This is a genomic window from Streptomyces sp. NPDC104367 (assembly GCF_055583825.1).
Map to the genome: position 1 here is coordinate 57,672 of NZ_JBVJND010000013.1, position 113,702 is coordinate 171,373.

The window sequence follows — 113,702 nt, forward strand, 5'->3', positions numbered from 1 at the left end:
CGCCGTCCCCACCCCGGCCCCGGACCGGGACACGTCCTACCGCTACTACTACCGCACCACTCTCGCGGCACCGGCGGACCCCGGCGCGCTGATCGCCGGCCCCGTCTACTCTCTCGTGGAGGAGAAGCGGCGCGGCATACCCGACCGGCTCTCCTACAAGGTTCCGGTCCGGCGGCTGGCCAAGGTGGATGCCTGGTACGCCCAGCGGGACGGCCAGCTCGACGGAGCGGCCCGCACCATCTCGGGCTTCCTCGGCGGGCAGACCAGCCTCGTCACCGTGGTGCGCAACGTGCCGCTCGCCGCCCGCCGGGTGGAGTACTACAGCGCGGATCCTGACGTGCAGTGGACCGGCGCGCTCGGGGAGTTCAAGACCCCGGACGGCAGCAGCTACTACGGACTCGGACGTCAGCTGGCCGACCCCCGGACCTACCGGCCGGGCACGACGACCAAGGAGACCTGGAACTACCCGGTGGCCGGTCCGGCCCTGGCCGCGAACGGGCAGTTCCTGACCCGGTCCGGAAACCGGATCACACCCGCGTTCTCCCTGTGGGGCGACTCGAACCCGGACCACCACGACTGGAACGACCGGGCGTTCAGCCAGGCCGTCGCGACGCTCTACCGCAACGGGAGCGAGGTCGGAAAGCTGGACCGTCCGTGGCCGGACGAGACGGACTTCGACAACTTCTTCGAGTACTGGGACGTTCCCGCAGGCCCGGCCGACTACCGGCTGGACGTCTCCGCGACCCGCAACACGTTCTGGCACGGCCAGCGGTCGCAACGGGTCGAGGCCAGCTGGTCGTTCCCCTCGGACACCACGGACTCCAGCGTCCCCCTGCCGCTGACCGTGCTGCGCTTCCAGCCACCGACCGACCTGTACGGCGTCGCACCGGCGGGCACGGCCTTCACCGTGCCGTTCACCGTGCAGCAGCAGGGGCCGCGGACGCACCGTGACCTCAAGGCGTTGCAGGTCGAGGTCTCGTACGACGACGGGGCGACGTGGACGAGTGCCGCCTCGCGGGTCCACGGCAAGGGCGGCCGGGTCGTCCTGACCCACCCCGCCGCGAGCTCCGGCAGCGGCTGGGCGTCCTTGCGCGCAACCGGTGAGGACCGCTCCGGCAACACCTTCAGCCAGACGGTGATCCGGGCCTACCGCATCGGCTGACGGCCACCTGGGCCGGGCGGGGACACGATGTCCCTCGCCCGGCCCAGCAACGCGCCCGCTCCCCCGCCGGTGCAGCACAGCGTCGGACACCAACGCGTACTCCGTAGACTTCCATCATGGAACGGAAGAGCTTTCAGGACATGAGCTGCCCGATCGCACTCACTCTGGAGCATGTGGGCGAGTGGTGGAGCATCCTCATCCTCCGCGACGCGACGCACGGCATCACACGGTTCGACGACTTCCAGAAGAGCCTGGGCATCTCCCCGAACTCCCTGACCCGGCGACTCGGCTCACTGGTCGAAGCCGGCCTGCTGGAGCGACGCCTCTACAACGAGCGCCCTCCCCGCTACGAGTACGTGCTCACCAAGACCGGCAACGCCTTCGTCCCGGTCCTCATCGCGCTGCACGCCTTCGGCATGCACCACTTCCCGCCGGAGCAGCCGAACGTCCGCCTTGTCGACAAACAGACCGGCATCGACGTAGACCCGCTCTTCATCGACCGCTCGACCGGCCTCCCCATCGACGAGGAGCACGCCGCCTTCCTGCCGGGCCCCGCCGCGAACGACCGGCTCCGCGCGGTACTGGAGCGGCGGAACGAGCAGGCCTCCTCGTAGAGACCGCAACGTTACTTCCATCACGGCAGCGAGTCACTTGCGTGATGATAGTAACCCTCCTAGTGTTAACGCCCGGGCCCGTCAGCGTCGCGAGCATGCGGACCGCCCACGAGTAGCGCACGCCCCTCGCGACGAGCCGCCGGCCGCCCGACCCTTCCCCGCCCACCCTCAGACGCGCAGGCCACCCGGCCTCCAGAGCCTTTGTCGGCCGCGACCACGAACCGCACGTCGACGAACCATTAAATTACGTTCGTACGACCATGAGGCGGCTCGTGGTTCCCGAACCCGCCGGACGAGCGCGTCCAGAAATGAGGCCCCCATGCCTGACCTGCCCTTCCAGTCGGCCGCCGACCAGGTGGACGCGATCGCCTCGGGCAAGGTCTCGAGCGAGGAACTGCTGGAGACCTACCTCAGCCGGATCGACGCCCACAACGGAACGCTGAACGCGATCGTCACCCTCGACGTCGAGCGTGCGCGGCGCGACGCCAGGAGCGCCGACGAGAAGCGGGCGAGCGGGGCCGAGCTCGGTCCGCTGCACGGGCTGCCGATCACGGTGAAGGACAGTTACGAGACGGCCGGCCTGCGGACGGTGTGCGGCCGGCGGGACCTCAGGACGTACGTGCCCGACCAGGACGCCGAGGCGGTACGACGGCTGCGTGCCGCCGGCGCGGTGATCGTCGGCAAGACCAACATGCCCGCGGGAAACCAGGACGTCCAGGCGGACAACCCGGTATTCGGGCCGACGCTGAACCCGTGGAACACCGCCCGTACCTCCGGAGGCTCCGCGGGCGGTGGCGCCGTGGCGACCGCCGCCGGGCTGACCGCCCTCGACTTCGGCTCCGAGATCGGCGGCTCGACCCGCGTCCCGGCGCACTTCAACGGCCTCTACGGGCACAAGGCGACCTGGCGGTCCATCCCGCTGATCGGCCATGTCCCGGGCGGTCCTGGCGTAGGGCGGTGGGGGGAGATCGACCTCGCCTGCGCGGGCGCCCAGGTGCGTGAGGCCCGCGATCTCGTTCCCGTCCTGCGGGCGACCGTGGGACCGCCCGAGCGGGACGGCGGATTCAGCTACACCCTCGCCCCGCCGCGGGCGGAGAAGCTGGGCGACTTCCGGGTCGCGGTGTGGACCGAGGACCCGCTCTGCCCCATCGACCACGACGTCAGGGCCGCGGTGGACGACGCCCTCGGGGCGCTCAAGACGGCCGGCGCGAAGGTCGAGGTCCAGCCCGTGAGCCTGCGCGTCGACATGGCGACCAGCCATGACATCTTCCTGCGCCTGCTCTTCGGCGCGTTCACCTACGACCGGTCCGGACTGACCCCGGCCTCGAACGCCGCGCTCCTCGCGCGTGTCGTCCAGCGCCCCCGCGGGGAGGCGATGTACGCGCTGCGCGGAACCTTCCAGTCCCACTACAGCTGGCTCCAGGCGGACATGGCACGTCATGAGCTGCGCGAGCGGTGGGTCGACTTCTTCCGGGACTTCGACGTCCTGCTGCTGCCGGTCACCTCGACCACGGCTCCGCCGCATCACAACCAGCCCGTCGACAGGTTCGGACGCCTGCTCCAGGTCGACGACCGGTCCCGCCCCTACTGGGACCAGGTCAAGTGGAGCGCCCTCGCCAACGTGGCCGGCAGTCCGGCGACCACCTTCCCCGTGCGGACGGGCCGGGACGGCCTGCCCGTCGGGCTGCAGGTGATGGGGCCGAGCGGCGGCGACCTCACCACGATCAGGTTCGCCGAGCTTCTGGGCCAGGAGCTGGAGGGCTACCAGCCCCCGCCGGCCTTCGTGTGACGAGCCGCCGCCACTGCCCCGAGCCGCGCCCTCCAGACAATTCCGGCTGACGCCGCCACCCCCTAGGAAAGCCCCGATGAACTCGCTGGACACCCCCCTCACTCTCCCGAACGGCCAGATACTCCCCAACCGCCTGATGAAGTCCGCGCTCAGCGAGGCGCTGGGCAACAAGGGGAACGCACCGGACGCACGTCTCGGCCGCCTCTACTCGACCTGGAGCCGAGGCGGGTACGGCCTCCTGATCACCGGCAATGTCATGATCGACCGCAGTCAGCTCGGAGAACCGGGCAACATCGTCGTGGAGGACGAGCGCGACCTCGGCGCGCTCTCGCTCTGGGCGAAGGCGGCCCAGGACTCCGGCGTTCCGATCTGGGCGCAGCTCAATCACCCAGGACGCCAGGCCAGTCCCCTGACTCTCGGACACACGCCGGTGGCGCCCAGCGCGATCGCATCGAAGCTCCCCGGGGCCGCGACGCCCCGCGAGTTGCGGCCGGCGGAGATCGAGGACCTCATCGAGCGCTTCGCCACAGCGGCGGCCGTGTGTGAGACGGCCGGCTTCAACGGCGTACAGGTGCAGGCCGCCCACGGATATCTCATCTCGCAGTTCCTCTCACCGCTGGTGAACCGGCGCGACGACGAGTGGGGAGGCGATCCCGAGCGGCGGATGCGCTTCGGCCTCGAGGTCGTCCGGCGCATCCGCGCCCGCGTCTCGCCCGGCTTCGCCGTGGCCGTCAAGCTCAACTCGGCGGACTTCCAGCGGGGCGGCTTCAGCGAGGACGAGTCCCGGACGGTACTGGCCGCGCTCGCCCGCGAGGGCATCGACCTCATCGAGGTCAGCGGCGGAAGTTACGAGTCCATGGCCATGAGCGGAACGGCCGCCCCCAGCACCAGGGCGCGCGAGGCGTACTTCCTGGAGTACGCCCGTACCGCGTACGGCGCGCTCTGGAAGAAGGAGATCAGTTCGGCCGGCCCGACGACCCCGCCGAGCGGGTTCGCCTTGGCGGTGGCGCGCAGCCGGAGCCACTGGGCCTGGACGGCGTCGCGCGTGGTCCCGAGGTGGAAGACGGCGTCGTTGGCGGCGACCCAGTCCTCCCAGTCCTTCCAGCGGCCCTCGAAGGCGATGTCCTGCTCCAGGTTGGCCTGGTACCAGATGTTCTCGCGCGAGGGGTTGACGACGCTGTCGACGACCATGCGGCGCACATGGCCCGGGAAGAGCGTCCCGTAGACGGCGCCGAGGTAGGTGCCGTAGGAGACCCCGAGGTAGTTGAGCTTCTTCTCGCCGAGCGCGGCCCGGATGACGTCCAGGTCGCGTGCGGTGTTCGGGGTGGTCATCTGCTGGAGCATCGCGCGGCCGGTGCGCTCGGCTCAGCCGTCCGCGTACTGGCGGGCGAGCTTGCGCTGGGCGGTCTTGTCGGCCTCGGTGTCCGGGACCGGGTCGGCCTTGGGCGCCTTCACGAACTCCTGCGGGTCCATGCAGGAGATGGGCGCGGAGTGGCCGACGCCGCGCGGGTCGAAGCCCACGAAGTCGTACGCCTTGGCGGTGTTGACCCACAGTGCGCTCTTGGTGACGACGCGGCGCGGGAAGCGCATGCCGGAGCCGCCCGGGCCGCCGGGGTTGTAGACGAGCGCGCCCTGGCGCTCCGCCTGCGTCCCCGTGTTGCCTATTCGGTCGACGGCGAGCTTGATCTGCTTGCCGTAGGGCTTGGTGTAGTCGAGCGGCACGCTGACCCAGCCGCACTGGATCGGTTTCTCCAGGCCCCAGTCCGCCGGGCAGTCCGCCCAGTCGATGCCGGCCTCGGCGGCCCGGGCGGCGGCGACCGACGCGCCCCACTGCGCCTTGTCCTGGCCGCCCTTGCGGGCCTCGGCACCGGACGCGGGTGCCGCGAGCGCACCGGTGATCAGGGTCGCGCTGACCAGCGCCCCCGTCGATCCGAGCGCCAGCAGCCGGCTCCTCGATCTGAAGTTGTGCCTCAAGTGGGCCCCTCCCCGAACGTGGTTACGAATCGTCAGAGGGGATCCTCCCGGCTGTGAGCCTCCTGAGGACAGGGCGTGAGGGCCGTCTTTACCAATCCGATAACCGGACGATCACGTCCCGCTGAGCGGAGCACGGAGGGGGCACCGAACAGATCACCGAGGGGACGGGGAGCGTTTCAGCCACCGAGGTGGTGCAGCGCCTCGTCCAGTACCCGCCGCAGCCGCAGCGCGTCGGCCGCCACCGCACTGACCAGGACGGCGGGTCCGGCGAGCGGAGCGAGCGACGCGTACTCCCCCAGCATCCGCGCCGCCACCGGCTCCACCGCGAACTCCGGCCGTACGACGACGAGTTGTCCGACGGCACGGTGTCCCGCCAGTACGGCGGGCCCGTCCCAGCCACCGGGTGCCCCGGGTCCGCAGGCGAGCTCCTGGTCGAGCACGAGCCGGCCGCCGATCCGCACGGCGAGCCTGCTGGTCAGCCGCCCGGGCTCCTCCCCGACCCGCCCCAGCACCTGCTCCTCGCGCAGCACCAGCCGCCCGCCCGCCGCGACGTCGACGCGGGTCGCGACCTGTAGATCACTCCCCTTGGCCGAGATCAACTGCTCGGGCAGCCAGCGCAGTTCACCGCCGTCGGCGACATCGAGCCGCACGTCGTAGCGTGCCTCGCCCTTGGTCTGTCCCGGCAGCGCGATGGTGGCGGCGGCCGACCCGACGGACAGCCGCGCCCCCTCCGCCACCTGTGCCTCGACCGCGAACCGGTCGCCGCCGAGGGGTCCGCTCATCGCCCCGACGACCGTCACCCGGGCCTCGGTCCCGCTGCTCCGGGTGCGCCGCAGCGCGAGCGGTCCCTCCCCCTCCAGCACGGGCAGCGCCGTACCGCCCCGCCCGTCCGGACGGGCGACGATCCGGGCGGTGGCCCGCACCCCGGTGGTGGTCACGCGGTCCACGCGGCGAGCCGCTCCCGCACCCACGCGGCCACGTCCGCGACGCCGGTGTCGCCGCGCAACGACTGGAAGACGACGGGAAGTCCGGCCCGCTGCGCCTTCGCGTCGGCGGCCATCCGGGCCAGGTCCGATCCCACGTAGGGCGCGAGGTCGGTCTTGTTGACGACGAGCAGGTCGGCGGTGGTCACGCCCGGCCCGCCCTTGCGCGGGATGTCGTCGCCGCCGGCCACGTCGATCACGAAGATCTGCGCGTCCACGAGCCCCTTGGAGAAGGTGGCGGTGAGGTTGTCGCCGCCGGACTCGACGAGGATCAGGTCCAGCGGCCCCACCTCGTCCTCCAGGTCCTCCACGGCTTCGAGGTTCGCCGAGATGTCGTCCCGGATCGCGGTGTGCGGGCAGGCGCCCGTCTCCACGGCGGTGATCCGCTCGGGCGGCAGCACGGCCTCCCGCAGCAGGAACTCGGCGTCCTCGCGCGTGTAGATGTCGTTGGTGACGACGGCGAGCGACAGCTCCTCCCGCAGCATCCGGCACAGCGCGGCCACGGTGGCGGTCTTCCCGGACCCGACGGGCCCGCCCAGGCCGATCCGCAGCGCCCTGCGGGTGCCGTCGGGCCGGTGCGCGTCGGCGCTGAGGGCGACGGGACCGTGCTGGTGTTCATGGTCGAGATGCATGTGTACGGCTCCTTGTACGGCGTGGTCTTTCCGACTCGGCTGGGGCAGCGGGGGGCGGGGCTACGACGCGAACAACCGCACCGCCCACCCCGCGTGCCACTCCGCCCCGATCTCCAGCAGCGGCGCCGAAGCCGCGGGCAGCGCGTCCGTACCGCCGCCCCCGGCCGCCCTCCGCGCCGCCTCCACCGCCCGGTCGACCACCCGGTCCACCTCGGGGGCCAGCCGCGCCAGCACCCCGGTCGCCTCGAACGGATCCAGGCTCAGCAGGCGCACCACCGCCGTGGCGGGCCCGCTCACGCACTCGTACGCCGCGCAGTACGCCGCGTCCTCCGCGGACAGCCCCGCGTTCCGGGCCACCACTCCCAACACCACCGGCTGATGGGCCCCCTTGGGGAAGTCCCGTGCCACGGCGTCGAGTTCGGGGCCCGGCCAGGTGGCCCGCGCGGCGCGCAGCAGCTGCCGCCCGAGCCTGCGAGCGGCCGCCCGCAGCGCCGGCGACGGCGTCCGCGCATCGGCGGCCGCGTCCAACTCCCCTACGTCGGCTCCGAGTACCGCGGCCGCGGCGAGTGCCCCCGCCACCAGCCCGGTCGTGTGCAGCCGCCCGCGGCAGAACTCCTCCAGCCCCGCCGCCCCGGTGATCCGTCCGGCCCTGACGGCCGCCTCCGCCCCGCCGGAGTGCGCGTGCCCTCCGGCGGGAAAGCGGCCGTCGGCCAGTACCAGCAACGCTGCCCGAGACACCGCAGACCTCGTCTCTCAGAACAGGAAGTAGCGCTGGGCCATGGGCAGTTCGGCCGCAGGTGTCGCCTCGACCAGCTCCCCGTCGATGTGCACGGCGAAGCTGTCGGGGTCGACCTGGACCCGGGGACGCGCGTCGTTCTCGCGCATGTCCGCCTTGGTCACCCCGCGGGTCGACTCGATGGCGACGAACCGCTTCCCGAGCTGGAGCCGCTCGGGCAGTCCGTCCTCGACGGCGAGCGGGGCGACGAAGTTGAAGGAGTTGGCGGCCGGCGCCCGCCCGATCGCGCCGTACATGGGACGCGGCAGGATCGGCTGGGGCGTCGGGATCGACGCGTTGGCGTCGCCCATCTGCGCGTAGGCGATCTGGCCGCCCTTGAGGACGAGATGCGGCTTGACCCCGAAGAACGCGGGCTCCCAGAGCACGAGGTCGGCGAGCTTGCCGCTCTCGACCGAGCCGATCTCGCGCGCCAGCCCCTGGGCGAGCGCCGGGTTGATCGTGTACTTGGCGACATAGCGGCGTACCCGGAGGTTGTCGGCGCGCCCGTCGCCGGGGAGCGCGCCCCGCCGCCGCTTCATCACGTGCGCGGTCTGCCAGGTGCGCAGGATGACCTCGCCGACGCGTCCCATGGCCTGTGCGTCGGACGAGATGATCGAGATCGCGCCCAGGTCGTGCAGCACGTCCTCGGCGCCGATGGTCGACGGCCGGATCCGGGACTCGGCGAAGGCCAGGTCCTCCGGCACCGCCGGGTTGAGGTGGTGGCACACCATCAGCATGTCGAGGTGTTCCTCGGCGGTGTTGACCGTGTAGGGCCGGGTCGGGTTCGTCGAGCTCGGCAGCACGTGCGGCTCGGAGACGACGGTCATGATGTCCGGCGCGTGCCCGCCGCCGGCGCCTTCGGTGTGGTAGGCGTGGATGCCCCGCCCGCCGATGGCGGCCAGCGTGTCCGCCACGAACCCCGCCTCGTTCAGCGTGTCGGTGTGGATGGCCACCTGGACGCCCGTGCGGTCGGCGACGGTCAGGGCCGCGTCGATGACGGCCGGGGTGGAGCCCCAGTCCTCGTGCAGTTTCAGGCCCAGCGCGCCGCCCCGGATCTGGGACAGCATCGCCTCGTGCGAGACCGTGTTGCCCTTGCCGAGGAAGCCGATGTTCAGGGGGTACTGCTCCATCGCCTCCAGCATCCGGGCGAGGTGCCAGGGGCCGGGGGTGACGGTGGTCGCCTTGGACCCCTCGGCGGGCCCGGTGCCACCGCCCACCAGGGTGGTGACGCCCGAGGACAGCGCCTCGTCGGCGATCTGCGGGCAGATGAAGTGGACGTGCGCGTCGACGCCGCCCGCGGTGAGGATCCGTCCGTTGCCGGCGATGACCTCGGTCTCGGGGCCGATCACCAGGTCGGGGTGGACCCCGTCCATGGTGTCGGGGTTGCCGGCCTTGCCGATGCCGGTGATCCGGCCGTCGCGGATGCCGACGTCGGCCTTGACGATGCCCCAGTGGTCGACGATCACCGCACCGGTGACGACCGTGTCGGGGGTGCCGTCTGCGCGCGTAGCGCGCGACTGGCCCATGGACTCGCGGATGACCTTGCCACCGCCGAAGACCGCCTCGTCACCGGCGAGCCCGGGGCCGCCGGAGCGGTCCTCCTCGATCTCGATCAGCAGGTCGGTGTCGGCGAGCCGGATCCGGTCGCCGGTGGTCGGGCCGAACAGGTCCGCGTACGCGGCGCGGGAGATCTCAGGCATCGAGGGCACCTCCGGTCTCGCCGCGCAGTCCGGGCACCACACGGGCACCGGCGAGCGGGACGAGCTCGACGTCGACGGGGATGCCGGGCTCGAAGCGGACGGCGGTGCCGGCGGCGACGTTCAGCCGCTTGCCGCGGGCCGCGTCCCGGTCGAACTCCAGTCCGGGGTTGGCCTCGGCGAAGTGGTAGTGGGAGCCGACCTGGACGGGCCGGTCGGCGGCGTTGAGCACGGTCAGCCGGGTGACCTCGCGGTCCGCGTTGAATACGACGGGCCCGTCGGCGAAGAGCACCTCTCCGGGAATCATCGGCGGCCCCCTCAGACGATCGGGTCGTGGACGGTGACGAGCTTGGTGCCGTCCGGGAAGGTCGCCTCGACCTGGACGTCGTGGATCATCTCGGGGATGCCCTCCATGACGTCGTCCCTGGTCAGGAGCTTGCGGCCGGAAGCCATGAGTTCGGCGACGGTACGGCCGTCACGTGCCCCTTCGAGGATGTGCGACGTGATCAGGGCGACGGCCTCGGGGTGGTTCAGCCTGAGCCCGCGGGCCCGGCGCTTCTCGGCGACGTCGGCCGCCACGTGGATCAGCAGCCTCTCTTGCTCGTGCGGGGTCAGTTGCACGTCCCACCTCACAGTCCTCGCTCCGGACCGTGCGGGGTCCGGTTGCCGCGGCCACCGCGACAGATTGGGCTCACGGACCCAATCCGGCTAGGAAAACCCCAGGTGGCGTGGTTCGGCAGGCTAGTTTGCCGGAGTTTCGGTGACGTTAACCGGACCTTGATCACTCCATGACCGGCGCATGGCCGGGGGCTCCGGCGGCCGGGAGCCCGGCGGCTAGGACCCCGCGGCCCGGCGGTGTTCCGCGGCGATGCCGAAGCGGGCGCGGTCGGGGCGGGCGGGGGCGGCGGACTCGCGGACCGTGGAGACGGAGCTGACCACCTGGTCCTCGGCGGCTTCCGGGAGGTCTTCGAGGCGTTCGAGGTCGGCGGCGGAGACGAGGGCGACCAGCGGCTTGCCGTGTCGGGTCACGACGACGCGCTCACCGCCGTACACCACCCGGTTGATCAGTTCGGCGAGCTCAGCCCTGGCTTGCGTCACCGGAATCTCGTAGGCCATGGCTCCAGCTTACGGGGCACCCGCGGCAGTCCTCCTTGTTCGGCGACAGCGGAATCACTCGGCCAGCTCCTGTACGTCCTGTACATTTTTTACGGAGAGACCGGCCCGACACGCGTCAGTCGCCAGGAGGGGTACGTCATGACCCGACCGTCCGCCCGCTATGTGCTGCCCGAGTTCACCGAACGCACCGGTGCCGCGCAACGCACGCTGGATCCGTACTCGAAGCTGCTGGAGAACCGGATCGTGTTCCTCGGCACGCCCGTGGACGAGGTCTCCGCGAACGATGTGACGGCCCAGCTGATGTACCTGGAGCACACCGCCCCGGAGCAGGACATCTCGCTCTACGTCAATTCGCCGGGCGGGTCGTTCAGCGCGATGACGGCGATCTACGACACGGTCCGGTACGTCACCTGTGACGTGGCCACGGTCTGCCTGGGCCAGGCCGGGGCGTCGGCGGCGGTCCTGCTCGCGGCCGGCACCCCGGGCAAGCGGTCCGCGCTGCCGGGGGCGCGCATTCTCCTCCAGCAGCCGTCCCTGCCGGAACCGGTGCGGGGCCGGCCGAGTGATCTGGCCATCCGGGCGGCGGAGTTGGAACGGGTCCGTACCCTGATGGAGGAGATGCTCGTCCGGCACACCGGGCGCACCCCGGAGCAGGTGCGCGAGGACATGGAGCGGGACCTGGTCCTGGACGCCCGGCAGGCGCTGGCGTACGGGCTGGTGGACCTGGTCATGCCCGAGCGCAGGGGCTCGCTCGGCCTGCCGGACGCGGGGTGAGCCGCCGATGCTGCCACCGGAACTTCCGCCGCTGCCCGCGCTCACCCGCGCCGAGGGCGAGTTGATCGACCGTTATCTGGACGTGGTCGATCTGCTGGGCCGTATCAACCCGGCGCAGAACGAGGACACGTATCGTGGCCTGCGCGCCGCGCAGGCGCTGGTGCGCGCCGCTTCCGAGCTGCGTGACGCGCTGGCCCTGATGCACGGCAGGGGCGAGACGGAGCTGCACGGGGACACGCTGGCACGGGCGTTGCGGGTGCTCGACGGTGAGCGCCGGACCGCTCGCGTCGCGCTCCCGCCCGACTGCGTACGCTGACGCGCGCAGGCCGCGGGCCCGGCCGTCGAGGCCGCGTCCGGGCCGGAGTCGAAACGACCCAACGGGGTTACCCCCGTTCAGCGGAGCGCGGCGTGGTTTTACCTGACCGGCGGACCCGCTCGACGTGCGGGTCCGAGGGAGCCCCTGGAGTGCTTTCGCGCAGGTCCGGGGCTACGCAGGGCAGTTGGCGTTGAGTCGAACAGAGCATTGTCCACCCGAACGGGTGGGTGGTGAGTAACCCCACAAATCCCCGATTCCATTGGGATTTTCGGACACACGTGAGTGAAGATCCCTGTCTGACGACAAGCCCCCGCCACAGCGGCGGGGCGGTCCGGGCGGACGCCGAGTCCTGCCGCCGCCCGGATTGACCCGTCGACAGAAGTGCATCGGCAGGAGTGGAGGACCCGAGCAAGACGGGTCGCCGGAACGGTCGCGCCATGACCGGGCCGAGCAGCCCTTGGGGTGAAGCCGCGTCAGCGGCCGGGCAACTTCGCCAGCCCGAATCCGACAGGTCATCCTTCACAGGCGGCTGACGAAGGGTTGCGCATGACTGCGCTCAATCGTGTCCCGTCGCTCATGGCCAGGGCCGGTACGGCCTCGGCGCTGACGATCGCCGCCGTCGGCGGCTCGATCGTGATCCCGGGTGTCGCCTCCGAGGCCTCGGCCGCCACGATGGCGACGAAGGCGCTTCAGGTCGCCGCCTCGAAGAAGGGGTCACCCTACAGGTGGGGCGCCAGCGGACCGAACCGGTTCGACTGCTCCGGGCTGACGCTGTACTCGTTCAAGAAGGCGGGCAAGAGCCTGCCGCGTACGGCGGCCCAGCAGTACAACAAGACCCGTCACATCTCGGCCGGCCACCGCAAGGCCGGGGACCTGGTCTTCTTCCACTCGGGTTCCAGCGTGTACCACGTCGGCATCTACGCCGGGAAGGGAAAGATCTGGCACGCCCCGAAGACCGGGGACGTGGTGAAGCTGCAGAAGATCTGGACCAGGAGCGTCTGGTACGGCCGGGTGAGCTGACCCGGCGACCGGGTGCCGGCCGGCGGGGACTCGGGGCTACGGTTCCTGCTGGCCGGCCGCGGTCACGGTGCCGGCCGGCACCGTCCAGGGCAGTTCGATGGAGACGGTCTTGCCGCCCTCCCGGGTCGGGCGGACCCGGAGTCTGCCGCCGCACTCGGCGGTGAGCCAGCGGATGATGACCATGCCGCGCCCGTTGTCCTGCTGGACCGCGGCGGGAAGTCTCCTGGGGAAGCGGGGGTGACTGTCCGTGACGCCGATGTGGAGGTGTTCGTCGCGGTCGAGGGCGATGTCCACCGTGAAGGTGGGTGACTGTCCGAAGGTGTGCTGTACGGCGTTGGTGGCGAGTTCCGAGACGATGAGGCGGATGGTGTCCGCGGTCTCCGTCTGCGGTGGCAGTCCCCACTCCGCGAGGGTGTCCAGCACATAGGAGCGGGCCGTGGAGACCGAGGCGGGATCGCTCGGCAGAGTGACGGATGCTTCCAGATGGTCTGCCATGGCGACGTCGTCCCTTTCCTCGGGACCGTAGTCCGACACGGTGCGGATGGTTCGAGTACGGTCCCGGACTGGTGCTTCTTCGCCAGACTGCCATTACCGGGCCGGTCACGGGGAGCGATCCACCAAGATGTGCATATATCTGTCGCTCGAAGCGGTGAACTCTGCGACCCCAGACCGTATTTGGGCGGCCCGGAAGGAGTAAGGAGTAGCCCATGCAGAACGGTCCCGCGGTACGCCGCCGAAAACTGGGCGCCGAACTGCGCATGCTGCGCACCGGTGCGGGTCTCACGAGCGGTGAGGCCGCCCGTCTGGTGGGCTGGCACCAGTCGAAGGTGAGCCGGATAGAGACCGGCGCCAGCGGTGTGAAACCGGCCGATGTGCGGTTACTCCTGGACGCCTACGGCGTGACCGAGGGGCAGTTGCGCGAGTTGCTGCTGGTGCTGGCGGGGTCGGAGGACACGGCCGGACGGCACCACTGGTGGCACGCCTACCGCGGGGTGCTGCCGCCCGCCTACCGGGACTTCATCAGCCTGGAGTCGCAGGCGAGCGCGATGCGCACGCTGGAGACCTCGGTGGTACCGGGGCTGTTGCAGACGTCCGAGTACGCGCGGGCCGTCACCCGGGTGGCCGCCGAGGGACTCGACGACGAGGCGCTGGACACCCTGGTGGAAGTGCGCCTGGCCAGGCAGGACGTGCTGCGCAACGATCCGCCGCTGCGGCTGAGCGCGGTCCTGGACGAGGCGGTGCTGCGCCGTGAGGTCGGCGGCCCGGGGGTGATGGCCCGCCAGCTGCACCGGCTGATGGAGGCGGCGAGGCTGCCCCAGGTGCGGATCCAGGTGCTGCCGTTCCAGGCCGGTGCGCATATCGGCATCACCGGCCCTTTCGTAATCTTCTCATTTCCGAGCACTTCTGATCTGGATGTGGTTGTTCTCGACCAGTTGACGAGTAGCCTCTACCTGGAGCGGAAAGAAGACCTCCAGGCCTATGCGGAGGCCTTCGACACCCTTCAGATCCACGCGCTTTCGCCCGAGGACTCGTTGGATTTCATCGCCGGGATAAGTGACGGCACGTAAGGAGGCACCATGACTGCACTGCCTCGGCACGTTCCTTCCAGTACCGATCTGCTCGGCGTGCGGTGGCTGCGCAGCAGTCACAGCACCGGAGCGAACAACTGCGTGGAGACCGCACGGCCGCACTCCGGTGCGCCCGCCGGACTGCTCGCCGTGCGTGACTCCAAGGACCCGGCCGGACCCGCGCTGCTCTTCTCCCCCGAGAGCTGGACGGGTTTCCTGGCCGTGTTCACCGACTGATCAGCGCGGAACCGCACCCGTATCCACCCGCGAGCGGCACCCGGCCGTGTCACGCCGACTCATGGTCGTGTCTCGCCGATCACCCGTACAGCGCGTTCGATCTCGGCCCCGGAGAGGTCGGCCCGGGCGGTCAGCCTGAGCCGTGAGACTCCGTCCGGCACGGAAGGCGGACGGAAACAGCCCACGGCCAGACCTGCCGTCCGGCAGTCGGCCGCCCATCGCACGGCCCGCTCCGGGGACGGTGCCCGCACGGAGACCACCGCGGCGTCCGGCCGTACCGCTTCCAGACCCGCGGCGGTCAGCCGTGCGTGCAGCTCGGCGGCCACCTCGCGGGCCCGGGCCGCGCGCCCGGGCTCGCGCCGCAGCAGCCGCAGGGCCGCCAGCGCCGCCCCCGCCGCCGCGGGGGCCAGACCGGTGTCGAAGATGAAGGTGCGGGCCGCGTTGACCAGATGGTCGACCACCCGGGCCGGACCCAGCACGGCCCCGCCCTGACTGCCCAGCGACTTGGACAGGGTCACGGTCGCCACCACGTCGTCGGCACCGGCCAGCCCGGCCGCGAACGGCGCCCCCCGCCCGCCGTCCCCGAGGACGCCGAGCCCGTGCGCGTCGTCGACGAGGAGCCCGGCGCCGTGCTCCCGGCACGCCCCGGCCAGGGCGGCGAGCGGGGTCGCGTCGCCGTCGACGGAGAACACCGTGTCGGAGACGACCACCGCGGGCCCCTCGTGGGTGCCGAGCGCCTTGCGCACCGCGTCCGGGTCGGCGTGCCCGACGACCTGGGTGGTGCCCCGGGCCAGCCGGCAGCCGTCGATCAGGGAGGCGTGGTTGAGGGCGTCGGAGACGATCAGCGAGCCGTGCGGGCCGAGCGTGGTGACGGCGGCGAGGTTGGCCGCGTAGCCGGAGGAGAAGACCAGGGCCGCCTCGAACCCGCAGAATTCGGCCAGCTCGCGCTCCAGCTCGGTGTGGAGCTCGGTCGTGCCGGTCACCAGCCGGGAGCCGGTGGCTCCGCCGCCCCAGGTCCGGGCCGCCCCGGCGGCGCCCTCGGCGACCTCGGGATGGCCGGCCAGGCCCAGGTAGTCGTTGCTCGCGAGGTCCAGCAGCGGCGAATCGGCGGGACGGGGGCGCAGGGTCCGTTCGAGTCCGGCGCGGCGGCGCAGCTCCGCCTGTTCGTCGATCCAGCCGAACGCCATGACCCCTCCGGTGATTTTGTAGGCAATGAACAGACCCTAGCGGGACCGTCGGGCACCCACTGTGTGGTGATACCCACATGTCGATCTGCCAGGGTTGTGCGAACTCTCCTTGGCCCGGGGCAGCCTCGTAGTACAGGATCGGCTCTCATGGACCTGCTGAACACGCTGGTGGACAAGGGGCTTCGGCGCGAGCTGCCGACCCGCGAGGAAGCGCTCGCCGTGCTGGCGACCTCGGACGACGACGTGCTCGACGTGGTGGCCGCGGCCGGCAAGGTGCGCCGGCAGTGGTTCGGCCGGCGCGTGAAACTCAACTACCTGGTCAACCTCAAGTCGGGCCTGTGCCCGGAGGACTGCTCCTACTGCTCGCAGCGGCTGGGCTCCTCGACCGGCATCCTCAAGTACAGCTGGCTGAAACCCGACGAGGCCTCCAGGGCGGCCGCCGCGGGGCTCGCCGGGGGCGCCAAGCGGGTCTGCCTGGTGGCCTCCGGGCGCGGCCCGACCGACCGGGACGTGGACCGGGTCGCCGGCACCATCAAGGCGATCAAGGAGCAGAACGAGGGCGTCGAGGTGTGCGCCTGTCTCGGTCTGCTCTCCGACGGCCAGGCCGAGCGGCTGCGCGAGGCGGGCGCGGACGCCTACAACCACAACCTCAACACGTCCGAGGGGACGTACGGGGACATCACGACCACGCACACGTACGCCGATCGGGTGGACACGGTCAACAAGGCGCACGCGGCGGGTCTGTCGGCCTGTTCGGGCCTGATCGCCGGCATGGGCGAGTCGGACGAGGACCTGGTCGACGTGGTCTTCTCGCTGCGCGAGCTGGACCCGGACTCGGTGCCGGTGAACTTCCTGATCCCGGTCGAGGGCACGCCGCTGGCCAAGGAGTGGAACCTCACCCCGCAGCGCTGCCTGCGCATCCTGGCGATGGTGCGGTTCGTCTGCCCCGACGTCGAGGTCCGGATCGCGGGCGGCCGCGAGGTGCATCTGCGCACCATGCAGCCGCTCGCGCTGCACCTGGCCAACTCGATCTTCCTCGGCGACTACCTCACCACCGAGGGCCAGGCCGGCCAGGCCGACCTGGAGATGATCGCGGACGCCGGGTTCGTGGTGGAGGGCTCGGACGAGGTGACGCTGCCGCGGCACCGGGCCGACGCCCCGGGCTCCGTCTGCGGGTCGCACGCCGGGGACGCCGGGAACGCCGACGCCGGGTGCGGAGCGCACGCCGGGGCCGGGTGCGGAGCGGGCTGCGGTTCCCACGAGGGCGCCGCTGTCCGCGACTCGGCCGCCGTGGCCACCGCCGCCGCCGAGCCGCGCACCGACCTGGTCGCCGTCCGCCGCCGCGGTGCCGGAACGGACCTCGCGCCCAATGCCTGACCTGGGCGTCCCCGAACTGCTGGAGCTGGACCGGCGGCACGTCTGGCATCCGTACGGTCCGATGCCCGGCCGGGCCGAACCGCTCGTCGTGGAGTCGGCGAGCGGGGTCCGGCTGCGGCTGGCGGACGGCTCGGGCGAGCTGGTCGACGGCATGTCGTCGTGGTGGTCGGCGATCCACGGCTACAACCACCCGGTGCTCAACGAGGCCGCGCGCGAGCAGCTCGGCCGGATGAGCCATGTGATGTTCGGCGGGCTCACCCACGAGCCCGCCGTCCGGCTGGCGAAGCTCCTTGTCGACATGTCTCCCGACGGTCTGGAGCATGTCTTCCTCGCCGACTCCGGCTCGGTCTCGGTCGAGGTCGCCGTGAAGATGTGCCTGCAGTACTGGCGTTCGCTCGGCCGGCCCGCGAAACGGCGCCTGCTGACCTGGCGCGGCGGCTACCACGGCGACACCTGGCAGCCGATGTCGGTGTGCGACCCCGAGGGCGGGATGCACGAGCTGTGGTCCGGGGCGCTGCCGCGCCAGGTCTTCGCGGACGCTCCCCCGGCCGGGTACGAGGAGTCGTACGCGGACCATCTGCGGTCCATGGTCGAGCGGCACGCGCACGAGCTGGCCGCGGTGATCGTGGAGCCGGTGGTGCAGGGCGCGGGCGGGATGCGGTTCCACTCCCCCGCCTATCTGCGGGTGCTGCGCGAGGCCTGCGACGCGCACGGCGTGCTGCTGGTCCTCGATGAGATCGCGACCGGCTTCGGCCGTACGGGCGCGCTGTTCGCGGCGGACCACGCGGCCGTCACCCCGGACGTGATGTGCGTGGGCAAGGCGCTGACCGGCGGTTACCTGACGATGGCGGCGACGCTGTGCACACCGCGGGTGGCCGAGGGGATCTCGCGGGGCGAGGTGCCGGTGCTGGCCCACGGGCCGACGTTCATGGGCAACCCGCTGGCGGCGTCGGTGGCCTGTGCCTCGCTCGGGCTGCTGCTCGGGCAGGACTGGCTCGCCGAGGTCAAGCGGATCGAGTCGGGGCTGCGGGACGGGCTGGCGCCCGCGCTGGACCTGCCCGGGGTCCGGGACGTCCGGGTCCTCGGCGCCATCGGGGTCGTTCAGCTCGACCACGAGGTGGACATGCGGGCCGCCACGGCGGCGGCGGTGCGCGAGGGCGTGTGGCTGCGGCCCTTCCGCGACCTGGTCTACACGATGCCGCCGTACGTCACGGGTGACGTGGACGTGGCACGGATCGCGCGTGCGGTGTGCGCCGCGGCGCGGGAGGGATGAACATGCCGATCCTGGTGATCACGGGGACGGGCACGGAGGTCGGCAAGACGGTCGCCACCGCCGCGGTCGCCGCCTCCGCGGTCGCGGCGGGCCGCTCGGTGGCGGTCCTGAAGGCCGCGCAGACGGGGGTACGGCCGGACGAGCGCGGGGACGCCGACGAGGTCGCGCGGCTGGCGGGCGCCGTGACGGCGGTCGAGGTCGCCCGGTTCCCGGAGCCGCTGGCGCCGGGCACGGCGGCGCGGCGGGCCGGGCTGGCGCCGGTGCATCCGCAGGACGTGGCGGAGGCCGCCGCCAAGCTGGCCACCGACCACGATCTGGTGCTGGTCGAGGGCGCGGGCGGGCTGCTGGTCCGGTTCGACGCGGCGGGCGGCACGCTGGCGGACGCGGCCCGGCTACTGAACGCGCCGGTGCTGCTGGTGGCGTCGGCCGGGCTCGGCACCCTCAACACGACCGAGCTGACGGCCCGTGAACTGAGGTTCCGTGAGCTGGAGTTGCTGGGGCTGGTGATCGGCAGCTGGCCGGACTCCCCGGACCTGGCGTCCCGCTGCAATGTGGCCGACCTGCCCGAGGTGGCCGGTGCGCCGCTGCTGGGCGCGCTGCCCGCCGGTTCCGGCGCCCTCGCCCCCGCCGACTTCCGCGCCCAGGCGCCGGGTTGGCTGTCGGCCCGCCTGGACGGCAGCTGGGACGCGGAGGCGTTCCGGGCACGGGAGGCGCGCTAGGGGGGCCGGCCGGTCGGGTGCGGCACCGTCGTGGCTGGTCGTGCGGTTCCCCGCGCCCCCAGAAGAAGGGGCGCGGGGAACCGCGCGGACGACCCCCACACCGCCGCGCCCGACCACCGGCCGGCCCTCCTACGGCAACTCGCCCAGCAGGCGTACCAGTTCGATGCGGGACCGGATGCCCAGGCGGGCGAAGACTCCGCGCAGGTGGTGGTCGATGGTGCGCGGGCTGAGGTTGAGCCGGTCGGCGATCTCCCGGTTCGTGGCGCCCTCGGCCGCCATCCGGGCGACCATGAGCTGCTGCGCGGTGAGGACCGCGGCCGGACCGGTGCCCTCGGTCGGGGCCAACGGCGTTCCCAGGGCGCGGAGTTCGGCGCGGGCCTGGGCCGCGCAGTGCGGGGCGCCGAAGGAGTCGAAGGCCTCCAGGGCGCTGTGCAGCCGGTCACGGGCCTCGGTGCGCTGCCGCAGCCGGCGCAGCGCGCCCGCGAACAGCAGCTCGGTGCGGGCGCGTTCGAAGTCGCGGGTGCCGCGGGCGTGCAGGTCGAGTGCGGCCCGGTAGTGCGGGACCGCCTCCGTGCCGGGGGCGAGCAGGGCCCGGCAGCGGGCGCTGAGCGCGAGGTCGTCGGGGCTGCGGACGGCGGTGGCCCAGCGGTCGTAGTCGGCGTGGGCGGCGCGCGCCACCCGGGTGTCGCCGGTGCGGACGGCGGCCTCGACGTAGTGCGGGGTGGCCAGGTGCCGGATGGCCCGGTGGCCGTGCCCGGGTCCGAAGCCGGCGAGGGCGCGCAGCCGGGCGGCCGCCGCCGGGAAGCGGCCGTTGCTCAGGTCGAGGAAGGCGAGCGCCCACTGGGCGAGGGCGGCGGGCAGGCCGAGTCCGTGTGCCAGGGCGTACGAGCGGACGGCGGCCGCGCGCTCCCGGCAGCTCTCCTCGTCGCCGGTGACGGCGGCGAACATGGCGAGCGCGGCCTCCAGGTGGCAGGCGCCGTTGTCCTGCCCGGTGGCGTGGGCCTGGTGCAGGGCCTCGCGGGTGGCGGCCTCGGCGGCCCGGGTGCGGCCGGTCCAGAAGTCGGCGTAGGCGCGGAACTCCATGGCCTGGACGGCGGTGGCCGGGACACCCCGGGCACGGGCGGAGGCGGCGGCCCGGAGGGTGGCGGTGACGGCCCGGTTGGGGTCGCCGAGCATCAGCGCGGCCATCCCGGAGTGGATCAGCAGCCCGGGGTCGCCGCCGGGGCCGCAGCGGCCGGCGGTGCTCTTGAGCAGGGTGCGGGCGTCGTCGTAGCGGCCCTCGACGGCGGCGGCGAGTCCGGCGAGGGTGCCGGGCGGGGAGAGGCCGAGCCAGTGGGCCATGACGTGGGCCTCGCGGCAGCGTCTGAGGTCGCCGGTGTAGACGGCGGCCTCGGTGGCGAGGGCGAGGAGTTCCGCGGACTCGGCGGAACGTTCCTGCCGTACGGCGGCGGTGAGCAGGGCGTCGAAGGCCTCGGCGGCGTTGCCGGCTCTGAGGGCGAGGACACCGCCCAGGGCGGCGTTGTCGGTACGGGCGGCGAGGCGTCTGGCCCGGTCGGACTCGCCGGAGCGCCAGGCGTCGGCGGCGGCCCCGGCGAGCAGCCGGGACTCCTCGACGGGGTCGGCGCACAGGTCGGCGGCGCGTTCGGCGAGGGCGCGGGCGAGGGCGGGTCTGCCCTCGGCGCGGGCGCGGTCGGCGGCGGTGCGCAGTTCGGCCGCGAGCCGGGTGCTGGGGCCGAGCGCGGCGGCGCCCCGGTGCCAGGAGCGGCGGGTCGTCTCGGTGCGGCCGCCCAGTACCCGGCCGAGCAGTTGGTGGGCCGCGCGCCGGTCGGCCGGCGAGGCGGTCTCGTAGGCGGCGATCCTGGTCCAGGCGTCCCGGAAGAAGACCCCGCCGGGGGTGGCGTGGGCGACCCCGGCGGTCTCGGCGGCCTCCAGCGGGCGGGTGTCGATCCGGCCGGCGGTCACGGCGCGCAGGAAGGCGTGGGTGGCGACCGGGTACTGGTCGGCGGCGGCGAGGAGCAGCAGCAGCCGGGTGTCGTCCGGCAGGGCGCGGATCTCCCGGCGCAGGGCGTGCAGCAACCGCGGTGCCAGTTCGGCGGGTTCGACGGGCAGCGGATCGGCGCCGGCCGCCTGCCGTTCGGTGAGACGCGGCACGAGTTCGGCCGCGGCGCGCCGGTCCTCGTATACGACGCGGAGCACCCGGGCGCGGACTCCCTCGGGGAGCGCCGAAGCCGGGCACGGCCCCGCGTCAGTCGTCTGCGGTGGCGAAGTGCGGTCGAGAGGTGGGGGGTTCACCGGTATCACCACACCAAAGACGTTACTGGCGAGTTAGTTGACTCGTAAAGACTGGCGACTTCACCGATGCGGCGCGCGTAGACCTGTCCCGACACTCCTGAACAACCCCACCCGTTTCAGGAGGCATCATGCATCGCGCAAAGCGTCGCATCGCAACGGCTCTGTCGGCGATTGCCGGTTCGCTCCTTCTGTCTCTCCCCCTGGCCACGACTCCCGCGCACGCGGCGAGCCACGACCCGATCGTGTTCGTGCACGGTCTGAGCAGCGACTCCAGCAGTTGGGACGAGTGGATCGCGGACTTCGAGGCGGACGGCTACTCGTCCTCCGAGCTGTACGCGATCTCGTACGACTGGACGAAGTCGAACGTCACCACCGCCTCGACGCTGTCGACCTACATCCAGTCCGTCCTCACCAAGACCGGCGCCTCGAAGGTGGACCTGGTGGTCCACTCCATGGGCGCGCTCAACAGCCGCTACTACCTGAAGAACCTCGGCGGGACCTCGTACGTGGACCACTTCGTGTCGGTCGCCGGGGTGAACCACGGGACGAGCGTCGCCTCGCTGTGCGCGTGGCTGTACACGTCCTGCAAGGAGATGACGACCGGCAGCTCGTTCCTGACCGCCCTGAACTCGGGTGACGAGACGCCGGGCAGCGTCTCCTACGCGGCGTACTGGTCGGACTGCGACGCGGCGATCGACCCGGACACCTCGGCGGAGCTGAGCGGGGCGACCAACGTGGACGTCGGCTGCATCTCGCACACCGACATGAACAACGACTCCGGCGTGTACAAGCTGGTGCACGACTTCATCTCCTAGTCGTGCGCGCGGCCGGACAGCGGGAGTGCGAGGGGCCCGTCCGGGGGACAATCACCGTAGACCTGCTTCCCTCCGGAGGTCGTCATGCGGCTGATGTCCCTCAGCACCGGGAAACCGGTGCGGGATCCCGTCCACCACCCGCTGTTCGCCCGTTTCTACGCCCGGCTCAGCGTGTCCGCCGAGAGCGGGCTCGGCATGGCGGCGGTCCGGGAGCGGCTGCTCGCCGGGCTGTCCGGGCGGGTGATCGAGGTCGGCGCGGGCAACGGGCTCAACTTCGCGCACTATCCGGATCCGGTCGCGGAGGTGGTGGCGATCGAGCCGGAGCGCACCCTGCGCCGGCTGGCGGCCGAGGCCGCCGTACGGGCCGACGTCCCGGTGGACGTGGTGCCGGGCGCGGCGGAGGCGCTGCCGGTCAAGAGCGAGGCCTACGACGCGGCGGTGCTCTCGCTGGTGCTGTGCAGCGTCCGGGACGTGTCACGGGCGCTCGCGGAGGTACGGCGGGTGCTGCGGCCGGGCGGCGAGCTGCGGTTCTTCGAGCACGGCCGGGGCGGCGGACCGGCGATGCGGTTCACCCAGCGGGCCCTGGACGCGACGGTGTGGCCCCTGCTGGCCGGCGGCTGCCATCTGGCCCGGGACCCGGTGGCCGAGCTGCGCGCGGCCGGGTTCGAACTCGGGCCGTACCGGCGGATGACGATGCCGGAGAACGGGCCGCGGCTGCCGGCCTCGTACTGCGTGCTGGGCGTCGCGCGCCGGCCCGTGGGTTCCTGAGGCACCCGCGGCTCCCGTCACAGGCTCCAGCGGCGCAGTTCCTCGGCGATGTCGGCCACGCTCGCCCCGCCGGTCTTCACCAGCCGAGCCAGGTCGCGGACCTGTTCGGGCGAGGTGGCCACCTTGAGGCCGCTGGCGATCAGGTAGGCGTAGGCGACCGAGGACGCGAACAGGGCGTTCGAGCGCTCCAACGCCGGTACGTGGATGAGCAGTTGCAGCAGCGCCGCGGCGCGGGCGTGCGGGCTGTCGTAGACGGGTACGTCGAATATCTCGGCCCGGTGGCGGGCGACGGCGGCGATCAGCGCACCCCAGTCGGTGACCTGCGGGTCCCCGGGGGTCTTCTGTTCGGCGAGCATGAGGAGCCAGGCGAGGTCGATGGTCAGGTCGCTCAAGGGATCAGTGACGGCCTTCGGTCTTGTCGGCGCTGTCGGTGGCGTGCGTCTCGCCGAATTCCTCCGCGAAGACGGACTCGTACTGCTTCATGAAGTCGGCGGCGGCCTCGACGAAGGCCCGGCCCGCCTCACCCGTGTCCTGCATGACCAGTTCCTCTATGTAGCGGTTGACGCTCACGCCGCGCGCGAGAGCGCGTTCGCGGGCCGCCCTGGCGGTGTCCTCGTCCACCCGCACGTTCAGCTGGGTCTTAGCCATGTCTCGAAGCTAGCGCCGGAACGCTAGCAACGGCAAGTCGCACCGGAAATCGAAAAGTGATACCGGCTGTGCGACGGGTCACACTACGCTCGACCCGGACAAAGGGGTCGTGCTATCGGGGAGGCAGTCTTGTCCGCAGCAGCCGCGGGGGTACCCGCCGGCGACGGGGTCGCGGCCCGCGCCCGCGCACTGACCAAGGTGTACGGCTCGGGTGAGACGGCCGTGCGCGCGCTGGACTCGGTGGACGTGGACATCGAGCGGGGCCGTTTCACCGCGGTCATGGGCCCCTCCGGCTCCGGCAAGTCCACGCTGATGCACTGCCTGGCCGGGCTGGACACGGTGTCGGCCGGTCAGGTGTGGCTCGGCGGCACCGAGATCACCGGGCTGAGGGACCGCGAGCTGACCCGGCTGCGCCGGGACCGGATCGGGTTCATGTTCCAGTCGTTCAACCTGATCCCGACGCTGGACGCGGCGGAGAACATCACCCTGCCCATGGACATCGCCGGCCGGAGGCCCGACGAGAAGTGGCTGGACCAGGTCATCGACACGCTGGGCCTGCGCAACCGGCTCCGGCACCGGCCCGCCCAGCTCTCCGGCGGCCAGCAGCAGCGCGTGGCCTGCGCGCGGGCGCTGGCCTCCCGCCCGGAGCTGATCTTCGCCGACGAGCCGACCGGGAACCTGGACTCCCGGGCCGGCCTGGAGGTCCTGGGCTTTCTGCGGGACGCGGTCGACCAGCTCGGCCAGACGGTCGTCATGGTGACCCACGACCCGGGCGCCGCCGCCCACTCCGACCTGGTGCTCTTCCTCGCGGACGGCCGGATGGTGGACCGCATGGAGGGGCCGACGGCGAGCGCGGTGCTGGAGCGCATGCGCCTGCTCTCCGGGGCCGGCCGGCAGGGCCCCGGCGCCGACCCGGACCACGGGTCCGCCGCCCCCGAGGAGGACTGACCCCGTGCTCAGGGCAACCTTGCGGAGCTTCCTGGCCCACAAGGGGCGGCTGCTGCTGTCCGCGCTGGCCATCGTCCTGTCCGTGGCGTTCGTCGCGGGCAGTCTGATCTTCTCCGACACCGTCACCCGCACCTTCGACCGGCTGTTCGCCTCCACCTCCGCCGACGTCACGGTCGAGCCGAAGCAGGAACTCAGGACGGCGGTGTCGAACGGCGCCGTCCAGACCGTGCCGGCCGCGCTGGCGGACCGGGTCGCGAAGGTCGACGGGGTCGCCGGGACGCACGCGGACGTGTCCGTGGAGAACATCGTGGTGGTCGACAGCCACGACGAATCGGTCGGCCCGACCACCGGCGCCCCGACCATCGCCACCGACTGGTACCGCACCCGCCGCAGCCCGGTGCGGCTGACCTCGGGACACGCCCCGCGGGGCGCCGGGCAGGCGCTGCTGGACGCGGACACCGCCGCCAGGAAGCACGTGCGCATCGGGGACACGCTGACCGTGCAGGCCCGGCCCGGCTCCTTCGAGGTGGAGGTCGTCGGCATCGCCACCTTCACCACCACCAACCCGGGCGCCGCCCTGGTCTTCCTCGACCCGTCGGTCGCCGCCGACAGGCTCCTCGGCTCCCCCGGCCGGGCCACCAGCATCTCGGTGGACGCGGCGCCGGGCGTGACCGACGCCCGGCTCAAGGCCCGGATCGGCGCGGCGATCGGGACCGGGACGTACGACCTGAAGACCGCGGACGAGCAGGCGAAGTCCTCGGCGGCGGACCTGGGCGGGTTCCTCGACGTCATCAAGTACGTGATGCTCGGCTTCGCGGGTATCGCGACCCTGGTCGGCGTCTTCCTGATCGTCAACACCTTCTCCATGCTGATCGCCCAGCGCACCCGCGAACTGGGCCTGCTGCGCGCGCTGGGCGCCGACCGGCGGCAGGTGCGGCGGTCCGTGCTCACCGAGGCCGTCCTGCTCGGGCTGGTCGGTTCGACACTGGGCCTGGGCGCCGGGATCGGGCTGGCGTTCGGGCTGATCAAGCTGATGAGCGCGTTCGGCATGAACCTCAGGGCCACCGAGATGGTCGTCGGCTGGGGCACGCCCGTCGCCGCGTACGCCGTCGGCATCGGCGTCACCTTCGTCGCCGCCTACCTGCCCGCCCGGCGCGCGGCCGCCGTGTCGCCGATGGCGGCGCTCGCGGACGCCGAGATCGCCGAGATCGGCAGGCCGCTGAAGGCGCGGGCGGTCGTCGGTTCGGTCGTCGGGGTGCTCGGGGCGGCCGCGCTCGCGGGCTGCGCGGCGGCCACCAGGACCGGCTCCGCGGCCTCGCTGCTCGGCCTCGGGGTCGTCCTGACCCTGGTCGCGACGGTCGTCGCGGGCCCGCTGCTGGTCCGTCCGGTCATCCACGTCCTCGGCGGCGCCTTCCCGGCCCTCTTCGGCCCGGTCGGCCGGATGAGCCAGCGCAACGCCCTGCGCAACCCGCGCCGTACCGGCGCCACGGCCGCCGCGCTCATGGTGGGCCTCGCGCTGGTCGGCGGGATGTCGGTGGCGAGCGCCTCCATGTCCGAGTCCTTCGACCGGCAGATCGACAAGACACTCGGCGCCGACTTCGTCGTCCAGAACGGCAGCTTCCTCCCCTTCACCGAGGAGATCACCGACAAGGTGCGCGCCACCGGGGGCGTGGGTCTCGTCGTACGGCAGCGGTTCGCGCCCGTGGCGGTACGGCTGCCGGACGGCAGGCGGATCACCACCACCGCCTCCGGGTACGACCCCCGGGTCGACGACATCGCCCATGTCGTCTACAAGGGCGGGAACACCGCGGCGGCGCTGGCCGACGGCAGCCTCGGCATGGACGTCACCTTCGCCCGGGACCACGCGGTGCGGCTCGGCAGCGTGATCCCGGTGGAGTTCCAGGGCGGGCGCACCGCCGAGATGCGGGTGGGCGCCCTCACCGACCAGGACGGCGGCAGCGGCTTCGGCACCCAGGGCGGGCTGTTCTTCGGCATCGCCACCGTGGAGAAGTACGCCCCCGGCGCCCAGGACTCCGCGCTGTACGTCAACCGGGCCGCGGGCACGGACACCGACCGGCTGCGCGCGAACCTGGAGCGGACCCTCGCCGCCTATCCCCAGGTGCAGGTCCGCGACCAGGCCGACTACAAGAAGCTGGTCCACGACCAGATCGCCGTGCTCCTCTACCTGGTGTACGCGCTGCTCGGCCTCGCGATCGTGATCGCGGTGCTCGGTGTGGTCAACACCCTCGCGCTGTCGGTCGTGGAGCGGACCCGGGAGATCGGTCTGCTGCGGGCGATCGGGCTGGCCCGGCGGCAGCTGCGGCGGATGATCCGGCTGGAGTCGGTGGTGATCGCGGTGTTCGGCGCGGTGCTGGGGCTCGCGCTGGGCCTGGTGTGGGGCGTGTGCACCCAGCAGGTCCTGGCCCTCCAGGGCATGAAGGCCCTCGCCGTCCCGTGGGGCACGATCGTCGCGGTGGTGATCGGCTCGGCGGTGGTGGGCGTCGTGGCCGCGCTGGTGCCGGCGCTGCGCGCGTCCCGCATGAACGTGCTGGCGGCCATCGCGCACGAATGACGGTGTTCCCGCGGACAGCCCGGACCACGCAGAGACGAGGAGGGTCCATGCCACGCCCGTTCCGCTTCGGGGTCAACCTGCTCACGCCCGCACCGGCCGACGCGTGGCGTGCCCGCTGCCGGCGCGCCGAGGAGCTCGGGTACGACGTGATCCTCGTCCCCGACCACCTCGGGATGCCCGCGCCCTTCCCTGCGCTGGTGGCGGCGGCCGCCGCGACCGAACGGCCGCGGCTGGGCACCTTCGTGCTCAACGCGGCTTTCTGGAACCCGGTGCTGCTGGCCCGTGAGGTGGCGACGACGGCCGCGCTGACCGGCGGCCGTCTCGAACTCGGGCTGGGGACGGGGTATGTGCGGGCGGAGCACGACCGGGCCGGGCTGCCGTTCGGCTCGCCGGGCGAGCGGGTGGCCCATCTGCGGCGCACGGTAGCGGAGTTGGCGGCATCCGAGGAGGTCCGGGTGCCACTGCTGATCGGCGGCAACGGCGACCGGATGCTGCGGCTGACCGCCGAGCACGCGGACATCGCGGCCTTCGCCGGGGCCCGGCTGGTGCCGGGGGACACCGAGGGCCGGCTGGAGCCGGTCACCGCCGAGGAGCTGGACGAACGGGTGGCCCGCTACGCGAAGTGGGCGGCGGACCGCGCGGAGCCCGCCGAGCGGAACCTGCTCGTGCAGCTGGTGACGGTGACCGACGACCCCGCGTCCGCGCTGGCTCCGCTGCTGGGCCGGCAGCCGCGGCTGACCCTGGAGCGGGCCCTCGCGCTGCCGGTCGTCCTGGTCGGCACCCTGGCGGAGGTCGTGGCACGGGTGCGGGGGCTGCGCGAGCGGTACGGCATCTCGTACCTGACCGTCCTGGAGCCCTCCATGGAGGCGTTCGCGCCGGTGATCGCGGAGCTGTCCGCATAGTGGAATCCGCGGGCGCGGGCATCCGGCCGTGATGGGATCGCGGCATGAGCGACCTGCGTATACGCGCCGCCGGACCCGAGGACCTGGACACCGTGCTCGCCTTCTGGCGGACGGCGGCCGAGGGCACCAGCATCAGCGACGACCGCGGCGGCGTGGACCGCCTGGTCGCCCGCGATCCCGAGTCCCTGCTCCTCGCCGAGCTGGACGGTGAGCTGGTGGGCACGGTGATTGCGGGCTTCGACGGCTGGCGCTGCCATCTGTACCGGCTGGCGGTGCATCCGGAGCGTCGGCGCCGGGGCATCGGCTCGGCGCTGCTGGCGGCGGCCGAGGAGCGGTTCGTCACGCTGGGCGGGCGCCGCGGGGACGCGATGGTGCTGGTACGCAACGAGACCGCGCACCATACCTGGCGGGCGGCGGGGTACGAGCGCCAGGAGACATGGCGGCGCTGGGTGAAGCCGCTCCCGGACCCCGCGGACTGACGGGGACCGCCGACGGACGGGGACCGCAGACGGACGGGGCCGGCGGACGACGGGGTCTGGGGACGACGTGCCACGCGACCGACAGGGCCGGCGGCCGGAAGGGGCCGCCGACCGAGGGAGGCTTTGCCGATCCTTTACCCTGGGGGTGATCTCCGTGCGAGGACGAGTTCCTCGACGAAAGGTGTGCGAGTGTCCGCCCTGTCCGATCATGGGACGGAGGTGACCCGATGACCGAAGTGCTCCTGCTGCTGGTGGCGATCCTGCTCTCGCTCGCCTGCGGTGCCTTCGTCGCGGCCGAGTTCTCGCTGACGACGGTCGAGCGCGGTGAGCTGGAGCGGGCCGCCGAGCGCGGCGAGCGGGGCGCGTCGGGCGCCCTGAAGGCCGTACGGAACCTGACGTTCCAGCTCTCGGGGGCGCAGCTCGGCATCACGGTCACCAATCTGGTCGTCGGCATGCTCGCCGAGGCGTCGATCGCCGAGCTGCTGGCCGGCCCGCTGGAGGCGGTGGGCGTCCCGGCGTCGGCGGCGGGCTCGGTGGCGCTGGTGATCGGCACCGCGCTGTCCACGGTGTTCCTGATGGTCGTCGGCGAGCTGGTGCCCAAGAACTGGGCGATCTCCTCGCCGCTGGCCGTGGCCAAGCGGGTGGGCAATGCCCAGCGCTGGTTCAGCTCGGCCTTCCGGCCGTTCATCACGCATCTCAACAACACCGCGAACCGGGTGGTGCGGCGCCTGGGCCTGGAGCCCGCCGAGGAGCTGGCCTCCGCGCGCGGGCCCCAGGAGCTGGCCGCGCTGGCCCGGCACTCCGCCAGGCAGGGGGCGCTGGAGGCGGACACCGCCGAGCTGTTCGTGCGCACGCTGAACCTCGCCGACCTCACCGCGGAGAACGTGATGACCCCGCGCGTCCAGGTCGTCGCCCTGGAGCTGCACGCGACCTGCGAGGACGTGGCGAACGCGACCCGGGCGACCGGGCTGTCCCGCTTCCCGGTCTACCGGGACAGCCTCGACTCGGTGGTCGGCACCGTCCACATCAAGGACGTCCTCGCCATGCCGGCCGGGGACCGGGCCCGTGCCTCGGTCGCCCAGCTGATGCGCGAACCGCTGCTGGTCCCCGAGTCCCTCACCGTCGACCGGCTCCTGGACCGCCTCGGCGGCCGGCGCACCATGGCGGTCGTCATCGACGAGTACGGCGGTACGGCCGGGGTCGCCACCCTGGAGGACATCGTGGAAGAGGTCGTCGGCGAGGTCCGCGACGAGCACGACCCGCACGAGACCCCCGACCTCGCTCCGGCCGGCGCCGACCGGGAGGGCCGCGCGCTCTACTCGGCGGACGGCGCCGCCCGGATGGACCAGCTCGCGCGGGTCGGCCTCCGGGCGCCCGAGGGGCCGTACGAGACGCTGGCGGGGCTGGTCGCGACCGAGCTGGGCCGGATACCCGAGGTCGGGGACGGCGTGGTGGTCGCCGGATGGCGGCTCGACGTGGTGGACGCGTCGGGGCGGCGGGCGTCGCGGGTGCTGCTGCACGCGCCGGCCGAGGACGAACGGGAGGGGGAGCGGTGACCGTCGTACAGCTGCTGATCGGTCTGGCGACGCTGGTCGTCAACGCGTTCTTCGTGGGCGGCGAGTTCGCGCTGATCTCGGTGCGCCGCTCCCAGATCGAGCCGCACGCCGAGGCGGGCGACCGGCGGGCCAGGAGCGTGCTGTGGGGGCTGGAGCACGTCTCCGCGCTGCTGGCCACCGCCCAGCTCGGCATCACGCTGTGCACGCTGGTCCTGGGCGTGGTCGCGGAACCGGCCATCGCCCATCTGCTCGAACCGGTGTTCCACGCGGTCGGGGTGTCCCAGGGCGCGGGCCACGTCGTGTCCTTCGTGATCGCGCTCACCCTGGCGACGTACCTGCACATGCTGTTCGGCGAGATGGTGCCGAAGAACGTGGCGCTCGCCGAGCCCGTGCGCAGCGCGCTGCTGCTGGGGCCGCCCCTGGTGGCGCTGTCGCGGGCGCTGCGCCCGGTGATCTTCACGGTGAACGCCTTCTCGAACGGCCTGCTCAAGCTGTTGCGGGTGGAGCCCAAGGGCGAGGTCGCGGCGACCTTCACGGACACCGAGCTGGCCGACATCGTCCGGGACGCCGGTGCCGCGGGGCTGATCGACGAGCGGGCCAGGGAGCGGCTGCACGACGCCCTGGAGCTGGGGCGGCGGCCGGTGCGGGACGTGGTTGTGCCGCTGGAACGCGTCGTCTACGCGCGCGTGGGCATCACGCCGGAGGAACTGGAACGGCTGTCGGCGGAGTCGGGTTTCTCGCGCTTCCCGGTGGTCGACGAGGGGCGGCGGATCGTCGGCTATCTGCACGTCAAGGACGCGCTGGACGCCTCGCCCCGGGAGGCGGCGTTCCGGCTGCGGGACATGCGGCCCATCGCGCGGGTGCGCGAGGACACCCCGCTGGACGACGTGCTCACCGCGATGCGCGGCAGCCGCACCCATCTGGCGGGCGTGCTCGGCGACGACGGCCGGCTGGCCGGGCTGGTGACGATGGAGGACGTGCTGCGGGAGCTGTTCGGGCAGCACGCCTAGGGCGACGGCGCCGCGGGGGCGGCTTCGTAGGGGCGGCTTCGCAGGGACGGCTTCGCAGGGCTGGCTTCGCAGGGCTGGCTTCGCAGGGCTGGCTTCGCAGGGGCGGCGGCGCAAGGACGACGGGCCGGTCTCGCCGACCGCCGCGCGGTGCCCGGCCCGGGGAGTGACCGACCGCCCGGGGAGTGACCGACCGGCGGGTATGAGCCTCGGGATACCATTTCCGTCGCCATGCAGAAGAACCCGGTGCCTCCCGCACACACCAGCCTGGTCGCGATCGGCGACTCCTTCACCGAGGGCATGTCGGACCTGACCTCCGACGGCTCCTACCGGGGCTGGGCCGACGTCCTGGCCGCACGGATGGCCGCCCGCACCCCCGGCTTCCGCTACGCGAACCTCGCGGTGCGCGGCAAGCTGATCGGGCAGATCGTCGAGGAGCAGGTGGACGTGGCGGTCGCCATGCGGCCCGATGTGATCACACTGGTCGGCGGCCTCAACGACACCCTGCGCCCCAAGTGCGACATGGTCCGGGTCAGGGATCTGCTCACCGAGGCCGTGGAGCGGCTGGCGCCGGCCTGCGAGCGGCTGGTGCTGATGCGCAGCCCGGGCCGCCAGGGACCCGTGCTGGAGCGGTTCCGTCCCCGGATGGAGGAACTGTTCGCGTGCGTCGACGCGCTGGCCGAGCGGCACGGCGCGCTCGTGGTCGACCTGTACGGCGCCCCCTCGCTGGCCGATCCGCGGATGTGGGACGTGGACCGGCTGCACCTGACGGCCGAGGGGCACCGCAGGGTCGCCGAGGCGGTCTGGCAGACCCTGGGCCACGAGCCCGAGGACCCCGAGTGGCGCACACCGATGCCGGACACCCCGCCGCCCGGCTGGGCCGCCCGCCGGGCCGCGGACGCCCGCTTCACCAAGCAGTACCTGCTGCCCTGGATAGCCCGCCGCCTCACCGGCCGCTCCTCGGGCGACGGCCGCGCGCCCAAGCGCCCGGAGCTGCTGCCGTACGAGGCGTAGGGCGCGGCTCGCGCCCTCGGCCGAGCGCTCAGCCCACCCGGCGGAACGCTCAGCCAGCACGGCCGAGCGTCAGCCCGCGCGGTCGAGCCGGAAGCGCGGGTGGGGCTCGGCCCGGCCGGTGGCCAGGTCCGCCGCCATCGCCCCGATCAGCGGGGCGAACTTGGCGCCGTGACCGGAGCACGGGGAGACGATCACGAGCGGGCCCTGCCGGTCCAGGACGAAGTCCTCGTCGGGCGTGGTGGTGTAGAGGCAGGTCGCCTCGGCGACCGGTACGGGGTCGAGGCCCGGCAGCCGGTCGCGGACGTATCCGCTCACCCGCGCCCGGGACGCCGGATCGACCACCCCGCTGCGGGTACGGGCACCGGTCGGGGTGCCCCGGTCGTGCTCGGCCACCTTCACGGCCGGCGCGAAGCCCCCGTCGCTGCCCGACGGCAGTCCGTAGACCTGCATGTCCGCGTCCTTGGCCACCAGGATCGGCCACCGCTGCCCGGGCTCGCGCTGCCGGAAGTGGAAGACCTGCTGCTGGGTCACCCGCAACGGCGGCAGCGTGACGGGCAGTTCCAGCTCCGGCAGCCAGGGTCCGGCCGCGATCACCACGCTGTCGGCGGCGATCTCACGGCCGTCGTCGGTGCGCAGCAGCGCCGTGCCGTCCCCGAGCACCCCGACGTCCGTCACCCGCACGCCGATCAACGCCTCGGCCCCGTGCTCGACCGCCCCGCGCACACAGGCGGCGACGGTCTCGTCGGCGTCCAGCACCCCGGCGCCCGGGTGGTGGAGCACCGGTCCGTCGAACCGGATGTACGGCCAGCGCTCCCGGGCCGCCTCCGCCGCCAGGAGTTCGTACGGAACCCCGGCCGCCGCCAGCACCCGGGCGAGCCCCTCCGGGTCGCGGCCCTCCCCCAGGTCGAGCCCACCGGTGATCCGCAGCAGGGGCGTCGAGGTGTCCTCCTCCAGCGCGCGCCACTCCTCGTACGCCCGTCCGGTGAGCCCGACGTAGAAGGGGTCGGCGTACGCGTGCCGGAAGATGCGCGAACTGCCGTGCGAGCTGCCCTTCTTGTGGCCGATGTCGTATGCCTCGATCAGGGTGACCGGATGGCCGCGCCGGGCTAGCTGCCAGGCGGTGGCAGCGCCCATGAGTCCGGCTCCGACGACGGCGATCACCGGCCCGCTCCCGGGATCCAGTCGGTGCCGGCGAGCGGCACCCGGGCCATGGCGGCGGCCTCGATCGTGAGGGCGACCAGGTCCTCCGGTTCGAGGTGCAGGAGGTGGGCCTTGCCGCAGGCGCGGGCCAGGGTCTGGGCCTCCATGGTCATCACCCGCAGGAAGTTGGCGAGCCGCCGGCCGCCGTCGACGGGGTCGAGCCGGGCGGCGAGTTCCGGGTCCTGGGTGGAGATGCCGGCCGGGTCGCGGCCGTCCTGGTAGTCGTCGAAGAAGCCGGCCGCCGAGCCCAGCCGCCGGTACTCGGCGTCGTGCCGGGGGTGGTTGTCGCCGAGCGCGATGAGCGCCGCCGTACCGATGGCGACCGCGTCCGCTCCCAGCGCCAGCGCCTTGGCCATGTCGGCGCCGGACCGGATGCCGCCGGACACCACCAGCTGCACCTCCCGGTGGACGCCCAGTTCCTGGAGCGCCCGCACGGCCTGCGGCAGGGCCGCGAGCGTCGGGATGCCGACGTGCTCGATGAAGACGTCCTGGGTGGCGGCCGTACCGCCCTGCATGCCGTCCACCACCACGACGTCGGCACCGGCCTGGACGGCGAGTTTGACGTCGTAGTACGTGCGGGTCGCGCCGACCTTCACATAGACCGGCTTCTCCCAGTCGGTGATCTCCCGCAGTTCGAGGATCTTGATGGCGAGGTCGTCGGGTCCGGTCCAGTCGGGGTGCCGGCAGGCGCTGCGCTGGTCGACGCCGACGGGCAGCGTCCGCATGCCGGCGATCCGTTCGGTGACCTTCTGCCCGAGCAGCATGCCGCCGCCACCGGGTTTGGCGCCCTGTCCGAGCACGACCTCGATGGCGTCGGCGGCCCGCAGGTCGTCGGGGTTCATCCCGTACCGGGACGGCAGGTACTGGTACACGAGGTGCTTGGAGTGCCCGCGCTCCTCGGGGGTCATGCCGCCGTCGCCGGTGGTCGTGGACGTGCCGGCCTCGCTGGCACCCCGCCCGAGCGCCTCCTTGGCCTGGGCGGACAGCGCGCCGAAGCTCATGCCGGCGATGGTGACGGGGGTGGCGAGCCGCAGCGGGTTCCTGGCGTGCCGGGTGCCGAGCACCACCTCGGTGTCGCACCGCTCGCGGTAACCCTCCAGCGGGTAGCGGGACATGGAGGCGCCGAGCAGCAGCAGGTCGTCGAAGTGCGGGAGGCTGCGCTTGGCCCCCCAGCCGCGGATGTCGTAGATGCCGGTGTCGGCGGCGCGCTGGATGGCGTGGATGGTGGCCCGGTCGAAGGTGGCGGACTCGCGGAGGCCGCGCGATGCGTGTTCCAAGGTTCACAACTCCAAACTGGGGGGATCGCTCAGGGGCTCGGTGGCAACGGCGCTAGTAGGCGGCCGAGTTGTCGACCTTGAAGTGGTAGAGCTCCCGGGCCGAGCCGTACCGGCGGAACTCGCCCGGGTCCTCGTCCCGCTCCGCCGCCTTCAGCAACTCGGCGAGCTCCGCCAGGTGTTCGTCCCGTATCTCCTTCTCCACGCAGTCCGCCCCGAGCGACTTCACCGTGCCGCGCACGTAGATCCGCGCCTCGTACAGCGAGTCCCCCAGCGCCTCCCCCGCGTCCCCGCAGACGACCAGCCGCCCCGCCTGCCCCATGAACGCGCTCATGTGACCGGCATTCCCGCCGACCACGATGTCCACGCCCTTCATGGAGATCCCGCAGCGGGCCGACGCGTCGCCGTCGATCACCAGCAGTCCGCCGTGGGCCGTGGCGCCCGCCGACTGCGAGGCGCTGCCGCGCACCCGGACCGTCCCGGACATCATGTTCTCGGCGACCCCGGTCCCCGCGTTGCCGTGCACGGTGACCGTGGCGTACTGGTTCATGCCGGCGCAGTAGTAGCCGACATGGCCCTCGACGTCGACGGTGAGGGCGTCCCGGATGCCGCAGGCGACGGCATGCGCGCCGCGCGGGTTGGCCACCCGCCAGGGGCCGGCCCCGGCCGCCGGCGCGTGGAGCGCCGCGTTCAGCTCCCGTACCGGCGTCCTCGCGAGGTCGATCAGCGTCGCCATACGTACACCTCTTCAGGCTCGGGTTCGAAGATGCGGGCGTTCTCGATGCCCGGGAGGACGTCCAGCGCCCGGTACTCGGAGGCCATCGCGACCCAGTCGGCGGTCTCCGCGACCAGCGCGGGCTTGCAGGCGATGGCGTCCCGGACGACCGCGAAGGAGTCGCCCGTGGAGACGAGCAGCGTGTAGAAGCCGTCGAACCGCTCGCACAGCAGCCGCAGCGCCTTCTCCAGGTCGGCGCCCTGGGCCAGTTGGTGGGCGATGAACCGGGCGCCGACCTCGGAGTCGTTCTCGCTGTCGAACCCGACTCCCCGGGCGCGCAGTTCACGCCGGATCGTGGCGTGGTTGGCGAACGAGCCGTTGTGCACCAGGCACTGCCCGGGCCCGACGGAGAAGGGGTGGGCGCCCTCGGGGGTGACCGCCGACTCGGTGGCCATCCGGGTGTGTCCCACGCCCTGCCAGCCGGTCACCCCGGCGAGCCCGAACGACTCGGCGAGCCCGACCGGGTCCCCGACGCCCTTGAGCACGGCGCAGCCCTCGCCGGAGCCGATCACCCGGGCGTGCGGCAGCGCGGCGGCGACCCGTGCGGCCTCCGCGTGGACCACCGTGGTCACGTCGGCGTCGTGGGCGACCACGCCCGGCAGCGCCGCCTCGGCCTCCGCCTTCGAGGTGCCGAGCAGTGACACCACGCTCCGTCCTGGCGGTGACAGCCGTGGATCGCCGTAGACGGCGACACCGGCCGAGTCCGGCCCGCGTTCGACGACCTGTCCCAGCATCGCGGCGAGGAGTTCGCCCAGCCGGGGTTCCAGAGCGGGCTCCCGCAGATGGAGCCCGACGATTCCACACATACCGAGTCCCTTCAGAAGGCGGTCAGGTAGCGGTCCAGCTCCCACGGGCCGACCGTGGAGTGCCAGTCGAAGAACTCCTCGCGCTTGAGGTCGGCGAAGTACCGGCTCACTCCGGGTCCGGCCGCGTCGAGGGTGCCGCTGATCACGTCGTCGGCCTGGAGCGCCTCGACGGCGTGCAGGAGGGTCGGCGGGAGTTCCGGTCCCTTGCCGCCGGCGCCCGGCTCGCCCGGGTCCAGGCCGCGTTCGATGCCGTCGAGGCCCGCGGCGAGGGCGGCGGCAGCGGCGAGGTAGGGGTTGGCGGCGCCGTCGCCGCCGCGCAGTTCGACGCGGTTGCCGTCGGGGACGCGCACGAAGTGGGTGCGGTCGTTGCCGCCGTAGCCGGCGACGCGCGGCGACCAGGTGGCGCCGGAGCGGGTGGAGACGGCGCCGGTCCGCTTGTACGAGTTGACGGTGGGCGCGATGACGGCCTGGAGGGCCCGCGCGTGCTCGATGATCCCGGCGACGAAGGAGTAGGCGAGCGGGGAGAGTCCGAGGCCGCGGGCGTCGGTCGCGTCGGGGAAGGCGGGCCGGTCCCCCCGCCACAGGGACAGGTGCAGGTGCATGCCGGTGCCGGTGCGGTCGGTGAACGGCTTCGGCATGAACGTGGCCGTCATGCCGCGCTGTTCGGCGAGGACCGACACCAGGTACCGCATGGTGATGACCCGGTCGGCGGTGGTGAGGGCGTCGGCGTGCTTGAAGTTCTGCTCGAACTGGCCGTTGCCGTCCTCGTGGTCATTGGCGTAGTTGCCCCAGCCGAGGCTGTTCATCGCGCTGGAGACGGCGGTGAGGTGGTCGTACATCCGGGTCAGGCCGCGGGCGTCGTAACAGGGCCGGCTCGCGGTGTCCTTGCGGTCGGCGACGCTGAGCACGCCGTGCTCGTCCCGGTTGACCAGGAAGTACTCGACCTCGGCGCCGACGACGAGGGAGAGTCCGTGCGCGGCGGCCCGGTCCAGCAGCGTGCGCAGGACGACGCGCGGGGCGTAGGGCCAGGGGCGGCCCTCCACGTACGGGTCGCAGTGGACGAGGGCGAGACCGGGCCTGACGAAGGGGAGCGGGGTGTACGAGGAGGCGTCGGGGCGGGCGACGACGTCGGGGTCGCTGGGCTGCTGGCCGAGCGCGCCGGCCGCGTACCCGGCGAAGCCGACGCCCTCGTCGCGCAGTTCCTCGACGGCCTGGGCGGGGACGAGCTTGGCGCACGGTTTGCCGGTCAGGTCGACGAAGACGGCGAGCACGAACTCGACGCCGTCGTCCCGGACCAGTCGGGCCAGGTCGGCTTCGGCGGCCTGCCCGGCCCGCTCCGCCTGGTCTGTCGTCATGGGGGCCTCCCAAGAGGTGTCCACTCACATGAATCACTGTTGCACACCAGTAGACAGTCCGGGTGTTACGGCGGGATGTCCGTCCGGGAAGTTCCGCGTTAGCCCGGGCCTCGGCCGCACATCGGAAAGGGCCGGCCACCGCCTCCGGGGAGGGGTGACCGGCCCTGGACCGACCGTCAGGAGACGTCGACCGACGGCCTGTCGGCGCTGTCCACGGGCACCGGCCCGCCGCCGGCGACCCACAGCGGCTTGAGCCGGTACGTCAGCAGGTACAGCACCGCTCCCGCGCCCGCCGCCACGAACATGCTCAGATCACCCGCGCCCGGGAACGCCTTCGAGAACGGCCCCGTGAAGAAGCTGGACTGCCAGAACGGCACCGACGCCGCGACCCCGCCCGCCCAGGCCACGAACCCCCAGTCCAGCACCCGCCGCCGGTCGTACAGCTCGCGGATCCGGGAGGGGTCCGAACGGCCGCCGAGATAGAAGTCGAGCAGCAGCACCGCCGCGAACGGCGCGATGAAGTAGGCGGTCAGGTTCAGGAAGACCTTGAACTTGTCCTCCGTGCCCGACTCCCCCCACAGGCTGATCACGTAGGCGAGCAGACAGATCACCGTCACCGCCTGCGAGCGGCTCACCGGCACCTTCAGCGTCTGCACCGAGATCGCGCCGCCGTACACGTTCAGGAAGTTCTGCGCGAGCGCCGACAGGCCCACCGCGATCAGCGCCGGCACCGCGAACGGCCCGGCCAGCTCGTGCAGCGCCGTGATCGAGTCCGAACTCGTGGCGCTGCCGCCGACCACCACGCCCAGGATGCCCAGCCAGCAGATCGTGACGAAGTTGCCGAGCCCGGTGTACCAGGCGGTGCGCGACACCGCCTCCGGCGTGTCCGGCAGGTACCGCGAGTAGTCCGAGGCGAACGGCGCCCAGGCCACCAGGAAGGACAGGAACCACCCCCCGAACGTCACCCAGCCGCCGGTGGATCCGATGTATCCGGACGCGTGCGGGTCGGCGTGGAAGAGGCTGCCGCCGCGCACCACCGCGACCACCGTGATCAGCAGGAACAACGGCGTCAGGACGTACGTCAGCACCTTCTGGAGGTAGTTGATCATGTTGTAGCCGTAGATCGCGACCACCAGCTGCACGGCCGTCAGCACCCCGGCGCACGCCCAGAACGGCAGCCCCGTCAGCTCCGCGAACGCCTTGCCGCCGAGGATGACGGTGACCGACGCCCAGCCGATCCCCGCGAACACGTTGATGTACGCCACCGGCAGGAAGTTGCCGAAGAACCCCAGCGGGCCCCGCGCCTGGATCTGCTGCGGCACCCCGAGCCGCACCCCCATCCGCGACATCACCGCCATCAGCACCGACCCCAGCGCCGCCCCCACCACGATCGCCGTCACCGCCGCGCCGAAGCTCAGCCCGAACCACGCCGCGCTGAACCCCAGCAGGATGATCGGGAAGTTCAGACCCGCCGCGAACCACACGAAGAACTGCGAACTCGGCTTCCCGTGCCGCTCGCTGTCGGGAATGTGATCGACCCCGAACGGCTCGACCTTCGTGACCGCACTGCCGTAGACCGGCAGCGGTGCTCCTTCTGCCATGCGGTGCTCCTCTGCTCTTGCTGTGGGAGCCGAGGGTGACCCAGACGCCTTCGTCGGCTCTTGCATGGCAGAGGACGCTAAATAGGCCACACACCCGTGTCAACACCTTCGACACAAGACTCAAGAAGTTCCTGGTGAGCGGGTTAAAGGCAGGAGTCGTGCGCATTTCTCCAGGTGAAGCCTTGACGATCCCAGGCCACACTTCTAGCCTCGCTTGCATGGCAGGGGGATCAGTGGCGTCCCGACAGTTGACGACGCCTGGGCACCCCCACTACGTTCACGTACCATGCAACAACCCAGTGGTCGGGCGCGGAAGCCGCTCCAGCAGACGAGCATGCAGGCCCGCGTCGCCGAGGAGCTGCGGCAGATGATCATCACCGGTGAGCTGCCGCCGCGGTCGAGCCTGTCGGAGATGGCGCTGTCGGAGACCTTCGGGGTCAGCCGGACACCGATCCGCGAGGCCCTGAAGCAGTTGCAGATCGAGGGCCTGGTGGAGGTACGGCCCCGGGTCGGCACCTTCGTCGCGGTGCCCTCGCGCCGGGAGATCACCGAGCTGTTCCAGATGAAGGAGCTGCTGGAGGGCGCGGCGGCGCGGTTGCTGGCCTTCCGCGGCAACGTGCCGGAGGTGACCCGCCTGGAGGAGAACATGCGGGCGGCCGACGAGGCGGTGCGCGCGGGCGACTCCACGGAGTACGCGCGGCTGGTGCACGAGTTCCACGACCTGATCGTGGCGGGCGCCGACAACACCAAGCTGGAGGCGCACTACCGCACCCTGATGAACCAGCTCGCCTACGCGCGCCTGGTCCGCACCTCGCTGTCCCAGCCCGGCCGGCTGACCGAGTCCGACCACGAGCACCACCGCGTCCTGGACCTGGTCCTCGCCAAGGACGGCGACGGCGCCGAGCGCGTGATGCGCGAGCACGTCCGGCGCAGCCACCAGGCGCTGCTGGCCGGGATGGACGAACGGCGGCGCGAGGGGGAGCGGCGGGACGGGGACGCCGGCCTGGCCGGTTCACCGGGGTGACCTGCGCGTCCTGCTCCGTGGACGCTCCCGGGGCGCTTCCGGGCTGCGGGTAAACTCCCTCCACGTGACTTCAGCCGCACCCGCCAAGCCCCGCATCCCGAACGTCCTCGCCGGACGTTACGCCTCCGCCGAGCTCGCCACGCTCTGGTCGCCCGAGCAGAAGGTGAAGCTGGAGCGCCAGCTCTGGCTCGCCGTGCTGCGGGCCCAGAAGGACCTCGGGATCGAGGTGCCGGACGAGGCGATCGCCGACTACGAGCGGGTCCTCGACACCGTCGACCTCGCCTCCATCGCCGAGCGCGAGAAGGTCACGCGGCACGACGTGAAGGCGCGCATCGAGGAGTTCAACGACCTCGCCGGGCACGAGCACGTGCACAAGGGCATGACCTCCCGCGACCTGACGGAGAACGTCGAGCAGCTCCAGATCCGGCTCTCGCTGGAGCTGGTGCGCGACCGTACGGTGGCGGTCCTGGCGCGCCTGGGCAAGCTGTCCGGCGAGTACGCCGAGCTGGTCATGGCCGGCCGTTCGCACAACGTGGCGGCGCAGGCCACCACCCTCGGCAAGCGGTTCGCGACCGCCTCCGACGAGCTGCTGGTGGCGTACGGCCGCGTCGAGGAGCTGCTCGGCCGCTACCCGCTGCGCGGCATCAAGGGCCCGGTCGGCACGGCCCAGGACATGCTGGACCTGCTGGGCGGGGACGCGGCGAAGCTCGCGGAGCTGGAGGACCGGATCGCCGGTCACCTGGGCTTCGCGCAGGCCTTCACCTCCGTCGGCCAGGTCTACCCGCGCTCCCTCGACTACGAGGTGGTGACCGCGCTGGTGCAGCTGGCGGCGGCCCCGTCCTCGCTGGCCAAGACGATCCGGCTGATGGCCGGGCACGAACTGGTCACCGAGGGCTTCAAGCCGGGCCAGGTCGGCTCCTCCGCGATGCCGCACAAGATGAACACCCGGTCCTGCGAGCGCGTCAACGGCCTGATGGTCATCCTGCGCGGCTACGCGTCGATGACCGGCGAGCTGGCGGGCGACCAGTGGAACGAGGGCGACGTGTCCTGCTCGGTGGTGCGCCGGGTCGCGCTGCCGGACGCGTTCTTCGCGCTCGACGGTCTGCTGGAGACCTTCCTGACGGTCCTCGACGAGTTCGGTGCCTTCCCGGCCGTGGTCGCCCGCGAGCTGGACCGCTACCTGCCCTTCCTCGCCACCACCAAGGTGCTGATGGGCGCGGTGCGGGCGGGCGTCGGCCGTGAGGTCGCGCACGAGGCGATCAAGGAGAACGCGGTGGCCACCGCGCTCGCGATGCGGGAGCAGGGTGCCGAGCGCAACGACCTGCTCGACAAGCTGGCCGCCGACGAGCGGCTGCCGCTCGACCGTGAGCAGCTGGCGGCGCTGATGGCCGACAAGCTCTCCTTCACCGGCGCGGCCGCCGACCAGGTCGGCGTGGTCGTCGGCCGGATCGAGGAGATCGCGAAGCAGCACCCGGAGGCGGCCGGCTACACGCCCGGGGCGATCCTCTGACCCGGTTCACTGCGGCGGAACTGGAGGCCGCCCGCGACCGTCTCGTCCCGGACGTGATCGCGGACGGCCTGCGCGTCCTGTTCTGCGGGATCAACCCCGGCCTGATGACGGCGGCGACGGGCCACCACTTCGCCCGCCCCGGGAACCGCTTCTGGCCGGTGCTGCACCTGTCCGGCTTCACCCCGAGGCTGCTGAAGCCCGCGGAGCAGGGCGAGTTGCTGTCGTACGGGCTCGGCATCACCAACGTGGTGGCGCGGGCGACCGCGCGGGCCGACGAGCTGACCGCCGCGGAGTACACCGAGGGCGGGCGGCTGCTGACGGCGAAGGTCACGCGGGTGCGGCCGAAGTGGCTGGCGGTGGTGGGGGTGACGGCGTACCGGGCCGCGTTCGACGACCGCGGGGCCCGGGTGGGGCCGCAGGAGCGGACCATCGGGGACACCAGGGTGTGGGTGCTGCCGAACCCCAGCGGGCTGAACGCGCACTGGACGGCGGCGACGATGGCGCAGGAGTTCGGGCGGCTGCGGGAGGCGGCGGGCTGACCGGTGCGGTCAGGGCGGGTCGGGACGGGTCAGGGCGGGTCCACGTCGGTGATCACGGCGAGCAGCTGGAAAGGCAGCTCCCGGTCCCACTGGGAGACGCCGAGGGCGATCCAGCGGCCGGTCTCGGCCGACCTCCACAGGTGCAGGTCGGGCACGTGCGAGGCGAGGGCGCGCCACGGCTCGGGTATCTCCTCGCCCTCCTCGCTCCGCTGGAGGACGCTGAACAGGCTGACCGGGCCGGCCGCCTCCCAGCGCTCGCTCAGCCGCTCCCCCAGCGCGTCCCGGTCGGCGTCGAACTGCGCCTCCGTCTCCTCCCACACGTCCGGGTCGGCCTCGTGGAAGGCGTCGCTGGTCCGTAACTCGGCTGTCAGATAACCCGGTCCGCCCGTGCCGACGTCGGTCCTGCCGTGCTCCGCCGGGAACCGGCGGGCGCACAGCTCGGCGATGACGGCGAGGTGCTGCGCGATGTCCATGTGATCCAGTAAAGCGCGCGCCACTGACAACTGGCGGTCCGTCAGGCGTCCCGCCGGCCCAGGCTCCGGGCCCCGGCGAACAGCGCCGCCGCCGTCCACAGCGCGGTCACGGCGAGTCCGCTCCAGGGGCCGGGCGAGCCGTCCCGGGCACTGTGCAGCGCCGTCTGGCCGGCCCGGTCGGGCAGCAGGCCGGCGACGCCTCCGGAGAGGTCGCCGACCACGAAGGACACGGTCAGCAGGAACGGGATCAGGACGGACAGCGTCACCGTGCCGCCGCGCAGGACGGCGGTGAGTCCCGCCGCGAACAGGGCCATCAGCGTCAGGTGGACACCGCAGGCCACCGCCGCGCGCAGCCCCTGTACCCAGGTCAAAGCGGCCGCTCCGAGCAGCTCGTCTGCTGCATCTGTGGGTGCCGATGCCGGTCGTCAGCGTGTGGCTCCACATCGACATGTCGACCCGGTGGGTACCGGCGCTGCTGCTTCCGCTCGGCCCGGTGCCCGCCGTGCGCCTGGGCGAGGGGGTCGCCGGGCGGCTGGGCGTCGGGGGTGAGACCGTGTAGTCCCACGTGGGTGCCGTGCCGGCGAAGCTCGGGGCGCGGGACCGCACCCGGGCGGTGATCACGGCGTACGAGTCGGGGTTCGTCGCGCCGCGTCGAGCGTGGATCTTCGTCAGGTCGGGGGCGCCGGGCACTCGCCGGGGCCGTCCGTGCCGAAGTACGATCCGGCCAACACGGCGGCTGGCTGGGAGGACGGACGTTGGCGGGCCTGACGGGCGGTGACCCCTCGCTGCTGCGAAGGATCAATTCCGCGGTGGTGCTGCACGCGCTGCGTGCCACGGACTGCGCGACGCTCACCGAGATCACCAGGGTGACCGGGCTGTCCCGACCGACCGTCGAGGGGGTCGTGGAAGGGCTCATCGAGGGCGGTCTGGTCGTCGAGAAGGCCGCCGAGGAGGGGGCCGCCAGGCGCCAGGGGCGGCCCGCGCGGCGGTTCCGGTTCCGGGCCGAGGCGGGGCATCTGCTGGGCCTGGAGATCGGCCCGCACCGGGTCGCCGCGCTCCTGTCCGACCTGGACGGCCGGCTGCTGGGGTCGCAGGCCAAGGACGTGGCCGAGACGGCCGACGCGGACGAGCGCCTGGAGCGGCTGCGCACCGCGGTCGCCGAACTGCTGCGCAGGGCCGGGGTGCCGCGCAGTTCGCTGCGGGCCGTCGGGGTCGGCACCCCGGGGATCGTCGAGGCGGACGGCCGGGTGCGGCTGGGCACCGCGCTGCCCCAGTGGACGGGGCTGCGGCTGGGCGAGCGGCTGAGCCGGTCCTTCAGGTGCCCGGTGCTGGTGGAGAACGACGCCAACGCGGCGGCCGTGGCCGAGCACTGGAAGGGCGCCGCCACCGAGTCCGACGACGTGGTGATGGTGCTGGCCGGGCTGAGTCCGGGCGCCGGTTCGCTGATCGGCGGGCGGCTGCACCGGGGGTACGGCGGGGCGGCCGGGGAGATCGGCGCGCTGCATCTGCTGGGCCGGGAGGTGACCCCGGAGACGCTGCTGTCCACCACCGACGAGCCGCTCCATCCGCTGGACGAGCAGGCGGTGGCCGAGGTGTTCGCGCTGGCCCGTGAGGGGGACGCGCGGGCGCGGGCCGCGGTGGAGCGGTTCATCCAGCGGCTGGTGCACGACGTGGCCGCGCTGGTGCTGGCCCTGGACCCGGAGCTGGTGGTGATCGGCGGCTGGGCGGCCGGGCTCGACGGCGTCCTGGAACCGCTGCGCCGCGAACTCGCCCGCTACTGTCTGCGGCCGCCCCGGGTGGCCCTCTCCCTGCTCGGCGAGGCGGCGGTGGCGACGGGTGCGCTGCGGCTGGCCCTCGACCATGTGGAGGAGCAGCTGTTCGCGGTGGACGGGACGGTCACCGCGCGCCGCTGAGCGGCCGCCCCGCCGAACGCGGCCCCACGCGACGCGCCCCGGTGGCGTTCCGGGGCGCGTGCCGCCGCGGGGGCGCGGGTGCGGGGCGGAGGTCAGGAGGCCTGGCGCTCGGGTCCGTGGTGGATCTCCACGTCTCCCAGGGCGCCGAAGGTCAGCCGGCAGGTGTCCGCGCGGTACGTGGCGACGGAGAGCGCGGCGGTCCGGCCGTCGGCGAGGAAGCGGGTGGTGACGACGAGGACCGGCGCGCCGGGCAGGCGGTCGAGTTCCCTGGCGTCCTCCGCGCGGGCCGAGCCGAGCTCCACGGAGCGGTCCTGGCCCTCCAGCTCCAGGTGCTGCAGCTCGCGCAGGACGGCACGCGCGCGTGCGGCCCCGGACGGCGTGTCGATCCCCGTCAGGTCCGGCACCGCGGACGCGGGGACGTAGAGGAGTTCGGCGGCGACGGGCTGGCCGTGGGAGACACGGGAGCGGCGCACGATGTGCACGGGCTCCTCCGCGCCGGTCTCCAGGGCGGTCGCGACGGCGGCGGGCGGCACGGCGAGGGTGCCGTCGACGGGCTGCCAGGCGTCGCCGGGGGCGCCGGGCCAGACGTCCTGGCCGGTGCCGACCGCCACGCCCATGCGCGGCGGCGCGACCGTCGTACCGACACCGCGGCGGCGCTGCAGACGGCCTTCGAGTTCGAGCTGTTCGAGTGCCTGTCGGAGGGTGGCCCGGGCCACACCGAAGCGAGCGGCGAGGTCGCGCTCGTTGGGCAGGATCTCGCCGACCGAGAACTCCGAGTCGAGTGCCTCACTGAGCACGGTCTTGAGATGCCAGTATTTCGGCTCCGGCACCGATTCCAGCTGCGTGGTCCCCACCCTGTCCTCCGCAATAGCCGTGGTCCGGCGGCGTTTTTAGCGCCCTTGTTTATTAAAGGTTGTTGTACTTATCTGCGACGATAGGGCGGTGCACACCCTTGGTCAAGACCAATCCTCGATCCCTGGGACAACGCACAGGGCCCGTGCCGGGCAGCGTTCACGAGGCGTTCGCACGAGGTCGTTCTCGTGACAAAACGGCAAAGCCCCCGTCGCACGCCGAGAGCCGCCGGAACAGGGTGAATCGGCCCTCGGCGGCGGGCCGCGGCCGGTCGGGATCGCGAAGGGCGCGTACGGCACCGCGTCTCGGCGCCGACACGGGACATCGGGGACTACCCGCCAGTAGCAATTGCTGACAAGCTGTCTACGGCGTCCGCAGAAGTCCCAGCCGAGGAGCACTCATGTCCGCCACCGTCTCCTTCAAGGTCCCGGCCCCGCACGGGCAGCACGACGTGACCGTCTCCTACGCGCGTGTGGGCCGCGGGGAGCCGCTGGTCCTGCTGCACGGCATAGGGCATCACCGGCAGGCCTGGGACCCCGTGGTGGACATCCTCGCGACCGAGCGGGACGTGATCGCCGTGGACCTGCCCGGCTTCGGCGCCTCCCCCGGGCTGCCCGCCGGACTCTCCTACGGCCTGGAGACGACCAACTCCGTGCTCGGCGCCCTGTTCGAGGCCCTGGAACTGGACCGGCCGCACGTCGCGGGCAACTCGCTGGGCGGGCTGCTCGCCCTGGAGCTGGGCCGCGCGCAGCTCGTACGGTCCGTCACCGCGCTCTCCCCGGCCGGGTTCTGGTCGCAGGCCGAGCGCCGCTACGCCTTCGGCGTGCTGATCGCGATGCGCCGGATCGCGGAGCGGCTGCCGCTGCCCCTGGTCGAGCGGCTGTCCCGGAGCGCCGCCGGCCGGACGGCCCTCACCAGCACCATCTACGCCCGCCCGGCCCGCCGTTCACCCGAGGCCGTGGTCGCCGAGACGCTGGCGCTCGCGCGGGCCACCGGGTTCGCGGACACCCTGCGGGCGGGCTCCGCCGTGCAGTTCGCCGACGACGTCCCCGGCATCCCGGTCACCGTGGGCTGGGGCACCCGGGACATGCTGCTGGTGCGCCGGCAGGGCGTCCGCGCCAAACGGATCATCCCCAAGGCCCGCCTGGTCCGGCTCCCCGGCTGCGGCCACTGCCCGATGAACGACGACCCGTCACTCGTCGCCCGCGTCATCCTCGACGGCAGCCGCTGACCGAGAACCCCGACGGCCCACGCCTCCGCCGGACCGCCGAGCGGCGACCGGCTGGTGCTGGGATACGCGCAGCTGTCGCCGGCGCGGATCCGGGAGGGTGTGCGGCTCATGGCGGAGGCCTTCGACGGGTGGTGCCGTGCGACCGGTCAGTTGTTCACCCGCGGTTTGCGTGTGCGCTGCGGTGCCCCAGTAGTTGTGGCGGTGCACTGCCGGCCGGATCCCGTCCTGGAGGCCCTTTCATGTCCCTTTCGTTCCCCGCCCGCCGCAGCGTGCTGCGCGGCTCGCTCGCCGCGTCGGCGGCCCTGGCCCTGCCCACGGCGCTCGGTTCCGCGCCGGCGTTCGCACTGTCCGGGCGTCCCCGCGCGGACTGGGGCGTACAGGCGGGCGACGTGACCGCCGACTCCGGCCTGGTCTGGGTCCGTTCGGACCGGCCGGCCCGGATGGTCGTGGAGACCTCGGCCACCGAGTCGTTCCGGGGCGCCCGCAGGTGGCACGGCCCGCTGCTCGGTGCCGGCAGCGACTTCACCGGCACCACCCGGCTGCACGGGCTGCCGTCCGGCGAGCAGATCCACTACCGCGTGCTGCTCGCGGACCCCGACGACCCGCGCCGCACCGGCGAGCCGGTCACCGGCACCTTCCGGACGGCGTCCGCGCGCCGCCGCCAGGGCGTGCGGTTCGTGTGGTCCGGCGACCTGGCCGGACAGGGCTGGGGCATCAACGAGTCCATCGGCGGCTACCGCATCTTCGACGCCATGGCGAAACTGGACCCGGACTTCTTCCTGTGCAGCGGCGACAACATCTACGCCGACGGCGTGATCCCGACGGCCCAGGCCCTGCCCGACGGCAGCCTGTACCGCAACGTCACCTCCGAGGAGAAGTCGCACGTCGCGGTCACCCTGGACGACTTCCGCGGCAACTTCCGCTACAACCTGCTGGACCAGGCGCTGCGCCGGTTCAACGCCCAGGTGCCGAGCGTCATCCAGTGGGACGACCACGAAGTCCGCAACAACTGGTACCCGGGCGAGGTCATCGGCACCGGGACCGCCTACCCGGCCGGCACCAGGCTGGACGACATGGCGCTGCGCTCCCGGCGGGCGTTCTCCGAGTACTTCCCGATCTCCACCCTCGGCGACCGCCCGGACGGCCGGATCTACCGCGTCCACCACCACGGCCCGCTGCTGGACGTGTTCGTGCTGGACATGCGGACCTACCGCAACGCGAACTCCGCCGACGACCAGACGGCCGACCCGCAGGGCATCCTCGGCGCCGAGCAGCTGGAGTGGCTCAAGCGCGAGCTGTCCCGGTCGCGTGCGGTGTGGAAGGTCATCGCCGCGGACATGCCGCTCGGCCTGGTCGTGCCCGACGGCGTCGAGGGCGAGGCGAACTTCGAGGCCGTCGCCCAGGGCGACCCGGGCGCGCCGCTCGGCCGCGAGCTGCAGATCGCCGAGCTGCTGCGGTACGTCAAGCACCGGAGGATCACCGGCACGCTGTGGCTGACGGCCGACGTCCACCACACCTCGGCCCAGCACTACGACCCGTCACGGGCCGCGTTCACCGACTTCGAGCCGTTCTGGGAGTTCGTCTCCGGTCCGCTGAACGCCGGCGCCTTCCCGGCCAGCGCGCTGGACGGCACGTTCGGCCCCGACCGGGTGTTCGTCAAGGCGCCGACCGCCTCGAACGTGTCGCCCGCGGAGGGCTACCAGTTCTTCGGCGAGGTCGACATCGACGGCGGCAGCGGTGAACTGACGGTGCGGCTGCGCGAGTTCGACGGCACCGTGCTGTTCACGCGGACGCTGCGGCCGGGCCTGGTCGGCCAGTGACTCCCGTACGCTCCTCCCAGGGCCGCGCCCCGGCGTCATCCCCCGGTGCGCGGCCCTGCCGCGTTCCCGCAACTCGCCTGTCCACAGGGTGTTTTCGCAGGTCAGGGCCGATTGTCAGTGGCCGCCTCTACCGTTTTTCCCATGACGCGATCTTCCCAGGCCGTGGCTTATCGCCACCCCTCCGTGCTGCGCTCCGGCGCCGGCGGACGCCACCTCGGACTCGAGACCTCCCGGGGTGCGACACCCACCGGCGTCGAGGACCATCCGCGGTTCTTCGCGGGTTTCCTGACCTCACCCCAGGTGGCCGCGGCCGGGTTGCTCGCGGTGGCCGACGTGGCGGCGGCCCGGTACTACCAGCCGCAGCTGCGCGCCTCGCTGGACCCGGTGGTGACGGGCAACGGCGACCGGCTGCGCTTCGAGTCCTTCTCCGGCTGCGGCGGCGTGTACGCCCGGCTGGACGTGCTCGGCCCGGGTCTGGACGGCGGCGAGGTGGGCCACGGGACGACGAACGTCGACGTCAACAACCCGCTGCGGGAGGCGCTTTCCCGGCTGGGCTCGGACGACCCGCTGCATCTGCGCGTCGGCCCCGAGGAGCTGGCGGTGACCACGCTGGACGGCCCGGTGGTGGAGAAGAAGGTGCCGCTGCCGGACCGCTGGCTGCGCGGCTTCGCGGAGGCGCAGGTCGTGGCGGCCGGCTTCGACCTGCGGGCCGAGCTCCCGGCGGACGAGGCGGTGCGTTTCCTGCGCTCGCTCCCCCGCGGCGGCACCGCGCGCCGCGGCTCGGCGGGCCCGCGCTGGGTGGTGCCGGTGGGCCGGGGCCTGCGCCCGACGACCCGCCCGGTGCCGGGCGCGGTGTGCCTGCCCGGCCCGGAGCGGCTGGCCGCGCTCCAGCGGGTGCTGCGTCACGCGACCGCGCTGCGGGTGTACGGCCCGCACGGCGCCCTCCCGGCGACCGGGACGGCCGCCGCCTGGGAGGTCGTGCTGCCGGGCATGCGGCTGACGCTGACCCTGTCGCCCGACGCGGCCCGCGGGTTCTCCGGCGAGGGCGGTGTACTGGACGCGCTCGCCACCGACGAGGCCGCCGAGGACGCGGAGCTGGTGGCAGTGCTGCTGGCCTGGGAGCCACGGGTGGACCCGACCGATCTGGCCGCCGCCTCGGGCCTGACCCCGGAGCGGGTCCGGGCGGCCCTGATCCGCCTGGGCACCTCGGGGCGGGTAGGCTACGACACGGCGGAGGCCGCCTACTTCCACCGGGAACTGCCCTACGACGCCGGGCGCGTGGAGCGGCACAACCCCCGGCTGCGGTCGGCCCGGACACTGGTGGCCGCGGGTGCGGTGGCGGTGGACGGCGACCTCGGCACGGTGACCGCCGAGGACGGTCACACGCACCGGGTGCGGGACACGGCGGGGGTGCTGAGTTGCAGCTGCCTGTGGTGGGCGAAGTACCGGGGCGGGCGCGGACCGTGCAAGCACGCGCTGGCGGTGCGGATGGTGCGGCGGGGCGCCGGGGCGGGACAGGACGTGGCGGGGATCGGCGGGGGTGCGTGATGAGTGCGGTGCTGACGGCGGTGCAGGCGGGCCGGGCCGGGGAGACGGCCCTGCTGGTGAGGAAGCTGACGGACGCCGAACGACGTGCGCTGCTGCCGGAGTTGAAGAGGCTGCGCAAGGAGGTGCGGGACACGCCCTGGAACCGCCTGGACCGCCTCGGACGCAGGGGTCAGGCGCTCCAGGTGGCCGGGGCGATGTGTCACTCGGGGGCCGCGGCGGCCGCGACCTGGATCGCCTCGGCCGACCTGCGCGACCGGCAGGCGCCGGCGGACACCCTGCTGAAGGCGCTGGCCGACCGGGACCCCGGCTGGCAGGCCGATGTGGCCCGCCGGCTCGCCGCCCGGCCGGTCTCCGCGGACGTGCCGTTCGAGCTGATGGCGGGCCTGGTGCGCCGCTCCGGCTGCGAGGTCCCGGCGACGGAGGCCTATGTCGTCGGCTGGGTCCGGCACATCGGCCGCAACTGGGGACGCGTCCCCCTCGTCGACGTCCTGCGCGCCGAGCCGGACCTCGCGATCCTGGTGAACGGGCTGTTCGAGCTCTCCGACATCAGTGAGGTCCGCTGGCTGTTCGGCAGCACCGGTTCGTGGCAGAGCGCCCTCGCGGAGCTGACCGGGACGGGCGACCTGGACCGGGCGGGTGTCGTCGACGCGTGCGTCGCGCGGCTGCTGCGCGGCGGCGGCCCGTCCGACCACCAGATCTTCCTGCCGATGCTGGAGCGGCTCGCCCTCACCCGGGACGAGGAACGCGAGCGCGTCGCCGACTGGACGGTCCTGGCCCGCGACGCCGCCTCCCCGGTGGCCGCCCACGCCCAGTCGGTCCTCGCCGCCCTCGCGCTCGACGGCGGCCTGTCCTCACGGCTGCTGGCCGAGGCCTCCGAGGCGCTGCTGTTCCGCGCCGAGAAGAAGCTGGTGCGCGCCCAGCTGGTGCTGCTCGGCAAGGTGCTCGTCCATCACCCGGCCTCGGCGGCGGAGCTGCTGCCGGTGGTGGCCCAGGCCTTCGGCCACGAGGACACCCAGGTGCAGGAGCGGGCGCTGAAGCTGGTGGAGCGGCACGCGAAGCGGCTGGCCGACGATCCGGCGGCGCGGTCCGGGATCGCCGGCGCGGCCGAGCAGTTGAGCCCGTCCCTGCGGGTCCGGGCCGCCGACGCGCTGGGCCTGGCGCTCGCGCCGGCTCCCGAGGTGTACGAGGAGGTGCTGCCGCCCGTGCCGGAGCCGTTCCGGCTCGCACCGGCGCCGCGGACGGCGGTGGAACTCGCCGAGGAGGTCGGAGCCCTGCTGGCGTCCGACGGGGACGTGGCCGTGTTCGAGCGGGCGCTGGACGGTCTGGCCCGCCTCGCCCACCGCGACCGGGACGCCCTGCGCGAGGCCCTGGAACCGGTGGCGGCCACCCGGTGGTGGCGGACGTCCCAGACGCTCGGCCCACGCCATGCCGATCTCCACTTCGGCCCCGAGCGGCGCGGTCTCCTCGGCACCCGGGACGGCCTCGAACTGGTGCTGGCGTCGCTGTTCGGGGTCGTACGCACCACCACCCTGCTCGCCGGCCTGGAGCGCGGTCCGGACGGCGGCGAGTGCGCGCGGCACGCGTTCTCCCGGGTCCTCGACATCCGCTTCCGTGAACTGGCCCATCGCATACGGACCGACCCGCAGCCGCTGCTGCTGGCCACGCCGTCGTGGAGCACCGGCCTGCTGGAACCGGACGACCTCGTGGACCGGCTCGACACCTACCGCCGGCTCGGCGCCCGGGTGGGCGAGGCCGACTTCGCCCAGGCCCTGCTGCGGGTACGGCGCACGGACCGTCCGGCGGCCCTGGCCGCGGCCCGGCGCGCGAGCGGGCTCGGCACCCCGGAAGGCGAACGGCTCGCCCGCCGGCTGTCCGCGGGCGAGCCCGCCCTGCCCAGCTCCGCCCGCCGGGGGTCGCGTCCGCGCATCCTGGTCGAGTGCGGCGAGGTCCTGGAACTCCAGGGCGACCTCCCCGAGGCGTTCCGGCGGCTCGGCCGGCCGTTCACGGTGTCCGACGCCGTCCGCTACTGCCACCACTGGGGCCAGGACGACCACCGGCACTGGCTGGCCGCCCTCCCGGAGCTGCGTGAACTGGTCGCCGTGCGGCTGGTGCACGACGTCTCCGAGGCCGCCGTGGACGACCACCAGGGCATGGCCGCCGCCCTTCCGGTGCTCGCCGAGTCCGGCGGCACGGCGGGCGAGAGCACGCATCTGTGCCTGGCGTACGGGCTGGGGGCCCGGCATCCCGAGGACCGGCTGGCCGCGGTGGACGCGCTGCTGGTGCTGGCCGCGCGGGAGCAGCTCGACCCGGCACGGCTGGGCGCCGACCTGGCCCAGCTGGTCCGGCGCGGTGCGGTGAAGCCACTGCGGGTCGCCGACGCGGCGCGGACGGCCGCGGCCACCGGGGCGCACGCGACGACCTGGGCCGTGCTCCGGCACACCCTGCCGCTGCTGCTGGCCGACTTCGCGACGGCGGGCACCACCGGCGCGGCCCGCGGGCTCGGTGAGCTGCTCACGGTCGCGGCCGAGTGCGCCGAGCGGTCCGGGGCGCGCGGGGAGGTGCCCCATCTCTCCGCAACGGCGGCCCGGCACGGCTCGTCCCGGCTGGTGCTCCAGGCCCGCCGGCTGCGGGACACGCTGGCCGAGGAGAAGGCAGAAAGCGCAACAAAGGGAGCGTAAGCACGCTTTACCCGTCGGTCACAGAGAGTTCGTGATCACGCAACACCGTTCCTTCACAGTGGGTTGCATGAATCGAGACATGTCTGATGTGACACGCACGCGGAACGGCCGCCCCGTGCACCACTGGCGGCGGGACGTCGTCGAACTCGCCGCGCTGTTCACGGCCGTCGCGGTGGCGGACGCGGTGGCGAACCTGGTCGGGCACGGGCCCGACGGTCCGGTGCTGCTGGTGATCTCGGCGCTGGTGCTGGCGGCCACCGCGGGCTTCCACGTCTGGTGGGCGAGGCGCCCAGGTCACGCACCTCCGGTGACGGATACCGATACCGGCGCCCGGCCGGCCGCCGCCCGGGCGGGCCGGGCCGGGGCCGGCACGGACGCCTCGGGGACCCCGGTGGCCCCGAGCACGCTGTGGCGGCTGCGGACGACGGTGCGGGACGAGCCGGGTTCGCTGGCGGCACTGTGCACCTCGCTCGCCGGGCACCGGGGGGACATCCTGAGCCTCCAGACGCATCCGCTGGCCGACGGCACGGTGGACGAGTTCCTGCTCCGGACGCCGGGCGAACTGACCGCCGGCGAGATCACCCGGGCGGTGGCGCTGGCCGGGGGCACGGACACCTGGATCGAGCGGGCCGACGCGCACGACCTGGTGGACGCGCCGACCCGGGTCCTGGGCCTGGCCACCCGAACCGCCCTCGACGCGGCGGAACTTCCGCTGGCACTCCGGCAGTTGTTGGGACGGTGCACGATCCGTTCACTCCCCGCCCACCCGGTCGGCGGGGCCCGGCGCCCCGAGGCGGTCCCCGTCGAAGGAGTGCTGGAGGACACCGTGATGCGACTGCGCGCACCGGAAGGCGGAGTGATCACCGTGGAGCGGCCGTATCTGCCGTTCACACCCACCGAGTTCGCGCGGGCGCGGGCGCTGGTGGAGCTGGACGCCCGGCTCGGCCCGCGCATCCCGCGCGGCCAGGACGTGCTCACGCTGCCCGAGGGCAACGCGATCACCGTGCGCCGGGCCGACACCGGAGACCTGGCGGAGGCCAGGGCGATGCACGAGCGCTGCTCGGCACGCACCCTGGGGCTGCGCTACCACGGGCCGGTCGGGGACGCGGACCGCTATCTGAACCACCTGCTCAGCCCGCGGTTCGGCCGGACGCTTGCCGTGCAGACCGCGGCGGGCCGGATCGTCGGCCTGGGCCACCTGCTGTGGGACGGCGACGAGACCGAGGTCGCGCTGCTCGTCGAGGACGACTGGCAGCGGCGCGGCATCGGGGGCGAACTGCTGCGCCGGCTGGTGCGGATGGCCGTCGAGGCGGGCTGCGAGAGCGTGTACGCGGTGACGCAGGCGTCCAACACCGGGATGGTGGCCGCGATGCGGGCGCTGGAGCTGCCGCTCGACTACCAGATCGAGGAGGGGACGCTCGTCATCACCGCGCGGCTGGCGGCGGTTCCGGCGGAGCCGGGGGACGCGGTGGGAGTGATGGGGACGGCCGGGCCTCAGGGGAGGAACGAAGCGCCGTAAGGGGTGGGGGCTGTGTGACGGCTGCGGGCGGGTGGTGGCTGGTCGCGCAGCTCCCCGCGCCCCCTGGGGGCGCTCTACAGCGCCCCCAGGGCCCGGTCCAGGTCGGCCCACAGGTCGTCCACGTCTTCCAGACCCACCGACAGGCGCAGGAGTCCGTCGCTCACCCCGGCGTCGCGTCGGTCGGCCGCGTCCACGATGCGGTGGCTGATGGACGCCGGGTGCTGGATGAGGGTGTCGACGCTGCCGAGGCTGACGGCCGGGGTGACCAGCCGTACCCGGGAGACGACCTCGTGCGGGTCGTCGTACACCTCGAAGGCGATCATCGCGCCGCCCAGGCGCGGGTAGCGGACGCGGGCGACGCGCGGGTCGGCGGTGAGGCGGCGGGCCAGTTCGGCGGCGGTGGCGGAGGCGGCGCGGACCCGGACCGGGAGGGTGGAGAGGCCGCGCAGCAGCAGGTAGCCGGCGAGCGGGTGCAGGACGCCGCCGGTCGCGAAACGTATCCGTCTGAGCTGCCCGGCGAACTCCTCGTCGCAGGCGACCGCCCCGGCCATGACGTCGCCGTGGCCGCCGAGATACTTGGTGGCGCTGTGCAGCACCAGCCCGGCCCCGTGCTCGGCGGGGCGTTGCAGCACGGGCGTGGCGAAGGTGTTGTCGGCGAGCAGCGGGACCGTGCCGCAGGCGTGGGCGACCGCGCGCAGGTCGAGTTCGGCGAGGGTCGGGTTGGCCGGTGACTCGACCAGCACCAGCCCGGTGTCGGGGCGCAGCGCGTCGGTGATGCCGGCCGGGTCGGTCCAGGTGACCTCGGTGCCGAGGAGCCCGGCGGTCAGGAGGTGGTCGCTGCACCCGTACAGGGGCCGTACGGCGACGACATGGCGCAGGCCGGCCGCCGCGCGGGCCAGGAGGACGGCGGTCAGGGCGGCCATGCCGCTGGCGAAGGCGACCGCGGACGCGGTGCCCTCCAGCCGGGCGAGGGCGGTCTCGAAGCGGGCGACCGTCGGGTTGCCGAGCCGGCCGTAGACCGGGGGTCCCGTGGGGTCCACGCCGTCGGCGGCGAAGGCGTCGACGCGGGCGGCCTCGGCGCGGCTGTCGTACGACGGGTAGGTGGTGGACAGGTCGATCGGCGGGGCGTGCAGGCCCTGGCGGGCGAGGTCGTCGCGGCCGGCGTGCACGGCCTCGGTGGCCAGGGCGCGCGGGGCGCCGGATACGTGGTCACGGATGCTCACGGAGTCCATGCCGCAAGGGTGAACACCGGCCGGGCCGTCCGGGCGCTACACCGTGTTACGTTCGGGCCATGGCCGATTCCGTCGTACTGGATCCGGTGGATCTGCATCTGCTGCGGCTGCTGCAGAACGACGCCCGGACCACCTACCGCGATCTCGCCGCCCAGGTGGGTGTGGCGCCGTCGACCTGTCTGGACCGGGTGGCCCGGCTGCGCCGCAGCGGGGTGATCCTCGGCCACCGGCTAAAGCTCGATCCGGCCAGGCTCGGGCGGGGGCTGGAGGCGCTGCTGTCGGTCCAGGTCAGACCGCATCGGCGGGAGTTGGTCGGGCCGTTCGTGGAGCGGATCAGGGCGCTGCCGGAGTCGCGGACGGTGTTCCACCTCACCGGTCCCGACGACTACCTCGTCCATGTGGCCGTGGCGGACATGGCGGACCTGCAGCGGCTGGTCCTGGACGGGTTCACCTCCCGTCGCGAAGTGGCCCGGGTGGAGACCCGGTTGATCTTCCAGCAGTGGGACTGCGGGCCGCTGCTGCCGCCTACGCCGTCGGCTCAATCCCAGTGACGCGCGGCGGTCCCCCGTACGAGGATGGACCGCATGTCACAGACCAACAGCCCGCTCCCCCGCCAGGTCGCCGACACCTTCGTCGACGAACTCATCGCCCTCGACCCGATCACCGGTACGTTCCTCGGCGTCAAAGAGTGTTCGAGCCGTCTGCCCGACACCTCCCCGGCCGGTGACGAAGCGCTCGCCCGGCTGCGGCGCTCCACCCTCGCCAGGCTCGACGAGGCGGAACGGCAGCCGGGCGCGGACAGCGACATCGAGCGTCGGTGCGCCCGGCTGCTGCGCGAACGGCTCACCGCCTCGCAGGCCGTGCACGAGGCGGACGAGGGCCTGCGGTCGGTCAGCAACCTGAGCTCGGTCGCGCACGCGGTGCGCCAGGTCTTCACCGTGACGCCGACGGCCACCGAGGAGGACTGGGCGGCCGTCGCCGAACGGCTGCGCGCGGTGCCGGCCGCGCTGGAGGGCTACCGGCAGTCCCTCGAACTCGGCCTGGAACGGAAGCTGTACGCGGGCCCGCGGGCCACCGCCACCTTCGTCGGACAGCTCGGCGAGTGGTCCGACACGGGCGACGGCCGCGGCTGGTTCGAGCAGTTCGCGGCGGCCGGCCCGGAGTCGTCGCGCGGCGAGCTGGACGCGGCGGGCCGTTCCGCCACCGAGGCGGTCGCGGCGCTGCGGGACTGGATGCGGGACGTGTACGCGCCGGCCGTCGAGGGCGCGCCGGACGTGGTGGGCCGGGAGCGGTACGCGCGCTGGGTCCGCTACTTCAACGGCACGGACCTGGACCTGGACGAGGCGTACGCGTACGGCTGGTCGGAGTACCACCGGATCCTCGGCGAGATGAGGGCCGAGGCGGAGAAGATCCTGCCCGGCGCCGAGACGCCGTGGGTGGCGCTGGCCCACCTGGACGAGCACGGCACCCACATCGAGGGCGTCGACGAGGTGCAGCGCTGGCTGCAAGGCGTGATGGACGAGGCCATCGAGAAGCTCGACGGCACCCACTTCGACCTGGCCGAGCGGGTCCGCCGGGTCGAGTCCCGGATCGCTCCGCCCGGCAGCGCGGCGGCGCCGTACTACACGCCCCCGTCGGACGACTTCTCCCGCCCCGGCTGCACCTGGCTGCCGACCATGGGCCAGACCCGGTTCCCGGTGTACGACCTGGTCTCGACCTGGTACCACGAGGGCGTGCCCGGCCACCACCTCCAGCTGGCGCAGTGGAAGCACATCGCCGAGAACCTCTCCCGCTACCAGGCAGGCGTGGGCATGGTGAGCGCCAACGCGGAGGGCTGGGCGCTGTACGCGGAGCGGCTCATGGACGAGCTGGGCTTCCTCACCGACCCGGAGCGGCGCCTCGGCTACCTGGACGCGCAGATGATGCGGGCCGCGCGGGTCATCATCGACATCGGCATGCACCTGGAGCTGACGATCCCGGACGACTCTCCCTTCCACCCCGGGGAGCGCTGGACGCCCGCGCTGGCCCAGGAGTTCTTCGGGTCGCACAGCAGCCGCCCGGCGGACTTCGTGGAGAGCGAGCTGACCCGCTACCTGTCCATGCCGGGCCAGGCCATCGGCTACAAGCTGGGCGAGCGGGCCTGGCTGCTGGGCCGGGAGAAGGCCCGCGAACGCCACGGCGACGACTTCGACCTCAAGACCTGGCACATGGCCGCCCTGTCCCAGGGCTCACTGGGCCTCGACGACCTGGTGGACGAACTGTCGCGGCTCTGACGGCGGGCCGGCTCTGCCGTTCGGGTGTGCTCCGGTGGCGGGGGACGGTCGCAGGCGGCTTGCTGGTGCCGGGAACACCGGCACCAGGAGGCGAGCCGCGCATGCAGAGATCCGCTCCCCCGCGGCAGCCGTTGCAGACACCGCGGGCCGCCGGGGTGGCCGGGATCGTCTTCGCGGTGCTGCTCGCGGCGGCGATCGTGCTGATCCGGCTGGGGCTGCCCGAGGGCGCGGACGCGGTCACCGCGCAGGGGTTCACCGACGCCACCCGGCGCGACGCCGTGCACGCGGCGCTGACGCTGGTGCCGTTCGCCGGGATCTGCTTCCTCTGGTTCGTCGGCGTCGTCCGCGCCCATGTCGGGGACGGGGAGGACCGGTTCCTCGCCACCGTGTTCCTCGGCAGCGGGCTGGTCTTCACGGCCACGATGTTCGGCGCGGCCGCCGCCGCGGCGGCGGTGCTGGACACCGCGCGTCCCCAGGGCGCCACGCCCTCGCTGCCCACCTGGGACTTCGGCCGGCACTTCGCGTACACGCTGATGACCGGGTACGCGATGCGGATGGCGGCCGTCTTCACCTGCTCCACGTCGGTGATCGGCCACCGCCTGGGCGTCCTGCCGCGCTGGCTGACGGCGCTGGGCTTCCTGACCTCGCTGGTGCTGCTGTTCGTCTCGTCCGCCGTACCCTGGGCCGAACTGGTCTTCCCGGGCTGGTCGCTGCTGCTCAGCTCCTACATCGTCGTGGTCAGCTTCCGGCGGCCCGGCTGAGGCGGCCGGGGGCTCACCCGATCGGCAGGCCCCGGCGGGCGGGCCCGGGTCCGGGCTCCCATGCTGGCGTGCGGGGACCCGACCACCGGAAGGGCGAGCCATGATGCGCCTCGTCGTCGATCTCAACAGATGCCAGGGGTACGCGCAGTGCGCGTTCCTCGCTCCGGACGTCTTCACCATGCACGGCGAGGAGTCCCTCGTCTACAGCCCGCGCGCCGAGGAGGAGCAGCGGGAGCGGCTGGCCCGCGCGGTGGCCGCGTGCCCGGTGCAGGCGATCACGGCCGACGGCCTGGACGGGGTGTCGGGAGGGACGTCCGATGCCGCCCGCTGACTATCTCGACTGGCTCCGGCGCGAGGGCCGGATCGTGGTCGTGGGTGCCTCGCTGGCGGGTCTGCGGGGCGCCGAGACGCTGCGCGAGGAGGGCTTCGCCGGCGAACTCACCATGATCGGCGACGAGCCGTACGAGCCGTACGACCGGCCGCCGCTGTCCAAGGGCGTGCTGCTCGGCAAGGCGGCCCCGCACCACACCGAGCTGCCGCACCGCCGGGAGATCGACGCGAAGTGGCGCCTGGGCGTGGCGGCGACCGGGCTCGACATGGAGGCGAAGCGGGTACGGCTGGCGGACGGCGACGAGGTCGAGTACGACCGGCTGCTGATCGCCACCGGGGTCCGGGCACGGCCCTGGCCCAGGGAGGAGGAGGCCCGGCTGGACGGCGTCTTCACCCTGCGCACCCGGGACGACGCGGCCGCGCTGCTGCGCCGGATGAAGGCCGGACCGCGCCGGGTGTTCGTGATCGGCGCCGGGTTCACCGGCTCGGAGATCGCCTCGGCCTGCCGGGAACAGGACATCCCCGTGACCGTGGCGGAGCGCGCGGGCGCGCCGCTGGTGGGCGCCCTGGGCGGGGTGATCGGCGCGGTCGCCGCCGAGATGCACCGCGAGAACGGGGTGGACCTGCGCACCGGGGTCATGGTCACCGCGCTGGAGGGCGATCCGGCCGGGCGGGTGCGGGCGGTGCACCTGTCGGACGAGTCGGTGGTCGAGGCGGACGTGGTGATCGTGTCGCTCGGCGCGGTCCGCAACACCGACTGGCTGGCCGGGTCGGGGCTGGGCGCCGGGCCCCGGGGCATCGCCTGCGACGCGGGCTGCCGTGCCTTCGACTTCCGGGGCATCGTCACCGACGACATCTTCGTGGCCGGTGACGTCGCCCGCTCCCCGCACGCGCTCTTCGGCTACCAGTTCCTGTCCCTGGAACACTGGGGCAACGCGGTCGCGCAGGCCGAGACCGCGGCGCACAACATGATCAGCCCGAGCGCGGAACGCAGGCCGCACCTGTGGGTGCCTGCGTTCTGGTCCTCGCAGTTCGGGGTGAACATCAAGTCGGTCGGGGTACCGCCGATGGGCGACCAGATCATGATCACCCAGGGGTCGCTGGCCGAGCGCCGGTTCGTCGGGGTGTACGGCCACAAGGGCCGCACGATCGCCGCGGTGAGCTTCGACAACACGCGGTGGCTGGAGTTCTACCAGCGGGAGATCGAGAAGGGCGCGCCGTTCCCGGTGGAGTTCCCGACGGTGGACCGCCGGCCCGAGGGACGGGTGCCGGTCGGCGCCGACTTCCCGGACCCGGCCCTGCCGACGCACGCCCCGATGGTCACCCTCAGCGGCTACTCGCCCACGGACCAGCAGCTGGTCTTCCACCCCGCCCGCAACTGACCGCCACCCGGCCCCGACGCTCCGAGGACCTGTCATGACGCACGTCTCGATGCTGCGCCAGATCACCGACTTCGCGAACCGCGCCAACCCGTACCCGCTGTACGAGGAACTCCGCAAGACGCCGGTGCTGCACGAGGAGGAGGACGGCCCCTACCTCATCAGCTCCTACCACGACATCGAGGCCCTGCTGCACGATCCGCGGATCAGCTCGGACGCCGCCAACCTGGCCGCCGTCGGGGAGGACGAGCTGTCCGGCCCGGAGGCGACCGGGCTGCCGCCGAGCTTCATCCGGATGGACCCGCCGGAGCACGACCGGCTGCGCAGGATCGCCAACAGCTCCTTCGGCCCGCCGCACCGGCCGCGCCGGATCGACGACATGCGCGGTCAGCTGGAGGACGTCGTCACCGAGCTGATCGACGGTCTCGGGGACGCCCGGGAGTTCGACCTGGTCGACCAGGTCGCCTATCCCTTCCCGGTCACCGCGATCTGCCGGGTGCTCGGTGTGCCGCGCGAGGACGAACCCCGCTTCCGGGCCTGGGTCGACCCGATCGTGGCCGGTCTGGACCCCGACACCCGGACCGCCGCCGACTCCGAGAAGACGGCGCAGGAGGCCCGGCTCCAGCTCGGCATGTACCTCAACGGGCTGGTGGAGCAGCGCGCCAGGGAGCCGCGCGACGACATGCTGTCGGACCTGGTGAACAGCAAGGGCCCGGACGGCTCGATGACGACCATGGAGGTGCTGAGCACGGCGGTGCTGCTGCTCATCGCGGGCCACGAGACGACCGTCAACCTCATCACCAACGGCATGCTCACCCTGCTGCGGCACCCGGAGGTCCTGGCGCGGCTGCGCGAGGACCCGGGCCTTTCGGTGCGGATCGTGGAGGAGCTGCTGCGCTACGAGCCGCCGGTCCAGCTGCTGCCGCAGCGCACCTGCATCGCCGACATCGAGGTGCACGGGGTGACCATTCCGAAGGGCTCGCGCATCTGGCTCGTGCTGGGTGCGGGCAACCGGGACCCGCACCGCTTCACGGACCCGGACCGCTTCGACCCGGACCGGCAGGACATCCAGCACCTCGGCTTCGGCAGCGGCATCCACAGCTGTTTCGGCGCCCCGCTGGCCCGGATCGAGGCCCAGCTCGCGCTGGCCCAGCTGGCCCGCCGGCTGGACAACCCGCGGCTGGTCGAGGACCCGCCGCCGTATCGGCAGAACGCGGTGCTGCGCGGTCCGCGTCACCTCAACATCGCGGTGGACGGTGTGAGGTGACGGACAGTCAGTTCGTGAGCTTGCGCAACTGGACCAGACCGAGCCAGGTTTCCGGGCCGGGTCTGGTGTAGGCGGCGCGCACCGCGTAGGTGCCGGGCTCCAGCGGGACGCGCAGCCGGTCGCCGCCCTCGATGTCGCCGCCGGGCCAGGCGGAGTCGAACAGGACCACGGGGCCCGGCACCTGCCAGCGGATCTCGTTCTCCCAGACGGCGCTGTCGAGGGCGGCCGGCACCTGGGCCAGCAGCTCGTCCTCGGAGTTCGCGGCGGACCAGCGGACGAAGGTGCCGTGGTCCGGCAGGAAGGACGTCGCGGCCGGTTCGTCGCCGAGGACGAGCGCGGCGCTGTCCCCGACGGGGAGCAGTCCGACGTAGCCGTCGACCTCGCAGGCGCGGTCGTAGTCGGTGGCCAGGTCCTCGCTGTCGGCTCCGGCCCAGAACGGCAGGACCGTCTCCGGGACCGCCACCAGCGGGCCGCCGCCCGACTCCACCCACTCCACCGCGCCTGGATCCGCATCACGAGTCATGGGGTGAACCTACACGGACAGCGACGGCACAGGTTCGCCTCCGGGAATCAGCAACCGCAGTCGCCGTCGACGGGGGCGGTCAGCGGGTCCGGGTCCCGGCGCTCGCGCCCCTGCCAGGTCTCGAACTCGAAGCCCTCGCGCGTCCAGTACTCGAACCCGCCGAGCATCTCCTTGACCCGGTAGCCGAGTTCGGCCAGCGCGAGGGCGGCGCGGGTGGCGCCGTTGCAGCCGGGCCCCCAGCAGTAGGTCACCACGGGCACCTCCGGGTCGAGGAGGGCCGCGGCCTGCTCGGGGACCAGCGCGGTGGGCAGGTGGACGGCGCCGGGGACGTGGCCCTGGTCCCAGGACTCGGTGGAGCGGGAGTCCACGACGACGAAGCCGGGGTCGCCGCCGGCGGCGAGGGCCGCGGCCACGTCAGAGACGTCGGCGTAGAGGGCGAGACTCGTGCGGAAGTGGGCGGCGGCCTCGGCGGGGGCGGCCGGGGCCACGCGCAGTACGGGGCTGGTGGTCGTCACGGTCATGTCGGGCCCTTCCCTCACGGCCGCCGGGTCGGCGGCACGACTCGATGACCAGAAATCTACGGCCGGTGATCCGCCGTCCTGAAGGCGTGATCCCCGGCCCCCGCCTTGTCCGGCCGGGGATTCCCTGTTATCCATCACCCATGACCGCGTTTTCCCCGGACGCCACCGACTGGCGCATTCTCGACGTCCTCCAGCGCGAGGGGCGGGCCAGCTTCGCCGAGCTGGCGCGTGCCGTCGCGATGTCCCCGAGCGCGGTGACCGAACGGGTGCGCCGCCTGGAGGAGGCGGGGGTCATCCAGGGGTACGCGGCGGTGGTCGACCCGGAGCGCCTCGGCCTGCCCATCCTCGCCTTCGTGCGGCTCCGGTACCCGAACGGCAACTACAAGCCGTTCCACGACCTGGTCGCCGTCACGCCCGAGATCCTGGAGGCGCACCACGTCACGGGCGACGACTGCTTCGTCATCAAGGTCACCGCCCGCTCGATGCGCCACCTGGAGGAGGTCTCCGGCAGGATCGGCACCCTCGGCTCGGTGACGACGAGCGTCGTCTACTCCTCCCCGCTCCCCCGCCGCGCCATCGGCACCTAGCGCCATCGGCACCCGGCCGGTCAGACCCCGCGCTGCCGCAGCGCCGAGCCCGACCGGCTCTTGACCACCTCCAGCTGGGCGTGGACACGGCGGCGCAGGTCGGCGACGTGGCTGACGATGCCCACGCTGCGGTCGCGTTCGCGCAGCGAGTCGAGGACGTCGAGGACCTCGTCCAGGGTCTGGTCGTCGAGGCTGCCGAAGCCCTCGTCGATGAAGAGGGTGTCGAGCCGGACCCCGCCGGCCTCGTCGGTGACGACGTCCGCGAGGCCGAGGGCGAGCGCCAGGGAGGCGAAGAAGGTCTCGCCGCCGGAGAGGGTCGCGGTGTCGCGCTCGCGCCCGGTCCACGCGTCGACGACGTGCAGGCCGAGACCGCTGCGGCCGCGCCCGGTGCGGTCGTCGGAGTGGACGAGGGTGTAGCGGCCGGAGGACATCCGCCGCAGGCGTACGGTCGCGGCGGCGGCGACCTGTTCCAGACGGGCGGCCAGGACGTACGACTCCAGGCGCATCCTGCGCTCGTTGTCGGCGGAGGTGCCCGCGGTGAGGCCGGCCAGCCGGGCGACCCGGTCGTACTCCTCGCGCAGCGGGGCGAGCCGTCGTACGCCCTCGGTGGCGCGGGCGGAGAGCCGGTCCAGCTCGGTGCAGCGGCGGGCGGCCCGGTCGCGGGCCGAGACGGCGTCCCGCAGCCGCCGCGCCGCGGCGCCGGCGGTGCGCTGCGCCGTCTCCAGGTCCGCGGGCGGCCGCTGGGCGGCGGCCGCGGTGTCCGCCTCCGCCAGCACCGCGCGCACCGCCGCCTCCTCGGACTGCCAGTCGTCCAGGCGCCGTTGGAGCTCACGGTGGGCGGTGTCGTCGAGCAGGGCGGCGGCCGCGGTATGCGGGGTGTCGAAACCGGCGCGGTAGGCGGCGTCGGCCAGCCGGGCGTCGGCGTCCTTCAGATGCCGGGCGGTCTCCTCGGCGGCGCGTGCGGTGTCGGCGGCGTCGGTGAGCAGCGCCACCTGCCGCTCCAGCTGGGCGGCCCGCGCCGCCACGCTCCCGGCGCTTCCCCTGGCCTTGGCCAACTCCTCTTCCAGCGAGGCCTGTTCCGCGTCGAGGGTGTCGCGCCGGGTCAGTCGTGAGGCGGCCCGGATCTCGGCCTGCTGCCGGTCGGCGAGCCGTCGCTCGCGCTCCTGCCCGGCCAGCCGCAGCTCCTCGTGCGCCGCGTGCAGGACGGAGCCGGCCCGCCGGGCCCGGGCGTACTCCTGCTCCAGTTCGTCGGCCTGGGCGGCGAGTTGGGCAGTGGGTGTGTCGCCCGCCTCGGCGGACGCGGCGGCCAGCGCCTCCCGCACGGTCGCCAGGCGCTGTTCCTCCTCGGCGCGCCGCCCGTCGGCGCGCTGGAAGGCGGCCTGCGCCCGCTCCTCGGCCTCGCGATCGACATGGCCGGCGAACTTCCGTGCGGGCGCCGGGTGTTCGGTGGCCCCGCAGACGGCGCACGGCTCACCGTCGTTGAGGTGCGCGGCGAGTTCGGCGGCGATGCCGGTCAGCCGCTGCTCCTTGAGGTCGAGCCAGTGCGTCCGGGCGTCGGCGGCCCGGTCCGCGGCGTCGAGGGCCGTGCGCCGCGCGTCGTCGGTGTCCCGGGCCAGTTCGTCCCGCAGCCGCGCCGCCTGCGTCCGCCGGCGCGCGGGTTCGCGCTGCACGGCGAGCTGCTCGGCGCGGGTCGCGGCCTCCTGGGCGGAGTCGATACGGGACTGCAACCCGGTACGCGCGGTGTCCCAGTCGGTGAGCCAGCCCTCGGCCTCGCGCAGCACGCCCTCGTCGGCGCGCTCCTGCCGGTCCAGGCGCCCGCGTTCCCCGACGACCTCGGTGAGCCGCAGTTCGGCACGGCGCGCGGACTCCAGGCCGCCCAGTTCCTCGGCGGCCCTGCGGGCGGCGGCCGCGAGCCCCGCGGTACCGGCGCCGGCGAAGGTGTCCGGCAGCAGTGCCCGTGCGCGTGCCTCGGCGTCGGCCGCCGTGCGCCGCCCGGCCTCGGCGTCCTCCCGCAGTCTCAGTGCCGGCGCCACCAGCTCCGCCTTGCGCGCCCGTTCCATCCGCGCCTGGGCCTCGCGGTGCGCCCCGGCCCGCTCCTCCAGCCGCGCCGCCCGTCCTCGTGCCTCGGTGAACCTGCCCTGGAGCCGGGCGAGTTCGCGTACGCCGGTCAGTGCGTGGTCGGCGGCGGCCTGGGCGGACTCGGCGGCGCCGAGCCGGCAGTGGGCCTGGGCGAGGTGCTCGCGGGCGGTGCTGCGGGCGACGGCGGCGGCGCCGAGGACGGCCTCGGCAAGGCCGGGCTCGCCCGGCTCCAGCTCCGGCAGCTCCATCGCGTCGCCGGCTTCCTGCTGCATGCGGTGCGCGTCGGCCAGCAGCGCCAGGTCGCCCTCGCGCACCCGGGCCTCGGTGGTCCTGCGCCGTTCGGCGAGGCGCTTCTCGACGTCGGCGAAGCGCTGGGTGTCGAAGAGGCGGCCGAGCAGCTGGCCGCGGGCCGCGGCGTCCGCGCGCAGGAAGCGGGCGAAGTCGCCCTGGGGCAGCAGGACGACCTGGCAGAACTGCTCGCGGCTCATGCCGAGCAGCTGGGTGATCTCCTCGCCGATCTCCTGGTGCGAGCGGCTGAGGTCCTTCCAGACCCCGGCCGTGGCGTCGTACTCGCGCAGCCAGGTCTGTGCCTTGTCCAGGGTGGTGCCGGTGCCGCGCTTCTTGGGGCGCTCCCGGGGCGGCTGCCGGGTGATCTCCAACCGGCGTCCGGCGACGGTGAGTTCGAGGCGGACCTCGGTGCGGGTGGCGGGGTCGGCGTGGTCGCTGCGCAGGGTGAGGCCCTGGCCGCTCTGGCGGGCGCCGGGGACGGTGCCGTAGAGCGCGTAGCAGACGGCGTCCAGGACGGAGGTCTTGCCGGCGCCGGTCGGGCCGTGCAGGAGGAAGAGCCCGGCGGAGGAGAGCGCGGCGAAGTCGACGCTCTGGGTGGCGCCGAAGGGGCCGAAGGCGGTGATGCCGAGCCGGTGGAGCCTCACTGGGCGACCTCCCGCACCGCGTCGAACGCCTCGCCCAGCACGGCCAGTTCGCGTGCGTCGGGGCCCGCGCCGCGCACATGGGCGACGAAGTCCTCGGCGATCTGCCGGTCGGTGCGGCCGGCCAGGCGGCGGGCGTAGGAGACGTCGGGGTCGTCCGGGGCGCGGTCGGGGGCGAAGACCAGGCTGAGGGTGTGCGGGAAGCGGTCGGTGAGGCGGGCCATGGGGTCGGCGGGGCGGACCGGGTCGGTGAGAGTGGCCTCGATCCAGGCGTCCTCGTGCCGGGTCAGGGCGGGGTCGGCGAGCAGTTCCTCCAGGGTGCCGCGGACGCGGGCCAGCGGGCGCGGCACCGGGCACTCCAGGCGCTCGGCGGTGAGGGCGCCGTCGGCGGCGAGGTCGAGGAGCCACATGCTCTTGCGGTGGTCGGTCTCGGAGAAGGAGTACGCGAGCGGGGAGCCGGAGTAGCGGACGCGTTCGGTGATCGTCTGGCAGCCGTGCAGATGGCCGAGGGCCACGTAGTCGACGCCGTCGAAGACACCGGCCGGGACGGCGGCGACCCCGCCGACGGTGATGTCCCGCTCGCTGTCGCTGGCCTCGCCGCCGGTGACGAAGGCGTGTGCGAGGACGACGGAGCGGGTGCCGGGGGCGCGGGCGGCCAGGTCGGCGCGGACCCGGTCCATGGCGGCGGCGAGCACGGCCTCGTGCCCGGCCCTGTCGACCGCGAACTCGTCCTTGACCAGGGCCGGTTCGAGGTACGGCAGGCCGTAGAAGGCGACGTCGCCGAAGGCGTCGGTGAGGACGACGGGGGTGGAGCAGGCGGCGGGCTCGGTGCGCAGGTGGATGCCGGCGCGGTCGATGAGTCCGGCGCCGACGCCGAGGCGGCGGGCCGAGTCGTGGTTGCCGGAGATCATCACCGTGGGCACGCCGAGGTCGGCGAGCCGGTGCAGGGCGTCGTCGAACAGCTCGACGGCGGCCAGCGGGGGCACCGCGCGGTCGTAGACGTCTCCCGAGACGACCACGGCGTCGACGGCGTGCTCGCGCACGGTCGTGACCAGGTGGGCGATGAAGCCGGCCTGGGCGCCGAGCATGTTCACCCGGTGGAAGGCCCGCCCGAGGTGCCAGTCGGAGGTGTGCAGGATCCTCAAGACGCCGCTCCGACCCGCATGTCTCCCCTTGCCTCGCCCTGGACCCGGCGCCGGGCCCTCATGGCCCTCACCTTCAGCACCGACCACGCTAACCCCTGCGGGCACCTGATCCGTCACGAACCCCGTTCCCGCGGGGCCGGAGGTTCGGGTCCCTCCCGGCGGTCAGGCGTCGCCGTAGGCCTCCCCGCCGAGTTCGAGGAGGGCCGTGCCGGCGGTCGTGTCGGCGAGCCAGGCGCGGAAGGCGTCCACGTCGGTGTCGGGCAGTCCGATCTCGATGGTGACGGCCTCGGCGTAGCGGACGTCGCGGACCTCGCGGCCGGTGGCCCGCAGGTCGTTCTGGACCCTGCCGGCGCGCTGGTGGTCGACGGTCACCGTGGCGAGCCGGAAGCGGCGCCGGGTGAGGGTGCCGACCGCGTCGAGGGCCTCGCCGACCGCGCCGCCGTACGCGCGGATGAGTCCGCCGGCGCCGAGCTTGACGCCGCCGTAGTAGCGGGTGACGACGGCGACGACGTACCGCATGTCGCGGCGCAGCAGCATCTGGAGCATGGGGACGCCCGCGGTGCCGCCCGGTTCGCCGTCGTCGCCGGCCTTCTGGGTGGACGCGTCGGCGCCGATGACGTAGGCCCAGCAGTTGTGGGTGGCGTCGGCGTGCTCCTTGCGGATCGCCGCGAGGAAGTCCTGGGCCTCCTGTTCGGTGGCCGCCGGGGCGAGGGAGCACAGGAAACGGGAGCGGTTGACCTCGGTCTCGTGGGCGCCGGCGCGGGCGACCGTGCGGTACTCGTCCTGCATCCGCCCAGCCTATGCGTCCGCCGGCGGCGGTTACGCCTTCCTGCCGCGGGCCACCGTGACCTCGGTCAGGAGGGCGGCGCCGGAGTCCAGTGCCGACCAGCCCGGGCCGTGCCAGGCGAGGACGGCGATCGCGGAGGTCGGGAACTTCTCGCGCACCCGTTCCAGGGTGTCCTCCAGGCCGTCGCCGGCCAGTTCGAGGACGAGTTCCTCAAGGCCTGGGTTGTGGCCGACCAGCAGCAGCGTCTCGACCTCGGCCGGGACCTCGCGGACCACCTCCAGCAGCTCGGGCGCGTCGGCCGCGTACACCCGGTGGTCGTGGCGGACCGGCGGGGGCGTGCCCCACTGGCCGGAGGCCAGGTCCCAGGTCTGCCGGGCGCGGACGGCGGTGGAGCAGACCGCGAGGTCGGGCAGGCAGTCGGACTCGGCGAGGGCGCGCCCGGCGGCGGGGGCGTCGCGGCGGCCGCGGGCCGCGAGCGGGCGCAGGTGGTCGGGGACGCCCTCGGGCCAGGAGGACTTGGCGTGCCGCAGGACGACCAGGCGGCGCAGCGGTCCGGCGCCCGTGCGGGCGATCACGCCGGGCTCCCGAGGTCGCGGGTGAGGTCGAGGGCGAGCAGCCGGTCGGCGTAGGCGCAGGTCTCGAAGCGGGCGCCGGCCGGGATCTCGGGCTGGTTCTCCATCCAGCGCAGCACGCCGAGGACGGCGGGCACGTCGAGGTCGTCCTCCCAGGCGTCCCGCAACCGCCCCCGTACCTTCTCGGGCACCGGCCGTGAGGGACTGCACGCCCACCGGGCCACCGCCTGCCGCAGCCGGCCGAGCCGCCGGCCGGCCTCGTCGAGGGCGCCGGCGCCCAGCAGGACGGCGGCGCGGCGCGGGGTGTCCAGCAGGGCGAGCCGGAGGGCGGCGGGGTCGGGGAGCCCGCTCAGCACACCGGCGTCCGGGCCCTCGGCGGGGGCCACCGTGACGAGGGATCCGGGGCCGGGCGGGGTCACGCCCCGCGCCGCCACGTGGACGACCTGCGCCTCGCCCAGTCCCGACACCAGGTCGTGGCCGTCCTCGAAGGGGCGGATGCCGAGCGTGGTGGCGGCGGCGTGCAGTTCGGCCTGGTGGCGGTCTGCGGTGAGCAGGGGCAGGACCGGGGTGCCGCCGATCTCCAGGGCGCGCAGGAGCAGGTCGGTGGTGAGCAGGACCCGCAGCGCCGTCAGGTCGTACCCGGAGACATGGGCCTCCACCCGGGTCAGGGCACGGTGGACGGGGACGGCGGGGACGGTCTGACCGGTCTTGGCGTCGAGAATGCGCAGCACGGGCTGAGCGTAGGCGGACGGAGAGCCGTCCGCAGGCACCTTGCGCCGATTCCGGTCACCGTGGCGGGACATGCGGGACATGCGGGACATGGACCACCTTCTCTCGCACGGACCGGGCCGGGGCGTCGCCGTCGCCCGTCCGCCGTCGGCGGCGGCGGCGCGGCGGCGGGCTCACGCCGCGGCGACGGCCGTCGCGGTGTGGATGACGGTCAGCAGCGAGGCGCCCGCGATCATCGTCCATTTCCGGGTGGCGACCCCGATGACGGCGTCGCCCGCCTGGGCGGCGGCGGCCGCGGACAGGATCAGCGCCGCGGCCGGTCCCGGCCACGCGAGCGGTGCCAGGAGGGCCGCCACCCCGAGCGGTACCCCCCTGGTCGCGTACATCCAGCCGTAGAAGCGCTCCCCGGCCGTCGGCGTGCCGCTCTCGCTCAGGGCCGCCGGGCGTACTCCGCCCACCAGTGCGAAGGCGATGCTCGCCACGGCGGCGACGGCGTTGGCCGCCAGGAGGGCGTTCACGCGGTGTACTCGGTGGACGGTTCGGTGCCGTACTTCGTCCAGACGGCCGCGACGGAGTCGGGGGAGAGCGGCTGCCCGGACTCGACCATGGCCTTGAGGTCGCGGAAGTACTGCACGTACAGGTCCGGGGTGAAGGTGTTGAGCATGACCGCCGGGTCGCCGGTCACGTTGGCGAAGGTGTGCGGCGCCCCCGGCGGGACCATGACCCAGGTGCCGGCTCCGGCGTCGTGGTCGTCCTGGCCGACCGTGAACCGGACGCTGCCGGAGAGCACGTAGAAGCCCTCGTCGTGCTGTGCGTGGCGGTGCTGCGGAGGGCCGGGGGTGTGCGGCGGGACGGTGATCTCGGCCATTCCCAGGCGGTGGTCGGTGTTGCTGCCGTCCTCCAGGATCCGGACCATGGACGGCCCGTTGACTATGAGCTCGCCCTCGCCGGGACCGGTGATCGCCACCTTGGCCATGAGGTCTCCCTGACTCGCGTTGATTGCCGACGGCAGGACCTTATGATCGATCCGGCCCTCTATGCAAGTGCACTCTCAAAAAAAGAGTTCACTCTCATGAAGGTGTCGCGCCCGATATGCTCACGGTCGGCACGAAGGGATGATCATGGCCGAGCGGAGTCGCCCGAACGGGCTCAGCAACCAGATGGAACGCACCAGGGCGGCGATCGTCGCGGCCGCCCGCGAGCTCGCCGACACCGGGGCGGAGGTCACGATGCCGGCGGTCGCGGCCGGGGCGCGGGTCTCCGAGGCGACCGCGTACCGCTACTTCCCCGATCTCCTCTCGCTGCTGCGCGCCGCCGTGATGACGGAGGACCTGGTCGCGGTCCTGCGCTCGGCGGAGTGCGGCGACGACCCGGTCGAACGGATCGGCCGGGCCGCGGAGATCCTCGGCCGGGCGGTGCTGCGCAGGCAGGGCGCCGTCCGGGCGGTCGTCGCCTCGACCATCGCGAAACCCTCGGCGGCCAAGGACCGGCCCGCCCACCGCTTCGGACTGATCGAGCACGCGCTCGGCCCGTGGACCGAGCGGTGCGGCCCGGCGGGACGCGCGGAGGCGGAACAGCTGGTCCGCGACCTCGCCCTCGTGATCAGCGCCGAGTCGCTGTTCACCCTGATCGACCTGTGCGGCCTGACCCCCGACGACGCGGTCGCCGCGCTCGCGGCCACCGCCCGGCGGATGACCGCGGCGGCGGTCGCGGCCGCACCCGCGGGACCCGCCGACGGCTGAGGAATCACCGCGCCCCGCCCGCCGTTGTGCCAGGCGGCAGTCATCGCGCCGACCCCAAGGAGCCCCAGCGTGTACGGCGACCCCACCACCGTCCGGAAGATCCTCACCGAGCTCGGCGACACCTGGGCGGTCGTCGGCCTGTCGTCGAACCGCCTGCGCGCGGCGTACGGCGTCGCCGCGACCCTCCAGCGCTTCGGCAAGCGCGTCGTCCCCGTGCACCCGAAGGCGGAGACGGTCCACGGGGAGCCGGGGTACCCGTCCCTGGCGGCGATCCCCTTCGAGGTCGACGTCGTCGACGTGTTCGTCAACGGCGGCCTCGCCGGAGCCGTCGCCGACGAGGCGGTCGCCATCGGCGCCGGTGCCGTGTGGTTCCAGCTCGGCGTGATCGACGAGGCCGCCTACGAGCGCACCCGCGCCGCCGGCCTGGACATGGCGATGGACCGCTGCCCGGCCATCGAAATTCCCCGCCTCGGCCGGCCCGGACAGTGATTGTCTTACCTTATTCTTACAGTTGACAACTGAATACGGACATTCCTTAGCCCTCCCCCACCTGCGCAAAAGCTTTGGCCAAGACAGGCAAGATCGAGGGTCAAATCTTCGACGGCGCCCTTCAGCCGTCGCGGAACGAACCCTTAACTTGTGGCCCCTTGCTCATTGATTCCGCGTTCGGAAACTGAGAGGCCACCTGACATGGTGAGTGTCGAGAAACCCGCGACGGAGGACACCGGGCCCTCCGACGGGCTGAGGCGGAACGTCGGCCTGATCGGCCTGATGTGGGCCTCGGTGGGCTCGATCATCGGCTCCGGCTGGCTGTACGGCGCGCACGACGCGGTCATGCAGGCCGGCCCCTCGGCGATCATCTCGTGGGTGATCGGCGCGGTCGCGATCGTGCTGCTGGCCCTGGTCCACGCCGAACTGGGCGGCATGTTCCCGGTGGCGGGCGGCACGGCCCGGTACCCGCACTACGCCTTCGGCGGACTGGCCGGCATGTCCTTCGGCTGGTTCTCCTGGCTGCAGGCCGCGACCGTGGCCCCGATCGAGGTCGAGGCCATGATCGGCTACGCCGGCCACTGGAAGTGGGCCCAGCACTTCCAGCACGCCGACAAGACCCTGACCACCAGCGGTCTGCTGGTGGCGATCGTGCTCATGGCCCTGTTCGTCGGCGTGAACTTCTTCGGCGTACGGGCGCTGGCCCACACCAACAGCGCGGCGACCTGGTGGAAGATCGCCGTACCGCTGGCCGCGATCCTCATCATGGCCGCCACCCACTTCCACCCGGCCAACTTCCACTCCGAGGGCTTCGCCCCGTTCGGCGCCAAGGGCGTGCTGGCCGCGATCAGCACCAGCGGCATCATCTTCGCCCTGCTCGGCTTCGAGCAGGCGATCCAGCTGGCCGGGGAGAGCCGCAACCCCCGGCGGGACCTGCCGCGCGCCACCCTCGGCTCGGTCGCGATCGGCGCCGTCGTCTACGTCCTGCTCCAGGTCGTGTTCATCGCCGCGCTGCCGCACAGCAGCTTCGCGCACGGCTGGGCGCACCTGCACTACACGGGCGACAGCGGCCCCTGGGCCGGCCTCGCGACCCTGGTGGGCCTCGGCTGGCTGGCCGTGGTCCTCTACCTCGACGCGATCATCTCCCCCGGCGGCACCGGCCTCATCTACACCACCGCCACCTCGCGGGTCTCCTACGGCCTGGCCAGGAACGGGTACGCGCCGAAGATCTTCACCAGGACCGACGCGCGCGGTGTCCCGTGGTTCGGCCTCGTCATGTCCTTCGTGACCGGGGTGATCTGCTTCCTGCCGTTCCCGAGCTGGCACAAGCTGGTCGGCTTCATCACCTCCGCGAGCGTGCTGATGTACGCGGGCGCCCCGCTCGCCTACGGCGTCTTCGCCGACCGGCTGCCGCACCTGGAGCGCCCGTACCGGCTGCCCGCGGGCAAGGTGGTCTCGCCGCTGTCGTTCGTGGTGGCCGACCTGATCATCTACTGGTCCGGCTGGGACACCCTGTGGCGGCTCGGCCTGGCGATCGTGCTCGGCTACCTGCTGCTCGGCGGGTACGCCTGCTACGCCCACAGCAGGAACCTGCCGGACGCCCCGCGGCTGGACTTCAGGGCCGCGCGGTGGCTGCCCGTCTACCTGCTGGGCATGGGCCTGATCTCCTGGCAGGGCGGTTTCGGCGGCCAGGGGCACATCGGCCTGTGGTGGGACATCCTGGTGATCGCCGTCTTCTCGGCCGTCATCTACTACTGGGCCAAGGCGACCTCGTCCTCGGCCCAGGACATCGAGCGCAGCATCGACGAGGTCGCGGTCACCGACGCCCCGGCGCACTGACCCGTCCGCTCCCTCCTCCCCCCGCGTCCCGTCGGCCACGGTGGCACTGCCGTGGCCGGCGGGACACCGCCATAATGCGGGGGTGATCCCCAACTCCCCTGCCGAGGAACGCCGTACGGTCGTCGTCGTGGGCGCCGGACCCGCCGGGCTGACCGTCGGGAACATCCTGCGCGCGGCCGCCGTCGACTGCGTGGTCCTGGAGGCCGGGAGCAGGGCGTCCATCGAGACCCGGCCCCGTGCGGGGGTCGTCGAGGAGTGGGCCGTGCGGGGCCTGAGGCAGCGCGGTCTGGCCGACGGCCTGCTGGCCGGGGCGCAGTTGCACAGCAGCTGCGAGTTCCGCTTCGCCGGTGAGCGCTTCCGGTTCGACTACACCGAGCTGACGGATCATCACCATTACGTCTATCCGCAGCCGTTGCTGGTGACGGACCTGGTGCGGGAGTACGCCGACGTACGCGGCGGGGACATCCGGTTCGGGGTGCGCGACGTCGCGCTGCACGACCTGGACAGCGACCGGCCCGCGGTGTCCTACCTCGACCCGGAGTCCGGCCGGCGGCACGTTCTGCGCTGCGAGTTCGTCGCGGGCTGCGACGGGGCGCGCGGGGTGAGCCGGGACTCGGTCCCCGAGGGGCGGGCGCGGATCTCGCGGCAGGACCACGGCATCGGGTGGCTGGCGCTGCTCGCCGAGGCGCCGCCGTCCTCGGACTGCGTGGTGTTCGGCATCCACCCGGGCGGTTTCGCGGGGCACATGGCGCGCAGCCCCGAGGTCACCCGCTACTACCTCCAGTGCCCGCCGGGCGACGACCCCGGGACCTGGTCGCACGACCGGGTCTGGACCGAGCTGCGGGACCGGCTGGCGGCGACCGGCGCACCGGCACTCAACGAGGGGCGGCTGATCGAGAAGCGCGTGCTGGACATGCACGACTACGTCGTCGAGCCCCTGGTGTTCGGCCGTCTCCTCCTGGCCGGCGACGCCGGGCACCTGATCGCGCCGATCGCCGCCAAGGGCATGAACCTCGCCCTGCACGACGCCTTCCTGCTGGGCGACGCCCTCGCCGCGCACCTCGTGAAGGGCGACGACACGGGCCTGGACGGCTACTCGCACGCCTGTCTGCGCCGGGTCTGGGACTACCAGGAGTTCTCGCGGTTCCTGTCCGGCATCTACCACGGCACCGCCTCCGGCGACCCGTTCCTCGCGGGCACCTCGCTGGCCCGGCTGCGCAGGCTGTTCACCTCCCGCACGGCCGCGACGGCCTTCGCCGAGCAGTACCTCGGCTCGGCCGCCTCGTTCTGACCGTCACCGCGGCGGCAGCGGAGCGTCCGCGGCGGTCTCGGTGAGCCGGTGGTCCGCCACGTTGAGCGCCTCGTCGACCAGCCGGCGCAGATGGTTGTGGCGCAGCGAGTAGACCACCCGCCGCCCCTCCTTGCGGGTGCCCACCAGTCCCGCGAGCCGCAGCCGGGCCAGGTGCTGGCTGACGGCGGGGCGGGCGGCACCGCACACCTCGGTGAGCGTGGTGACGTCGGCCTCCCCCGTCGTCAGGGCGTGCAGCAGGGTCAGCCGGGTGCGGTCGCCGAGCAGGGCGAGCAGTTCGGCGGCGAGCGCGAACTGCTCCTCGCCGGGGCTGCGCGGGTGCGCATGATGCGCAGGTGATAGGTGCAAGCGTGCGCTCATACGCACATAATGGCGTCGTGGGCCTCCGCTGTCCACGTCCCGCGCACCGGAGAGGGGAGCCGCATGAGCGACCGGCACCACCACGAGCACGCACACGCGGACGACCGGCACCACCACGGGCACACGCACCCGGACGACCGGCACGGCGGGCACGGCGGGCACGACCGGCACGGCGGGCACGCCCCGGGGCATGACCACGGCCACGGGCACACCCGCTCCCCCGCTGGCGGCCTCCGGCACCGCCTCACCCACCTGCTGACGCCCCACTCCCACGAGACCGCCGACAAGCTCGACTCCGCCCTGGAGTCCTCGGCGCGGGGCATGCGGGCGCTGTGGGTGTCGCTGGCGGTGCTGGGGGTGACGGCGCTCGCGCAGGCGGCCGTCGTGGCGCTGTCCGGCTCGGTGGCGCTGCTCGGCGACACCGTGCACAACGCGGCGGACGCGCTGACCGCCGTACCGCTCGGCATCGCCTTCGTGCTCGGGCGGCGGGCCGCGAACCGCCGCTTCACCTACGGCTACGGCCGGGCCGAGGACCTCGCGGGGATCGCGATCGTGCTGACGATCACCGCGTCGGCCGGCTTCGCCGCGTGGACGGCGGTCGAACGGCTGCTGGAGCCGCGGCCGGTCAGCCATGTGCCGGCGGTCGCGGTGGCCGCGCTCGTCGGGTTCGCCGGGAACGAGTGGGTGGCCCGGTACCGGATCCGGGTGGGCCGGGAGATCGGCTCGGCCGCGCTGGTGGCCGACGGACTGCACGCCCGTACCGACGGCTTCACCTCACTGGCCGTGCTGCTGGGCGCCGGCGGCTCCGCCCTCGGCTGGCAGTCGGCCGACCCGCTGGTGGGGCTGGCGATCACCGCCGCCATCGCGCTGGTCCTGCGGGACGCGGCCCGCGAGGTGTTCCGCCGGGTGATGGACGCCGTCGACCCGGAGCTGGTGGACCGGGCCGAGCGGGCGCTGGGCGAGGTGCCGGGGGTGCGCGCGGTGGGCGAGCTTCGGCTGCGCTGGATCGGGCACCGGCTGCGGGCCGAGGTCGCCGTCGTGGTCGACGGCGAGGTGAGCGTGCGCGAGGCCCACGCCGTCGCCGTCGAGGCCGAACACGCCCTGCTGCACGCCGTACCGCGGCTCACGGCGGCCCTGGTGCACGCCGACCCGGCGCCCGCACCGGGCGAGCAGGACCCGCACCTGGCCCTGGCGCACCACGCCCCGGCCTGAGGCGGCGCCCGCCAGTGCTGCGACCGGAAAGGTTCACCGGCTCGCGACGCCCGGCACGGCACCTCGCCGCGTTGTCGCATCACCCGAGTACATCCAGTACGCGGGCCATGCTCCGCCTTGCGATGCACCGCACCGGACGCCGCGAGCTTTCCGGTAACCCTTTCCGGCCACAGCGCTAGACGCCGAGCCCGTCGAGCACCACCGCGCCCGCGATCTGGGCGAACGCCTTGCCGGGGACGAGGAGTTTGCCGCGGCGGCGGCCGCTGCCGACCAGCACCCAGGGCAGGTCGACGACGGCGGAGTCCACCAACAGCGGCCAGTCGTCAGGGAGTCCGATCGGGGTGATGCCGCCGTACTCCATGCCGGTCTCGCCGGTCGCGGTGTCCATCGAGGCGAACGAGGCCTTGCGGGCGCCGAGTTGGCGGCGCACGACGCCGTTGACGTCGACCTTGGTGGTGGACAGGACCAGACAGGCCGCCAGGGTCGACTCGCCACCGCGCCTGCCCGCCACGACCACGCAGTTCGCCGACCGCTCCAGCAGTTCGCGCCCGTAGTGCTCGACGAAGACGGCGGTGTCCGCCCACTGCGGGTCGGTCTCCACGTAGACGATCTGCTCCGCGGGGACGGCACCGCTCCAGCGGCGTACGGCGTCGGCGACCGGGGCGGTCAGCTCGGCGAGGCAGTCGGGGGCGGGAACGGCGGTGTCGAAGTCTCCGATGGGTGCGCGCATGTCCGCACGCTAACAGCCCTGAGCGGCGCCGCTCAGGGCACCGGCGGCACGGAGACCGTCATGACCATCTCCATCGCCACGTCCCCGGTGTTGCCGTACACGTGCGGGGTGTTGGCCTCGAAGGAGACGCTGGAGCCGGTCGGCACCCGGTACTCGGTCCCGTCGACCGTGAGGGTCAGTTCACCGGCGGTGACGTGGACGATCTCCACGGTGCCGGCGGGGTGCGGTTCCGACGGGCTGCTCTCGCCCGGCACCAGATGCCAGTCCCACATCTCCAGCGGGCCGGGCGCCTCGGTGCCGGCGAGCAGCCGGTTGTAGCTGCCGGCCTCGGTGTGCCACAGCCGTACGGCCTTGTCGGCGGGGATGATCTGGACCTTCGGGCCCTGCTCGTAGTCGAGCAGGGTGGTGATGCTGATGCCGAGCGCGTCGCCGATCTTGACGACGGTGCCGATGCTCGGGTTGGTGCGGGCCTGCTCGATCTGGATGAGCATGCCCCGGCTGACCCCGGCCCGGGCCGCGAGCACGTCGAGGGTGAAGCCGCGCACCGCGCGCCAGTGTTTGACGTTGCGGGCCAGGGACTGGGTCAGCAGGTCGAGGTCCGACACGTTCCGTCCATCGTCGAGATCATCGTGGTCCAGTATTCTGAATGACACAGTTCAAGGTAATGAACTACGGTGGGTTGCACCTGATCGTTCACCGAACTGTACTGCGAGGCGGGCCGTGACAGCATTCTTCGCCCTGACCACCAGCCTCCTGTGGGGACTGGCCGACTTCGGCGGCGGGCTGCTCACTCGACGCGCCCCGGCGCTCACCGTGGTCGTCGTGTCGCAGGGGATGGCCGCGGCCGTCCTCGGTGTCGTCGTGGTGGCCACCGGCGGCTGGAGCGAGGCCGGGCCCCGGCTCTGGTTCGCGTTCGCGGCGGGCCTGGTCGGGCCGGTCGCCCTGTTCTCGTTCTACAAGGCGCTCGCGGCGGGCCCGATGGGCGTGGTCTCGCCGCTGGCCACGCTGAGCGTCGCCGTCCCGGTCGGCGTGGGTCTGTTCCTCGGCGAACGGCCGGGGCTGCTCCAGGTCGCGGGCATCGCGGTGGCCGTCACCGGGGTCGTCCTCGCGGGCGGCCCGCAGTTGCGCGGGGCGCCCGTCCAGCGCCGTACGGTCCTGCTCACCCTGGTCGCGGCGGGCGGCTTCGGCACGGTGTTCGCGCTGATCACGGAGGCGTCCACCACGGTCACCGGCCTGTTCCTGGCCCTGCTCGTGCAGCGGCTGACGAGCGTCGCGGCGGGCGGCACGGCCCTGTGGCTGTCCGTGCGCAAGGGCGCGGCCGCGCTGCCGGAGGGCGGCCTCGCCCTGTCCGCGCTCCCGGCGCTGGGCTTCGTCGGCCTGGCCGATGTCGCGGCCAACGGCACGTACTCGGTCGCCGCGCAGCACGGTCCGGTCACCGTGGCCGCGGTGCTCGCCTCCCTCTACCCGGTGGTCACCGCCCTCGCGGCCCGCGGATTCCTCAGCGAACGCCTGCGGATGGTCCAGGCGGCCGGGGCGGGCCTGGCCCTGGTCGGCACCCTGCTGCTGGCCACGGGCTGAGCGGACCGCCGGCCGGGCGTTCAGGCCTCGGTTTCCAGTTCGGCGAGACGGGCCACGCTCGCCTCGTCCAGTTCCCCCAGCGCCCGCAGCTGCTCCGGTGTCGTGCCCGCCGGGATCGGCACCGGCGGGGGCGTGCGCAGCGGCGGCTGCCAGCCGGCCTCCGCGGTCCAGCGCCGTACGACCCGGGCCGGGGCGCCCGCCACCACCGCGTGGTCGGGCACCGTGCCCCGGACCACCGCGCCGGCGGCCACCACCACGTTCCGGCCGATCCGGGCACCCGGCAGGATCACCGCGCCGGTGCCGATCCAGCAGCCGGAGCCGATCTCCACGGGCTCCATGCGCGGCCACTGCCTGCCGATGGGCTCGTGCGGGTCGTCGTAGGAGTGGTTGGTGGAGGTGACGTAGACGTACGGGCCGAAGTAGCAGTCGCTGCCGATGGTGACCGTCGTGTCCGCGATGACATGGCTGCCGCGGCCGAGGACCACGCCGTCGCCGATGCGCAGGATCGGGTCCGGACCGAGGTCGAGGTCGGGCATCAGGCCCGCGGTGAGGGTGACCTGTTCGCCGACGATGCAGTGCGAGCCGAGGCGGATCCACGGCTCGCCGAAGACCGTGCCCAGCGGGAAGGCGAGCCGGGTGGCCTCGCCGATCGCGCCGAACCGGAACCGGCCGGGGTGCTCGGCGGTGACGGAGCCGGTGCGCTGCGCCCAGGCCCACACCGCGTGCACCGCGCGTTGGGCGAGGCGGTGACGCCAGGACGAGAACGTGTTCTTGGGCTTCGGCACGGGGGTCACGGTACTCAGCGGGCGCCGGGGGGCGAGAGGGCGGGCCGCTGTGATCTTCGCCCCAGGCGGTGGCATAGGTTGCGGGGACATCGACGACGACAGGAGACCGTGATGACGCACGAGGCGCTGATCGTGGGGATCGGCGGGCGCGAGCCGAAGATCGAGGACGAGGTGTTCGTGGCCCCCACGGCGTCCGTGATCGGGGACGTGACGCTGAGGTCCGGGGCGAGCGTCTGGTACGGCGCGGTGATCCGGGGGGACGTCGAGACGATCACCGTGGGGGCGCAGGCCAACGTGCAGGACAACGCCACGCTGCACGCAGATCCGGGGTTCCCGGTGCGGATCGGGGAGCGGGTGTCGATCGGGCACAACGCGGTGGTGCACGGGGCCACGGTGGAGGACGACTGCCTCGTCGGCATGGGGGCGACCGTGCTGAACGGGGCGGTGATCGGGACGGGGTCGCTGGTGGCCGCGCAGGCGTTGGTGCCGCAGGGGATGGTGGTGCCGCCGGGGTCGCTGGTGGCGGGGGTGCCGGCGAAGGTCCGGCGCGAGCTGAGCGAGGAGGAGCGACAGGGGGTGACCCTCAACGGGACCCTGTACGCGGGGCTGGCGCAGGCGCATCGCGAGGTGCACGAGTAGGGGGCGCGGCGTGGCATGGGGGGTGCGGGTGTGTCCCGCCCACGCTGCGGCAGCCGCGCATCGGTACAGCCCCGCGCCCCTGAGGTACGTCTACTCGCCGGCGCCTACGGGCTCGGCTTTCTTCTCCGTGACCTGGACCTTGCTCGCCTTGCGCCGCACGATCAGCATCGATGCCAGGCCCACCAGGACCGCCGCCGCCAGGCCCACGTACGAGAACCGCTTCAGCCAGTCCTCGGCGACGATGCCGACGTAGTAGACGACCGCCGTGGTGCCGCCGGCCCAGCAGATGCCGCCGAGGAGGTTGGCGATCAGGAACTTCCAGTAGGGCATGTGGAGGACACCGGCGAGGGGACCGGCGAAGATGCGGAGCAGGGCGATGGAGCGGCCGAAGAAGACGGCCCACATGCCCCACTTCTCGAAGGAGCGCTCGGCGGTGGCCACATGGCCCTCGCTGAAGTGTCTCGGGAACTTCTTGCCCAGCCAGGCCAGCATGGGCCGGCCGCCCTTGCGGCCGATCGCGTAGCCGACGGAGTCGCCGATCACCGCGCCGGCCGTCGCGCAGATCCCGAGGACCACGGGGTTGACGCCGGAGTGCTGGGAGGAGAGCAGCGCCGCGGAGACCAGGACGATCTCGCCGGGCAGCGGGATGCCCAGGCTCTCCAGTCCGATGACCAGCGCCACCACTGCGTAGACGGCCACCGCGGGCACCGAGTCGAGCCATTCCTGGACGTGCACCGGCCGGATCCTCCCCTGTCGCGTACTCCTCCCGGGAAGGCTACCGGGTCGGCGGGGCAGGGCGGCGCCCGCGGCACCCGCCCGCCCTCCCGCCTTCGGTTTTCGGACATCCGGGAGTCATACGGGGCGGGAAGGCTCCCCCGGCGGTCCCGCTCGCCCGTGGCTCCCCACCCCGGGCCCCTGTGGAAGGACAACGTCCCCGTGTCATCACTGTCCTCACCGCCCCCGCTGCCGTCGCTGTCGTCGTCCCGCCCCGGCGCGCCGCCCGTGCCGCCCCCGCCGGTGCCCCCGGCGGTGCCCCCGGCGGCGGGCCGGCCGCTCCGGCTCGCCCTGTGCCTGTCCCCGCTGCTGGTCGCGGCGGTCTGGGTGCTGACGAACCGGTCACTGCTGTACGAGGGTGTCACCCGGCTCGCCCGCGCCGAACCGGCGTGGCTGCTGGCCGGCGGCGGTCTCACCTGCCTGACCTGGGTGGCGGCGTCCTGCACCCGGCAGGGCGCCGTGCCCGACCGGCTGCCGCCGGGGCTGCTGCTGGCCTCGCAGTTCGCGGCCGGTGCCGCCAACCACGCGCTGCCCGGCGGGCTGGGCGCGCACGCCGTCACCGTGCGCTTCCTGCGGGCCCGGGGCGTGCCCCTGGACCGGGCGACCTCCTCGATCGCGCTGTACTCGGTGGCCAAGTCGGGCGCGAAGACCCTCGTGCTGCTGGTGTTCCTGCTGTCGACGTCCGCGTGGCGGCGGCTGGGCGAGCTGGTGCCGGACGGCGCGGTGCTGGTCCCGGCCGCGGCCGTGCTCACCCTGGCGGGCGTGGCGATGGCGGTCGTACGGCCGTTGCGGCGGCCGGTCACCGGGCTGGTGCGGTGTGCGCTCACCGATGCCCGGACGGTGCACGCGCGGCCGTCCCGGGTGCTGGCCCTGTGGGGCGGGGCCACGGCGATGCCGCTGGTGCAGGCGGGTGTGCTGGCCTGCACCGGGGAGGCGCTGGGGCTCGGGCTGTCGTGGGGGGACGTGATCCTGGCGTATCTGGCGGCGGGCACCGCCGGGGGTGCCGTGCCGGTGCCCGGCGGGGTCGCGGTGGACGCGGCGCTGGTGTTCACGCTGGCCGCGTTCGGCGCCCCGGTCGCGGTGGCCACCGCGACCGTGATCGGCTACCGGGTGCTGACCGACTGGGTGCCGCTGCTGCCGGGCGCCCTGGTGCTGTCGGCGATGATCCGCGCCAAGATGCCGTGGGGGCGCGATGATCCGCTCGGACGTGCTGTGAGGGCACCGTGGTCCGCTCGGACGTGCCGTGGGGGCGCGATGATCCGCTCGGACGTGCTGTGAGGGCACCGTGGTCCGCTCGGACGTGCTGTGAGGGTTCAGTCGCGGCGGGCGACCACCCGGTAGGCGTTGGCGAGGCGGAGCCGGTGCGACAGCGGCCGGACCGCGAAGCGGTCGAGGAGCGTACCGGCGATCAGGGCCGGGATGCCCGCGATCAGCAGGGCCGCGCGGAGCGTCCTGCGCAGGCCGCCGGGAGGCTCCGGCAGCCAGGGCGCGTCCTCGCGCGGGGCGGTGTGGTCCAGGGCGAGCCAGACGGCGGCCAGCAGGTCGACGGGGTCGTGGGCCTCGGCGTGCTCCTCGGCCACCACGGTGAAGCCCAGCTCGGCCAGCCGGGCGCGGAGGTTGGCGACCGGGACGAAGTGCAGGTGCTGCGGCTGGAGCCAGGGCAGCCACCAGCGGCCGAGGAGGCGGGCGTAGCGGCTCTCGGGGTCGGGGACCTCGATGAGGAGGTGGCCGCCGGGGCGTACCGCCTCGTGGGCGGCGCGCAGTTCGCGGTCGGGGTCGGTGCTGTGCTCCAGGTAGTGGAACATGCTCACGACGTCGTAGCGGGCGGTGAGTTCGGGGGCCAGGTCCGGAAAGGCACCCCGGTAGGCGTGCTCCACCCGGCCCTCGCGGGAGGCGAGTTCGACGCCGTCGGTGAAGTCGAGGCCGTCGAAGGCGGTGCCGGGCAGCACCTCGCGGGCGGCCGCGCAGAAGTGGCCGTGGCCGGTGCCGACGTCGAGCCAGTTCTTCGGCGTCGGATCGTGCGGGACCATGGAGCGGGCGCGCCCCTGGTACATCTTGGCGCGGCCGCCGAAGGTGCCGCTCATCCTCTGCTCGCCGAGGCCGTCGTAGAAGTCCCGGTAGTAGAACTCCAGTCCGGCCTCGCTCAGGCGCGGGTTCTGGAAGGTGTGCCCGCAGTCCAGGCAGCGGTCGAGACGGAACGCGCCGGGCTTGTGCTGGAGCAGGTCGGTGGTGCGCAGCCGGTTCGCCAGCCGGTCCGAGTCGCACCAGGGGCAGGTGGTGCGCGGGGGGTCGAAGAAGCGGTCGACGCCGTCGGCCAGGTCCCGCCGGTAGGCGGAGCGCAGCGCCTCGATCTCACTCTGCTTGCTCATCTGATCCCCTCAACTGCCAGGCTTTCCAAATGGGTTGCCGCGGCGGGTGCGCCGCCGGCCGCGCGGAACGCGGTACGGATCCGGGCCGCGGCCGTGCGGTGGGCGCTCTCGTGCAGGACGGTGTCCAGGGCGGCGCCCAGCTTTGGGGCGGTGACCCGGCCGAACCTGACCCGGACGCCCGCGCCCGCGTCGACGACCTGCCCGGCGATCACCGGCTGGTCGTCGCGGATCGGGGCGACGACCAGCGGGACGCCGTGCCACAGCGCCTCGCAGACGGTGTTGTGCCCGGCGTGGCAGACCACCGCGTCCACCCTTTCCAGCAGCGGGAGCTGGGGCAGCGAGGGCCGGATCAGCAGGTCCTTGTCGTCCCCGGCGCGGGGCAGCGCGGCACCGGGGTCCGCGATCAACGCCTGTACGCGGTCGGCGCGTTCGCGCAGCGCGGTGACGCACTCGGCGAGGAAGCGGCCGCCCGCGTCCGCGTTGGCGGTGCCCAGGGAGACCAGGACCTTGCTGCGGCCGGGGTCGAGCCAGGTCCAGGGGAAGCCGGGGTCGGCCGGCCGCTCGGAGACGGACGGGCCGACGTGCCGCACCCCGGGCCGGCCGGTGGGGCCCGCCAGTTCGGGGGTGGTGAAGGCCAGCACCAGGTGGGGCGAGAAGCGCGGGTCGGCCGTCCCGGCCGGGTCGCCGACGCGTGCCCGCAGTTCACCGAGGCGGGCCCGGAGCCACTCGGCGACCTTGGGGATGCCGTCGTAGGCGCCGCCGAACTCGGCGGAGGTGGTGGCGGAGGTCGCCCAGGGCAGCCCGAGCCGTTCGGCCACCAGGGCGCCGGCGAAGGCCTGTTGGTCGGCGACCACCACGTCCGGCCGGAAACCGTCCACGGCGGCCCGCACCCCGGGGGCCATCGCGTCGGCGAGCGGCACCAGGAACCACTCCCACAGGAACTTCAGCGCCTCCGCGCCCCGCAGGTCGGCCGGCCGTTCGCCCGCCACGGCGCCCGCGCACGGGAAGACGTACGCCTGCGGTCCCGCGAGGCGGCCGAGCAGCGCCGGGTCCGGGCAGACCCAGGCCACCCGGTGGCCGCGCGCGGTGAGTTCGGCGGCGACGCCGACGGCCGGGTTGATGTGCCCGACCAGGGGCGGTACGACGAACAGGAAGCCGCTCACCGGACCCCGGCCGCCCGTGTCGCGCTGACTGAGTGGATCAGCTCCAGGATGTGTCCGCCGACCGTGCCGGCCGCCTCGACCAGCACCGAGTGCTCGTGCCCGGGCAGCACCACCGCCCGGAAGTCGGCCAGCAGCGCCTCCTTGAGCGGCACCACGTGCACCAGGTCCGAGTCACCGCCGTACACCCCGAGGACCGGGCAGCGTACGGCGCTGATCTGGTCCTCGGTGAGCACCCGGCTGGCCGGGATGTCCCGGCCGAGGCTGGTCTCGCGGGCGAGCCGGGCCGCGCCCCGGGCCAGGCGGGCGGTGTTGTGGCTGCGGTTGGCGGTGATCCAGGCGATGGCGTCCGGCTCGTTGTGGGCGAGTTCGGTGACCACCCGGCCCAGGATGCCGCCGAGCTTGTGCGCCCAGGCGGCGGTGGCGGGCTCGGACTCGATCAGGGTGAGGCTGGCGGCGCGTGCGGGATGGCGGGCCGCGTAGCCGAAGGCGATGGTGCCGCCGTAGGAGTTGCCGACGAGGTGGACCGGGCCGGTGATCGACAGGCGGTCGAGGAGTGCCTCCAGGTCGTCGATGTTGTGGTCGAGGGTGTAGCCGCCGGGCGGGCGGGCGCTGCGGCCGTGGCCGCGCAGGTCGTACATGACCACGTCGAGGCCGGAGGCGGCGAAGGCCGGGGCCACGGTGAAGTAGTAGCTGGCGAGGCTGTCGGTGAGCAGTCCGTGCACCAGGACCACGGTGGCGAGGGGGGTGCGGCCCTCGGCCGGGCCCATGCGCTGGACGTGCAGCCGGATGTCGCCGGTGTCGACCATCGCCATGGCTCAGCCCGCCTCCGTGGCCTTCAGGCTCCACACCACGTACTCGACGAGGCGGCCCACGGTGAGCCCGATGATCTCGTCGAACTCCATCCCGGCCAGGAACTCGGCGAAGTTGACCCGCTTGCCGTACCGCTCCTCCAGGAGCCCGGCGAGGGTCACGAGGTCGATGCTCTCCAGCTCCAGGTCGCGGTTGAAGGTGGTGCCCATGCCGATCACGGCGTCGTCGTCGCCGTACTCCTCCAGGAGGGTGCGGAGCATCCGGGTGAGGTCGGCGAGGACCGCCTCCTCGTCGGCGCGGACTTCGGGTTCGGTGGGGTTCATAGCGGGTCCTCCTGTGCTGCTTCGGCTGCCGGTCCGGTCGTCCAGGCCACGACGTAGTCGCGGTCCGGCAGTGCGGGGGGATTGCGGACCGGCGCGCAGCGCACCGGGTAGGCGCGTTCCAGCCGGCCCGAGACCAGCAGCCGGCTGCCGTCCGGGGCGGCCTCCAGGACGGTGAAGTCCCTCGGCCGGCCGCCGAATCCGGTGCCCTCGGCCTTGGCGACGGCCTCCTTGGCGGCCCAGAACCGGGTGAACCACAGGGCCCGGGAGCCGTCCGTCGAGAGGCGTTCCATGAGCCGGAGTTCGGCCGCGCCGAGCGCGGCGGCCAGGGCGGCCGGGTCGCGTTCGGTGACCTCCTCGATGTCGATGCCCGGGCCGGGACCGGAGGTGTGCGGCCTCACGATCGCCACCGCCGCCTCGGCCCGGTGGGCGAGGGAGACGTCCAGCGCGGGCAGCGTGCGGCCGTGCACGCCGGTCACGTAGGGGCGGCCCGCGTCGTCGTTGCGGACGCGGAGCTCGGCCGGGAAGACCGGGCCCTCGCCGTGCCGCCAGAGCCACTGCCGGACGGCGTCCTTGGCCGCGATCCGGCCGAGCAGCCACTGCCGGCGGCCGCGCGGCGCGTGCTCGGCGTAGCGCGTGCGCTCGGCCCCGCCCAGCGAGTTGCGCATGATCAGCTCGCGGGAGGCCAGGTCCGGCCAGCGTTCGTGGAGCAGCACCCAGCCGCCGGGGCGGACCTCGGAGAGGGTGTTGCGGTCGGGGAAGCGCTCGACGGGCCGGGTCTGCGGGTCGTTGTCGAAGCGGCGGTCCTGCCAGCCGCCGATCCGGGCCCAGAGCCGGTCGCCGACGGTGAGCTCCACGTCCGCCTCCAGGACGGTGTCGGTGAGCGAGGTGATCCGCACCAGGCAGCCGACCTCGGTGCCGGCGGCCGGGTGCGGGCCGTGGAACCGCATCTCCCTCATCTGCACCGGGAAGACGACGGTCCGCTCGGTGCGGGTGGCCATGATCCAGTAGCCGAGGATCTGGCCGACGTTGTCGAGCAGGGCGCCGGGTGCGGCGGGCGTGGTGATCACCCCGCGCACGTGCCGGTCGCCGATCCCGGTGAGTTCCGTGACGCCCTGGTAGGCCGGGCCGTGGAACATCCAGCGTTCGCCGTAGAGCTGGGCGGCGGTGTGGTCGGGGACGCGTTCCGGGACCGGGGGGCGGGAGCGTCCGGCCGGCGGCGCGGCGTGCCCTGGGGCGAGTTCGACGACCGCGCGGGCGGTGGGGCCGAAGGCGACGGAGACCCGGCCGGGGTCCTCGGGGGTGACGGTGACCGGGACGTCCACGGCGGGTGCGGCGGTGAGCCAGCGGTCGAAGCGGGCGCCGTGCACGGCCACCGCGCGCAGCCCGGTGGCCGCCTGGGCCGCGTCCATCATGTGCTGGACGATCGTGGTGGCGGGGACCACCGGCCAGCGGTCCTCGATGTCCGGCCAGCCGGGACGCTGCGGGTAGAAGCAGTGGTCGAGGAGGTGGGGCATGGTGTCCGGGGAGACCCGGACGGTGGTGGTGCGGGAGGCAGGGACGGCGGCGGACAGCGCCCGCGGGGCGGTGGGGGCGGGAGCGGGGTGGGAGGCCGGTGCGGGTGGGGGCGTGGCGGGCGGGGACATGGCGGGCGGGGACATGCCGGATGAGGCCGGTGGTGGCGAGGGCGGGGCGGGCGGGGGCGCGGGGTCCAGGGTCGTGGCGGGTGACGGCGGGGCCTTCAGGGCCGTGGTGGGCGAGGGCGGGGCTGCGGCGTTCAGGGCCATGGCGGGTGAGGGGGCGGCGTTCAAAGCCGTAGCCGGCGAGGGGGCGGCGTTCAAGGCCGTGGTCGGCGAGGGCGGGGCGTCCAGGGTCGTGGCGGGTGAGGGGTTGGGGGGCGGGCGGAGCGCGGTGAGGACGGCGACGGCCGAGTCGGCGGTGTCGCGCAGGAGCGCGCTGAGTTCGGCGGCGGCCGGGATCCGTGCGGCGAGGTCGTCGAGCCGCGCCGGGCCCGTGGCCGCGGGCCCGGATCCGGTGGTGGCCGTGCCGGTGCTGGTGCCGACGCCAATGCCGACGCCGCTGTCGATGCCGGTGCCGCTGTCGATGCCGGGGACGGGGCCTGGGGGCGGCGTGCTGCCGCTCAGTTCGCTTCTCAGCGCGGCGAGGGTCGGGCCCTCCAGTGAGACCAGGGCGCCGCCCAGGTCCAGCCGTACGGGTGGGCGGTGCCGTCCGTTGCGCCCGGTGACGGCCGGGGCGGCCTCGCCCGGCACCGCGGCCGCCACCCGCGCACCCGCCGTCCACAGCGCGGTCGCCACGCGCCGGAGCTGGGCGAGGCCGGAGCGGTGCGGGGAGTTGGCGGCGACCGCGAGGTGGTCGCGGCCACCGAGGACGTCGTCGATGAGCGAGGCGAGCCGGCCGGGGCCGGTCTGTACGAAGGTACGGTGCCCGGCGGCGTACAGGGCCTCGATCAGCTGCCGGAAGCGGACGGGCTCCAGCAGGTGGCGGACGAACAGCTCCCGCACCTCGGCCTCGGCCTCGGGGAACGGCGCCGCGGTGGTGCCGGACCAGACGGGGACGGCCGGCCGGTGCAGCCGGAAGCGCTCGGCGGCCTCCTTGATGGGGGTGAGGTACGGCTCCAGCATCGGTGTGTGGAACCCGGACCGGAACGGCAGCACCTGGCACAGCACGCCGTCGGCACGGAAGGCGCGGACGAGGTCGGCCACGGCCCGGTCGGGTCCGCAGACCATCGACTGGCCGGGCGCGTTGTCGTGGGAGAGCACGATCCCGGCGTCCGGCCAGTCGTCGCGCAGCGCGGCGAGGACCCGGTCGGCGGAGGCGCCCATCGCCGCGAAGACGAGGCCGGGGACGGTGACCGTGTCGGGGTCGAACCCGGCCATGAAGGCGTCCACCTGCTCGTCCGAGTAGATCCCGGCGGCGGCCATGGCCGTCCACTCGCCGACGCTGTGTCCGGCGACCGCGTCCGGGACGACGCCCATCCGGCGCAGTGCCGTGTCGAGCAGCCGCCCCACGCCGACGACACCGAACCCATGACGGCCTACGTCACCGACCCGCACGTCCCGGGCGGGTCCCGCGGTGACGGTGGGGAGGCCGAAATGCGTGGCGATGTCGTCGACGCGGGGAGTGAACTCGCCTTCCAGACCGGGGAAGACGAAGGCCAGCCTGCCGCCGTCGGCGAGCAGGGAGGTGGGCCGGAACCAGACGTCGTTGCGGCCCTGCCAGGCCCGGCCCCGGGCGACGGCGCGGCGGGCGAGGGCGAGCCGTTTGGCGGTCGGGTCGACGATGCCGAGGCGGGCCGGACCGGCCTGCGGGTGCGGGTGCCCGGGGTCCAGACCGGCGACGAGGAGCGCCGAGTCGTCGGCGGCGAGGGCGGCGTCGAGCCGCTGCGGGGTGCGGGCGGCGAGCAGGAGGACGCGCTCGGGCTCGGTGACGTGGGCGCGCACGGGGCGGGCGGTGCCGCGGGGCGCCTCCTCCAGCACCACGTGGGCGTTGATCCCGCCGAACCCGAAGGCGTTCACCCCGGCCCGGCGCACCGGCTGCCCGGGGGAGGTCTCCCAGGGCCGGGCCCGGTCGAGGGTGCGAAAGCGGGTGGCGGCGAGCGCCGGGTGCGGGTCGTCGCAGTGCAGGGTGGGCAGCAGGGTGGCGTGGTGGAGCGCGAGGGCCGCCTTGACCAGCCCGGCGACTCCGGCGGCCGGCATGGTGTGGCCGATCATCGACTTCACCGAGCCGAGCACCGCACGTTCGTCGGCGGTGCCGAACACCTCGGCCAGCGTGATGAGTTCGGCCGCGTCACCGGCCGGGGTCGCGGTGCCGTGCGCCTCCAGGAGCCCGACCGAGTGCGGTGCGGCGGGATCGAGCCCGGCGGCCCGCCAGGCCTGCCGCACGGCGTGGGTCTGGCCGCCCGGGTCGGGGTTGACGAGCCCGGCGGTACGGCCGTCGCTGGCCACGCCGGTGCCCCGGATCACGGCGTAGACGCGGTCGCCGTCGCGCTCGGCGTCCGCGAGCCGCTTCAGTACGACGACTCCGGTGCCCTCGCCGATGAGGATGCCGTCGGCCTCGCGGTGGAAGGGGCGGATGCGCTGGCTCGGGGAGAGCGCGCGCAGCTGGGAGAACACGCTCCACAGGGTGATGTCGTGGCAGTGGTGCACTCCCCCGGCGAGCATCATGTCGCAGCGTCCGGAGCCGAGTTCGGTGACCGCCTGGTCGACGGCGACCAGCGAGGAGGCGCAGGCCGCGTCCACGGTGTAGGCGGGGCCGCGCAGGTCGAGGCGGTTGGCGATCCGGGAGGCGGCGAGGTTGGGCACCAGGCCGATCGCGGACTCGGGGCTGGCCGGACCGAGCCGCTCGGTGAACGCCTCGCGGACCCGGGCCAGTTGGCCGGGGCTGAGGTCCGGCACCAGTTCGCCCAGCGTCCGCACCAGCTGGCCCGCGGTCCGCACCCGCTGGTCGAGCCGGACCAGGCCGGGGGTCAGATAGCCGCCCCGGCCCAGGACGACCCCGATCCGGTGCCGGTCGGGCAGCCGGTCCGCGCCGCCCGCGTCGGCGATCGCGGCGGCTGCCACGTCCAGGGCGATGAGCTGGTCGGGCTCGGTGCCGTCGACGGAGGACGGCATGATGCCGTAGCGGGTCACCTCGACCTCGGCGAGGCCGTCCACGAAGCCGCCGCGCCGGCAGTACACCTGGTCGGGGACGGCGGGTCCGGCCGCCGAGCCGGGCCGGTAGTAGTCCGCGTCCCAGCGGCCGTCGGGGACCTCGCCGATCGCGTCCACGCCGTCGCGCAGGTTCCTCCAGTAGGCGTCGAGGCCGGCGGCGCCGGGCAGCAGCACCGCCATGCCCACGATCGCGACCGGAGTGCGGCGGTCGTCGCTCATGTCACCAGCCCGAGGCGGTGTAGACGACGGCACGGGCGGACTCCTCGCCCCAGGCCAGTTCGCGCAGCAGGGCGGCGGTGCCCTCGTCGGGGTCGATCAGCCGGACCCCGCGCCGCGCGTACTCGCGCCCGAGTTCCGCGCTGACCATGCCGGTGTGACCGCCGGTCGGCGCCCACGGACCCCAGTGCACGGTCAGCGCGCGGTTGCCGGTGCGCTCCGCCCAGGCGGCGCCGAGGCTCTCCAGCGCGTCGTTGGCGGCGGCGTAGTCGGCCTGCCCGCGGTTGCCGAGGACGGCGGAGATGCTGCCGAACAGCACCGCGAAGCCGGGTCCGGCCGGGAGTTCCTCCAGTGCGGCGAGCAGGGTGGCGGCGCCGGCCGTCTTCGTCCCGTAGACCCGCCGGAAGGACTCCGGGGTCTTCTCGGCGATCAGCCGGTCCTCGATCACCCCGGCCGCGAAGACGACCCCGTCCAGGCGGCCGTGGTCGGCGTGGATCTCCTTGACGGCCTGGAGTGCCGCGTCCCGGTCGCGGAAGTCGACGGCGTGGTAGCGGGCCTCGCTGCCGAGCGCGGCGAGTTCGCCGAGGGTGGCGGTGATCTCCCGCTGGGCGAGGATCAGTTCGGCCGCGCGGCCCACCTCGGCGGGCCGGGCCCCGCCCCTGGCGGCGAGCGCCGCGCGGAGTTCGGCCGGGGTGCGGGCGGCGGCGGTGTCCGGGGCCTCGGGGCCGATGGGCGCGGGCGTCCGGCCGAGCAGTTCGATCCGGCAGCGGCAGGCGCCGGCGAGGGTGGCGGCGAACTTCGCGGTGATGCCCCGGGCCCCGCCGACCAGCAGCACCACGGAGTCCCGGTCCAGGCCGAGCGCGGCGGCCTCGGCGGCCCCCTCCCCGGCCGGTCCGGCGCCCGAGGTGCCGAGGATCCCGAGGGGTACCTCCACCGGTTCCAGGCCGTGCCGCCCGGTCCCGGTCCGCAGCACGACGGGGGCCGGCCGCGGCGCCAGCACCTCGGCGAGCAGCGCGTCGGCGACGGCGGGCGGTGCGGTGTCGGTCAGGGCCACGGACCGGGCGACGGTGTCCGGGTACTCGCGGGCGACGGTGCGGAACAGCCCGTGGAGTCCGGCGGAGCGGGCCGCGTCCTGCCCCTCGGCGGGCCGGGCGGCGAGCAGCCAGCGCGGGCCGCGCGCCAGGGCCGCCCGCAGCACGGGGAAGGCGTCCGGCAGCACGGGCGTGTCGGTACCGGGCAGCGCGCCCAGGTACAGCACCCCGTCCACCGTGCCGTCCGCCTCCGTGAGCAGATGCCCGGCCCCGAGGGCCACGGACTCGGCGCCGTGCGCGGCGAGCCGGGCCGCGATCTCGTCGGCGGCACCGCCGCCGTCACCGAGCAGCACGAACCGCCGCCCGCCCAGCGCGTCGGCGGGATCGCCCACGGCGTCGGGCCCCGCGAGTGCGACGAGCCGCACCTCGTACCGCTTCGGTGCCTCGCCCGCGGGGATCTCCTCGGCCGCGGGGATCTTCTCGGCCGCGCCGGGACGGGGGGCCGCCGACGGGGCGGCCGCGGCGACCGGCTCCGGTGTGCCGGCCGTCCCGTCGTCGGCGGCGGCGTCAGCGTCGGAGCCGGCGTCGGGCGCCTGCCTCGGGCCGCCCGGGCCGGTGTCCGGGCCGGTGTCCGGGCCCGGTTCCTCCGTGCCGACCCTGGCCGTCAGCCAGTTGGTCACCGCGGCGGCCGTCCGCGCCTTGGCCAGTTCCTCCAGCTCGCTGTCGTCCAGGGTCTCGGCCCCGCCCGCGATCCCGAGCCGCTTGGCCAGTTCCCCGGCGATCTCGGCCCGTTTGATGGAGTCGATGCTGAGGTCGGCCTCCAGGTCGAGGTCGGGCTCGATCATGTCGACGGGGTAGCCGGTCCGTTCGCTGATGATCTCCAGGACGACCAGCGCGACATCGGTCTCCGGTTCCTCGGCCGCCGCGGGGACCTCGGGCTCCGACCGCGGTACGACGGCTGCGGCGACCGGCAGCGACTGCGGCTGCGCCTGTGGCTGTGGCTGTGGCTGCGGGGCCTCCGGTGCGGCGGGTACCGCGCCCGGGGCCGCCCCGAAGTAGGTGAGCAGCACATCGCGCTGGGCCGCGATCATCTCCCGGCTGGTGCGCAGGTATTCGGAGATCAGCGCGTCCCGGTCGGCCGGGGCGCCGTGCGGCTGGTTCGTGGTCACGGTCGTCGTCTCCACGACTCGTCGGGCCGGTGCGAGGGCACCGGGCAGGAGGTCTCCGGTGGCGGTGCGCACGAGCTGTCCGTCGACCGTCCAGCCCGGCCGCTTCGGCGCCGGGCTGCGGACCGCGTCGACGGCGTCGCGGCCGCGCAGCAGCCAGGCGGTGCGCACGGGCAGCCCCGCGGTGGCGAGCCGGGCGAACGCGTCGAGCCAGCCGGGCAGTCCGGCGCCGGCGCGGGGTTCGCAGGCGACGGTGGTGTGCGGGCGATCGCCGAGGATCTGCCCGACGAGCCGGGTGAGGACCGTCCCGGGCCCGGCCTCCACGAAGACGCGGGCCCCGGCCTCGTACATCGCCTCGACCTGGGCGGCGAAGGCGACGGGCGAGCCGATCTGGGCGGCGAGTCCGGCGCGTACGGCGTCGGCGTCCTGCGGGTAGGGGGCCGCGGTGCGGTTGGACCAGACGGGGAACTCGGGTGCTCGTACGGTCCGTTGCGCGAGGACCTCGGCGAACCGCTCACCCGCGCCGGCCACGACCGGGCTGTGGAAGGCGCAGGCCACCGGGATGCGTTGGGCGCCGAGGCCCGCCTCGCGCAACAGCCTTACGGCTTCGGTGACTTCTTCGGTCGGGCCGGAGATGACCGTCTGCCGGGGCGAGTTGTGGTTGGCGAGGACCACCGAGGCCGGTGCTCCGGCCGTGCGCAGGGCGCGCTCGACGTCGTCGGCCCCGGCGGAGACGGCTGCCATGGTGCCGGGCTCGTCGCCCGCGGCGGCCAGGATGGCGGCCGCCCGTTCGGCGCTCAGGTCCAGGAGGGTCTCGGGGGTGAGGGCGCCGGCCGCGCCGAGGGCGACGAGTTCGCCGTAGCTGTGCCCGGCGGCCATGTCGGGGCGGACGCCGGCCGCCGTCAGGAGGGCGTGGGCGGCGAGGCCGGTGATGCCGAGGGCGGGCTGGGCGGCCCGGGTGTCGGTGAGGGCGGCCCGGCGGCGCTCGCGTGCGGCGTCGTCGAAGGCGGTGGGCGGGTAGAGGGCGTCGGCGTGGGTCCGGCCGAGCTGGAGGTAGTGCTGGAGCTCGGGGAAGGCGATGAGGACGTCGGCGAACATGCCGGGGCGCTGACTGCCCTGGCCGGGAAAGAGGAAGGCGACCTTGGCGTCCCCGCCCCGCGCCCCGCCCCCGACACCGTCCCTTGCCCCGTCGGCGCCCCGTGCACCGACACCGTCCCGTACCCCGTCGGCGCCCCGTACCCCGTCGGCGCCCCTTGCCCCGACGCCTTCCCGTGTCCCGTCGGTGAGGTGGATCCCGGCCGCGGGGTCGTGTTCCCCGGCGAGGACCCGGCGCAACTGCCCGGCCAGTCCGGCCACGTCGGCGGCGACCACGGCGGCCCGCACCGGCTCGTGCGAGGCGTCCGCGCGGCGGGCGGCGGCGAGCGCCAGGTCGCGCAGCCGCCAGGTGCCGGACCCGGCCGCCCGGACGATCTCCTCGACGCCCCGGTGCGCGGCCTTCTCGTCCCGCCCCCGGAACAGGAACAGTTCGGCGGGCCAGGCGTCCAGCCCCTGCTCGGGCGGGACCGGGCTGTCGTAGGCGCCGAGCACCACGTGGAAGTTGGTGCCGCCGAAGCCGAACGCGCTGACCCCGGCGACCCGTTCGGCGGGCGGGGCGGCCCACGGCCGGGCCTCGGTGTGGAAGGCGAACGGGCTGTCGTCCTCCCGCCAGGCCGGGTTGGGGTGGTCGACGTGGAGGGTGGGCGGTTTGACGCCGGTGTGCAGGGCGAGCGTGGTCTTGATCAGGCCCGCGAGTCCGGCGGCGCACTTGGTGTGCCCGATCTGGGACTTGACCGAGCCGAGCGCGCAGCCGCCGTTCGCCGCGCCGGCCTCGGTGAACACCTTGCTGAGGATGGTGAGTTCGGTGCGGTCACCGACGACGGTCCCGGTGCCGTGCGCCTCGACCAGGCCCACCCGGGCCGGGGAGATCCCGGCGTTGCGGTACGCGCGCAGCAGCGCGGCGCGCTGTCCCTCGGGGCGGGGCGCGGTCAGGCCCAGGGAGCGGCCGTCGCTGGAGGATCCGAGTCCCTTGATAACGCCGTAGACGCGGTCGCCGTCGCGTTCGGCGTCGGAGAGCCGCTTGAGGACGACGCAGGCGACGCCCTCGCCGAGCGCGATGCCGTCGGCGGAGCCGTCGAAGGCGCGGGAGCGGCCGGTCGGGGACAGGGCGTGCACGGAGGAGAAGAGGACGTAGTCGTTGATGCCGTTGTGCAGGTCGGCGCCGCCGCACAGGACGACGTCGCTGGTGCCGGCGGTGAGTTCCTTGCAGGCGACGTCGACGGCGGCGAGGGAGGAGGCGCAGGCGGCGTCGACGGTGTAGTTGGCGCCGCCCAGGTCGAGGCGGTTGGCGATGCGCCCCGAGATGACGTTGGCCAGCATGCCCGGGAAGGAGTCCTCGGTGAGCCCGGGCAACTGGTCCGTCAGGCCCTCGGGCACCCTGCCGTAGTAGGAGGGCAGTACGGCGCGCAGGGTGGCCGCGTTGGAGAGGTCGCTGCCGGCCTCGGCGCCGAAGACGACGGAGGTGCGCGAGCGGTCGAACTCCCGCCCCCGCGCGCCGTATCCGGCGTCTTCGAGGGCGCGCCGGGCGGCCTCCAGGGAGAGCAGCTGGACGGGCTCGATGTGGCCGAGGGAGGCGGGCGGGATGCCGTAGCCCAGGGCGTCGAAGGGGATGGGCGGCAGGAAGCCGCCCCACTTGGAGGTGGTGTGGCCGTCGGCGTGGTGGACGGCCGGGTCCCAGCGTTCGGGCGGGACCTCGGTGACCGCGTCGTGTCCGGCGACCACGTTGGCCCAGAAGGTGGCGAGGTCGGGGGCGTGCGGGAACATGCAGGCCATGCCGACGATCGCGATGTCCAGCGGGGCGGGTGCGGCGGGTTCCGCGCGCCGCGGCGGGCCGGGGCGGCGGGCGAGCAGGTCGGCGGCGCCGTCGGTCACGGCGTGGTGCAGGGCGGCGACGGTGGTGGTGGCCGAGCGCAGCACGGCGACCTCACCGGCCATGAACATCCCGTCGTTGAGCTGGCGTGCCTCGTCGACGGGTGCCGGCCGGCCGCTGTCGGGGTCCCGGTCGACGCCCTTGCTGGCGATGCGCAGCCGGCCGATGTTGAGCCGCTCCAGCTCCTCCCAGAGCCGCCGGTCCGGTATCCCGTTCGCCCGCAACTCGGCTTCGCGCCTGTGGTAGTTGAGGGTGAAGGGGCTGGGTACGCAGCGGGTGGCGTGGCCGGGGGCGGTCTCCAGCAGGGCGGTCGAGCTCGCCGCTCGGACCTGGCGCTGGAAGAGGGGCCGGATGGCGCCGCGGTCCACGGCCTCCTCGGTGAAGAGGTAGGCGGTGCCCATGAGGAGGCCGACGGCCGCGCCCCGGGCGGTGAGCGGGGCGGCGAGCGCGGCGACCATGGCCGCGGAGCGTTCGTCGTGGACGCCGCCGGCGAAGAACACCTCCAGGCCCTCGGTGTCCGGGAAGTCCTCCAGCACCGCGAGCTGGGCCTCCCAGAGCGGGAAGCTGGCGCGCGGTCCGACGTGGCCGCCGCACTCGGAGCCCTCGAACACGAACTTGCGGGCGCCGGCCTCCAGGAACTGGCGCAGCAGCCCGGGTGAGGGCACGTGCAGGAAGGTGCTGATCCCGGCCCGCTCCAGCGCCTCGGCCTGCGCGGGGCGGCCGCCCGCGATGACGGCGTGGCTGGGCCGCAGCTCCCGTACGGCGTCGAGCTGGGCGGTCCTGAGTTCCTCGGGGGCGAAGCCGAGGACGCCGACGCCCCAGGGGCGGCCGTCGAGCGCCGCCCTGGCCTCGGTCAGCATCTGCCGGGTGCGGTCGCCGTCGGCGAGGGCCAGTGCGAGGAAGGGCAGCGCGCCGTCGGCGGCGACGGCCTCCGCGAAGTCCGCCCGGTCGCTCACCCGGGTCATCGGCCCCTGGGCGACGGGGAGTCGGGTGCCGAGGGCCCGGCTCATGGCGGAGGTGCCGGGGCGCAGCGCCTCGGCGGCACCGGTGGTCTCCCGGACGGCGGCCGTCAACTCCCGCACGGTCCGCCGTACATCGCCCCAGCGTTCGGCGAACCGGGCGGCGAGGAAGCCGTCCTGGCCCAGCGGCAGGAGCCGGTCGCGCGGGTCCTCGGCGCCGAGGAGGGCGGCGACCGCGGCGGGGTCGTCGGCGGGCGGGCGCGGGGTGTCCGGGCCGCGGCGGTGCAGTACGCGGTGGCCGGCGACGACGACCGTCTCGGAGCCGTCCAGGGAGCGGAGGGCGGCGGCCGTGGCCTCGGGCAGGCGGGACTCGGCGAGCAGGGCCAGCTGGCTGTCCAGGACGACCCCGGCCGCGCCGCCGGCCACCGCGGCGGCGGCCGTGCGCGGTCCGATGCCGCCGCAGGCCCAGACCGGCAGGTCCGGCCCGTCGGCGCCGAGGAGTTGCTGGAGCAGGACGAAGGTGCTCAGCTCGCCGACGCGGCCGCCGCTCTCGGCACCCCGGGCGATCAGCCCGTGCGCGCCGGCCGCGGCCGCCGCCCGCGCCTGGGCCAGGTCGGTCACCTCGGCCAGCACCCGGCAGTGCGGGGCGAGTCGGGAGGCGGGCCAGGGGGCGTCGGCGGCCAGCACCACCGTGTCGGGCAGCGGGCCGAAGTCCTCCGGGGTGAGCGCGCAGCCGGCGGCGACCCGCACCCCGTACGGTCCGGGCGCGGCCCGTTTCAGCCGGGCCAGCGCCTCCCGGGTTCTTCGGTCACCGCGCCCCAGGTCGAGGACGCCGAGTCCGCCGGCGGCGCAGACCGCCGTGGCGAGCCTGGCGTCCGGTTCTCCGAAAGGCGTGATGCAGATGATCAGGTCGACGGCGCGCACAGGAGACGTCATGATGCTCCGAATAATCGGGAGGACAGCACGGTGGGGGGTGTGCGGCGGAAATCTCCGGGTGAGGCCACCGGAAACTAGCGAGTTGATTACTCACGGGTCAATAACGTCACGGCCTTCTCATGGCCCAGGGCATCGATTCGGCCAGTCGAGGAAATTCACCGCAAATGCCGAAAGTCCGAGCAATCCAACGCGGTCCGGTGGCCGTTGCACCCGCGGAACACGGGCACCACACCGCCACAACCCCGTCAAAGCGCCTGGGGCATTCACCCGCTACTCACCCGTGCGCAACGCGGGGTGCGGCCGCGCCCAGCTCTGTAAATTCCCGATGACTTGGATCCGCTGGCTCGAACGCGGCACACCGGAATCCCGCCGCGCGCTTTCCTGCACCAACTCCGAGCCAAGCCTGACAAAAACCTGTCGCCAACTGTATTACTTCAAATGAAACACACAGTGGGAAAAATTCTCGTAAACCCTTGAAACAAACGGCGGGAGATCCTGACTCCGGGCAGGCCCGCGCGCTGGACCACTTCCGCGGGGTGCGGACCGGCGCGGAGGAATTCAGTTGCGCAGCGGGTCGGTGTGCACACGTCCTTCCTGGTAGGGAGAGGTTCCCTGAACCGGGTGGTGGGGTCAGCCGGTGACGCCACCGTCGGCGACGAGGTCGTGGCCGACGACGAAGCTCGACTCGTCGGACGCCGGCCACGGCACCGCGTTGACGATCTCGTCCGTGGTCGCGACGCGGGCGATCGGAACCGTCGCGGCCAGGCGGGCCGCGCGATCGGCGTCGGTCTCCCCGGGGCGCAGCGACATCCTGGTGCCCGGGTGCCCTGGTGCCCTGGTGCCCGGCCCACCCATATCAACGATCTGGAGAAGGCACGGTCAGGAGTCGGCAAGAGCGCTGATCGGAGGGCCACTTCGCGGGGAGGCGCTCCGGCTCCGACCCGAACTACCGGAGCAGAACGCCCACTTCGTCCTCCGCGTGCGTCGCGGTGTCCGGCGCGGAGCCGAGGACGTCATCGGCCGTTCCGGTGAGGGCGTGCACGGGCCCGCCGGGTGCGGGCGACGTCACCGGGACGGGCCGGTGGGCCGTTCCGGCCTGCGCGACCCGGGTGCGGTGGGACTCCCGAGGTCCACGCGTGCTCTCCTCCGGCTCCGACTCCGGCTCCGGCTCCGGCTCCGGCTCCGGCTCCGGGGAGGAGGCGGGCACGGAGGTCGCCTTCCCGCCCTCCTCCTCCGGTCCGGGCGACGCGGGGTGCGTGGCCCGCGGGAGCGCCGCGCCGTCGGCCGCGTCCAGCTCCCATCGCTGCTCCGCGGAGTGGTCCCGCCGGGCCGGCGCCACGTGCGCGGCGTCCGCGACGAGCGCGAGGTGCCGGTCCCAGCGCGACAGGATCTCGCCGCCCGCCGCCAGGTCGTACGACACCTCCCCCGCGTGCACCAGGCAGCCGTCGAGCAGGACGGCGCGCGTGCCGGGGTCGGCGGTGAGGCAGAGAGCCGGGTCGAGCGCGCTGCGGAGCATGCCGTCACCGTGGTACGACCACTGCTGCGAACCGGCGCCGGAGCACGTGCCGAGCCGCAGTTCCGCGCCGGTGCGCGGGCCGCCCCCGTGCACCTCCAGGCAGCGCCCGGCGCGGAGGCTGCGCAGCGTTCCGCGGGCGATCCCGACCGGCTCGCCGGCGGAGGCCGGGGACGGGGAGGCGCCGGAGGCGGGCGGGTCCACCCGGGGGCCGGGGCGGGCGGTGCCGTCGCCGGGGGCTCCCCAGCTGGTGGTGCCGGGGTGCGGAACGCCGTTGTCGTCGGACCAGCTCCTGGCCGCCAGCACGGTGGCGAGCAGGAGCAGGGTGACCAGGCCGGCACCGGCCAGCAGGACCTTACGGCGCCTGCCGTCGGAGACTGTGCGACGCCTGCCGTCGGAGACTGTGCGACGCCTGCCGTCGGAGGCCGGGTGACGCCTGCCGTCAAAGACGCTGCGGCGTCTTCCGGCGGAGGCGGTGCCGTGCTGTCCGCCGGAGGCCGCGGCGCCCTCGGGTTCGGAGCCGGACGGCCAGGCCCGGACGGCGCCGCGGCCGGGCCGCGAGCCGAGGTAGCGGCGGGCGCCCCAGCCGAGCACGGTCTCGGCGAGCAGCACCTCCAGGCCGCCGTCGAAGTGACCGAGCTGCTCGGCGGCGTGCCGGCAGTGGCGGCACGCCGTCAGATGGCTTCGGACGTCGGGCAGCAGCCGGCCGCCCCGGCGCATGGGGACGTCGAGGAGACGGTTGTAGAAGCGGCATTCCTTCGAGGGCGCGAGTTCCCTGTGGGCACGCACCAGACCGGACCGGAATTGTTCACGGGCCTGGTCGAGGGCGGCACTCGCGGTTCCCTCGTCGACCCCCAACAGACCAGCAGGTATGTTTATGGGTTCGGCTTCGACCTCGATGTGCCAGAGCAGGCATTGCGAGGCACCGGGAAGGGACTGGAATGCGCGCTCGGCGAGTTGCCTCCTTTCCGGTGTGCCGGATCCTGCGGCACTGAGCCCGCGTCCGCCGGCGGTTTTGCGCAGTTCCGGTACGACGACGGAAATCGCTTCGTCGGCGGCCCACGCGCGGACCGTATCCCTTACGGCCACGAGCAGCTGCGGGCGGAGCGCGCCGCCGAACGCCCCGCGGGCCTGCCGGCCGAGGACCCGTTCGAAGGCGGCGGAGGCGACCAGCTGCGCGGCGGGGGTCCCGGCGGCGAGGCAGACGACGGCGTACTCGCAGGTGGCGCGCCAGTGCCGGGCGAGCAGCAGGGCGACCGCGTGGTGCCTGGCCGCGGGGGCCGCGGTGAGCTGGGCGAGGAGGTCCCGGTCGGACTCCCCCGGTGTCGCACCGGGGCGGGGCGGGTACGGCGGTCGTGGGGGGTAAGGGGATTGCACGGAACCATTTCCTCCCGGCCCGCAGGACGGCATGCGAAATGGCGCCCTGTGGAATGCAGTGCCTGATTGGTGCGTACCTTTTCGAGCCCATAACGGCCGACTGCGCAGCCCTACCGGCCCGAGGACCCTCCCGCGGAGAGGCTCACCTTCGCACACGCGCCTCACAGGGAACAAGAAGTTCGGGTGACCGAAGTTCAGAGTCCTGGGAATTCAGAAAAGTTACTGCCGGTATCCACAGCTGGATTGCATTCAGCGGGCGCACAGGTTCAACTTGTGAGCACGGCGGACCGGATGTCACACGAAATCTTCAACTCCCGGACGGCCGCGGGCACGACCACCGCGGGCGCACAAGCCGGAACGATGCGTTCCACAGCCGTCTCCCATGTTTCTCCCGGCCCGCTCTCATCCCCGTGGGCGAGCATGTGGGGCATGATCGCCCCCCACTCCACATCCGCCCCCACGTCCCCCAGGCCGGTGCGCAAGGCCGTCGTCCCGGCCGCCGGGCTCGGTACCCGGTTCCTGCCCGCCACCAAGGCGACGCCGAAGGAGATGCTGCCGGTCGTCGACAAGCCGGCCATCCAGTACGTCGTCGAGGAGGCCGCCAAGGCCGGGCTCGACGACATCCTGATGGTCACCGGCCGGCACAAGCGGGCCATCGAGGACCACTTCGACAACGCCTTCGAGCTGGAGCAGGCGCTGGCCGCCAAGGGCGACACCGTGCGGCTGGACGCCGTACGCGATCCCGCGCGGCTCGCCGACATCCACCACATCCGCCAGGGCGACCCGCTCGGCCTCGGCCACGCGGTGCTGTGCGCCAAGCACCACGTGGGCGACCAGCCCTTCGCGGTGCTCCTCGGCGACGACCTGATCGACGCCCGGGAGACCCTGCTCAGCCGGATGCTGGAGGTCCGGGACCGCTTCGAGGGCAGCGTCGTCGCGCTCATGGAGGTCGACCCGTCGCAGGTGCACCTGTACGGCTGCGCCGCCGTCGAGCGGACCGGCGAGGACGGGGTGGTCCGGGTGACCGGGCTGGTGGAGAAGCCCGACCCGGAGAACGCGCCGAGCAACTACGCGGTCATCGGCCGCTACGTCCTCGACCCGCAGGTGTTCGAGGTGCTGGAGCGGACCGCGCCCGGCCGGGGCGGCGAGATCCAGCTCACCGACGCGCTCCAGGAGCTGGCCGCGGGCGGCACGGTGCACGGTGTGGTCTTCGACGGACTGCGCTACGACACCGGCGACAAGGGCGACTACCTGCGCACAGTGGTCCGGCTCGCCTGCGAACGCCCCGACCTGGGGCCTGAGTTCACCAGGTGGCTCAAGGGGTTCGTGGCCGGCCTGGAGGAGGACGGGGCCGGGCGGACCGAGAGCCGCGCCGCCTGAACGGCCCCCGCGAGGGACGGGGCGAGGGTCCGGCGGCCCTCGCCCCGCCCGCCGTCTCCGCACGGCGAACGGCGAACGGCGAACGGCGAACGGCGAACGGCGAACGGCGAACGCTGGGCGGCAGACGCCGGGCGGACGAACGACTGACGCCGGACGAACGACTGACGGCTGACGACTGACGCCGGACGAACGGCTGACGGCTGACGGCTGACGGCTGACGAGTGGGGCTCGACAGCCTGGCGGGACACGGCCGCCGGCCGGGACTCGACAGTCGGACAGGGCTCGGCCGCCGGGTGGGACGCGGCAGTCGGACGGGCCTTGGCCGTCGTTCGAGCCTTGGCCGTCGTTCGGGTGGTCAGCCGTTGGGGCGCAGGGTCCAGACGACGGTCATCTCGCCCGTGACGGCGCCGTCCGCGCGCGTGATGGCGACGGCGACCGGGAACTCGGGGCGCAGGCCCGCGTCGAGTTCGGCGACGACGTCGGCGGCCGGGCGCCCCAGGGTCGCGGTGGCCGTGACCGGACCGAGGGCGACCTTCTTGTAGGCGATCTCCGCGCTGACGGCGAGCGGCACGGCCCGGGAGAGCTGGTCGCCGAAGGCGGCGAGGACGATCGCGCCGCTCGCGGACTCGGCGAGGGTGAACATCGCGCCGGCGTGCGGGCCGCCGATGTGGTTGTGGAAGTCGCCCTGGTCCGGCAGGGACAGCACGGCCCGCTCCGGAGTGGTCTCCAGGTACTCCAGGTTGAGGGTCCGCACCATCGGGACGGTGGCGGCGAGCATCTCGCCGATCGACATCTGGTCAGTGCTCATGACGGGCATGTTACTCACGGGTAGCAGAGCCTGGCCAGAGCGGTGCGATGATCATTGTTATCGTGACGCCCCATGTGGCCAGGGGAACAGCCGCCGTCGGGCGGGCAGAACGCACCGAACAACCCTTACCAGCAGCCGGGTTATCACCAGCCGAACCCGTACCTCGCGGAGCCGCCGCAGCAGCCCCGGCCCCCGGCGGGCGGCGGCCGCACGAAGGCGGTCGCGCTCACCGCCTCGGCCGCCGTGGTGGTGGCGGCCGGCGTGACCGGCTATCTGATGCTCGGCGGCAAGGACGATCCCGCTCCCGCCCCGACCACCTCCCCCACCGCGTCGGCCGGCGCCTCGGCGTCCACCGCGCCGCGCACGGACGGCGGCCCGCGGACGACGGTCGCGGGCTGGAAGGTGGTGGCGAACCCGGACACCGGGATCGCCTTCGACGTACCGCCCCAGTGGGCCCCGCAGTCCACGGGCTGGGTCACCTACGCCGTCCGGGACGGTGACGAGGACGACATCCTGATCGCCATGAAGGCGCCGGCCGTCCTGGAGGAGAAGTGGTGCGGCTCGGACACCGACCGGGACGGCACGGTCGACTACGTCCCGCTCGCCGACACCGGCTCGCGCCGGAACAACGGCGCGAAGAGCCCGCAGCAGATCGCCCGCAACGACTCGGCGCAGTGGGTCTTCGGCCTCTACGCCCAGCCCGACCTGAAGAAGATCGACATCGGCACCGTCACCTCGTACACCACCGCCTCCGGCATCACCGGCAGCATGGCCACCTCGCAGTCGTCCGGGGTGACCAGGAAGAGCAAGTGCGACACCGACGGCAAGGCCACCACCTTCGCCTTCAAGGACCCGGACGGCGACCTGGTGTCCTGGTCGTTCGTCGGGGTGAAGGGCGTCGCGGACGAGGTCCCGGACACCACGGTCCGCAAGATCCTTTCGACGGTACGGCTCTACGACGTCCCGTCCGGCTGACGTATCGGTACGTCCCCGCCGAGGACCGGTGACCGAACCGTGTCCTGGACAGGACTAGGGTTACGAGCCATGTGGCCAGAACAGCAGCCGCCAGGGGGCGAGCAGTACCCGCAGAACAACCCGTATCAGCAACCGGGTTACCAGCAGCCGAATCCGTACCAGCAACCCGGCTACCAGCAGTACCCGCAGCCGGGCGGGCACGGGCAGCAGCCGCAGTGGGGTCCGCCGGGACCGGCGGGCGCACCGCAGGGCGGCGGGGGCGGCGGCAACCGCACGAAGCTGGTCGCGGTCATCGCGGCCACGGCCGTCGTGGTGGCCGCCGGGGTGACCGGTTACCTGGTGCTCGGCGGCAAGAAGGACGACACGGCGGACAGCGGGAAGGACCAGCGGTCCACCCAGTCGCCGTCCGCCTCGCCGACCGTCTCCCCGTCCGCCTCGACGGACGACGGCACCCGTGGTGACGACGACACCGTGCAGCCGACGATCGCGGGCTGGAAGGCCGTCGTGAACCCCAAGTGGGGCACCGCCTTCGACGTCCCGGCCGACTGGGAGGTCCTGACCACGGGCACCTCCATCGGCTTCGAGGACAAGAAGGGCAAGCCGATCATCACGATGTCGGCGCCCGCCCAGTACAAGTCGAAGTGGTGCACCAGCGACGACGACAAGGACGGCAACACCTCGGACACGGCCCTGGCCGCGGTGGGCACCAAGGGCGAGAGCGGTGCGACGAGCGCGGGCGACGCGGCCGTCAGGGAGGTCCCCTGGTGGGTGTACGGCGGGTACACCTATCCGGACAAGAAGAGCCTCACCTGGGACAAGAAGGCCACCGACTACACGACCAAGTCCGGTATCAAGGGCGCCTACGCCTGGGCGAGTTCGAAGAACAACCCCACCACGGGCAAGTGCGTGACCGACGGCAAGGCGATCACGTTCGGCTTCAAGAACTCGGCCGGTGACTTCGTGTCGTGGGACTTCTACGGTGCGACGGGCGTGACCGGCGAGGTCCCCACCGCGACGATCATGAAGATCCTGAGCACGGTCCGGCTGCACGGCACCCCGACCGGAAGCTGAGCAGGTCAGGGGGCCGGAAGCGCACCGATCGGTTTGGCAAGCCGGCCCCCCGCCGGGGATAGTCGGGCGGTGACCTCCGCCTCCGACTCCCCCGGCACCCCCGCCCGCCCGCGCGTCCCCGCCTGGGCGGACCGCAACTACGGCCTGCTGACCGCGGCGGCAATCGTGACGAGCCTGGGCGCCAACGGCTCCCTGATCGCCGCCGCGTTCGCGGTCCTGGGCGCGGGCGGCGACGCCGGGGACGTCGGCCTGGTGGCCGCCGCCCGCACCCTCCCGCTGGTCCTCTTCCTGCTCATCGGCGGCGCGGTGGCGGACCGTTTCCCCCGCCACCGGGTGATGGTCGCCGCCAACGCCCTCAACTTCCTCTCCCAGGGCGCCTTCGCGCTGCTGGTGCTGGCCGGTGAGCCCCGCCTCTGGCAGATGATGCTGCTCACCGCCCTGGGCGGCACCGGACAGGCGTTCTTCAGCCCGGCGGCGGAGGGCATGCTCCTGTCCACGGTCAGCGGCGAACAGGCGGGCCGCGCGTTCGCCGTGTTCCGGATGGCGATGCAGGGCGCGGCCCTGGGCGGCGCGGCGCTCGGCGGCGCGCTGGTGGCGGCGGTCGGCCCCGGCTGGGTCCTGGCGGTGGACGCGGCGGCCTTCGCGGTCGCCGGTACGCTCCGCTCCTTCCTGGACGTGGGCCACATCCCGCCGCGCGCTCCGGGCGCCGGGATGCTGGCGGATCTGCGGGACGGCTGGCGGGAGGTCACCGGACGCCCCTGGCTGTGGGGCGTCGTCCTTCAGTTCTCGATCGCGAACGCAGTGCTGGGCGCCGCCGACGCGGTCTACGGCCCGCTGGTCGCCCGCGACAGCCTCGGCGGGCCGGGCCCCTGGGGCCTCGCCCTGGCCGCGTTCGGCGCGGGCACGGTGGCCGGCGCCCTGCTGATGACCCGCTGGAAGCCCCGCCGCCTGCTGTTCGTCGGCACCCTGTGCATCTTCCCGCTGGCGCTGCCCTCCGCGGCCCTCGCGGTCCCCGTCCCGGTGGGCGTCCTGTACGCCGTGATGTTCGTCGCCGGCACGACGGTCGAGGTCTTCGGCGTCTCCTGGATGACCGCGCTGCACCAGGAGATCCCCGAGGAGAAGCTCTCCCGGGTCTCCGCCTACGACTGGTTCGGCTCCCTCTCGCTGCTGCCCGCGGCGACCGCGCTGGCCGGGCCCGCCGAGGACGCCTTCGGCCGGGGGCCGGCCCTGTGGGGCTGCGCCTGCGTGATCGCCGGGGTCACGGCCGCGGTGCTCCTCGTCCCGGACGTCCGCAACCTCACCCGGCGTTCGGTGCCGGTCGCCGCCCGCAGCGAATCACCCGATACCGAACGCTCCGCCGGGGGGCTCGGGTGACGGCACGGCGTCCGCGTCCTCGACCGGTCGGGCCGCACCGACGAACTCCCGCAGCGACGGGCCGTGTTCGACCCGGGCCGGAAACGCGTCGGCGGCCGTGCGCCGGGCCAGGACGCCCGCGTCGACCGGCCGGTGGGAGGCGACGAGCACCGCGTTCCCGAACCGCCGTCCGCGCAGCACCCCGGGCTCGGCGATGACCATGAGCTCCTCGAACACGACGGCGAACGTGGCGAGTTGGGAGCGCAGGAAGCCGTAGGGCGCGGAGTCCGCGAGGTTCGCCAGGTAGACCCCGTCACCGCGCAGCACCCGCCCGGCCTCGCGCGCGTAACCCAGCGAGGTCAGATGGGCGGGGATCCGGGACCCCCCGAAGACATCGGCGACGATCACGTCGGCCGAGTCCGCGGGCGCCTCCTCCAGCCAGCCGCGCGCGTCGGCGGCGTGCAGCGCGATCCCGGCGCCGTCCGGCAGCGGCAGATGCTCGGTCACCAGCTCCAGCAGCCCCCCGTCAGCGTCCACGACGTCCTGCCGGGAGCCGGGCCGGGTCGCCGCCACGTACCGGGGCAGCGTCAGCGCGCCGCCGCCGAGGTGCAGGACGTCGAGCGGCTCCCCGGCCGCCGCCACCGCGTCCAGCACGTACCCGAGCCGGCGCGCGTACTCGAACTCCAGATACGTCGGCTCGTCGAGATCGACGTACGACTGAGGAGCCCCGTCCACGGTCAGCAGCCAGGCCCGCTCCCGGTCGACGTCGGGCATCAGCTTGGCGGTGCCGTGCTCGGTGACACGGACGACGGGTATGGAATCGTTCACTTCTCCATTGTGGGGTGCGCCCGTTGCCCGACGCGCGGAGCCGCCCGAGCGGCGCGGGGAACCGCGGACCGGCCGGCGCCGGTCCGCGGTTCCCCGTTCACCCCGGTCTCACTCCACGGCGGTCACCGTGCCCGCCCCGACCGTGCGGCCGCCCTCGCGGATCGCGAAGCCGAGCCCCGGCTCCAGCGGCACCTCCCGCCCGAGCTCCACGGTCATCTCCACCGTGTCCCCGGGCCGGGCGAGCGCCGTCCCGCCGAGGTCGACGTCCCCGACCACGTCCGCCGTACGGATGTAGAACTGCGGCCGGTACCCGGTCGCGACCGGAGTCGTACGGCCGCCCTCGCGCCCCGACAGGACGTACACCCGCGCGGAGAACCGGCGGGCCGGGACCACGCTGCCCGGCGCCACGACCACGTGCCCCCGGCGCACCGCGTCCCGCGGCACCCCGCGCAGCAGCAGCGCCACGTTGTCCCCGGCCTGCGCCTCGTCCATCGGCTTCCCGAAGGTCTCAAGTCCGGTGACGACGGTCTCGGTCCGCGCGCCGAGGACCTCGACCCGGTCCCCGACCCGCACGGTCCCCCGCTCCACCGCGCCGGTCACGACCGTGCCGCGCCCGGTGATGGTCAGCACGTTCTCCACCGGCAGCAGGAACGGCGCGTCCAGGTACCGCTCCGGCATCGGCACGTAGGTGTCCACCGCGTCGAGCAGCGCCTCCACGGACGCCGTCCACCGCGGGTCGCCCTCCAGCGCCCTGAGTCCGGAGACCCGTACGACGGGTACGGAGTCGCCGCCGTAGCCGTGCGCGCTGAGCAGCTCGCGGACCTCCAGCTCGACGAGTTCGACCAGCTCCTCGTCGGCGGAGTCCGCCTTGTTCAGCGCCACCACCACGTGGTCGACGCCCACCTGCCGCGCGAGCAGCACGTGTTCCGCGGTCTGCGGCATGATCCCGTCGAGCGCGGACACGACGAGGATCGCCCCGTCCAGCTGCGCCGCGCCGGTGACCATGTTCTTGACGTAGTCGGCGTGACCCGGCATGTCCACGTGCGCGTAGTGCCGGGTGTCGGTCTCGTACTCGACGTGCGCGATGTTGATCGTGATGCCGCGGGCGGCCTCCTCGGGGGCCCGGTCGATGCGGTCGAACGGCACGAAGGTGCCGGTGCCGCGCTCGGCGAGGACCTTGGTGATGGCGGCGGTCAGGGTGGTCTTGCCGTGGTCGACATGGCCCATCGTGCCGATGTTGAGATGCGGTTTGGTGCGGACGTACGCCGTCTTGGGCATGGCTGTACCTCGAAGCGTGTACTGCGGTGGTACGCCTCGTCAGGGCGAGACGCTGGGACCCCGGTGACCTGGCCGACCCTCCCCCTGCGGGGTCCGCCGGACGATCCGGAGAGGGTCAGCTTCGGGCGCCGTCGACAGCGGCCGTGAACACGGGGACGGCAGCCTTCGGCGCACCCGCGACTGCGGGTGCTGCGACGAGGAAGGCGAACCGGAACATGACACAGATCATGACCGACCCGTCTCCCCGCGTCGAACGGTTTTCCACGCCGCCGGTTCGGCCGATGGACGGCGTCCGTACGGCGATCACACATCCGCTTCGGTTACTGTCACCGGATGCTCGATGCCAACCGCTCTGGCACCGCCACGGCCTCTCCCCGGGCCGCCGCCACGGAGCTTCCCGTCGCCGTACCCGCGCCGCCGGCCTTCACCGCGCGGTGCACGAGACTGCTGCTGTCGCCCTGGTCGCGCCTCTCCCTGCTGGTCGCCCTGCTCGCGGCGGGCGGCGCGTCGGTGCTGCTCTTCGAGCCCCAGAAGCTCATGACGCACGGCTGGCCGCCGCAGGCCCAGGGCGCCACCGCGCTGGTGGTCTTCACCGTGGCGTACGCCCTGGTGACCGTGGCGTTCGTACCGCGGCCGTTCCTGAACCTCGCGGCCGGCGCGCTCTTCGGCTCGGCCCTGGGCATGGGCGCCGCCATGGCCGGCACCGTCCTCGGCGCGTGGATCTCCTTCGCGCTCGGCCGGATGCTCGGCCAGGACGCCTTGCGCCCGCTGCTGCGCGGCCGTCTGCTGACGGCGGCGGACAACCAGTTCAGCAGGCACGGCTTCCGCTCGATGCTGGCGGTGCGGCTGTTCCCCGGTGTCCCGTTCTGGGCCGCGAACTACGCCGCCGCCGTCTCCCGCATGCGCTGCGCCCCGTTCCTCGTCGCCACGGCCCTCGGCTCGGTCCCGAACGTCGCCGCGTACGTCGTGGCGGGCGCCCGGGCCTCGACGCCGACGTCCCCGGTCTTCCTGGTCTCGGTGGCGGCCATCGTCGTCCCGGCGGTGGCGGGCGCGGTGGTGGCCTGGAGAAAACGCCACCACCTCCGCGCAAAGTAGCCGACCCGACTGCCGAGCGCCCCGTCAGGGGCGCGGGGAACCGCGCGACCAGCCCCGACGGCCCCGCGGCCGCACGACGACACAGCGCGGCACCCCACAAGGCACCCCACCGCCTACCGAACCGCCTACCGAACCGCCTACCGAACCGCCTCCAGGATCATCGCGTTGGCCAGCCCACCCGCCTCGCACATGGTCTGGAGCCCGAAGCGAGCGCCGCGTTCCCGCATCGCGTGCACCAGCGTCGTGGTCAGCCGGGTCCCGCTCGCCCCGAGCGGGTGCCCCAGGGCGATGGCCCCACCGTGCACGTTCACCCTGGCGAGGTCCGCCCCCGTCTCCTGCTGCCAGGCCAGCACCACACTGGCGAACGCCTCGTTGACCTCGAACAGGTCGATGTCCCCGAGCCCCAGCCCGGCCCTGCGCAGCACCTTCTCCGTCGCCGGAACCACACCGGTCAGCATGAGCAGGGGGTCGGAGCCGGTGACGGCGGCCGCGTGCAGCCGGGCCAGCGGCCGCAGTCCGAGCCGCGCCGCGGTCTCACCGGCCATGACCAGCACCGCCGACGCCCCGTCGTTGACCGGGCTGGCGTTGCCCGCCGTGACGTTCCACTCGATCTGCGGGAACCGCTCGGCGAACCCGGGGTCGTAGTAGGCGGGCCTGAGTCCCGCGAGAACCTCCGCGGTGGTGTCCGGCCGTACCGACTCGTCCCGGGCCACGCCGTCCAGCGGCGCCACCTCCGCGTCGAACAGCCCCGCCTCCCAGGCGGCCGCCGCCCGGTGGTGCGAGGAGAGGGCGAAGTCGTCCATCCGCTCCCGTCCGATGGACCACTTCGCCGCGATCAGCTCGGCGCTGATGCCCTGCGGCACCAGGCCCTCCGGGTAGCGCGCGGCGACTCCGGGGCCGAAGGGGTCCTTGCCGGCCGGGACGTTGGACCACATGGGCACCCGGCTCATCGACTCGACGCCGCAGGCCACCGCGATGTCGTAGGCCCCGGACATGACGCCCTGGGCCGCGAAGTGCACGGCCTGCTGGGAGGAGCCGCACTGGCGGTCCACCGTGGTCGCCGGGACCGTCTCGGGGAGTCCGGCGGACAGGACGGCGTAGCGGGTGGTGTTCATGGCCTGCTCGCCGACCTGGTCGACGGTGCCGCCGATCACGTCGTCGATGAGGGCCGGGGCGACGCCGGAGCGCTCGACGAGGGTGCGCAGGGTGTGGGCGAGGAGTTCGACGGGGTGGACGTGCGCCAGCGCGCCGTTGGGCCTGCCCTTCCCGACGGGCGTGCGTACGGCTTCGACGATGACTGCGTCACGCATCTCGGGCACCTCGTTTGCCAGTCTCGACTACTGGTGAGTAGGAAATCCGGACCCACCATAACCCCGCGAGTTGGAAAATCAAACCCTATGGGGAACCGGCTCTAGACTGACCTCCATGGCCGCACCGAGAGACCCCCGCCCCTGCTCGATCGCCGACACCCTGGCACTCGTCGGCGAGAAGCACTCCCTGCTGATCCTTCGGGAGGTGTGCCTCGGCAACGGCCGCTTCGACCAGCTGGCGCGCAACATCGGGGCCCCGCGCGACATCCTGGCCACCCGGCTGCGCCGGCTCGTCGACGCCGGGATCCTCACCAGGCGCGCCTACAGCGAGCGCCCGCAGCGCTTCGAGTACCGGCCCACGCGGGCGGGCCTCGAACTGGAGCCGGTCCTGATGACCCTGATGGCCTGGGGCGACCGCCATCTCCACCAGGACGGCGACCGTCCCATGGTGATCGGGCACAGCTGCGGCGACGACCTCGTCCCGGTCGTCACCTGCGCGGCCTGCGGCGACCCGGTCCGCCACGAGGACCTGACGGCCCACCCGCAGGCCCCGGGCTGGACGGTCACCGGACCGTCCGCCGCCTGACCGCCCGCGCTACTGCCCCTGGCGGTACACGTCGAGCCGCCCGCACATCCCGAACCGGCCCAGCTCGTAGGGCTGTTCGGACCGCACCGCGGCCTGCGAGAGGTGGCCGTGATCGCCCTTCTCCAGGCGGTCGAGCTGCTCCCCCGTCGCCTCGGCGGCGGCCAGCGCACCGCGCCGCCAGCGCTCGCGCCACTCCGCGAGCCGGGGCCGCACGAGCGCCGCGGCGGCCCGGTGGAAGGCGGCCAGCGGCTCGGGTCCGGCGGCCTGGCGGAGGGCTCGGTAGCCCTCCAGGGCCAGATCGCGGCGGGCGCGGACGATCCGCTCCCGCTCGGCCTGAGGCGCGTCGGCGGGAACGGCGGTCGCCGCGGCGTACGTCTGCGGGTCCGTCAGGTACTCGGGCGGCAGGGTGAGCACCGCGTCGCCGGCCTCCGGGAGCCCGCTGTTCTGCATCAGCACGGTGATGCGCAGGTCGTCCTCGTTGACGAGGCGGTGGACGGTGCCCGGCGTGAACCAGGCGACCGTGCCGGGCACGAGGGGCGTGACCTCGTACCCGGAGGTGGTGAGCGTCTGCACCGCGCCCCGGCCGCCCGTGACGACGTACGCCTCCGAACAGGTCAGGTGCAGATGGGGAGTTCCGCCGCGCACGCCGTCGGCGGCCGGCCAGTCGTACACGCACAGGCGCGAGACCGCGACCCCGCCCGGCAGCCCGGCGGACCCGGACTCCCCGCCACTCACCACGGATGCGCCTCCAGGTACTTGGCGATGTCGTCGCGCTCCCAGGCGCCGTCGGCGACGACGACCCGGTAGCGGCGCCGGAGGGTGTCCCCGGGGGCCAGTTCCAGTTCGTCGTGGAAGGACCAGGAGGGGGCGATGCCGGCGAACGGGTCGTTGCGCACGAACCAGTGGGCGGGGTGGGCGCCTTCCGTGCCCCGGTGGTCGTTCTCCGGGGCGTGCTCGAAGAGGACCGTGGCGTGGCCGTCGGCGCCGTCGTGCTCGCCGGACAGGGCCAGCCAGGAGGACTGGGAGCCCATCAGCTGCGGGCCCTCGTCCTGCGGGCCGATGATCCGGCCGTCCCGGAAGGCACGCGGACCGCGCCAGAACAGGCCGGTGTAGCCCGCCTGTTCGCGCCCGGCCGTGGTGGGGCTGCCGAACAGCAGCGGTTCGTCACGGCGGTTGGTGATCTCACTGGCCCAGGTCAGCGCCCAGGAGCCGGAGTCGGGGTCGACGTCATGGACCTCGACGCGGCGCCGCTCGTCCGCCCACAGCGTCCCGTCGTACGGGTGCCAGGTCAGCCGTTCCGCGATGACCAGACGGTCCCCGTCCGAGGACAGCTCGTCGAAGCCGGCGTGCCGCATCGAGCCGACCCGCTCCGGGATCGCGAGGTAACCCTCTCCATGGACATAGGAGTTGCCGCCCCACAGGTTCGCGCCGGACAGGTGCGAGGCGGTCAGCGAGAGGCCCTTGTGCCAGCGGTGGTCGTTGGGCCGGTAGTCGGTGACGACGTCCCCGGCGAGGGTCCGCACCGGGTGCAGGTACGGCCGCGGCGCCTCCCAGGCGGCCTCGGGCCGGTAGACGTACGCGAAGAGCTGGACCCCGGTGACCGGCTCGGTCACCGTGATCCGGTCGCCGTGGGCGTGCGTGATCCGCAGCTCGCCGCTCACGCGGACACCTCCTCGCGCTCGACCGGCGCCCAGCCGGGGGCGCCGCCGTGCAGGGCCGTGTAATAAGGATCGCCCGGACCGATCTCGCCCGCGCGGACGGTGGTGTCGGTGAACGCCGACTTGTACAGCGCGGTGATCAGCTCCAGGCTGGTGCGCCCGTCGGCACCGCTGCTGCGCGGCCGCTCCCCCGCACGCATGCTGGCGACCAGCTCGCGCAGCTGGGCCAGGTGCGAGCTGGGCACGTCCGGGCCGAAGTCCTGCCAGGCGGCCGCCTCCTCGGCGGGGACGCCGGGGGCCGGGGTGATGCGCCAGTTGTCGTTGGAGTGGCCGTACAGATGGGTCAGTTCGACGGTGGCGCGCTCGCAGTCGATGCGGATGCGGCTGACCTCGTCGGGGCTGAGCACGCTGTTCACGACGGTCGCCAGGGCGCCGTCGGCGAACCGGACCAGGGCGGTGGAGACGTCCTCGGTCTCCACGTCGTGCACCAGCCGGCCGGCCATCGCGCGCACCTCGCCCCACGGCCCGAGCAGGTCGAGCAGGAGGTCCATCTGGTGGATGCCGTGGCCCATGGCCGGGCCGCCGCCCTCGGTCGCCCAGCGGCCCCGCCAGGGCACGGCGTAGTAAGCGGTGTCCCGGTACCAGGTGGTCTGGCAGTGGGCGACCAGCGGACGGCCGAGCGCCCCCTCGGCCAGCAGCCGGCGCACGTGGGTGGCGGCGGAGCCGAAGCGGTGCTGGAAGACGATCGAGGCGTACGGCCCGCCGTCGGCGCCCTCCTCCGCCTCGATCTCGTCGAAGTCGGCGAGCGACGGCACGGGCGGCTTCTCGCACCACACCCAGGCACCGGCCCGCAGGGCGGCGATCGTCTGCGCCTTGTGCAGGGTCGGCGGGGTGCCGATGGTGACCAGGTCGGGCCGCTGCTCCTCAAGCATCCGGTCCAGGTCGGTGTAGGCGTGCGGAAC

At 73.6% G+C, this 113,702-nt stretch carries 100 protein-coding genes, 4 pseudogenes and 1 riboswitch (2 of these 105 cut by a window edge); of the genes and pseudogenes, 52 read left to right on the forward strand and 52 right to left on the reverse strand.

The window, feature by feature from the left end; genetic code table 11:
- The 4 genes and pseudogenes from ACZ619_RS20705 to ACZ619_RS20720 all read left to right on the forward strand — a co-directional run.
- Positions 1–1,162 carry the final stretch of a S8 family serine peptidase gene (locus ACZ619_RS20705; RefSeq protein ID WP_469600792.1) on the forward strand. Its footprint begins 2,351 nt before the window's first position, so 1,162 of the gene's 3,513 nt are visible here — the last part of the coding sequence; the start codon falls outside the window, past its left edge; its stop codon occupies positions 1,160–1,162.
- Positions 1,163–1,278: 116 nt separating this feature from the next.
- Complete coding sequence (locus ACZ619_RS20710) at positions 1,279–1,776, forward strand: winged helix-turn-helix transcriptional regulator (RefSeq protein WP_469600794.1); 498 nt, start codon at positions 1,279–1,281, stop codon at positions 1,774–1,776.
- A gap of 319 nt (positions 1,777–2,095) precedes the next feature.
- Positions 2,096–3,565 (forward strand): amidase, encoded by a 1,470-nt coding sequence (locus ACZ619_RS20715; protein WP_469600796.1) that lies wholly within the window; start codon positions 2,096–2,098, stop codon positions 3,563–3,565.
- 136 nt (positions 3,566–3,701) lie between these two features.
- A pseudogene (locus ACZ619_RS20720) lies at positions 3,702–4,517 on the forward strand (oxidoreductase); the annotation flags it as partial.
- On the opposite strand, the pseudogene ACZ619_RS20725 reads toward ACZ619_RS20720, so the two are convergent.
- The 8 genes and pseudogenes from ACZ619_RS20725 to ACZ619_RS20760 form a co-directional block, all read right to left on the reverse strand.
- Positions 4,430–5,506, reverse strand: a pseudogene (locus ACZ619_RS20725) (alpha/beta fold hydrolase); the annotation flags it as partial. The pseudogenes ACZ619_RS20720 and ACZ619_RS20725 overlap by 88 nt on opposite strands.
- Before the next feature lie 209 nt (positions 5,507–5,715).
- On the reverse strand, positions 5,716–6,477 hold the full coding sequence (locus ACZ619_RS20730) for an urease accessory protein UreD (protein WP_469601226.1): 762 nt from the start codon (positions 6,475–6,477) through the stop codon (positions 5,716–5,718).
- On the reverse strand, positions 6,474–7,154 hold the full coding sequence (gene ureG / locus ACZ619_RS20735) for an urease accessory protein UreG (RefSeq protein WP_469600799.1): 681 nt from the start codon (positions 7,152–7,154) through the stop codon (positions 6,474–6,476). Before ureG ends, ACZ619_RS20730 begins: the two co-directional genes overlap by 4 nt.
- 60 nt (positions 7,155–7,214) lie before the next feature.
- Positions 7,215–7,892 (reverse strand): urease accessory protein UreF, encoded by a 678-nt coding sequence (locus tag ACZ619_RS20740; protein WP_469600802.1) that lies wholly within the window; start codon positions 7,890–7,892, stop codon positions 7,215–7,217.
- A gap of 15 nt (positions 7,893–7,907) precedes the next feature.
- Positions 7,908–9,629 carry an urease subunit alpha gene (locus ACZ619_RS20745; RefSeq protein WP_469600804.1) on the reverse strand — a complete coding sequence of 574 codons (1,722 nt, stop codon included), beginning with the start codon at positions 9,627–9,629 and terminating at the stop codon, positions 7,908–7,910.
- Positions 9,622–9,933, reverse strand: coding sequence for an urease subunit beta (locus tag ACZ619_RS20750; protein WP_469600807.1), 312 nt, complete (start codon positions 9,931–9,933; stop codon positions 9,622–9,624). Before ACZ619_RS20750 ends, ACZ619_RS20745 begins: the two co-directional genes overlap by 8 nt.
- Positions 9,934–9,944: 11 nt before the next feature.
- Entirely contained in the window at positions 9,945–10,247 is a 303-nt protein-coding gene (locus ACZ619_RS20755) for an urease subunit gamma (protein WP_037782101.1), read from the reverse strand.
- A 213-nt stretch (positions 10,248–10,460) separates the two neighbouring features.
- Positions 10,461–10,742, reverse strand: a complete 282-nt coding sequence (locus ACZ619_RS20760) for a type II toxin-antitoxin system Phd/YefM family antitoxin (RefSeq protein WP_469600810.1) — start codon at positions 10,740–10,742, stop codon at positions 10,461–10,463.
- Positions 10,743–10,880: 138 nt separating this feature from the next.
- Between ACZ619_RS20760 and ACZ619_RS20765 the strand changes: the two genes are divergently transcribed.
- The 3 genes from ACZ619_RS20765 (at position 10,881) to ACZ619_RS20775 (ending at position 12,852) form a co-directional block, all read left to right on the forward strand.
- Positions 10,881–11,516 carry an ATP-dependent Clp protease proteolytic subunit gene (locus tag ACZ619_RS20765; RefSeq protein WP_469600813.1) on the forward strand — a complete coding sequence of 212 codons (636 nt, stop codon included), beginning with the start codon at positions 10,881–10,883 and terminating at the stop codon, positions 11,514–11,516.
- A gap of 7 nt (positions 11,517–11,523) precedes the next feature.
- On the forward strand, positions 11,524–11,832 hold the full coding sequence (locus tag ACZ619_RS20770; protein ID WP_362323474.1) for a hypothetical protein: 309 nt from the start codon (positions 11,524–11,526) through the stop codon (positions 11,830–11,832).
- Positions 11,833–12,195: 363 nt separating this feature from the next.
- Positions 12,196–12,375: riboswitch (cyclic di-AMP (ydaO/yuaA leader) on the forward strand.
- A gap of 3 nt (positions 12,376–12,378) precedes the next feature.
- On the forward strand, positions 12,379–12,852 hold the full coding sequence (locus ACZ619_RS20775; protein ID WP_469600815.1) for a C40 family peptidase: 474 nt from the start codon (positions 12,379–12,381) through the stop codon (positions 12,850–12,852).
- A 36-nt stretch (positions 12,853–12,888) separates the two neighbouring features.
- Here ACZ619_RS20775 and ACZ619_RS20780 read toward each other — a convergent pair whose 3' ends face one another.
- Positions 12,889–13,347 carry an ATP-binding protein gene (locus ACZ619_RS20780; protein ID WP_469601229.1) on the reverse strand — a complete coding sequence of 153 codons (459 nt, stop codon included), beginning with the start codon at positions 13,345–13,347 and terminating at the stop codon, positions 12,889–12,891.
- A 212-nt stretch (positions 13,348–13,559) separates the two neighbouring features.
- Between ACZ619_RS20780 and ACZ619_RS20785 the strand changes: the two genes are divergently transcribed.
- Both ACZ619_RS20785 and ACZ619_RS20790 read left to right on the forward strand, forming a co-directional pair.
- Positions 13,560–14,420 (forward strand): helix-turn-helix domain-containing protein, encoded by an 861-nt coding sequence (locus ACZ619_RS20785; protein ID WP_469600818.1) that lies wholly within the window; start codon positions 13,560–13,562, stop codon positions 14,418–14,420.
- 9 nt (positions 14,421–14,429) lie between these two features.
- Positions 14,430–14,657 carry a DUF397 domain-containing protein gene (locus ACZ619_RS20790; protein WP_469600821.1) on the forward strand — a complete coding sequence of 76 codons (228 nt, stop codon included), beginning with the start codon at positions 14,430–14,432 and terminating at the stop codon, positions 14,655–14,657.
- Positions 14,658–14,716: 59 nt separating this feature from the next.
- Here the strand turns inward: ACZ619_RS20790 and ACZ619_RS20795 are convergent, their stop codons facing one another.
- A complete protein-coding gene (locus ACZ619_RS20795) occupies positions 14,717–15,844 on the reverse strand; it encodes an 8-amino-7-oxononanoate synthase (RefSeq protein ID WP_469600824.1) in 1,128 nt (375 codons plus the stop codon).
- Between the two features lie 147 nt (positions 15,845–15,991).
- Here ACZ619_RS20795 and bioB point away from each other — a divergent pair, with 147 nt between their 5' ends.
- From bioB to bioD, 3 genes are read left to right on the forward strand one after another with little or no spacing between them, the layout of a single operon-like run.
- Positions 15,992–17,221 carry a biotin synthase BioB gene (bioB, locus tag ACZ619_RS20800; protein ID WP_469600826.1) on the forward strand — a complete coding sequence of 410 codons (1,230 nt, stop codon included), beginning with the start codon at positions 15,992–15,994 and terminating at the stop codon, positions 17,219–17,221.
- Complete coding sequence (locus ACZ619_RS20805; RefSeq protein WP_469600828.1) at positions 17,214–18,494, forward strand: adenosylmethionine--8-amino-7-oxononanoate transaminase; 1,281 nt, start codon at positions 17,214–17,216, stop codon at positions 18,492–18,494. The genes bioB and ACZ619_RS20805 overlap by 8 nt, the downstream gene beginning before the upstream one ends.
- Before the next feature lie 2 nt (positions 18,495–18,496).
- Complete coding sequence (gene bioD / locus ACZ619_RS20810; protein WP_469601231.1) at positions 18,497–19,213, forward strand: dethiobiotin synthase; 717 nt, start codon at positions 18,497–18,499, stop codon at positions 19,211–19,213.
- 129 nt (positions 19,214–19,342) lie between these two features.
- On the opposite strand, the gene ACZ619_RS20815 is transcribed toward bioD, so the two are convergent.
- Entirely contained in the window at positions 19,343–21,517 is a 2,175-nt protein-coding gene (locus ACZ619_RS20815) for a helix-turn-helix transcriptional regulator (protein ID WP_469600830.1), read from the reverse strand.
- Positions 21,518–21,633: 116 nt separating this feature from the next.
- Between ACZ619_RS20815 and ACZ619_RS20820 the strand changes: the two genes are divergently transcribed.
- A complete protein-coding gene (locus ACZ619_RS20820) occupies positions 21,634–22,320 on the forward strand; it encodes an esterase/lipase family protein (protein WP_469600833.1) in 687 nt (228 codons plus the stop codon).
- Positions 22,321–22,404: 84 nt separating this feature from the next.
- Entirely contained in the window at positions 22,405–23,088 is a 684-nt protein-coding gene (locus ACZ619_RS20825) for a class I SAM-dependent methyltransferase (RefSeq protein ID WP_469600836.1), read from the forward strand.
- Between the two features lie 17 nt (positions 23,089–23,105).
- Here ACZ619_RS20825 and ACZ619_RS20830 read toward each other — a convergent pair whose 3' ends face one another.
- Together ACZ619_RS20830 and ACZ619_RS20835 are read right to left on the reverse strand one after the other, a co-directional pair.
- Positions 23,106–23,480, reverse strand: a complete 375-nt coding sequence (locus ACZ619_RS20830; RefSeq protein WP_469600838.1) for a fic family toxin-antitoxin system, toxin component — start codon at positions 23,478–23,480, stop codon at positions 23,106–23,108.
- Between the two features lie 4 nt (positions 23,481–23,484).
- Positions 23,485–23,736, reverse strand: a complete 252-nt coding sequence (locus ACZ619_RS20835; RefSeq protein WP_469600841.1) for a toxin-antitoxin system HicB family antitoxin — start codon at positions 23,734–23,736, stop codon at positions 23,485–23,487.
- Between the two features lie 129 nt (positions 23,737–23,865).
- On the opposite strand from ACZ619_RS20835, the gene ACZ619_RS20840 reads away from it, so the two are divergent.
- The 7 genes from ACZ619_RS20840 (at position 23,866) to ACZ619_RS20870 (ending at position 32,214) form a co-directional block, all read left to right on the forward strand.
- Positions 23,866–24,684 carry an ABC transporter ATP-binding protein gene (locus tag ACZ619_RS20840; RefSeq protein WP_469600843.1) on the forward strand — a complete coding sequence of 273 codons (819 nt, stop codon included), beginning with the start codon at positions 23,866–23,868 and terminating at the stop codon, positions 24,682–24,684.
- Between the two features lie 4 nt (positions 24,685–24,688).
- On the forward strand, positions 24,689–27,256 hold the full coding sequence (locus ACZ619_RS20845; protein ID WP_469600845.1) for an ABC transporter permease: 2,568 nt from the start codon (positions 24,689–24,691) through the stop codon (positions 27,254–27,256).
- 47 nt (positions 27,257–27,303) lie between these two features.
- Entirely contained in the window at positions 27,304–28,158 is an 855-nt protein-coding gene (locus tag ACZ619_RS20850; RefSeq protein WP_469600848.1) for a TIGR03621 family F420-dependent LLM class oxidoreductase, read from the forward strand.
- Between the two features lie 44 nt (positions 28,159–28,202).
- Positions 28,203–28,637, forward strand: coding sequence for a GNAT family N-acetyltransferase (locus ACZ619_RS20855; RefSeq protein ID WP_469600850.1), 435 nt, complete (start codon positions 28,203–28,205; stop codon positions 28,635–28,637).
- A 227-nt stretch (positions 28,638–28,864) separates the two neighbouring features.
- Entirely contained in the window at positions 28,865–30,193 is a 1,329-nt protein-coding gene (locus ACZ619_RS20860) for a hemolysin family protein (RefSeq protein ID WP_469600853.1), read from the forward strand.
- Positions 30,190–31,203 (forward strand): hemolysin family protein, encoded by a 1,014-nt coding sequence (locus ACZ619_RS20865; RefSeq protein WP_469600855.1) that lies wholly within the window; start codon positions 30,190–30,192, stop codon positions 31,201–31,203. The genes ACZ619_RS20860 and ACZ619_RS20865 overlap by 4 nt, the downstream gene beginning before the upstream one ends.
- A gap of 228 nt (positions 31,204–31,431) precedes the next feature.
- Positions 31,432–32,214, forward strand: coding sequence for an SGNH/GDSL hydrolase family protein (locus tag ACZ619_RS20870; protein WP_469600857.1), 783 nt, complete (start codon positions 31,432–31,434; stop codon positions 32,212–32,214).
- 69 nt (positions 32,215–32,283) lie between these two features.
- On the opposite strand, the gene ACZ619_RS20875 is transcribed toward ACZ619_RS20870, so the two are convergent.
- From ACZ619_RS20875 to ACZ619_RS20900, 6 genes are all read right to left on the reverse strand, one after another.
- Positions 32,284–33,375: an FAD-dependent oxidoreductase gene (locus ACZ619_RS20875; RefSeq protein ID WP_469600859.1), complete on the reverse strand. Its 1,092-nt coding sequence runs from the start codon at positions 33,373–33,375 to the stop codon at positions 32,284–32,286.
- The gene (locus tag ACZ619_RS20880) at positions 33,372–34,691 is read right to left on the reverse strand and encodes an FMN-binding glutamate synthase family protein (protein WP_469600861.1); all 1,320 of its coding nucleotides are present in this window, start codon (positions 34,689–34,691) and stop codon (positions 33,372–33,374) included. Before ACZ619_RS20880 ends, ACZ619_RS20875 begins: the two co-directional genes overlap by 4 nt.
- Positions 34,692–34,743: 52 nt before the next feature.
- Positions 34,744–35,424: a glutamate synthase gene (locus tag ACZ619_RS20885; protein ID WP_469600864.1), complete on the reverse strand. Its 681-nt coding sequence runs from the start codon at positions 35,422–35,424 to the stop codon at positions 34,744–34,746.
- The gene (locus ACZ619_RS20890; protein ID WP_469600867.1) at positions 35,412–36,269 is read right to left on the reverse strand and encodes a class II glutamine amidotransferase domain-containing protein; all 858 of its coding nucleotides are present in this window, start codon (positions 36,267–36,269) and stop codon (positions 35,412–35,414) included. Before ACZ619_RS20890 ends, ACZ619_RS20885 begins: the two co-directional genes overlap by 13 nt.
- Before the next feature lie 11 nt (positions 36,270–36,280).
- Positions 36,281–37,624: a type III glutamate--ammonia ligase gene (gene glnT / locus ACZ619_RS20895; RefSeq protein ID WP_469600870.1), complete on the reverse strand. Its 1,344-nt coding sequence runs from the start codon at positions 37,622–37,624 to the stop codon at positions 36,281–36,283.
- A 176-nt stretch (positions 37,625–37,800) separates the two neighbouring features.
- Positions 37,801–39,225, reverse strand: coding sequence for a purine-cytosine permease family protein (locus ACZ619_RS20900; protein WP_469600873.1), 1,425 nt, complete (start codon positions 39,223–39,225; stop codon positions 37,801–37,803).
- 286 nt (positions 39,226–39,511) lie between these two features.
- On the opposite strand from ACZ619_RS20900, the gene ACZ619_RS20905 reads away from it, so the two are divergent.
- The 3 genes from ACZ619_RS20905 to mug all read left to right on the forward strand — a co-directional run bounded on the left by ACZ619_RS20905 (position 39,512) and on the right by mug (position 42,298).
- Entirely contained in the window at positions 39,512–40,249 is a 738-nt protein-coding gene (locus tag ACZ619_RS20905) for a GntR family transcriptional regulator (protein ID WP_469600875.1), read from the forward strand.
- A gap of 64 nt (positions 40,250–40,313) precedes the next feature.
- Positions 40,314–41,759: an adenylosuccinate lyase gene (gene purB / locus ACZ619_RS20910; protein ID WP_469600878.1), complete on the forward strand. Its 1,446-nt coding sequence runs from the start codon at positions 40,314–40,316 to the stop codon at positions 41,757–41,759.
- A complete protein-coding gene (gene mug, locus ACZ619_RS20915) occupies positions 41,756–42,298 on the forward strand; it encodes a G/U mismatch-specific DNA glycosylase (protein WP_469601234.1) in 543 nt (180 codons plus the stop codon). The genes purB and mug overlap by 4 nt, the downstream gene beginning before the upstream one ends.
- A gap of 29 nt (positions 42,299–42,327) precedes the next feature.
- Here the strand turns inward: mug and ACZ619_RS20920 are convergent, their stop codons facing one another.
- Both ACZ619_RS20920 and ACZ619_RS20925 read right to left on the reverse strand, forming a co-directional pair.
- Positions 42,328–42,771 carry a hypothetical protein gene (locus ACZ619_RS20920; protein WP_469600880.1) on the reverse strand — a complete coding sequence of 148 codons (444 nt, stop codon included), beginning with the start codon at positions 42,769–42,771 and terminating at the stop codon, positions 42,328–42,330.
- Positions 42,772–42,812: 41 nt separating this feature from the next.
- Positions 42,813–43,151 (reverse strand): annotated as a pseudogene (locus ACZ619_RS20925) (ABC transporter permease); the annotation flags it as partial.
- Between the two features lie 140 nt (positions 43,152–43,291).
- Between ACZ619_RS20925 and ACZ619_RS20930 the strand changes: the two are divergent.
- Both ACZ619_RS20930 and ACZ619_RS20935 read left to right on the forward strand, forming a co-directional pair.
- A pseudogene (locus ACZ619_RS20930) lies at positions 43,292–43,420 on the forward strand (DNA-binding response regulator); the annotation flags it as partial.
- Between the two features lie 106 nt (positions 43,421–43,526).
- Positions 43,527–44,684: an ROK family transcriptional regulator gene (locus tag ACZ619_RS20935; RefSeq protein ID WP_469600882.1), complete on the forward strand. Its 1,158-nt coding sequence runs from the start codon at positions 43,527–43,529 to the stop codon at positions 44,682–44,684.
- A 92-nt stretch (positions 44,685–44,776) separates the two neighbouring features.
- Here the strand turns inward: ACZ619_RS20935 and ACZ619_RS20940 are convergent, their stop codons facing one another.
- On the reverse strand, positions 44,777–45,538 hold the full coding sequence (locus ACZ619_RS20940) for a GntR family transcriptional regulator (RefSeq protein WP_469600885.1): 762 nt from the start codon (positions 45,536–45,538) through the stop codon (positions 44,777–44,779).
- A gap of 398 nt (positions 45,539–45,936) precedes the next feature.
- Between ACZ619_RS20940 and ACZ619_RS20945 the strand changes: the two genes are divergently transcribed.
- The 5 genes from ACZ619_RS20945 (at position 45,937) to ACZ619_RS20965 (ending at position 54,332) form a co-directional block, all read left to right on the forward strand.
- Positions 45,937–46,767, forward strand: coding sequence for an alpha/beta fold hydrolase (locus tag ACZ619_RS20945; protein ID WP_469600888.1), 831 nt, complete (start codon positions 45,937–45,939; stop codon positions 46,765–46,767).
- Between the two features lie 239 nt (positions 46,768–47,006).
- Positions 47,007–48,587 (forward strand): alkaline phosphatase D family protein, encoded by a 1,581-nt coding sequence (locus ACZ619_RS20950; RefSeq protein ID WP_469600890.1) that lies wholly within the window; start codon positions 47,007–47,009, stop codon positions 48,585–48,587.
- Between the two features lie 141 nt (positions 48,588–48,728).
- Positions 48,729–50,135, forward strand: a complete 1,407-nt coding sequence (locus ACZ619_RS20955) for an SWIM zinc finger family protein (RefSeq protein ID WP_469600893.1) — start codon at positions 48,729–48,731, stop codon at positions 50,133–50,135.
- Entirely contained in the window at positions 50,135–52,813 is a 2,679-nt protein-coding gene (locus ACZ619_RS20960; protein WP_469600897.1) for a DUF7825 domain-containing protein, read from the forward strand. Before ACZ619_RS20955 ends, ACZ619_RS20960 begins: the two co-directional genes overlap by 1 nt.
- A gap of 79 nt (positions 52,814–52,892) precedes the next feature.
- The gene (locus ACZ619_RS20965; protein WP_469600899.1) at positions 52,893–54,332 is read left to right on the forward strand and encodes a GNAT family N-acetyltransferase; all 1,440 of its coding nucleotides are present in this window, start codon (positions 52,893–52,895) and stop codon (positions 54,330–54,332) included.
- 74 nt (positions 54,333–54,406) lie between these two features.
- Here ACZ619_RS20965 and ACZ619_RS20970 read toward each other — a convergent pair whose 3' ends face one another.
- Positions 54,407–55,564, reverse strand: coding sequence for a trans-sulfuration enzyme family protein (locus ACZ619_RS20970; RefSeq protein WP_469600901.1), 1,158 nt, complete (start codon positions 55,562–55,564; stop codon positions 54,407–54,409).
- Between the two features lie 59 nt (positions 55,565–55,623).
- On the opposite strand from ACZ619_RS20970, the gene ACZ619_RS20975 reads away from it, so the two are divergent.
- The 6 genes from ACZ619_RS20975 (at position 55,624) to ACZ619_RS21000 (ending at position 61,574) form a co-directional block, all read left to right on the forward strand.
- The gene (locus tag ACZ619_RS20975) at positions 55,624–56,115 is read left to right on the forward strand and encodes an Lrp/AsnC family transcriptional regulator (protein WP_469600904.1); all 492 of its coding nucleotides are present in this window, start codon (positions 55,624–55,626) and stop codon (positions 56,113–56,115) included.
- Positions 56,116–56,148: 33 nt separating this feature from the next.
- On the forward strand, positions 56,149–57,837 hold the full coding sequence (locus tag ACZ619_RS20980; RefSeq protein ID WP_469600906.1) for a DUF885 domain-containing protein: 1,689 nt from the start codon (positions 56,149–56,151) through the stop codon (positions 57,835–57,837).
- A gap of 101 nt (positions 57,838–57,938) precedes the next feature.
- Entirely contained in the window at positions 57,939–58,598 is a 660-nt protein-coding gene (locus ACZ619_RS20985; protein WP_469600909.1) for a hypothetical protein, read from the forward strand.
- 103 nt (positions 58,599–58,701) lie between these two features.
- On the forward strand, positions 58,702–58,929 hold the full coding sequence (locus ACZ619_RS20990) for a ferredoxin (RefSeq protein ID WP_469601236.1): 228 nt from the start codon (positions 58,702–58,704) through the stop codon (positions 58,927–58,929).
- The gene (locus ACZ619_RS20995) at positions 58,916–60,310 is read left to right on the forward strand and encodes an NAD(P)/FAD-dependent oxidoreductase (protein ID WP_469600912.1); all 1,395 of its coding nucleotides are present in this window, start codon (positions 58,916–58,918) and stop codon (positions 60,308–60,310) included. The genes ACZ619_RS20990 and ACZ619_RS20995 overlap by 14 nt, the downstream gene beginning before the upstream one ends.
- Before the next feature lie 34 nt (positions 60,311–60,344).
- Positions 60,345–61,574, forward strand: coding sequence for a cytochrome P450 (locus ACZ619_RS21000; protein ID WP_469600915.1), 1,230 nt, complete (start codon positions 60,345–60,347; stop codon positions 61,572–61,574).
- A 7-nt stretch (positions 61,575–61,581) separates the two neighbouring features.
- Here ACZ619_RS21000 and ACZ619_RS21005 read toward each other — a convergent pair whose 3' ends face one another.
- Entirely contained in the window at positions 61,582–62,097 is a 516-nt protein-coding gene (locus ACZ619_RS21005; RefSeq protein WP_469600917.1) for an immunity 21 family protein, read from the reverse strand.
- Between the two features lie 47 nt (positions 62,098–62,144).
- Positions 62,145–62,618: a rhodanese-like domain-containing protein gene (locus ACZ619_RS21010; RefSeq protein WP_469600919.1), complete on the reverse strand. Its 474-nt coding sequence runs from the start codon at positions 62,616–62,618 to the stop codon at positions 62,145–62,147.
- 140 nt (positions 62,619–62,758) lie between these two features.
- On the opposite strand from ACZ619_RS21010, the gene ACZ619_RS21015 reads away from it, so the two are divergent.
- On the forward strand, positions 62,759–63,205 hold the full coding sequence (locus tag ACZ619_RS21015; RefSeq protein ID WP_469600922.1) for an Lrp/AsnC family transcriptional regulator: 447 nt from the start codon (positions 62,759–62,761) through the stop codon (positions 63,203–63,205).
- A gap of 20 nt (positions 63,206–63,225) precedes the next feature.
- Here the strand turns inward: ACZ619_RS21015 and ACZ619_RS21020 are convergent, their stop codons facing one another.
- The 7 genes from ACZ619_RS21020 to ACZ619_RS21050 form a co-directional block, all read right to left on the reverse strand.
- Positions 63,226–66,216, reverse strand: a complete 2,991-nt coding sequence (locus ACZ619_RS21020) for an AAA family ATPase (protein WP_469600924.1) — start codon at positions 66,214–66,216, stop codon at positions 63,226–63,228.
- Positions 66,213–67,358, reverse strand: a complete 1,146-nt coding sequence (locus ACZ619_RS21025; protein ID WP_469600926.1) for an exonuclease SbcCD subunit D — start codon at positions 67,356–67,358, stop codon at positions 66,213–66,215. Before ACZ619_RS21025 ends, ACZ619_RS21020 begins: the two co-directional genes overlap by 4 nt.
- A 162-nt stretch (positions 67,359–67,520) precedes the next feature.
- The gene (locus ACZ619_RS21030; protein ID WP_469600928.1) at positions 67,521–68,147 is read right to left on the reverse strand and encodes a YigZ family protein; all 627 of its coding nucleotides are present in this window, start codon (positions 68,145–68,147) and stop codon (positions 67,521–67,523) included.
- Between the two features lie 30 nt (positions 68,148–68,177).
- Positions 68,178–68,720: a SixA phosphatase family protein gene (locus ACZ619_RS21035; RefSeq protein WP_469600930.1), complete on the reverse strand. Its 543-nt coding sequence runs from the start codon at positions 68,718–68,720 to the stop codon at positions 68,178–68,180.
- On the reverse strand, positions 68,717–69,448 hold the full coding sequence (locus tag ACZ619_RS21040; RefSeq protein WP_469600933.1) for a hypothetical protein: 732 nt from the start codon (positions 69,446–69,448) through the stop codon (positions 68,717–68,719). The genes ACZ619_RS21035 and ACZ619_RS21040 overlap by 4 nt, the downstream gene beginning before the upstream one ends.
- Before the next feature lie 171 nt (positions 69,449–69,619).
- The gene (locus ACZ619_RS21045; RefSeq protein ID WP_469600934.1) at positions 69,620–69,964 is read right to left on the reverse strand and encodes a hypothetical protein; all 345 of its coding nucleotides are present in this window, start codon (positions 69,962–69,964) and stop codon (positions 69,620–69,622) included.
- Positions 69,961–70,422, reverse strand: a complete 462-nt coding sequence (locus ACZ619_RS21050) for a cupin domain-containing protein (RefSeq protein WP_469600937.1) — start codon at positions 70,420–70,422, stop codon at positions 69,961–69,963. The genes ACZ619_RS21045 and ACZ619_RS21050 overlap by 4 nt, the downstream gene beginning before the upstream one ends.
- 145 nt (positions 70,423–70,567) lie before the next feature.
- On the opposite strand from ACZ619_RS21050, the gene ACZ619_RS21055 reads away from it, so the two are divergent.
- From ACZ619_RS21055 to ACZ619_RS21070, 4 genes are all read left to right on the forward strand, one after another.
- On the forward strand, positions 70,568–71,188 hold the full coding sequence (locus tag ACZ619_RS21055) for a TetR/AcrR family transcriptional regulator (protein ID WP_469600939.1): 621 nt from the start codon (positions 70,568–70,570) through the stop codon (positions 71,186–71,188).
- 69 nt (positions 71,189–71,257) lie between these two features.
- Positions 71,258–71,677: a CoA-binding protein gene (locus ACZ619_RS21060; RefSeq protein WP_469600942.1), complete on the forward strand. Its 420-nt coding sequence runs from the start codon at positions 71,258–71,260 to the stop codon at positions 71,675–71,677.
- Between the two features lie 201 nt (positions 71,678–71,878).
- Positions 71,879–73,516: an APC family permease gene (locus ACZ619_RS21065; RefSeq protein WP_469600943.1), complete on the forward strand. Its 1,638-nt coding sequence runs from the start codon at positions 71,879–71,881 to the stop codon at positions 73,514–73,516.
- 82 nt (positions 73,517–73,598) lie between these two features.
- Entirely contained in the window at positions 73,599–74,807 is a 1,209-nt protein-coding gene (locus tag ACZ619_RS21070; protein ID WP_469600946.1) for a 4-hydroxybenzoate 3-monooxygenase, read from the forward strand.
- A 3-nt stretch (positions 74,808–74,810) separates the two neighbouring features.
- Here the strand turns inward: ACZ619_RS21070 and ACZ619_RS21075 are convergent, their stop codons facing one another.
- Positions 74,811–75,185, reverse strand: a complete 375-nt coding sequence (locus ACZ619_RS21075; RefSeq protein WP_469600949.1) for an ArsR/SmtB family transcription factor — start codon at positions 75,183–75,185, stop codon at positions 74,811–74,813.
- A gap of 63 nt (positions 75,186–75,248) precedes the next feature.
- On the opposite strand from ACZ619_RS21075, the gene ACZ619_RS21080 reads away from it, so the two are divergent.
- Positions 75,249–76,397, forward strand: coding sequence for a cation diffusion facilitator family transporter (locus ACZ619_RS21080; protein ID WP_469600951.1), 1,149 nt, complete (start codon positions 75,249–75,251; stop codon positions 76,395–76,397).
- Positions 76,398–76,572: 175 nt separating this feature from the next.
- Here ACZ619_RS21080 and ACZ619_RS21085 read toward each other — a convergent pair whose 3' ends face one another.
- Together ACZ619_RS21085 and ACZ619_RS21090 are read right to left on the reverse strand one after the other, a co-directional pair.
- The gene (locus tag ACZ619_RS21085; RefSeq protein ID WP_469600954.1) at positions 76,573–77,127 is read right to left on the reverse strand and encodes a YbaK/EbsC family protein; all 555 of its coding nucleotides are present in this window, start codon (positions 77,125–77,127) and stop codon (positions 76,573–76,575) included.
- A gap of 32 nt (positions 77,128–77,159) precedes the next feature.
- Positions 77,160–77,732, reverse strand: coding sequence for an XRE family transcriptional regulator (locus ACZ619_RS21090; RefSeq protein ID WP_469600957.1), 573 nt, complete (start codon positions 77,730–77,732; stop codon positions 77,160–77,162).
- Positions 77,733–77,847: 115 nt separating this feature from the next.
- Between ACZ619_RS21090 and ACZ619_RS21095 the strand changes: the two genes are divergently transcribed.
- Positions 77,848–78,705, forward strand: a complete 858-nt coding sequence (locus ACZ619_RS21095; protein WP_469600959.1) for an EamA family transporter — start codon at positions 77,848–77,850, stop codon at positions 78,703–78,705.
- Positions 78,706–78,725: 20 nt separating this feature from the next.
- Here the strand turns inward: ACZ619_RS21095 and ACZ619_RS21100 are convergent, their stop codons facing one another.
- Positions 78,726–79,490, reverse strand: a complete 765-nt coding sequence (locus tag ACZ619_RS21100) for an acyltransferase (RefSeq protein WP_469600961.1) — start codon at positions 79,488–79,490, stop codon at positions 78,726–78,728.
- A gap of 111 nt (positions 79,491–79,601) precedes the next feature.
- Here ACZ619_RS21100 and ACZ619_RS21105 point away from each other — a divergent pair, with 111 nt between their 5' ends.
- Positions 79,602–80,129, forward strand: coding sequence for a gamma carbonic anhydrase family protein (locus ACZ619_RS21105; protein ID WP_469600964.1), 528 nt, complete (start codon positions 79,602–79,604; stop codon positions 80,127–80,129).
- Between the two features lie 90 nt (positions 80,130–80,219).
- Here ACZ619_RS21105 and ACZ619_RS21110 read toward each other — a convergent pair whose 3' ends face one another.
- Positions 80,220–80,864, reverse strand: a complete 645-nt coding sequence (locus ACZ619_RS21110; RefSeq protein ID WP_469600966.1) for a DedA family protein — start codon at positions 80,862–80,864, stop codon at positions 80,220–80,222.
- A gap of 210 nt (positions 80,865–81,074) precedes the next feature.
- Between ACZ619_RS21110 and ACZ619_RS21115 the strand changes: the two genes are divergently transcribed.
- Positions 81,075–82,181, forward strand: a complete 1,107-nt coding sequence (locus ACZ619_RS21115) for a lysylphosphatidylglycerol synthase transmembrane domain-containing protein (protein WP_469601239.1) — start codon at positions 81,075–81,077, stop codon at positions 82,179–82,181.
- 35 nt (positions 82,182–82,216) lie between these two features.
- On the opposite strand, the gene ACZ619_RS21120 is transcribed toward ACZ619_RS21115, so the two are convergent.
- From ACZ619_RS21120 to ACZ619_RS21155, 8 genes are all read right to left on the reverse strand, one after another.
- The gene (locus ACZ619_RS21120; RefSeq protein ID WP_469600969.1) at positions 82,217–83,272 is read right to left on the reverse strand and encodes a class I SAM-dependent methyltransferase; all 1,056 of its coding nucleotides are present in this window, start codon (positions 83,270–83,272) and stop codon (positions 82,217–82,219) included.
- Positions 83,269–84,435 (reverse strand): glycosyltransferase, encoded by a 1,167-nt coding sequence (locus tag ACZ619_RS21125; RefSeq protein WP_469600972.1) that lies wholly within the window; start codon positions 84,433–84,435, stop codon positions 83,269–83,271. Before ACZ619_RS21125 ends, ACZ619_RS21120 begins: the two co-directional genes overlap by 4 nt.
- Positions 84,432–85,247, reverse strand: coding sequence for an alpha/beta fold hydrolase (locus ACZ619_RS21130; RefSeq protein ID WP_469600974.1), 816 nt, complete (start codon positions 85,245–85,247; stop codon positions 84,432–84,434). Before ACZ619_RS21130 ends, ACZ619_RS21125 begins: the two co-directional genes overlap by 4 nt.
- Positions 85,248–85,250: 3 nt before the next feature.
- The gene (locus ACZ619_RS21135) at positions 85,251–85,568 is read right to left on the reverse strand and encodes an acyl carrier protein (RefSeq protein ID WP_469600977.1); all 318 of its coding nucleotides are present in this window, start codon (positions 85,566–85,568) and stop codon (positions 85,251–85,253) included.
- A complete protein-coding gene (locus ACZ619_RS21140; protein WP_469600979.1) occupies positions 85,565–90,454 on the reverse strand; it encodes a type I polyketide synthase in 4,890 nt (1,629 codons plus the stop codon). Before ACZ619_RS21140 ends, ACZ619_RS21135 begins: the two co-directional genes overlap by 4 nt.
- Before the next feature lies 1 nt (position 90,455).
- Positions 90,456–97,508 carry an SDR family oxidoreductase gene (locus tag ACZ619_RS21145; RefSeq protein WP_469600981.1) on the reverse strand — a complete coding sequence of 2,351 codons (7,053 nt, stop codon included), beginning with the start codon at positions 97,506–97,508 and terminating at the stop codon, positions 90,456–90,458.
- A gap of 630 nt (positions 97,509–98,138) precedes the next feature.
- Positions 98,139–98,318, reverse strand: a complete 180-nt coding sequence (locus tag ACZ619_RS21150) for an SDR family oxidoreductase (protein ID WP_469600983.1) — start codon at positions 98,316–98,318, stop codon at positions 98,139–98,141.
- A gap of 136 nt (positions 98,319–98,454) precedes the next feature.
- On the reverse strand, positions 98,455–100,398 hold the full coding sequence (locus tag ACZ619_RS21155) for an RICIN domain-containing protein (RefSeq protein WP_469600986.1): 1,944 nt from the start codon (positions 100,396–100,398) through the stop codon (positions 98,455–98,457).
- Positions 100,399–100,827: 429 nt separating this feature from the next.
- Here ACZ619_RS21155 and galU point away from each other — a divergent pair, with 429 nt between their 5' ends.
- Positions 100,828–101,778 carry a UTP--glucose-1-phosphate uridylyltransferase GalU gene (galU, locus tag ACZ619_RS21160; RefSeq protein ID WP_469600988.1) on the forward strand — a complete coding sequence of 317 codons (951 nt, stop codon included), beginning with the start codon at positions 100,828–100,830 and terminating at the stop codon, positions 101,776–101,778.
- Between the two features lie 355 nt (positions 101,779–102,133).
- Here the strand turns inward: galU and ACZ619_RS21165 are convergent, their stop codons facing one another.
- Positions 102,134–102,571: a DUF4442 domain-containing protein gene (locus ACZ619_RS21165; protein WP_469601241.1), complete on the reverse strand. Its 438-nt coding sequence runs from the start codon at positions 102,569–102,571 to the stop codon at positions 102,134–102,136.
- A gap of 87 nt (positions 102,572–102,658) precedes the next feature.
- Between ACZ619_RS21165 and ACZ619_RS21170 the strand changes: the two genes are divergently transcribed.
- The 3 genes from ACZ619_RS21170 (at position 102,659) to ACZ619_RS21180 (ending at position 106,006) form a co-directional block, all read left to right on the forward strand.
- Complete coding sequence (locus tag ACZ619_RS21170; protein WP_469600991.1) at positions 102,659–103,561, forward strand: DUF8017 domain-containing protein; 903 nt, start codon at positions 102,659–102,661, stop codon at positions 103,559–103,561.
- 69 nt (positions 103,562–103,630) lie between these two features.
- Positions 103,631–104,632 (forward strand): DUF8017 domain-containing protein, encoded by a 1,002-nt coding sequence (locus ACZ619_RS21175; RefSeq protein ID WP_469600994.1) that lies wholly within the window; start codon positions 103,631–103,633, stop codon positions 104,630–104,632.
- A 69-nt stretch (positions 104,633–104,701) separates the two neighbouring features.
- Positions 104,702–106,006, forward strand: a complete 1,305-nt coding sequence (locus tag ACZ619_RS21180; protein ID WP_469600996.1) for an MFS transporter — start codon at positions 104,702–104,704, stop codon at positions 106,004–106,006.
- Here the strand turns inward: ACZ619_RS21180 and ACZ619_RS21185 are convergent.
- Both ACZ619_RS21185 and tuf read right to left on the reverse strand, forming a co-directional pair.
- Entirely contained in the window at positions 105,968–106,813 is an 846-nt protein-coding gene (locus tag ACZ619_RS21185) for a spermidine synthase (RefSeq protein ID WP_469600998.1), read from the reverse strand. The genes ACZ619_RS21180 and ACZ619_RS21185 overlap by 39 nt on opposite strands.
- A 108-nt stretch (positions 106,814–106,921) precedes the next feature.
- Positions 106,922–108,091 carry an elongation factor Tu gene (gene tuf / locus ACZ619_RS21190; protein WP_469601000.1) on the reverse strand — a complete coding sequence of 390 codons (1,170 nt, stop codon included), beginning with the start codon at positions 108,089–108,091 and terminating at the stop codon, positions 106,922–106,924.
- A gap of 333 nt (positions 108,092–108,424) precedes the next feature.
- On the opposite strand from tuf, the gene ACZ619_RS21195 reads away from it, so the two are divergent.
- Entirely contained in the window at positions 108,425–109,186 is a 762-nt protein-coding gene (locus tag ACZ619_RS21195; RefSeq protein ID WP_469601003.1) for a TVP38/TMEM64 family protein, read from the forward strand.
- Positions 109,187–109,323: 137 nt separating this feature from the next.
- Here ACZ619_RS21195 and ACZ619_RS21200 read toward each other — a convergent pair whose 3' ends face one another.
- Positions 109,324–110,496, reverse strand: a complete 1,173-nt coding sequence (locus tag ACZ619_RS21200) for a thiolase family protein (RefSeq protein WP_469601006.1) — start codon at positions 110,494–110,496, stop codon at positions 109,324–109,326.
- Positions 110,497–110,611: 115 nt separating this feature from the next.
- Between ACZ619_RS21200 and ACZ619_RS21205 the strand changes: the two genes are divergently transcribed.
- Positions 110,612–111,082, forward strand: coding sequence for a winged helix-turn-helix transcriptional regulator (locus ACZ619_RS21205; RefSeq protein WP_469601008.1), 471 nt, complete (start codon positions 110,612–110,614; stop codon positions 111,080–111,082).
- 9 nt (positions 111,083–111,091) lie between these two features.
- Here the strand turns inward: ACZ619_RS21205 and ACZ619_RS21210 are convergent, their stop codons facing one another.
- The 3 genes in view from ACZ619_RS21210 to ACZ619_RS21220 are tightly spaced (each overlapping or abutting the next) and all read right to left on the reverse strand, a layout consistent with a single transcriptional unit that may run on beyond the window.
- On the reverse strand, positions 111,092–111,820 hold the full coding sequence (locus ACZ619_RS21210) for a cupin domain-containing protein (RefSeq protein ID WP_469601010.1): 729 nt from the start codon (positions 111,818–111,820) through the stop codon (positions 111,092–111,094).
- Positions 111,814–112,743, reverse strand: coding sequence for a DUF6807 domain-containing protein (locus tag ACZ619_RS21215; protein WP_469601013.1), 930 nt, complete (start codon positions 112,741–112,743; stop codon positions 111,814–111,816). Before ACZ619_RS21215 ends, ACZ619_RS21210 begins: the two co-directional genes overlap by 7 nt.
- Positions 112,740–113,702, reverse strand: the 3' portion of a protein-coding gene (locus ACZ619_RS21220) for a Gfo/Idh/MocA family protein (RefSeq protein WP_469601016.1). 195 nt of this gene lie beyond the right edge of the window; only the last 963 of its 1,158 coding nucleotides appear in the window; the start codon falls outside the window, past its right edge; it ends in the stop codon at positions 112,740–112,742. The genes ACZ619_RS21215 and ACZ619_RS21220 overlap by 4 nt, the downstream gene beginning before the upstream one ends.

Bases quoted from the DNA above. Each gene is read 5' to 3' on its own strand.
- ACZ619_RS20710 (WP_469600794.1), top strand. From the start codon at position 1,279: ATGGAACGGAAGAGCTTTCAGGACATGAGCTGCCCGATCGCACTCACT.
- ACZ619_RS20715 (WP_469600796.1), top strand. From the start codon at position 2,096: ATGCCTGACCTGCCCTTCCAGTCGGCCGCCGACCAGGTGGACGCGATC.
- ureG (WP_469600799.1), bottom strand. From the start codon at position 7,154: ATGCATCTCGACCATGAACACCAGCACGGTCCCGTCGCCCTCAGCGCC.
- ACZ619_RS20745 (WP_469600804.1), bottom strand. From the start codon at position 9,629: ATGCCTGAGATCTCCCGCGCCGCGTACGCGGACCTGTTCGGCCCGACC.
- ACZ619_RS20750 (WP_469600807.1), bottom strand. From the start codon at position 9,933: ATGATTCCCGGAGAGGTGCTCTTCGCCGACGGGCCCGTCGTATTCAAC.
- ACZ619_RS20760 (WP_469600810.1), bottom strand. From the start codon at position 10,742: ATGGCCTACGAGATTCCGGTGACGCAAGCCAGGGCTGAGCTCGCCGAA.
- ACZ619_RS20765 (WP_469600813.1), top strand. From the start codon at position 10,881: ATGACCCGACCGTCCGCCCGCTATGTGCTGCCCGAGTTCACCGAACGC.
- ACZ619_RS20770 (WP_362323474.1), top strand. From the start codon at position 11,524: ATGCTGCCACCGGAACTTCCGCCGCTGCCCGCGCTCACCCGCGCCGAG.
- ACZ619_RS20775 (WP_469600815.1), top strand. From the start codon at position 12,379: ATGACTGCGCTCAATCGTGTCCCGTCGCTCATGGCCAGGGCCGGTACG.
- ACZ619_RS20780 (WP_469601229.1), bottom strand. From the start codon at position 13,347: ATGGCAGACCATCTGGAAGCATCCGTCACTCTGCCGAGCGATCCCGCC.
- ACZ619_RS20785 (WP_469600818.1), top strand. From the start codon at position 13,560: ATGCAGAACGGTCCCGCGGTACGCCGCCGAAAACTGGGCGCCGAACTG.
- ACZ619_RS20790 (WP_469600821.1), top strand. From the start codon at position 14,430: ATGACTGCACTGCCTCGGCACGTTCCTTCCAGTACCGATCTGCTCGGC.
- ACZ619_RS20795 (WP_469600824.1), bottom strand. From the start codon at position 15,844: ATGGCGTTCGGCTGGATCGACGAACAGGCGGAGCTGCGCCGCCGCGCC.
- bioB (WP_469600826.1), top strand. From the start codon at position 15,992: ATGGACCTGCTGAACACGCTGGTGGACAAGGGGCTTCGGCGCGAGCTG.
- ACZ619_RS20805 (WP_469600828.1), top strand. From the start codon at position 17,214: ATGCCTGACCTGGGCGTCCCCGAACTGCTGGAGCTGGACCGGCGGCAC.
- bioD (WP_469601231.1), top strand. From the start codon at position 18,497: ATGCCGATCCTGGTGATCACGGGGACGGGCACGGAGGTCGGCAAGACG.
- ACZ619_RS20820 (WP_469600833.1), top strand. From the start codon at position 21,634: ATGCATCGCGCAAAGCGTCGCATCGCAACGGCTCTGTCGGCGATTGCC.
- ACZ619_RS20825 (WP_469600836.1), top strand. From the start codon at position 22,405: ATGCGGCTGATGTCCCTCAGCACCGGGAAACCGGTGCGGGATCCCGTC.
- ACZ619_RS20835 (WP_469600841.1), bottom strand. From the start codon at position 23,736: ATGGCTAAGACCCAGCTGAACGTGCGGGTGGACGAGGACACCGCCAGG.
- ACZ619_RS20850 (WP_469600848.1), top strand. From the start codon at position 27,304: ATGCCACGCCCGTTCCGCTTCGGGGTCAACCTGCTCACGCCCGCACCG.
- ACZ619_RS20855 (WP_469600850.1), top strand. From the start codon at position 28,203: ATGAGCGACCTGCGTATACGCGCCGCCGGACCCGAGGACCTGGACACC.
- ACZ619_RS20860 (WP_469600853.1), top strand. From the start codon at position 28,865: ATGACCGAAGTGCTCCTGCTGCTGGTGGCGATCCTGCTCTCGCTCGCC.
- ACZ619_RS20870 (WP_469600857.1), top strand. From the start codon at position 31,432: ATGCAGAAGAACCCGGTGCCTCCCGCACACACCAGCCTGGTCGCGATC.
- ACZ619_RS20885 (WP_469600864.1), bottom strand. From the start codon at position 35,424: ATGGCGACGCTGATCGACCTCGCGAGGACGCCGGTACGGGAGCTGAAC.
- ACZ619_RS20890 (WP_469600867.1), bottom strand. From the start codon at position 36,269: ATGTGTGGAATCGTCGGGCTCCATCTGCGGGAGCCCGCTCTGGAACCC.
- glnT (WP_469600870.1), bottom strand. From the start codon at position 37,624: ATGACGACAGACCAGGCGGAGCGGGCCGGGCAGGCCGCCGAAGCCGAC.
- ACZ619_RS20900 (WP_469600873.1), bottom strand. From the start codon at position 39,225: ATGGCAGAAGGAGCACCGCTGCCGGTCTACGGCAGTGCGGTCACGAAG.
- ACZ619_RS20905 (WP_469600875.1), top strand. From the start codon at position 39,512: ATGCAACAACCCAGTGGTCGGGCGCGGAAGCCGCTCCAGCAGACGAGC.
- ACZ619_RS20920 (WP_469600880.1), bottom strand. From the start codon at position 42,771: ATGGACATCGCGCAGCACCTCGCCGTCATCGCCGAGCTGTGCGCCCGC.
- ACZ619_RS20945 (WP_469600888.1), top strand. From the start codon at position 45,937: ATGTCCGCCACCGTCTCCTTCAAGGTCCCGGCCCCGCACGGGCAGCAC.
- ACZ619_RS20950 (WP_469600890.1), top strand. From the start codon at position 47,007: ATGTCCCTTTCGTTCCCCGCCCGCCGCAGCGTGCTGCGCGGCTCGCTC.
- ACZ619_RS20955 (WP_469600893.1), top strand. From the start codon at position 48,729: ATGACGCGATCTTCCCAGGCCGTGGCTTATCGCCACCCCTCCGTGCTG.
- ACZ619_RS20960 (WP_469600897.1), top strand. From the start codon at position 50,135: ATGAGTGCGGTGCTGACGGCGGTGCAGGCGGGCCGGGCCGGGGAGACG.
- ACZ619_RS20965 (WP_469600899.1), top strand. From the start codon at position 52,893: ATGTCTGATGTGACACGCACGCGGAACGGCCGCCCCGTGCACCACTGG.
- ACZ619_RS20970 (WP_469600901.1), bottom strand. From the start codon at position 55,564: ATGGACTCCGTGAGCATCCGTGACCACGTATCCGGCGCCCCGCGCGCC.
- ACZ619_RS20975 (WP_469600904.1), top strand. From the start codon at position 55,624: ATGGCCGATTCCGTCGTACTGGATCCGGTGGATCTGCATCTGCTGCGG.
- ACZ619_RS20980 (WP_469600906.1), top strand. From the start codon at position 56,149: ATGTCACAGACCAACAGCCCGCTCCCCCGCCAGGTCGCCGACACCTTC.
- ACZ619_RS20985 (WP_469600909.1), top strand. From the start codon at position 57,939: ATGCAGAGATCCGCTCCCCCGCGGCAGCCGTTGCAGACACCGCGGGCC.
- ACZ619_RS20990 (WP_469601236.1), top strand. From the start codon at position 58,702: ATGCGCCTCGTCGTCGATCTCAACAGATGCCAGGGGTACGCGCAGTGC.
- ACZ619_RS20995 (WP_469600912.1), top strand. From the start codon at position 58,916: ATGCCGCCCGCTGACTATCTCGACTGGCTCCGGCGCGAGGGCCGGATC.
- ACZ619_RS21000 (WP_469600915.1), top strand. From the start codon at position 60,345: ATGACGCACGTCTCGATGCTGCGCCAGATCACCGACTTCGCGAACCGC.
- ACZ619_RS21005 (WP_469600917.1), bottom strand. From the start codon at position 62,097: ATGACTCGTGATGCGGATCCAGGCGCGGTGGAGTGGGTGGAGTCGGGC.
- ACZ619_RS21010 (WP_469600919.1), bottom strand. From the start codon at position 62,618: ATGACCGTGACGACCACCAGCCCCGTACTGCGCGTGGCCCCGGCCGCC.
- ACZ619_RS21015 (WP_469600922.1), top strand. From the start codon at position 62,759: ATGACCGCGTTTTCCCCGGACGCCACCGACTGGCGCATTCTCGACGTC.
- ACZ619_RS21030 (WP_469600928.1), bottom strand. From the start codon at position 68,147: ATGCAGGACGAGTACCGCACGGTCGCCCGCGCCGGCGCCCACGAGACC.
- ACZ619_RS21050 (WP_469600937.1), bottom strand. From the start codon at position 70,422: ATGGCCAAGGTGGCGATCACCGGTCCCGGCGAGGGCGAGCTCATAGTC.
- ACZ619_RS21055 (WP_469600939.1), top strand. From the start codon at position 70,568: ATGGCCGAGCGGAGTCGCCCGAACGGGCTCAGCAACCAGATGGAACGC.
- ACZ619_RS21065 (WP_469600943.1), top strand. From the start codon at position 71,879: ATGGTGAGTGTCGAGAAACCCGCGACGGAGGACACCGGGCCCTCCGAC.
- ACZ619_RS21075 (WP_469600949.1), bottom strand. From the start codon at position 75,185: ATGAGCGCACGCTTGCACCTATCACCTGCGCATCATGCGCACCCGCGC.
- ACZ619_RS21080 (WP_469600951.1), top strand. From the start codon at position 75,249: ATGAGCGACCGGCACCACCACGAGCACGCACACGCGGACGACCGGCAC.
- ACZ619_RS21085 (WP_469600954.1), bottom strand. From the start codon at position 77,127: ATGCGCGCACCCATCGGAGACTTCGACACCGCCGTTCCCGCCCCCGAC.
- ACZ619_RS21105 (WP_469600964.1), top strand. From the start codon at position 79,602: ATGACGCACGAGGCGCTGATCGTGGGGATCGGCGGGCGCGAGCCGAAG.
- ACZ619_RS21120 (WP_469600969.1), bottom strand. From the start codon at position 83,272: ATGAGCAAGCAGAGTGAGATCGAGGCGCTGCGCTCCGCCTACCGGCGG.
- ACZ619_RS21130 (WP_469600974.1), bottom strand. From the start codon at position 85,247: ATGGCGATGGTCGACACCGGCGACATCCGGCTGCACGTCCAGCGCATG.
- ACZ619_RS21135 (WP_469600977.1), bottom strand. From the start codon at position 85,568: ATGAACCCCACCGAACCCGAAGTCCGCGCCGACGAGGAGGCGGTCCTC.
- ACZ619_RS21140 (WP_469600979.1), bottom strand. From the start codon at position 90,454: ATGAGCGACGACCGCCGCACTCCGGTCGCGATCGTGGGCATGGCGGTG.
- ACZ619_RS21145 (WP_469600981.1), bottom strand. From the start codon at position 97,508: ATGACGTCTCCTGTGCGCGCCGTCGACCTGATCATCTGCATCACGCCT.
- ACZ619_RS21150 (WP_469600983.1), bottom strand. From the start codon at position 98,318: ATGTCGCTGCGCCCCGGGGAGACCGACGCCGATCGCGCGGCCCGCCTG.
- galU (WP_469600988.1), top strand. From the start codon at position 100,828: ATGATCGCCCCCCACTCCACATCCGCCCCCACGTCCCCCAGGCCGGTG.
- ACZ619_RS21165 (WP_469601241.1), bottom strand. From the start codon at position 102,571: ATGTCGATCGGCGAGATGCTCGCCGCCACCGTCCCGATGGTGCGGACC.
- ACZ619_RS21170 (WP_469600991.1), top strand. From the start codon at position 102,659: ATGTGGCCAGGGGAACAGCCGCCGTCGGGCGGGCAGAACGCACCGAAC.
- ACZ619_RS21175 (WP_469600994.1), top strand. From the start codon at position 103,631: ATGTGGCCAGAACAGCAGCCGCCAGGGGGCGAGCAGTACCCGCAGAAC.
- tuf (WP_469601000.1), bottom strand. From the start codon at position 108,091: ATGCCCAAGACGGCGTACGTCCGCACCAAACCGCATCTCAACATCGGC.
- ACZ619_RS21195 (WP_469601003.1), top strand. From the start codon at position 108,425: ATGCTCGATGCCAACCGCTCTGGCACCGCCACGGCCTCTCCCCGGGCC.
- ACZ619_RS21200 (WP_469601006.1), bottom strand. From the start codon at position 110,496: ATGCGTGACGCAGTCATCGTCGAAGCCGTACGCACGCCCGTCGGGAAG.
- ACZ619_RS21205 (WP_469601008.1), top strand. From the start codon at position 110,612: ATGGCCGCACCGAGAGACCCCCGCCCCTGCTCGATCGCCGACACCCTG.